Origin of the sequence: Daejeonella oryzae DSM 19973 (assembly GCF_000422945.1) — a bacterium.
GTDB lineage: Bacteria > Bacteroidota > Bacteroidia > Sphingobacteriales > Sphingobacteriaceae > Daejeonella > Daejeonella oryzae.
In genome coordinates, this window is the sequence record NZ_AUHA01000003.1 from 519,045 (window position 1) to 634,387 (window position 115,343).

Annotated in this window: 101 protein-coding genes, 1 other RNA gene and 1 riboswitch (2 of these 103 cut by a window edge); of the genes, 42 read left to right on the forward strand and 60 right to left on the reverse strand. The window is 35.6% G+C overall.

The annotated features are described in order from the left end of the window. The 5 genes from G521_RS0109840 to G521_RS0109865 all read right to left on the reverse strand — a co-directional run. On the reverse strand, positions 1–2,765 hold the 5' portion of the coding sequence (locus G521_RS0109840) for a response regulator (protein WP_036678836.1). The gene continues 787 nt to the left of window position 1, outside the view; the window shows 2,765 of its 3,552 coding nt (coding positions 1–2,765); its start codon is at positions 2,763–2,765; its stop codon lies off the left edge, out of view. 534 nt (positions 2,766–3,299) lie between these two features. Next, positions 3,300–4,121, reverse strand: coding sequence for a hypothetical protein (locus G521_RS16930; protein WP_051189648.1), 822 nt, complete (start codon positions 4,119–4,121; stop codon positions 3,300–3,302). Positions 4,122–4,221: 100 nt separating this feature from the next. Next, positions 4,222–5,499, reverse strand: a complete 1,278-nt coding sequence (gene kynU / locus G521_RS0109855; protein ID WP_026898387.1) for a kynureninase — start codon at positions 5,497–5,499, stop codon at positions 4,222–4,224. Between the two features lie 66 nt (positions 5,500–5,565). Beyond that, complete coding sequence (locus G521_RS0109860) at positions 5,566–6,195, reverse strand: DNA-3-methyladenine glycosylase (protein ID WP_026898388.1); 630 nt, start codon at positions 6,193–6,195, stop codon at positions 5,566–5,568. Positions 6,196–6,211: 16 nt separating this feature from the next. Beyond that, entirely contained in the window at positions 6,212–6,685 is a 474-nt protein-coding gene (locus G521_RS0109865; protein ID WP_026898389.1) for a GAF domain-containing protein, read from the reverse strand. 206 nt (positions 6,686–6,891) lie between these two features. Between G521_RS0109865 and G521_RS0109870 the strand changes: the two genes are divergently transcribed. The 4 genes from G521_RS0109870 (at position 6,892) to G521_RS0109885 (ending at position 9,329) form a co-directional block, all read left to right on the forward strand. After that, positions 6,892–7,392: a hypothetical protein gene (locus G521_RS0109870; protein WP_026898390.1), complete on the forward strand. Its 501-nt coding sequence runs from the start codon at positions 6,892–6,894 to the stop codon at positions 7,390–7,392. 98 nt (positions 7,393–7,490) lie between these two features. Beyond that, on the forward strand, positions 7,491–8,216 hold the full coding sequence (locus G521_RS0109875; protein WP_026898391.1) for a DUF3291 domain-containing protein: 726 nt from the start codon (positions 7,491–7,493) through the stop codon (positions 8,214–8,216). Between the two features lie 49 nt (positions 8,217–8,265). Beyond that, complete coding sequence (locus tag G521_RS0109880) at positions 8,266–8,517, forward strand: hypothetical protein (protein WP_026898392.1); 252 nt, start codon at positions 8,266–8,268, stop codon at positions 8,515–8,517. Positions 8,518–8,795: 278 nt separating this feature from the next. Beyond that, on the forward strand, positions 8,796–9,329 hold the full coding sequence (locus tag G521_RS0109885; protein ID WP_026898393.1) for a DUF6580 family putative transport protein: 534 nt from the start codon (positions 8,796–8,798) through the stop codon (positions 9,327–9,329). 71 nt (positions 9,330–9,400) lie between these two features. On the opposite strand, the gene G521_RS0109890 is transcribed toward G521_RS0109885, so the two are convergent. Both G521_RS0109890 and G521_RS0109895 read right to left on the reverse strand, forming a co-directional pair. Then, positions 9,401–10,093: a Dph6-related ATP pyrophosphatase gene (locus G521_RS0109890; protein ID WP_026898394.1), complete on the reverse strand. Its 693-nt coding sequence runs from the start codon at positions 10,091–10,093 to the stop codon at positions 9,401–9,403. A 104-nt stretch (positions 10,094–10,197) separates the two neighbouring features. After that, entirely contained in the window at positions 10,198–12,096 is a 1,899-nt protein-coding gene (locus tag G521_RS0109895) for a TonB-dependent receptor plug domain-containing protein (protein WP_026898395.1), read from the reverse strand. 104 nt (positions 12,097–12,200) lie between these two features. After that, positions 12,201–12,392: riboswitch (cobalamin riboswitch) on the reverse strand. Between the two features lie 66 nt (positions 12,393–12,458). Between G521_RS0109895 and G521_RS0109905 the strand changes: the two genes are divergently transcribed. Together G521_RS0109905 and G521_RS16935 are read left to right on the forward strand one after the other, a co-directional pair. Beyond that, positions 12,459–13,706, forward strand: coding sequence for a serine hydrolase (locus G521_RS0109905; protein WP_026898396.1), 1,248 nt, complete (start codon positions 12,459–12,461; stop codon positions 13,704–13,706). Positions 13,707–13,819: 113 nt separating this feature from the next. Next, the gene (locus G521_RS16935) at positions 13,820–14,584 is read left to right on the forward strand and encodes an SRPBCC family protein (protein WP_051189650.1); all 765 of its coding nucleotides are present in this window, start codon (positions 13,820–13,822) and stop codon (positions 14,582–14,584) included. A gap of 66 nt (positions 14,585–14,650) precedes the next feature. Here G521_RS16935 and G521_RS0109915 read toward each other — a convergent pair whose 3' ends face one another. Both G521_RS0109915 and G521_RS0109920 read right to left on the reverse strand, forming a co-directional pair. Then, positions 14,651–15,358, reverse strand: a complete 708-nt coding sequence (locus G521_RS0109915) for a lysoplasmalogenase (protein WP_026898397.1) — start codon at positions 15,356–15,358, stop codon at positions 14,651–14,653. Beyond that, positions 15,333–16,568 carry a sterol desaturase family protein gene (locus tag G521_RS0109920; protein WP_026898398.1) on the reverse strand — a complete coding sequence of 412 codons (1,236 nt, stop codon included), beginning with the start codon at positions 16,566–16,568 and terminating at the stop codon, positions 15,333–15,335. Before G521_RS0109920 ends, G521_RS0109915 begins: the two co-directional genes overlap by 26 nt. 119 nt (positions 16,569–16,687) lie before the next feature. Between G521_RS0109920 and G521_RS0109925 the strand changes: the two genes are divergently transcribed. Continuing rightward, positions 16,688–17,389 (forward strand): FKBP-type peptidyl-prolyl cis-trans isomerase, encoded by a 702-nt coding sequence (locus tag G521_RS0109925; RefSeq protein WP_081675051.1) that lies wholly within the window; start codon positions 16,688–16,690, stop codon positions 17,387–17,389. Between the two features lie 22 nt (positions 17,390–17,411). Here the strand turns inward: G521_RS0109925 and G521_RS0109930 are convergent, their stop codons facing one another. After that, positions 17,412–17,639 carry a VF530 family protein gene (locus G521_RS0109930; protein WP_026898400.1) on the reverse strand — a complete coding sequence of 76 codons (228 nt, stop codon included), beginning with the start codon at positions 17,637–17,639 and terminating at the stop codon, positions 17,412–17,414. Positions 17,640–17,769: 130 nt separating this feature from the next. On the opposite strand from G521_RS0109930, the gene G521_RS0109935 reads away from it, so the two are divergent. After that, a complete protein-coding gene (locus G521_RS0109935) occupies positions 17,770–18,714 on the forward strand; it encodes a Smr/MutS family protein (protein ID WP_026898401.1) in 945 nt (314 codons plus the stop codon). 12 nt (positions 18,715–18,726) lie between these two features. Here G521_RS0109935 and G521_RS0109940 read toward each other — a convergent pair whose 3' ends face one another. Further along, complete coding sequence (locus G521_RS0109940) at positions 18,727–20,022, reverse strand: DEAD/DEAH box helicase (protein ID WP_026898402.1); 1,296 nt, start codon at positions 20,020–20,022, stop codon at positions 18,727–18,729. Positions 20,023–20,183: 161 nt separating this feature from the next. On the opposite strand from G521_RS0109940, the gene G521_RS0109945 reads away from it, so the two are divergent. Beyond that, positions 20,184–21,329, forward strand: a complete 1,146-nt coding sequence (locus G521_RS0109945; RefSeq protein WP_026898403.1) for a methionine aminotransferase — start codon at positions 20,184–20,186, stop codon at positions 21,327–21,329. A 38-nt stretch (positions 21,330–21,367) separates the two neighbouring features. Continuing rightward, positions 21,368–22,144, forward strand: a complete 777-nt coding sequence (locus tag G521_RS0109950; RefSeq protein WP_026898404.1) for an amidohydrolase — start codon at positions 21,368–21,370, stop codon at positions 22,142–22,144. A gap of 70 nt (positions 22,145–22,214) precedes the next feature. Here G521_RS0109950 and G521_RS0109955 read toward each other — a convergent pair whose 3' ends face one another. Further along, positions 22,215–23,036 (reverse strand): M57 family metalloprotease, encoded by an 822-nt coding sequence (locus tag G521_RS0109955; protein WP_026898405.1) that lies wholly within the window; start codon positions 23,034–23,036, stop codon positions 22,215–22,217. Between the two features lie 170 nt (positions 23,037–23,206). Here G521_RS0109955 and G521_RS0109960 point away from each other — a divergent pair, with 170 nt between their 5' ends. Beyond that, positions 23,207–26,008, forward strand: a complete 2,802-nt coding sequence (locus G521_RS0109960; protein WP_026898406.1) for a S8 family peptidase — start codon at positions 23,207–23,209, stop codon at positions 26,006–26,008. Here G521_RS0109960 and G521_RS0109965 read toward each other — a convergent pair whose 3' ends face one another. After that, on the reverse strand, positions 26,009–26,887 hold the full coding sequence (locus tag G521_RS0109965) for a polyphosphate kinase 2 family protein (RefSeq protein ID WP_036678840.1): 879 nt from the start codon (positions 26,885–26,887) through the stop codon (positions 26,009–26,011). Between the two features lie 127 nt (positions 26,888–27,014). Here G521_RS0109965 and G521_RS0109970 point away from each other — a divergent pair, with 127 nt between their 5' ends. Next, positions 27,015–29,483 carry a transglycosylase domain-containing protein gene (locus G521_RS0109970; RefSeq protein WP_026898408.1) on the forward strand — a complete coding sequence of 823 codons (2,469 nt, stop codon included), beginning with the start codon at positions 27,015–27,017 and terminating at the stop codon, positions 29,481–29,483. A gap of 87 nt (positions 29,484–29,570) precedes the next feature. Beyond that, on the forward strand, positions 29,571–32,744 hold the full coding sequence (locus G521_RS0109975; RefSeq protein WP_036678843.1) for a basic secretory protein-like protein: 3,174 nt from the start codon (positions 29,571–29,573) through the stop codon (positions 32,742–32,744). A 70-nt stretch (positions 32,745–32,814) separates the two neighbouring features. On the opposite strand, the gene lysA is transcribed toward G521_RS0109975, so the two are convergent. Next, on the reverse strand, positions 32,815–33,972 hold the full coding sequence (gene lysA, locus G521_RS0109980) for a diaminopimelate decarboxylase (RefSeq protein WP_407637165.1): 1,158 nt from the start codon (positions 33,970–33,972) through the stop codon (positions 32,815–32,817). A 62-nt stretch (positions 33,973–34,034) separates the two neighbouring features. Further along, a complete protein-coding gene (locus G521_RS0109985; RefSeq protein ID WP_026898411.1) occupies positions 34,035–35,348 on the reverse strand; it encodes an aspartate kinase in 1,314 nt (437 codons plus the stop codon). Between the two features lie 410 nt (positions 35,349–35,758). On the opposite strand from G521_RS0109985, the gene G521_RS0109990 reads away from it, so the two are divergent. The 5 genes from G521_RS0109990 (at position 35,759) to G521_RS0110010 (ending at position 40,574) form a co-directional block, all read left to right on the forward strand. Beyond that, positions 35,759–37,495 carry a phospho-sugar mutase gene (locus tag G521_RS0109990; protein WP_026898412.1) on the forward strand — a complete coding sequence of 579 codons (1,737 nt, stop codon included), beginning with the start codon at positions 35,759–35,761 and terminating at the stop codon, positions 37,493–37,495. Positions 37,496–37,609: 114 nt separating this feature from the next. Continuing rightward, the gene (locus G521_RS0109995; protein WP_026898413.1) at positions 37,610–38,260 is read left to right on the forward strand and encodes an SCO family protein; all 651 of its coding nucleotides are present in this window, start codon (positions 37,610–37,612) and stop codon (positions 38,258–38,260) included. After that, entirely contained in the window at positions 38,250–38,678 is a 429-nt protein-coding gene (locus G521_RS0110000) for a c-type cytochrome (protein WP_026898414.1), read from the forward strand. Before G521_RS0109995 ends, G521_RS0110000 begins: the two co-directional genes overlap by 11 nt. A 35-nt stretch (positions 38,679–38,713) precedes the next feature. Beyond that, an RNA gene (gene rnpB / locus G521_RS17805) (RNase P RNA component class A) lies at positions 38,714–39,084 on the forward strand. A 101-nt stretch (positions 39,085–39,185) separates the two neighbouring features. Beyond that, the gene (locus G521_RS0110010) at positions 39,186–40,574 is read left to right on the forward strand and encodes a sigma-54-dependent transcriptional regulator (RefSeq protein ID WP_026898415.1); all 1,389 of its coding nucleotides are present in this window, start codon (positions 39,186–39,188) and stop codon (positions 40,572–40,574) included. Positions 40,575–40,681: 107 nt separating this feature from the next. On the opposite strand, the gene G521_RS0110015 is transcribed toward G521_RS0110010, so the two are convergent. From G521_RS0110015 to G521_RS0110025, 3 genes are read right to left on the reverse strand one after another with little or no spacing between them, the layout of a single operon-like run. Next, the gene (locus G521_RS0110015) at positions 40,682–42,085 is read right to left on the reverse strand and encodes an NAD(P)(+) transhydrogenase (Re/Si-specific) subunit beta (RefSeq protein ID WP_026898416.1); all 1,404 of its coding nucleotides are present in this window, start codon (positions 42,083–42,085) and stop codon (positions 40,682–40,684) included. 23 nt (positions 42,086–42,108) lie between these two features. Next, a complete protein-coding gene (locus G521_RS0110020) occupies positions 42,109–42,417 on the reverse strand; it encodes an NAD(P) transhydrogenase subunit alpha (RefSeq protein ID WP_026898417.1) in 309 nt (102 codons plus the stop codon). A gap of 7 nt (positions 42,418–42,424) precedes the next feature. Continuing rightward, a complete protein-coding gene (locus G521_RS0110025; protein WP_026898418.1) occupies positions 42,425–43,558 on the reverse strand; it encodes a Re/Si-specific NAD(P)(+) transhydrogenase subunit alpha in 1,134 nt (377 codons plus the stop codon). A gap of 193 nt (positions 43,559–43,751) precedes the next feature. Here G521_RS0110025 and lepA point away from each other — a divergent pair, with 193 nt between their 5' ends. Next, on the forward strand, positions 43,752–45,539 hold the full coding sequence (gene lepA, locus G521_RS0110030) for a translation elongation factor 4 (RefSeq protein WP_026898419.1): 1,788 nt from the start codon (positions 43,752–43,754) through the stop codon (positions 45,537–45,539). Positions 45,540–45,598: 59 nt separating this feature from the next. After that, positions 45,599–46,480 carry a bifunctional 5,10-methylenetetrahydrofolate dehydrogenase/5,10-methenyltetrahydrofolate cyclohydrolase gene (locus tag G521_RS0110035; protein WP_026898420.1) on the forward strand — a complete coding sequence of 294 codons (882 nt, stop codon included), beginning with the start codon at positions 45,599–45,601 and terminating at the stop codon, positions 46,478–46,480. A gap of 25 nt (positions 46,481–46,505) precedes the next feature. Here G521_RS0110035 and G521_RS0110040 read toward each other — a convergent pair whose 3' ends face one another. Both G521_RS0110040 and G521_RS0110045 read right to left on the reverse strand, forming a co-directional pair. After that, positions 46,506–46,943: a hypothetical protein gene (locus G521_RS0110040; protein ID WP_026898421.1), complete on the reverse strand. Its 438-nt coding sequence runs from the start codon at positions 46,941–46,943 to the stop codon at positions 46,506–46,508. Continuing rightward, positions 46,940–47,290 (reverse strand): Rieske (2Fe-2S) protein, encoded by a 351-nt coding sequence (locus G521_RS0110045; protein ID WP_026898422.1) that lies wholly within the window; start codon positions 47,288–47,290, stop codon positions 46,940–46,942. Before G521_RS0110045 ends, G521_RS0110040 begins: the two co-directional genes overlap by 4 nt. Before the next feature lie 136 nt (positions 47,291–47,426). On the opposite strand from G521_RS0110045, the gene G521_RS0110050 reads away from it, so the two are divergent. The 4 genes from G521_RS0110050 (at position 47,427) to G521_RS0110065 (ending at position 51,293) form a co-directional block, all read left to right on the forward strand. Next, positions 47,427–48,050 carry a 7-carboxy-7-deazaguanine synthase QueE gene (locus G521_RS0110050; protein WP_026898423.1) on the forward strand — a complete coding sequence of 208 codons (624 nt, stop codon included), beginning with the start codon at positions 47,427–47,429 and terminating at the stop codon, positions 48,048–48,050. Between the two features lie 44 nt (positions 48,051–48,094). Further along, positions 48,095–48,871 carry a dienelactone hydrolase family protein gene (locus G521_RS0110055; RefSeq protein ID WP_026898424.1) on the forward strand — a complete coding sequence of 259 codons (777 nt, stop codon included), beginning with the start codon at positions 48,095–48,097 and terminating at the stop codon, positions 48,869–48,871. Positions 48,872–48,963: 92 nt separating this feature from the next. After that, positions 48,964–50,865 carry an OmpA family protein gene (locus tag G521_RS0110060; RefSeq protein ID WP_026898425.1) on the forward strand — a complete coding sequence of 634 codons (1,902 nt, stop codon included), beginning with the start codon at positions 48,964–48,966 and terminating at the stop codon, positions 50,863–50,865. Beyond that, positions 50,865–51,293, forward strand: a complete 429-nt coding sequence (locus G521_RS0110065) for a DUF6526 family protein (RefSeq protein WP_026898426.1) — start codon at positions 50,865–50,867, stop codon at positions 51,291–51,293. Before G521_RS0110060 ends, G521_RS0110065 begins: the two co-directional genes overlap by 1 nt. On the opposite strand, the gene kdsA is transcribed toward G521_RS0110065, so the two are convergent. Beyond that, on the reverse strand, positions 51,294–52,115 hold the full coding sequence (gene kdsA, locus G521_RS0110070; protein ID WP_036678847.1) for a 3-deoxy-8-phosphooctulonate synthase: 822 nt from the start codon (positions 52,113–52,115) through the stop codon (positions 51,294–51,296). A 213-nt stretch (positions 52,116–52,328) separates the two neighbouring features. Then, a complete protein-coding gene (gene recQ / locus G521_RS0110080; protein ID WP_026898429.1) occupies positions 52,329–54,515 on the reverse strand; it encodes a DNA helicase RecQ in 2,187 nt (728 codons plus the stop codon). 109 nt (positions 54,516–54,624) lie between these two features. Between recQ and G521_RS0110085 the strand changes: the two genes are divergently transcribed. Both G521_RS0110085 and G521_RS0110090 read left to right on the forward strand, forming a co-directional pair. After that, entirely contained in the window at positions 54,625–55,593 is a 969-nt protein-coding gene (locus tag G521_RS0110085) for a KpsF/GutQ family sugar-phosphate isomerase (RefSeq protein ID WP_026898430.1), read from the forward strand. An 11-nt stretch (positions 55,594–55,604) separates the two neighbouring features. Next, a complete protein-coding gene (locus G521_RS0110090) occupies positions 55,605–56,690 on the forward strand; it encodes a mannose-1-phosphate guanylyltransferase (protein ID WP_026898431.1) in 1,086 nt (361 codons plus the stop codon). Here the strand turns inward: G521_RS0110090 and rlmB are convergent. Then, entirely contained in the window at positions 56,683–57,468 is a 786-nt protein-coding gene (rlmB, locus tag G521_RS0110095; protein ID WP_026898432.1) for a 23S rRNA (guanosine(2251)-2'-O)-methyltransferase RlmB, read from the reverse strand. The genes G521_RS0110090 and rlmB overlap by 8 nt on opposite strands. A 287-nt stretch (positions 57,469–57,755) precedes the next feature. Between rlmB and dnaB the strand changes: the two genes are divergently transcribed. Continuing rightward, on the forward strand, positions 57,756–59,324 hold the full coding sequence (gene dnaB / locus G521_RS0110100) for a replicative DNA helicase (RefSeq protein WP_026898433.1): 1,569 nt from the start codon (positions 57,756–57,758) through the stop codon (positions 59,322–59,324). 22 nt (positions 59,325–59,346) lie between these two features. Here the strand turns inward: dnaB and chrA are convergent, their stop codons facing one another. Continuing rightward, on the reverse strand, positions 59,347–60,546 hold the full coding sequence (chrA, locus tag G521_RS0110105) for a chromate efflux transporter (protein ID WP_026898434.1): 1,200 nt from the start codon (positions 60,544–60,546) through the stop codon (positions 59,347–59,349). Positions 60,547–60,556: 10 nt separating this feature from the next. Then, positions 60,557–60,892, reverse strand: coding sequence for a heme biosynthesis protein HemY (locus tag G521_RS0110110; RefSeq protein ID WP_026898435.1), 336 nt, complete (start codon positions 60,890–60,892; stop codon positions 60,557–60,559). A gap of 45 nt (positions 60,893–60,937) precedes the next feature. Between G521_RS0110110 and G521_RS0110115 the strand changes: the two genes are divergently transcribed. From G521_RS0110115 to G521_RS0110135, 5 genes are all read left to right on the forward strand, one after another. Beyond that, entirely contained in the window at positions 60,938–61,675 is a 738-nt protein-coding gene (locus G521_RS0110115) for an electron transfer flavoprotein subunit beta/FixA family protein (protein WP_026898436.1), read from the forward strand. A 24-nt stretch (positions 61,676–61,699) separates the two neighbouring features. Further along, entirely contained in the window at positions 61,700–62,677 is a 978-nt protein-coding gene (locus G521_RS0110120; protein ID WP_026898437.1) for an electron transfer flavoprotein subunit alpha/FixB family protein, read from the forward strand. Between the two features lie 158 nt (positions 62,678–62,835). Next, positions 62,836–63,432: a bifunctional nuclease family protein gene (locus G521_RS0110125; RefSeq protein ID WP_026898438.1), complete on the forward strand. Its 597-nt coding sequence runs from the start codon at positions 62,836–62,838 to the stop codon at positions 63,430–63,432. Positions 63,433–63,558: 126 nt separating this feature from the next. Beyond that, the gene (locus tag G521_RS0110130; protein WP_026898439.1) at positions 63,559–64,833 is read left to right on the forward strand and encodes a NupC/NupG family nucleoside CNT transporter; all 1,275 of its coding nucleotides are present in this window, start codon (positions 63,559–63,561) and stop codon (positions 64,831–64,833) included. A 4-nt stretch (positions 64,834–64,837) separates the two neighbouring features. Next, the gene (locus G521_RS0110135; protein WP_026898440.1) at positions 64,838–65,833 is read left to right on the forward strand and encodes a DUF3667 domain-containing protein; all 996 of its coding nucleotides are present in this window, start codon (positions 64,838–64,840) and stop codon (positions 65,831–65,833) included. Between the two features lie 114 nt (positions 65,834–65,947). Here the strand turns inward: G521_RS0110135 and G521_RS0110140 are convergent, their stop codons facing one another. The 20 genes from G521_RS0110140 to G521_RS17785 all read right to left on the reverse strand — a co-directional run bounded on the left by G521_RS0110140 (position 65,948) and on the right by G521_RS17785 (position 89,254). Next, complete coding sequence (locus G521_RS0110140; RefSeq protein WP_026898441.1) at positions 65,948–67,234, reverse strand: citrate synthase; 1,287 nt, start codon at positions 67,232–67,234, stop codon at positions 65,948–65,950. A 274-nt stretch (positions 67,235–67,508) separates the two neighbouring features. After that, positions 67,509–68,048, reverse strand: a complete 540-nt coding sequence (locus tag G521_RS0110145; protein WP_026898442.1) for a DUF3347 domain-containing protein — start codon at positions 68,046–68,048, stop codon at positions 67,509–67,511. A 94-nt stretch (positions 68,049–68,142) separates the two neighbouring features. Further along, positions 68,143–68,697 (reverse strand): hypothetical protein, encoded by a 555-nt coding sequence (locus G521_RS0110150; RefSeq protein ID WP_036679005.1) that lies wholly within the window; start codon positions 68,695–68,697, stop codon positions 68,143–68,145. A 153-nt stretch (positions 68,698–68,850) separates the two neighbouring features. Next, complete coding sequence (locus G521_RS0110155) at positions 68,851–69,366, reverse strand: hypothetical protein (RefSeq protein ID WP_026898444.1); 516 nt, start codon at positions 69,364–69,366, stop codon at positions 68,851–68,853. A 7-nt stretch (positions 69,367–69,373) separates the two neighbouring features. Then, entirely contained in the window at positions 69,374–70,585 is a 1,212-nt protein-coding gene (locus G521_RS0110160) for a hypothetical protein (protein ID WP_026898445.1), read from the reverse strand. 40 nt (positions 70,586–70,625) lie between these two features. Further along, positions 70,626–72,551, reverse strand: coding sequence for a type II secretion system protein GspD (locus tag G521_RS0110165; RefSeq protein ID WP_026898446.1), 1,926 nt, complete (start codon positions 72,549–72,551; stop codon positions 70,626–70,628). 10 nt (positions 72,552–72,561) lie between these two features. Further along, positions 72,562–73,995 carry a GspE/PulE family protein gene (locus G521_RS0110170; RefSeq protein ID WP_036678852.1) on the reverse strand — a complete coding sequence of 478 codons (1,434 nt, stop codon included), beginning with the start codon at positions 73,993–73,995 and terminating at the stop codon, positions 72,562–72,564. Positions 73,996–74,508: 513 nt separating this feature from the next. Then, on the reverse strand, positions 74,509–74,925 hold the full coding sequence (locus G521_RS0110180; RefSeq protein ID WP_026898449.1) for a type IV pilin protein: 417 nt from the start codon (positions 74,923–74,925) through the stop codon (positions 74,509–74,511). A 67-nt stretch (positions 74,926–74,992) separates the two neighbouring features. Next, entirely contained in the window at positions 74,993–76,135 is a 1,143-nt protein-coding gene (locus tag G521_RS0110185) for a type II secretion system F family protein (RefSeq protein ID WP_026898450.1), read from the reverse strand. Next, a complete protein-coding gene (locus G521_RS0110190; protein WP_026898451.1) occupies positions 76,122–76,679 on the reverse strand; it encodes a PulJ/GspJ family protein in 558 nt (185 codons plus the stop codon). Before G521_RS0110190 ends, G521_RS0110185 begins: the two co-directional genes overlap by 14 nt. Next, positions 76,669–77,031: a prepilin-type N-terminal cleavage/methylation domain-containing protein gene (locus G521_RS0110195; RefSeq protein ID WP_026898452.1), complete on the reverse strand. Its 363-nt coding sequence runs from the start codon at positions 77,029–77,031 to the stop codon at positions 76,669–76,671. The genes G521_RS0110190 and G521_RS0110195 overlap by 11 nt, the downstream gene beginning before the upstream one ends. Continuing rightward, positions 77,019–78,272, reverse strand: coding sequence for a hypothetical protein (locus G521_RS0110200; RefSeq protein WP_026898453.1), 1,254 nt, complete (start codon positions 78,270–78,272; stop codon positions 77,019–77,021). Before G521_RS0110200 ends, G521_RS0110195 begins: the two co-directional genes overlap by 13 nt. Positions 78,273–78,330: 58 nt before the next feature. Beyond that, complete coding sequence (locus G521_RS0110205) at positions 78,331–78,909, reverse strand: toxin-antitoxin system YwqK family antitoxin (RefSeq protein ID WP_026898454.1); 579 nt, start codon at positions 78,907–78,909, stop codon at positions 78,331–78,333. A 36-nt stretch (positions 78,910–78,945) separates the two neighbouring features. Continuing rightward, positions 78,946–79,431, reverse strand: coding sequence for a hypothetical protein (locus G521_RS0110210; protein ID WP_026898455.1), 486 nt, complete (start codon positions 79,429–79,431; stop codon positions 78,946–78,948). A gap of 13 nt (positions 79,432–79,444) precedes the next feature. Next, positions 79,445–80,392 (reverse strand): fibronectin type III domain-containing protein, encoded by a 948-nt coding sequence (locus G521_RS0110215; protein WP_026898456.1) that lies wholly within the window; start codon positions 80,390–80,392, stop codon positions 79,445–79,447. Between the two features lie 119 nt (positions 80,393–80,511). Next, a complete protein-coding gene (locus G521_RS0110220; protein WP_026898457.1) occupies positions 80,512–81,894 on the reverse strand; it encodes an SCO family protein in 1,383 nt (460 codons plus the stop codon). Between the two features lie 4 nt (positions 81,895–81,898). Then, positions 81,899–82,951: a hypothetical protein gene (locus G521_RS0110225; RefSeq protein WP_026898458.1), complete on the reverse strand. Its 1,053-nt coding sequence runs from the start codon at positions 82,949–82,951 to the stop codon at positions 81,899–81,901. A 29-nt stretch (positions 82,952–82,980) separates the two neighbouring features. Next, complete coding sequence (locus tag G521_RS0110230; protein WP_051189652.1) at positions 82,981–84,768, reverse strand: tyrosinase family protein; 1,788 nt, start codon at positions 84,766–84,768, stop codon at positions 82,981–82,983. A 156-nt stretch (positions 84,769–84,924) separates the two neighbouring features. Beyond that, positions 84,925–87,138 carry a tyrosinase family protein gene (locus G521_RS17780; RefSeq protein WP_081675054.1) on the reverse strand — a complete coding sequence of 738 codons (2,214 nt, stop codon included), beginning with the start codon at positions 87,136–87,138 and terminating at the stop codon, positions 84,925–84,927. A gap of 331 nt (positions 87,139–87,469) precedes the next feature. Beyond that, entirely contained in the window at positions 87,470–89,254 is a 1,785-nt protein-coding gene (locus G521_RS17785) for a tyrosinase family protein (RefSeq protein ID WP_081675055.1), read from the reverse strand. A 253-nt stretch (positions 89,255–89,507) separates the two neighbouring features. Here G521_RS17785 and htpG point away from each other — a divergent pair, with 253 nt between their 5' ends. After that, complete coding sequence (gene htpG, locus G521_RS0110245; RefSeq protein ID WP_026898460.1) at positions 89,508–91,394, forward strand: molecular chaperone HtpG; 1,887 nt, start codon at positions 89,508–89,510, stop codon at positions 91,392–91,394. Between the two features lie 167 nt (positions 91,395–91,561). Beyond that, the gene (locus tag G521_RS0110250; protein WP_026898461.1) at positions 91,562–91,876 is read left to right on the forward strand and encodes an HPF/RaiA family ribosome-associated protein; all 315 of its coding nucleotides are present in this window, start codon (positions 91,562–91,564) and stop codon (positions 91,874–91,876) included. Between the two features lie 83 nt (positions 91,877–91,959). On the opposite strand, the gene G521_RS0110255 is transcribed toward G521_RS0110250, so the two are convergent. The 4 genes from G521_RS0110255 to G521_RS0110270 all read right to left on the reverse strand — a co-directional run bounded on the left by G521_RS0110255 (position 91,960) and on the right by G521_RS0110270 (position 97,182). Further along, complete coding sequence (locus G521_RS0110255; protein ID WP_026898462.1) at positions 91,960–93,246, reverse strand: glycosyltransferase; 1,287 nt, start codon at positions 93,244–93,246, stop codon at positions 91,960–91,962. A gap of 245 nt (positions 93,247–93,491) precedes the next feature. Next, positions 93,492–94,382, reverse strand: coding sequence for a Ppx/GppA phosphatase family protein (locus tag G521_RS0110260; RefSeq protein WP_026898463.1), 891 nt, complete (start codon positions 94,380–94,382; stop codon positions 93,492–93,494). Positions 94,383–94,387: 5 nt separating this feature from the next. After that, positions 94,388–96,439, reverse strand: a complete 2,052-nt coding sequence (gene ppk1, locus G521_RS0110265) for a polyphosphate kinase 1 (protein ID WP_026898464.1) — start codon at positions 96,437–96,439, stop codon at positions 94,388–94,390. A 107-nt stretch (positions 96,440–96,546) separates the two neighbouring features. Continuing rightward, positions 96,547–97,182, reverse strand: coding sequence for a hypothetical protein (locus G521_RS0110270; RefSeq protein WP_026898465.1), 636 nt, complete (start codon positions 97,180–97,182; stop codon positions 96,547–96,549). 91 nt (positions 97,183–97,273) lie between these two features. Here G521_RS0110270 and G521_RS0110275 point away from each other — a divergent pair, with 91 nt between their 5' ends. After that, positions 97,274–97,765: a YajQ family cyclic di-GMP-binding protein gene (locus G521_RS0110275; protein WP_026898466.1), complete on the forward strand. Its 492-nt coding sequence runs from the start codon at positions 97,274–97,276 to the stop codon at positions 97,763–97,765. 4 nt (positions 97,766–97,769) lie between these two features. Here G521_RS0110275 and G521_RS0110280 read toward each other — a convergent pair whose 3' ends face one another. Then, entirely contained in the window at positions 97,770–99,080 is a 1,311-nt protein-coding gene (locus tag G521_RS0110280) for a hypothetical protein (RefSeq protein WP_026898467.1), read from the reverse strand. A gap of 112 nt (positions 99,081–99,192) precedes the next feature. Then, positions 99,193–99,642 carry an Hsp20/alpha crystallin family protein gene (locus G521_RS0110285; protein ID WP_026898468.1) on the reverse strand — a complete coding sequence of 150 codons (450 nt, stop codon included), beginning with the start codon at positions 99,640–99,642 and terminating at the stop codon, positions 99,193–99,195. A 133-nt stretch (positions 99,643–99,775) separates the two neighbouring features. On the opposite strand from G521_RS0110285, the gene G521_RS0110290 reads away from it, so the two are divergent. Further along, positions 99,776–100,204 carry an acyl-CoA thioesterase gene (locus tag G521_RS0110290; protein ID WP_036678855.1) on the forward strand — a complete coding sequence of 143 codons (429 nt, stop codon included), beginning with the start codon at positions 99,776–99,778 and terminating at the stop codon, positions 100,202–100,204. Here G521_RS0110290 and G521_RS0110295 read toward each other — a convergent pair. Genes G521_RS0110295 through folB form a run of 3 tightly spaced genes read right to left on the reverse strand, consistent with a single transcriptional unit; the run spans position 100,201 to position 102,655 of the window. Next, positions 100,201–100,827 (reverse strand): MgtC/SapB family protein, encoded by a 627-nt coding sequence (locus G521_RS0110295; RefSeq protein WP_036678858.1) that lies wholly within the window; start codon positions 100,825–100,827, stop codon positions 100,201–100,203. The genes G521_RS0110290 and G521_RS0110295 overlap by 4 nt on opposite strands. 51 nt (positions 100,828–100,878) lie before the next feature. Continuing rightward, on the reverse strand, positions 100,879–102,288 hold the full coding sequence (locus G521_RS0110300) for an FAD-binding oxidoreductase (RefSeq protein WP_026898471.1): 1,410 nt from the start codon (positions 102,286–102,288) through the stop codon (positions 100,879–100,881). Between the two features lies 1 nt (position 102,289). Then, positions 102,290–102,655 carry a dihydroneopterin aldolase gene (gene folB / locus G521_RS0110305; protein ID WP_026898472.1) on the reverse strand — a complete coding sequence of 122 codons (366 nt, stop codon included), beginning with the start codon at positions 102,653–102,655 and terminating at the stop codon, positions 102,290–102,292. Between the two features lie 138 nt (positions 102,656–102,793). On the opposite strand from folB, the gene G521_RS0110310 reads away from it, so the two are divergent. Beyond that, the gene (locus tag G521_RS0110310; protein ID WP_051189659.1) at positions 102,794–104,008 is read left to right on the forward strand and encodes an acyl-CoA dehydrogenase family protein; all 1,215 of its coding nucleotides are present in this window, start codon (positions 102,794–102,796) and stop codon (positions 104,006–104,008) included. 51 nt (positions 104,009–104,059) lie between these two features. Here G521_RS0110310 and G521_RS0110315 read toward each other — a convergent pair whose 3' ends face one another. Then, entirely contained in the window at positions 104,060–105,856 is a 1,797-nt protein-coding gene (locus G521_RS0110315; protein ID WP_036678860.1) for a MutS-related protein, read from the reverse strand. A 216-nt stretch (positions 105,857–106,072) separates the two neighbouring features. Between G521_RS0110315 and msrB the strand changes: the two genes are divergently transcribed. Next, entirely contained in the window at positions 106,073–106,570 is a 498-nt protein-coding gene (gene msrB, locus G521_RS0110320; protein WP_026898475.1) for a peptide-methionine (R)-S-oxide reductase MsrB, read from the forward strand. Between the two features lies 1 nt (position 106,571). Here the strand turns inward: msrB and G521_RS0110325 are convergent, their stop codons facing one another. Next, complete coding sequence (locus G521_RS0110325; protein WP_026898476.1) at positions 106,572–106,913, reverse strand: GIY-YIG nuclease family protein; 342 nt, start codon at positions 106,911–106,913, stop codon at positions 106,572–106,574. 121 nt (positions 106,914–107,034) lie between these two features. Between G521_RS0110325 and G521_RS0110330 the strand changes: the two genes are divergently transcribed. The 3 genes from G521_RS0110330 (at position 107,035) to G521_RS0110340 (ending at position 109,480) form a co-directional block, all read left to right on the forward strand. Continuing rightward, positions 107,035–107,811: an XRE family transcriptional regulator gene (locus G521_RS0110330; RefSeq protein WP_026898477.1), complete on the forward strand. Its 777-nt coding sequence runs from the start codon at positions 107,035–107,037 to the stop codon at positions 107,809–107,811. Positions 107,812–107,923: 112 nt separating this feature from the next. Continuing rightward, complete coding sequence (locus G521_RS0110335) at positions 107,924–108,331, forward strand: hypothetical protein (protein ID WP_026898478.1); 408 nt, start codon at positions 107,924–107,926, stop codon at positions 108,329–108,331. A 243-nt stretch (positions 108,332–108,574) separates the two neighbouring features. Then, the gene (locus G521_RS0110340) at positions 108,575–109,480 is read left to right on the forward strand and encodes a 3-hydroxybutyryl-CoA dehydrogenase (protein ID WP_407637167.1); all 906 of its coding nucleotides are present in this window, start codon (positions 108,575–108,577) and stop codon (positions 109,478–109,480) included. A 117-nt stretch (positions 109,481–109,597) separates the two neighbouring features. On the opposite strand, the gene argS is transcribed toward G521_RS0110340, so the two are convergent. Beyond that, on the reverse strand, positions 109,598–111,376 hold the full coding sequence (argS, locus tag G521_RS0110345; RefSeq protein ID WP_026898480.1) for an arginine--tRNA ligase: 1,779 nt from the start codon (positions 111,374–111,376) through the stop codon (positions 109,598–109,600). A gap of 57 nt (positions 111,377–111,433) precedes the next feature. After that, positions 111,434–112,381, reverse strand: a complete 948-nt coding sequence (gene rocF / locus G521_RS0110350; protein ID WP_026898481.1) for an arginase — start codon at positions 112,379–112,381, stop codon at positions 111,434–111,436. Positions 112,382–112,499: 118 nt separating this feature from the next. Between rocF and G521_RS0110355 the strand changes: the two genes are divergently transcribed. After that, positions 112,500–113,888 carry an arginine decarboxylase gene (locus G521_RS0110355; RefSeq protein WP_026898482.1) on the forward strand — a complete coding sequence of 463 codons (1,389 nt, stop codon included), beginning with the start codon at positions 112,500–112,502 and terminating at the stop codon, positions 113,886–113,888. 79 nt (positions 113,889–113,967) lie between these two features. On the opposite strand, the gene G521_RS0110360 is transcribed toward G521_RS0110355, so the two are convergent. After that, positions 113,968–114,687, reverse strand: a complete 720-nt coding sequence (locus G521_RS0110360; RefSeq protein WP_026898483.1) for an RluA family pseudouridine synthase — start codon at positions 114,685–114,687, stop codon at positions 113,968–113,970. An 82-nt stretch (positions 114,688–114,769) separates the two neighbouring features. After that, a protein-coding gene (locus tag G521_RS0110365) for a response regulator transcription factor (RefSeq protein ID WP_026898484.1) crosses the window boundary here: on the reverse strand, positions 114,770–115,343 show its 3' portion. Its footprint extends 116 nt past the window's final position; only the last 574 of its 690 coding nucleotides appear in the window; its start codon lies beyond the right edge, outside the window; it ends in the stop codon at positions 114,770–114,772.

Below are 115,343 nucleotides of genomic sequence, written 5' to 3' on the forward strand. Positions count from 1 at the left end.
CTTTCTTTCTGATTAATTCTGGATAATGATTTGAAGAAATCCTGAGGCTTAACAGGCTTTACAAGGCGTTGTTTAATGCCTAATTGACGGCAAACATCAATTACCTTTTCTTCATCTGAAGAGCTAAAAAGTAATAATACCGGTATCTCGCTCTGCGTTGGATAATCTGTTTTTATCTTGATAATGGTTTCAGCACCTGTCATATCGGGCATATGATAATCCATGATGATGGCATCATAATTTTGACTGGCAGAAAAATATTGAAGAGCCTGATCACCGCTTTCTGCTTCGTTAGATTGAATTCCCTGAGATTGAAGCATTTGTTTAATGATTAAACGGCTCCTGCTGTTATTATCAACAATTAATACTTTTTTAATCTTTTCAATGGTATCCCACTTAACTTCTTCAGACCTTTCAGTATCTAGTTCAAGGTCAAAGTAAAATGTACTTCCGATGCCGGGAGTGCTGATTAATTGCAAGCGGCTTCCCATTAACGCAAGCAATTTATTGGATATGGTTAATCCTAAACCTGTTCCTCCAAATTTTTTGGTAGTAGATCCATCTTCCTGCGAAAATTCATTAAAAATTTCCTCCTGTTTATCAGCTTTTATTCCAATGCCTGTATCTCTGACTTCAAAACGGTATTTGGTTTTGCCATCCGGAATTATTTCAAGTGATTCTATTTTGAGCTCAACCTCTCCCTTTTCAGTAAATTTAACCGCATTACCTATCAGGTTAATTAGTACTTGCTTTAATCTTACGTCATCTGCGTAAATATATGGTGGAAGTTCTGAAGAAACATTGTAGAGCATCTCCAGTCCTTTCATTTGAGATTGATAGGTTAATATATCTATCGCCTGACTGCTTATTTCAAAAAGATCACATTTAACAACGTTCAGTTCCAGTTTACCTGCTTCAATTTTAGAAAAATCTAAAATATCATTAATGATACCCATCAAGGCATTACCTGATTGATTTATAATCGACAAGTATTGCTTCTGTGTTTCATCCAGGTTTGTTTTTAATACCAGATCAGTAAATCCAATAATTCCATTTAAAGGAGTTCTGATTTCATGGCTCATGTTGGCTATGAATTCAGATTTGGCCAGATTGGCTTCCTCGGCGTAAAATTTTGCTTTTTCTAATGCAATTTTGGTTTTTATTGCAAGATCGATATCCTGAAAGGTTCCATATACATGAGTACACTGGCCATTTTTAAATTTACAATTCCCTAAAGCCCTCACCCAAATTTCATTCCCTTTAGCAGTTATTATTTGAAGATTTACATCAAAGGATTTCCCTTGGGTAATAGCTAAATCTATTAATTCCTTAATTTTCTGTCGATTTTCCCCTTCTTTATAAAATTCAATGCCTAGATCAATATTTGGCTCGTAAGTTGAAGAAACTTCATGAATTTCTTTGGTTACATCGGACCAATAGATTTTATTAGTTATCAGATCCCACTCCCAACCACCTACACGAGCAATGCTGTTTGTTTGTTCCAGAATACTTTTTGTTCTTAGAAGGTCTTTTTCAAGTCGAAGACTTTCTGTAACATCCACAGCATTACCTATGATATACTCCTGACCTGATTCTCCAGAATCAAATATATTATTGTACCTCCAAGTTTTATGAGATCCATCTTTGCAAACCGTGGTCATCAATCCTTCGGCATATTTGTTATTATGGATGTCTTCTAAATAAATTCGCAAATCTGGCTGATATTTATCAGGAACTATATCGAAGAGACTCATTTTCAGCAATTCATCTTTGCTGTATCCAAGTGAATTTAAACCAGACTTATTTATGGTTAAAAATTTACCTTCCGGACTATGTGTACACATTAAGCCCTGAGAATTTTCAAAAAACGACCGGAAACGATTTTCGTTTACTTCAATTTGAATTTCCTTAAGCTTTTCATCCGTTACGTCTCTCGCAACAGCAAAAATATTTCCTGTTTCAGGTTCCAGGCTTGCTACCCACTGAAGTGTTTTGTAGCTATTGTCAGTGCTTTTAAACTGCTGTGTGAAATTGGCAGTAATTTTTTCTCCGGATGATAATTTTGAAAATTCAGATCTGGTTACTTCAATATCTTCTGGATGTACCAAATCAAACAAAGGTGTTTTCAGTAAGAAATCATTTTCCCATCCTAATAATTTATTGAATGCAGGATTTACTTTCTTAAAGCTGCCATCTGATCCAATTATGCAGATAAGATCATCTGAAAGTTTAAATATTTTTTCGAAATTTTTAAGCTCATCCCTTTTTTGTCGCTCTACTATTAAGCATATAGCTTCCTGGGCAAGTAATTCGAGAATTGAAATTTGAGTATCAGAAAGTTTATTAGGTTTGGTATCAATAACACAAATGCTACCAAGGGCGTAACCATTTGGATCTATTATTGGCACCCCCGCATAAAAACCAATGTTTGGATCGCCGTTTACCAATAAATTATTTTCAAATCTTACATCCTTCCTGGCATCTTCTACTTCAAATAACCCGGGCTGCATAATGGTATACTGGCAAAAAGAAGCTTCTCTTGAAGTTTCTGAAGCAGTTAACCCATGCCTGGATTTAAACCATTGTCTGTTTTCGTCTAATAAGGTAATTAATGAAATTGGCACATTGCAACTAAGAGATGCTAGTTGTGTAAGCCTTTCAAATTCTTGTTCTAAATGAGAATCTAATATATAATAACTTTTAAGGGCCTCAATCCTATTTATTTCATTTTCAGGAACAGGAAATTTTGTATTTGTAGATGGCATATATTAATTGTGATGCTAATTTAGATTACATGAATAGATAAATGACTATGGTTACAGATGAAGCATATCAAAGTAATAATTACAATATAAGTGATACGTTTTTTTGGGTCGTAGGTTACTATTAATTGTTGCCCGATGATAAAATTAAAACGCTGTAAGAGAGCCACATCAATAAATAAAAAATCAGGGCAAAAAAAAACCAGTCATTTCTGACTGGTTTTTTAAACTTTTATCTTAAAGCTATCTAAGATTCAATTTCCTGATTAACCAACTCATAGGTTATAGAAGTTACAGGTATTTTAATTTCATTGTAGATTTGGACAGCCATTTTTTTTAATCGATCGTTATGGTCAGTAAGTCTATCATTAATATCCATGTACCTAATTAAATCTCCGGTTCTGATATCAATGAAACGGTACTTTACAAAATTTTGCTTTTCCATTTTGTAAAAATACTATTAAAAATGCGTAAACTACGCATTTGCAAGTAATTTGATTTTCACTATACATATAAGCATTAAAAAGAAATGAAAGATCAGCTTATGTACGGTGTTTTTGCATTGATGCGGGCTAACTTTATATTGTTAACGCTTTGAATAATTATTGACAGAGCGATTACTGCCATGGCAGTAATTATTGCCTGATTAATATTTTGATAAAACTCAGGTTGAGTACTTGTGTTTTTGTCCATTATTCCATATAGTGCCCACATGATAACCATTGCAAAAAACAGATTTCGTCGAACAAAAACTAAGAATAAAGTTAGCAGCACAGATAATCCGATTAATATAATAAGCCAGTAAGAATCAGAAATTCCTGCCCCATCCCAATTTACTGAAACCAGAAAGGCCGAAATATTAGCAATTGTGGCAACACAAATCCACCCAAAATAAATGCTGAATGGCATTTGAGTCACTATTTTAACAGACCAATTTGTATGAGGATTATAGATGTGAAGGCGGATATTAATTAATAAAAGCGTAATTAACTGAACAAGCATTAAAATAACAGAAAGCCCTAACTGCTCATTTATCCAGGCAAATACCCATGCCGAAGCTGCTATATTATTAATGATAAAGTAAATATCAATTGATCTAGTATATTCATTAAACTCATTTTTCTCTGAAGCTGTGAATGCTTTATTAAGATGGTAAAAATTAAATGCAAACAAGCTTAAATATATCAGGCCCCAAATTCCAAAAGTAAATCCTGCCGGAGCAAATAAGGTTTGGTATTTATCAGAAACTTCTCCAATGTTCTGAGTGCCGAAATATTTAAACTGGCTTAGATTAGAAATCAGGAAAGCAATTATAAAAACAATACTGTTAAGTATACTCAGGATCTTCACTTTTTTCATTATCAAAATATAAATGTCTCCTAAATTACAAATTAATATTGTTTGGAACTGCTTTCAACTCCTTCCATAGCCGATTAAAACAATATAGAAATTAAAATATTTAAATAATCGAATTCTCCAGAACGCTGCCGAACTTGTAGACGTCTTCAAAAGTGTTATAAAAGGGAACCGGACTAATACGAATTACGTTGGGCTCACGCCAGTCGCCAATTATATTCTGATTAACTAATTTGTCAAAAATCTGCTTTCCGTTTTTAGCTGCTATGATAGATAGTTGTGCGCCTCTTTCCTTATAATTGGAGGGTGTTATAATTTTAAATAGCTCAGATCCCGCTTTTTTATTGACTTCGTGAAGAATAAATTCCAAATAAGCTGTAAGATTTATACTTTTTTGACGAAGGTTTTCAATGCCTCCGGCTTCTTCAAACAATACCAATGAAGCTTTATGGGCCGCCATCATCAACACAGGACTACAGCTTAGTTGCCAACCCTCGGCACCTGCCTGAGGAATAAATCCTTTGGCCATTTTAAACCTTGTTTTTTCATCATAGCCCCACCAGCCGGCAAATCTGTTAAGCTCATTATTTTCAAAATGCTTTTCATGAATAAAGACGCCGCTAATACCACCGGGACTGCTATTCATATATTTATAGGTACACCAGCAGGCAAAATCAACATTCCAGTCATGTAAACTCATAGGAACATTTCCGGCTGCGTGGGCCAGATCAAAGCCTACATACGCACCGGCTTTGTGTCCGGCTTCAGTGATTGACTTCATATCAAAAAACTGCCCCGTGTAATAATTAATTCCCGCGAACATAATCAATGCAAGTTCATTGGAATGCTCCTCTATTGATGCTAAAATATCTTCAGTTCTCAAGGTCTCCTCGCCCATTCGAGGATTTATTTCTATAATAACTTTGTCGGGATTTAAACCATGAAAACGCACCTGGCTTTCAACAATGTATTGATCAGAAGGGAAAGCTCCGCCTTCCATGATGATTTTAAATTTTTTCTGATCAGGGCGATAGAAACTCACCATCATCAGATGCAGATTTACAGAAAGATTATTCATTGGAACAACTTCAGATGGCAAAGCACCCACTAATGGCGCCATCAATTTTTGCATTTCCTTATGATAAAACATCCATGGACTATCGCCTTCAAACCAGCCTTCTACTGCCAGATTCTCCCAATTGTCTAATTGTTCATTTATAAAAAGCCTGGTATTTTTTGGCTGAAGCCCAAGAGAATTTCCACATAAATAAATTATTTCCTTCCCATCTATCTTTGGAATTAAAAAATCATTTCGGAATTTGTTTAATGGATCTGCCTGGTCTAAAGCATGTGCAAAGGCTAAGTTATTTTCAAAATGCATATTCAATGATACAAAAATGATTGAGTAATATTATGTGAGAGATTGTCAGTCGAGACTAGAAATTGCTTATTTCTGAACTTCAGATTTTATATTTCCATAATTAGGTCGGCTTACAAACTTGTTGTTTTTAACAAGAAAGCGCCAGGGAACAGTTTTAAACTCGCCTTCAAAATTCATCCCTACACGGGGAGCAGCAATAATATCGTCGTCTTTAAAAGAAATTCCATGATCTTCTATCCAAATTGTATTCCCTTTCAGATCAATCCCATTATGTAGTTTTGTTAAACCTAAAGCTTTAGCTAAAGAGCCAGGGCCCTGGCATAGTTTAAAACTCTGCTTACAGTTTTCTCTGCGCATTTTAATAATTTCTAAACCTACCGTAGGTTCTATGGCTCTTATTAAAATTGCATGAGGGATATCCTTTTTGCCTGTTACAATATTTAGCATGTCATGAATGCCATAACATATATACATATAAACAAATCCTCCCGAATGGAACATCATTTCGTTTCGTCCGGTACGTTTGTTATTAAAAGCATGCGACCCGCGATCTTCGGGTCCAAGATAGGCCTCTGTTTCTACTATTATCCCGCCTGTTAATTCATTTTCTACATTAGTTAACAACACTTTACCAATCAAATCCTTGGCTATAGCAAGAGCATCTTCCCGCTCGTAAAAACTAAGTGGAAGTTTCATAAAATGTGATTTTCATTTAAAATTTAATAAGTTTTACAATTTGCCCCAGAAAGATCGAGTCAGTTTCATCAAAATCATTGAGTTCTGAACTGTCAACATCCAAAATGGCAACTACCTCATTATTATTGAAAATGGGAAGAACAATTTCTGATTTAGAGAGTGAACTGCATGCAATATGACCCGGGAATGCGTCAACATCTGCAACAATTAATGTTTTACCCTGCTCCCATGCAGATCCGCAAACACCTTTGCCTTTAGAAATTCGGGTACATGCCACCGGTCCCTGGAAGGGACCTAAAACCAATACATCCTCTTTTATTATATAAAATCCCACCCAAAAGAAATTAAACTGTTCTTTTAGCGCCGCTGCTACATTAGCCATGTTTGCCGTGATATCCGTTTCGCCTTCTAATAAAGCCTTTATCTGCGGTATTAATGAATTGTATTGCTCCGTTTTTCCGGCCGCAATTATTTTAAGATCTTCTGCCATACGCTGCAAAAATAGTATTGCTAATAGAATTATACAGTAATATTAGTGTACGTTTTTAAATGGTACGAATACTTAAATGCCATATTTTATATTAAATATGTACTGTTTTGTATGGATAAAAATACAAAATGGTGGCTTAATCCAAATTAATAACATGTTTTCATTCGTGGCACAGAATTTTCATATAGATTATAAATACAAAGAAAATGAGGAAGATTATATTTATGGTAGCCCTCTTTGTAGCATTGGGAGCAACCACAGTTAGTGCACAAATTTCCAGCAGGAATCAAACAGATAGAAGAGTAACTGAACCAGGAGTTTATCAGGATGAACGTGGTGAATACCAATGGCAAACTGTAGAACGCAGAGTTTGGATACCTGAAAGAAAAACCGGTGGTATTTTTGGAATTGGTTCCCGGACAATTCCCGGACATTATGAAATGCGTACTGACCGCGTAAAGGTATATCGTGGTCAAAACAACAATTATTCTAATAAAAGAAAAGGCTGGGAAGGAAAGCATCCGCATGGAATGCCTCCGGGACAGCGTAAAAAATTAGAGAATCGTAAAAATGACAGATATGATGATCGCCGGTATGAAGAGAGAAGAGATGACAGAAATGATGACCGCAGATACGAAGATCGTAATGATGACCGTCATAAATCCAATAAGAAAAATAAGAATCGAGGTAATCGTGACAATGATTAATTGTTAGGTTAATTTCCTATATATTAAGTCCCCTGGTTTTGCTGGGGGACTTTTTTTATTTATGTACTTTTGCACAAATAACTTCCATTTTAATTTTAATGATCCTCTCTCTCACGATTGTACGCTACCGTCCCTTATTTGTTCCTTTAGCCCTGTTGGCAATGGCTTTACACCGAATACCCCTTACGTTTACCAAGAATTGCAGCTTCTGGAAGTTGGTGGGATGTGGTAAAAATGGGTCCTTTGATCTGAATCCCGATTGGCAGCAGTGGGGATTATTGGCTGTATGGAATTCTATGGATGATTATGAAAAATTTAATAAATTATCTTTCATTTCTGGCTGGTGGAAAATCTTCTGCAAAGAACAATGGACTATATTAGGAGAACCTTTACATAGCCATGGAAAATGGTCTGGTAAAGAACCTTTTAAGTCATTTAAAAATGATGTGACTGCAAAACGGAAAACAGATTATCAAGGGCCTGTAGCTATACTAACAAGAGCAACCATTCGGATAAATAAGTTAAGAAATTTTTGGAATAATGTAGATTCCGTTGCTTCCATTATGGCAAAAGCCCCCGGCTATATTCATTCATTTGGTATTGGCGAAGCCCCGGTTTTTATGCAGGCGACCTTTTCTATCTGGAACAGCGTGGAAGACGTAAAAAACTTTGCATATAAATCTAAAGAACATGCAGAAGTAATAGCGAAGACCAGAAAAGAAAATTGGTACAGTGAAGAGCTGTTTGCACGATTTATACCCTTATCCATCTCAGGAACGCTAAACGGTGTCGATCCATTGGAGGGTTTACTTTCAAAGGGATAAAGCGTTACTTAAAAATCTGAAAACATCGATAAACTAAATACTACAAAGAATGAGAATAATTGCAGAATTGCCACATCCGGAATGTAAGATTACTATTTTTTCAATGAACCAGAAATACCTTATCAAGCTTGAAAAAGGTGCTTATGAGCAAACTTATAAATTATCGGAAATAGATATAACTGATGGAGTAAATGGTGTCTTTAAAATTCTGGATGATGAATTTATGAAAACAGCAGGCGAGCGTTTTGCGCAAATGCGTTCTGATTTTAATAATGCATTTAATCGCTATGAGAATCAATAGTATCCCACTTTGTTTTGGCTAAACATTTGATATAGTGTTACTTAAGTAATGATTCCAAATTTAATTTGGCAATTTAAGCATTTTTTGGACATAAAAAATATGATTATATAAATTAATAAGCGAAAGTGAGTTAGTTAAAATGCTGATTATCAAATAATTAAATTATTTTAAAATATATAATTTGGTTGCTTTTAATACCAAATTAATGCAAATTATCAAAGAATCATCATGTGAATTTTACTTTTTACAGGAAGCAAAATTTTTTCTACTTTTGACATATGACACAATATATAAGATCACCACGCTTTATAGCTTTAACCCTCTTAATTATTTTAGCGGCATTTAGCAGAGCTCTTCCCTTGCTCATTCCTCACATTTGGAATTTCACAGCAGTTGGAGCTTTAGCAATATTTTCGGGTGCGCAATTCCGTAACAAAAGTTTAGCTTTTATAATGCCCTTAGCTACTATGGCTTTATCTGATCTTTTTATCGGAAACGGATTTAGTCTGATTGTTTATACAGCTTTTATTGCGATGGTTATTTGTGGTTTTTTAATCCGGAATCGAATTAATGTATCCAATATTGTGCTTTCATCTGTTGCCGGTGCACTGGTATTTTTTCTGATTACAAATTTTGCCTTTTTATATTCTCCTTCACTTTATCCGCATAATTTATCAGGCATTATCGCATCATATGTTGCAGCCTTACCATTCCTTAATAATATGGTTTTAGGAAACCTGGCATATGGGTCAGTATTATTTGGATCTTTCTACTTTATTTCTAAACGCTTTCCTGCTTTATCAGTTAGATAAGCAAGTATTTTATAGTAAAAGCCCGATTGGTTATCCTATCGGGCTTTTTTGTTGAAAGAATATTTACTTAATCAGTAAATATCTATATACCAGAATCCGGCTTCAAATTGCTCATTTGCTGATTTAACATTTAAAGGGGCATAATCCCTTTCTCCGGTTTCAAAACTAATCTCCTGACTGAAGACCGGACCTGCATAACAAAAAGTATGGAATTCTCCATTTTCTCCGCAGGGATCTACTATTACAGGTAAGTCATTTAAGAATTGCTGATCTAATTGTGCACCTATGGTGCTTTCATCTAAAAAACCAGTGTGTATACAGCATAAGATAGCTTTAAACTCCAATTTTATAAATTCTTCCATTAGTTCGGCAGTATTTCTCTCCCATAATGGAAAATATCCCTTTAATCCATTTTTGTTTAAAAGATGATTCCGGTACCAGCGAATATCCTCCAAAAAAATGTCTCCATAAATTATAATCTCAATGCCTTCTTCTTTAAGATTTTGATAGGTTGACGTTAAAACTTTCTCATACGATAAGTTATCGGGTTGATTGGGTACCCACATTTTAATTAAAGGTAATCCGGTTTGAGCTACCTGCCTTTCTATAACGCTTTCGCGAATTCCATGCATAGAAACTCTTTTAAATTCCTCGTTAATGGTACATATTAAGGCCACCACTTCAATATCCTTATTTTGCCTGGCGTAATATAATGCCATTGCAGAATCTTTACCTCCGCTCCAAAATAAAACAGCCTTTTTCATACAACCGGTGATTTAAGCATTTTGAATTAATTTTGGAAATCTCACAATAAAAAATTGCTGCATTTAAGTCCGTGATGATAATATAAAATAATGAATGGTTGTTTTTAAAAGTCAAGCTTCAAGCCAGTCTGATAGTTTAAGCCAGCGGTTGTATAACCGGCAAACTCTGTATAGTCTTCATTTAAAATATTTTTTACATCTGTAAAAAAAGTAAGTTTCTTAGAGGGCTTGTACTGAAGATAAGCATTTACCATATTGTAAGATTTCAGAGGAATTTCAACAACTTCAAATGTTGTTCCATCAAAATATCGGTCTGCCCGGTCTCCAGTATATTTGTAAGATATATTAAAATCAAAAGATCTATTGAAGATAATATATACATTCGCACCAAAAGAATTTGTTGGTCTTCTCAATAAATTAAAAGATGTTCCCGCTGGGCTTATTTGTTTTCCATTAACATAAGCGAAAAAAGCATTTACATTTATAAAATTGGACGGTTTAAAGAATATCTCTGCCTCATAGCCATTGTCTTGCTGCAAATTTTGGTTTGTAAACACGTATTTGCCGGATGATGATTGGCCAAAATCTATAACATCATTTATATTCCTTTTAAAATAGTTGAAGTTTAGATTTACTTTTCCGGGCAATAAATCCAAATCGAATCCGGCCTCATAACTTTTTGAAGTTTCGGCTTTCAAATCCAGGTTTCCGTATTCAGAAAAAAGCTGATATAAAGATGGAACCTTATATGCCGATGAAACATTAACATATATTTTATATTGTTTATCTATAACAAATGATGGATTAAGGGTGTAGGTAAAATTGCTTCCATACTGGCTATGCTTATTTATCCGCCCTCCAATTTCAAAATTAAAGCCTGATTTTAAGGTTAATAATGCAGAAGTATACAAACTGGAGATATGATTATCGGCTATAAGTGTTGCACTATACGAACTAATCTGTTTAGTATCCGAATATTTATAGCTCGCTCCGCTGTTTATATTTAAGAAGTTCGTTAACGAATAATTAATTGAACCTTCTGCATTCGTAATATTTCCCTGATTATTGGTAATGGAGGCTTGATTATCAAATAAATTTTTAACCTGATTTCTGCTCAAATTAAAATCTAATCGGCTTTTGCCGATTTCATAAATCCCTGTAAAACCTGCCAGCAAGAATGATTTTTTATAATCGTAATCTAATCCATCCGTAAAAGCCCCATTATCCAAATCCGCTTCATTAACGCCTGCCTGCAGAAGAGATCTTAATAAAAGACGGTCAGTTATTTGCTGTCCGATATTTAAACTTATGGATTTTTGATGTGAAGCATCTTTTTCAAACTCAACATCCTGTAAAGCAGATTTTGCAGTAGAGAAATTTCTGGAATCAGCATTTGAAATATTAATAGCAACGGAGGTTTTATCTATTTGACCATTTAAACCCAAAACCTGCTTGTATGAATCGTAACTTCCTGCGGAAGCCAGTAAATTCGTACTCAGCTTACCCCTTCCTTTCTTGGTGATTATATTTATAACTCCAGCAACAGCATCTGAACCGTACAAAGTACTATTCCCTCCTTTTAAAATTTCAACCCGTTCCACCTGGTCAATAGGGACTGAAGAAATATTAATTTCGCCGCTTATACCGGAAGCATCATTGACAGGAATCCCATCGATTAAAATAAGCGTATACCCGGGTGATGAACCTCTAAGATAAACTGCATTAATTTCCCCCGGATTCCCTCCGCTTCCGCCAATAGTTATCCCGGCAATCTCATTCAGGACTTGCGAGAGAGTTCTACCCTGACTGCGGTTTAGCGTTTCGGATGTGATGACACGAACCACTTTTCCGGTTTCTGATTGTTTTTTGGGAGTTCGTGAAGCAGTAACAACCACATCGTCGAGTTTGCGCACAGGATTTTCCTGAGCCTTACTACTGTTTGGAAACAGCAATGTAGATGCAAGTCCAAAACTTGCGTAAGCAATTAAATTTTTTCTTTTCATTTTGTTGTGAGATATAAATTCCCCACAGCAAACAGTAATAAAGGATTCCAGAAATGCCCCCGATTTAAAATCGGATTCATTCAAGCCTCAGTCCCCGAAAGCTATGAATTATAATGGCCTGGGCAGGTATTCTGACTTACTCCCTTAGCTCCTGCCTTCCCATCTCTGTTAAGAAAAAGTGGCTTAAAACGGAATTCAGTATCTGGAGCTTACAGCTGCGGGACAGTTACGGATTTGCACCGTATTCCCTTTTAATCCTGATTATTAAATCAGGAACCTAAAGCGAAGCAAATGTACTATAAGATCAAAGATTTACAAACGATTGCTCATTCATAATTCCATTCAATTTTTATCTTTAGCTCATGAAATTTAGTATCACTCTTATCCTGATTCTTATGTCTTTGCCCGGATTTACTCAAAAAACCGATCAGAAATTTCTTAAAGATCTATTAAGTTCTCATCCTGAACTATTTAAAAATATACTCAATCATCCGAATCAAAACGAAATACAAATTTTATATACGAGAATCGATCGTGACAAAAACAACATTCCCCGCTTTAAACAATACAGCTATCGCCTTAATCCGGAATGGTATTTTTATCCGGCCAGTACTGTAAAATTACCGGCAGCCATCTTTGCCCTTGAAAAAATAAATGAGCTAAATATTAAAGGGCTCACAAAAGAGTCTTCGATGTTTACTGATAGTTCGTTCGCTGGTCAAACACAGGTTTTGTCAGATTCAAGTTCTAAAAGCAAATTCCCTTCAGTTTCTCATTATATTAAAAAGATTTTGCTGGTAAGTGATAATGATGCTTTTAACCGACTATATGAATTTATTGGCAGGAATGAATTTAACAGAAAGCTAAAAGAATATGGTTTAAATCACAGCCGGATTATTAACAGACTTGCTATTGGAGATTCCGGCGAAGCAGCAAAAAATACCAATCCGGTTTATTTTAAAAATGCCGAAGGCAAAATAATTTATTCTCAGGGTGCTCAATATGATGTTGAAAACTATCCTTTAAAACTCAGTAACCTGGTAAGAGGTAAAGGTTATTTAAATGCAAAAGATGAACTTGTAAATAAGCCTTTTGATTTTTCTGGCAAAAATGTGTTAACAATCTCCGATCAACAGAAAATCTTAAAAAAACTCATGTTTCCGGAAATTTATCCAATTAATGAGCGGTTTAATTTGCTGTCAGAAGATTATAAATTTTTATATCAATACATGTCAATGTATCCAACGGAAAGTGATTATCCGGCTTATGATTCAAAAGAATATTGGGCAACTTATTGCAAGTTTTTATTTTATGGTTCAGAGAAACAGGCTAAGCCTGCTCCCAATATTCGTATTTTTAATAAAGTGGGAGATTCTTACGGCTACTTAATCGATAACTCCTATTTTGTAGATTTCGATAATAAAGTAGAGTTTATGCTGTCTGCGGTTGTGCAGTCAAATAAGAATGAAATTTACAACGATAATAAATATGAATACGAAACGATTTGTCTTCCATTTATGAAAAATCTGGGCAGGTTGATTTATGAACATGAATTAAAGAGGGAAAAGAAAAATTTACCTGACTTATCTAAATTCAATGTTTTACAATGATATAAATCTCCTTTTAACAGTCGGTTTAAGACTTTCTACTTCTTTGCTAAAAATCTGCTCAAACACTCAAGCGTTATCGCTGTTGTGTATTTTAGACTAAAGAAACACACCGTATGTTAGAAACAATAAAACACAAGTTTTCGGATACTTTAAAAGGTCCAATACTTCAAGACAATCCAAATGCTAATGTGAATATGCCTGAAAGAGTTTTATCGATTCTGGCAGGAACAGTAATGACTTACAAAGGAATTAAGCAAATTCTTACACATCCGATTATTGGTATCCAGGAAGCAATGGTTGGTGGAGTTTTGCTCTACCGTGGTGCAACCGGCATTTGCCCTATTTATTCCCGTTTAGGAAAAGATAGTACAGATACTCTCGCCATAAGTATTACCGAAAGATTTATCGTAAACAAGCCACGCAAGGAAGTGTATGCATTTTGGAGAAATCTAGAAAATTTACCCCGCTTTATGAAACATCTTGCTTCTGTGGAGGAAACTGACCAAACCCGGTCTAAGTGGAAAGCCAACCTTCCGGGAGAAATTGCAAAATTAAGCTGGAATGCGGAAATTACCCGTGAGGAACAGGATTATTATATCGGTTGGAACTCTGTAGAAGGATCAATGGTTGATAATGCCGGTAAAGTAGAATTTACAGATGCCTTAAATGGATCTGGAACAGAATTAAATGTAGAGATCAGTTATTTCCCGCCTGCCGGAAGTTTGGGACAAGGAGTTGCTAAATTACTTAATGGTGTTTTTGAGAAAATGATTCGCGAAGATATTACCAATTTTAAACATTACGTAGAAGGTGAAGAATACAACACGTATCTGGAATCCAATAGTCTTGTAGAAAAAGTACAGAATACTTTTAAATAAGTTAATAGTTTTCTAATAAGAGCCATTCATTACGATATTTATATCAGGATGAATGGCTTTTTCTATTTAATACAATTCAGTTTTCTTAGGCATTCCTACAACCTTTCGTTCTATTGAACCAATTGTAATCAGGTATTGTGCTATCATGTACGTTCCCATAATAATTACGCCTGCAAATGGATAAGGAGAAACGAATTTGTTGTAAGCCAGGGCGGAATCAGAAATAATAAAAAATACGGCTCCAGTGATTATCAGTCTGAAACTTAAAAGATTCACCCGTTTATATCTGTAGGCTGCAAGAATAGCCATCATAGAGATGATGAATATATATACCATTACAGGAAGTTTCAGATCACCAAGATATGGTCGGATGTAAGTGTAATAACTGAGTGAAAATATTCCTAAAACAAACAACATCACATGGCCAAATTTTTTGGAAGCCATAGGATCATTTTTAAAATCGCGATAGAAAGCTACAGAATAAAATATGTGAGCTATTAGAAATGAAACCAATCCTGCTAAGAAAAAGATGGCTGCCCTATTAGCAAATAGCAATGCACAGTCTCCCAGAAATGAAAAAATCAAACCTGCAAAAATCAGCTTCCTGAATCCTCCGGTTAATTTAGTAGTGGTTATTAAATACGTAAATAAAAAAATGCAGATAAGCGGCTTAACCACCAACCTAAGTTCAGGACTTTGGATGGATTCTGAAAGTATGTTCAGAAAGGCAATAATTCCAAAACTTATACTAAAGGCCAGATGTCGTTTCCACATATATTGTTTTGCTCTTAAGTGTATAAAACCAAATTACTGAAAAAATAATCATGATGGCATTTATGATTATTATGGAAAGAAAGTATGGATTATTCCAATAAAAAATCAAGCTAACCAGCCAGAAAATCAGCCTGAAATACTCGAACTTTATTAACCACACCTTTTGTTCTAATAAAGCACCACAAGTAACTAATGTTAAGATAACTAAAGTTGTTGAGGTAATCAGTTGAATAAGCAACATTTTGCTGTTAAAGAACAAAAGTATAGTGGCTAAAACCAAAGCAAAAATAAACTGAACCAACACATATTTATTAAACTTAATATTATAATCAGGACTAAACTTGCGATATGTTTTTATATCAATTTCCTGAGGATATTGCATCCCTCCTAAACTTGCCGGAAACCATCCTGGAGATTTTATGAAAACGTTTAACTTATCTCTAAAGCCTGAAGTTTTTCTGGCAGTCTGATATAAATCAATCCAATAGTGAAAATTAGCCCACACCGGATTCCAGCTTTGCAATGGCTTGGTTATACCATACACAACTTCTTCTTCCTCTGCCTGAAAAGTGCCAAACATTCGGTCCCAGATTATTAATGAGCCTGCGTGATTTTTATCAATATATTTCGGATTGGATCCATGATGAACACGGTGATGTGATGGAGTATTCATGAACCATTCTAAAGGGCCCATTTTACCTATTGAACGTGTATGAATCCAAAATTGGTACAGCGTATTAAACGAACTTACTGTTAGAAACATAATAGGATCAAATCCTGCGAAAGCAAGAGGCAAATAAAATATCCAGGAAAATCCTCCCTGAAACCAAGATTGCCGAAGGGCAACAGTTAAGTTATATTCCTCAGACTGATGATGTACAATATGAGCAGCCCAGAGGGCATTTATCTGGTGACTCATCCGATGAAACCAGTAGTAGAAAAAGTCCACACCCAGAAATAGCAGAAGCCATGTCCAAATTGTATTAGGAAATGTATAAAACCTTAAATGGTCGAAAACAGTTAAGTAAGCCCAGAAAGTGGCCGTTTTTAAAAAGAGGCCAATAAGCTGAGATCCTATTCCCTGACTTAAATTAGCTAATGAATCATTTAAACGGTAGTAATCTAATTTTTTATAAAGCGCATACGCAAGCTCAATTCCTATAAGTATAAAAAAAACCGGAACGGATAATGCTATATAATCTACTTTCATACCTATTATAAAATAACGGTTAAATTTTTGATTGTAAAAACTTCTTAAAATAAATCAGATTAAGGGAAATATATAGCATTCAGTAAAGTTTTATATATTCAGCCATAAAATTAAAGTAAATGAAACTAATTAAATATACATTAATAAGCACTTTTCTACCTATAGCATTATTCGCTCAGAATGTAAATGCTCAGGAATCTAAAAATACAATCTTAGCTTCAGAACTTAAATCATCGGTGGATTCTGCTAGTTATGCTTTGGGAATGAGTATCGCAACAGATCTTAAAAAACGTGGCGTAACTGAATTAAACTATTCCTTATTTGCGAAAGCTTTAGCTAATGGGTTTTCCGGAGCTAACAAATTATTAAGTCAGGAAGATGGGCAACGGGCTATTTCAAATTATTTAACAGCGGCTTCAAAAAGGAGTGAAAACTTAGTTTTGGATGAAGGGAACCAATTTTTGAAAGCGAATAAAACGAAAGCCGGGGTTGTTACGCTGCCCAGTGGTTTACAATATCTTATTCTTAAGTCAGGATCAGGTCCTAAACCTAAAGCAACGGATCAAGTGACCGTTCATTATACCGGCACACTTATAAATGGGAAAAAATTTGATAGCTCGTTTGATCGGAATCAGCCTCTTTCTCTATCTCTTTCTGAGGTCATCCCCGGATGGACGGAAGGTCTGAAACAAATGCCCACGGGTTCAAAATATCGGCTTTTTATTCCCTGGGAATTAGGCTATGGTGAAAATGGTGCAGGCGAGATTCCTCCTTACAGTGTTTTAATATTTGAAATTGAATTAATCAGCATCGGAAAATAATTTCAAACTTGTCATTCCAAATCTACTTTTGGGATGACAAATCATTTGTTTGAAGATAGAGGTTTTCAACTTTCAACCGGGCCCATGGAGTCTTTCTTAAAAATTTTAAACTCGACTTCACTCCCGGATTATTATTAAAACACGCAATGTTAATCCTTTTACCAAGCTCTTCCCAACCATAATACTCAACCAGTTTCAAAACTATATTTTCCAGGGTAATTCCGTGTAATGGATTATTGGCTTGATTCATATTCAAAATTAAATAAAAAGCAGTGCCCAAATGAAATAAACATTTGGGCACGAAAAAAACCGCCGGTTTCTATTTATTAACTTTGAGCAATAATTAACTCATATTTTACCCGCTCCATATAAAGCATATCATGAAATTTAAATTAGGAGATTTTGTTCGTTTTGTAGATGAACGAAGAGAAGGTCATATTACACGTATAATTGATGATAAAACCGTAGCCGTTACGGATCAGGATGATTTTGAAATTCCTGTTTTGGCAAGTCAGGTAACCTGGGTTCACGGAAAAATGGATGATACCAGTGAATCAGGAGGTAATGATTCATTAGAACAAAAACATGAAAATTTTATCAGTAAAGGAATATTTTTGGCTGTAGCTGATGATCAGCGGGCGTCTGCTGTAGTACATTTCTGGCTTATTAATAAGACTGATTTTCAGCTTTTGGCCACTTTAAAAACAGAAAAGCTACAGCGATTTAAAGGTGAGTTTTCCGGAATACTTCAAGCCAAAGAATCTGTCAAAATTTATTCAGCTTCGTTAACAGAAATGGACAGATGGCCCGAATTTCATTTTCAATTATTGTTATACAGTAAATCTGATAATCCTCCTGAAAAGCCAATATCCCGCAAGGAGAAGTTTAAAGCAAAAGATTTTAGCGGAGTAAAAAAAAGAATCGAGGAATTGAAAACGCAAGGCTGGTTGATTCAATTGGACGAGCCAGAATTAGTGATTGACGCACAAAAGTTAAAAGAAAGCTTTCATAAACCTGTTGACGAAAACCCGATCGTTAAAAAGCCTTTGTCAGAAATAGATCTGCATATTGAAAAATTACGTGATGACCATCAGTTTTTAAATAGCAACGAGAAGCTTGATATACAACTGGAGCAATTTCAAAAAAATCTGGATGCCGCTTTGGTTCACAAACTAGGCTCCATCATATTTATTCACGGAGTTGGCAACGGAACTCTTAGAATTGAAATTCACAAAATGATCAGTAAACATCCGCAGGTAAAAACATTTATGGATGCACGTAAAGAGAAATTTGGTTACGGCGCCACCGAAATCATTTTTAAATAAGAAAAAGCACTCTTAAGAGTGCTTTTTCTTTCTGGTCATTTTGGCTTTTTCGCCCGAGCCAAAATTATAAGTCTTGGAATTACTCTCTTTTTTCTCATGAAAAGCAGCGCCTGCCAATGGGTCTGCAGAATCCTGAGATTTAATTACTTTTTTCTTTTTGGGCTCTGTTTGGATGATTAAATCTGAAGGCAGCTCTGCGGCAATCATTTGCTGACCTGTAGCAAGTTCAATCTTTTTTACAATACTTAATTCAATATCGGTTGAAAAGGTAATCGCTATTACTTCATCATTATCAATATTGGAAGGTTTAACAATCCGGCTGATTAAAATTTCCTTTTCTTCGGGTACATCAAAATGAATAATTGTTTGAATACCTTTCAGGTCGATACTTCCTAATCCTTCGGTGGCAATAATTATAATCCTTGCTGCAGATTCACCTTTAAACTCTTCTAAAGAATTAAATCCGGCATCATCAAAAAATAACGGGTTCAATACTCCAGCTTCTTTTTCAAGCGAGGGAATGAGGCTTTTATAAATTTTTTGAGCAGTTAACCTGGTATTTACAAAAACGGCTACTTTTCTAAATTCCTCAGAATCCTGCAAAATATTATTCAGCAAATTAATTTTAGTTCTAAAATTCGGAACCCTGAAAAGTAACTGCGGATAAGTCTCCATTTTGTTTTGAGCCTCTCCGCTAACTTCAATAGTTGTGGGAAAACTCATGAACGGATCAATCATCATATTCAATTTTTCATGAACTACTTCAGTAAAAACTAAATGCTGACATTTTATGATACTCCGGGCCAGTTCCACAACCGGGAGTTGCAGACCTTTTTTTATGATAGTTTCGGCATCATCAACAATAAACATGATGATCTTATTCAGGTTAAGGCCTAATTTTAAATATAAGGCACGGGCTCTGTCGGGTGTAGCAATTACAATATCGGTCCCGTCTGCAAGCGCATCCATCTGACTTTCAATACCCGGCGCAGAATATAATCCAACTGTACGAATGCTTTTATTTTTGTTCAGCAATTCGAACTTTTCCATTACAGCTAATACCCGTTCCTTATCAGGAACAAGAATAATTGCCCTGGGTGCTTCTTCAACCCCGTATTTTAATCGCATGAGAACACCCAGAACATACGAGGTAGTTTTGCCGCTTCCTTCCGGAGCTACTGCGATGATATCCTGACCGCCAATAATACGGGACATTGTTTTGGCCTGAATTTCAAGAGCTCCAAGGTAGCCGGCTTCGGTCATGGCTCTGACCAATGGTTTACTAAGCTTTAATTTTTCTAACAGCACTACTTATTTACTTAATTAATAATGTTTGCTGCAAAAGTAAAGAAAAGCAATTCAGGATTTTTTTTAAGTTTAGGAATTTAATTTTCCCTTCGGATCAATCTTCAGCTGTAGCTCAGGAGGCAGAAATAGTAAAAAGAGATTTAATCATTACATTAGCCTTAATGATTCCACTAATTTCAAAACTTCCAAATGTTGGAACAACCATTTTTTCGGTTATGTCTCAACTGGCTTCAGAATCAAACGCAATAAACTTATCTCAGGGTTTTCCTGATTTTGAATCATCGCCCCTGCTAATCAATCTGGTTAATCAGCAGATGATAGAAGGCAATAATCAATATGCGCCAATGCCGGGCTTACTTGCTCTGCGCCAATCAATCGCCGCGAAAGTAAATCAGCTTCATTTATCTGATTATAACCCCGAAACGGAAGTAACCGTAACAGCTGGTGGTACTCAGGCAATATTTACTGCACTTTCTGCAGTTATTCAGCCTAATGATGAAGTAATAATATTTGAGCCTGCTTATGATTGTTACTCTCCTACCATTAAATTACTTGGCGGAATTGTAAAAGCTTTTGAATTGTCGCCACCGGATTATAAAATAGACTGGGAAATGGTGAAAAAGCTGATTAATAACAGAACCAGAATGATTATTCTGAATTCCCCGCATAATCCAAGCGGCGTTATTCTGGATGAAGAAGATATCCGCCAGTTAATTCATATTACCGCTCATTCTGATCTTTTGATTTTAAGTGATGAGGTTTATGAACATATAATTTTTGATGGCAATAAGCATTTGAGTATTGCCCGGTATCCGGAGTTAAGAGATCGTTCTTTTATTATAGCTTCATTCGGTAAACTTTTTCATAATACGGGCTGGAAAGTTGGGTACTGTATTGCGCCTCAATGGCTAATGAATGAGTTCAGAAAAATTCATCAGTTTATTGTGTTCAGTGTTAACACACCTATGCAACATGCTTTAGCTTCATTTTTATCAGACAAAAATAATTATCAGGGATTAAGTGAATTTTATCAGCAGAAAAGGAATTTTTTTACCGGTCTCATGAAAGAAACCCGTTTTGATTTGCTTCCATGCAAAGGTTCGTACTTTCAGTCGGTTACCTATAAACAGATCACCGATGAAAAAGATATTGATTTTGCAAAACGCCTGACTACTGAATTTGGGGTGGCTTCAATTCCCGTTTCTGCATTTTACAGCAGAGCAAATGATCACCACGTTTTGCGCTTTTGTTTTGCGAAAAAACAAGAAACTTTAGAGAAAGCCGTTGAAAGATTAAGGAAAGTTTAGAAATTACACGAGATTTAAAATCCGAATAGATCAATTTAATGAATACGCTAAAAATAACCACATTTCAGGCTTACCTTTTTTGGGAAAATATTGATAAAAATTTGCAGAATTTGGGTTTGCGATTATCTTCCATTCGCGAAAAAACAGATCTGATTGTATTACCAGAAATGTTCAGTACCGGATTTTCTATGAACAGTGAAAGACTGGCCGAAAAAATGGAAGGTAAAACCATGCAGTGGATGGAAGTTCAGGCAAAAAAATTCAGTTGCGTTGTTACAGGAAGCATAATTATTACCGAAAACGAACATTATTACAACCGACTAATCTGGATGCGCCCTGACGGAACGTATGAGTATTATGATAAACGTCATTTGTTTGGCCTTGGCAATGAAGATCAGCATTATACTCCCGGTACTAAAAAGCTTTTTGTGGAACTAAACGGATGGAAAATCTGTCCGGTAATCTGCTATGATTTGCGCTTTCCGGTTTGGCTTCGCAATACGAACGAGGATTATGACATGCTTCTGGTTTTGGCTAACTGGCCCGAACGCAGATCCCTGCACTGGAGAACATTAATACCTGCGAGAGCTCTTGAAAATCAGGCTTACGTTGTAGCTGTAAATCGTGTTGGACATGATGGAAATGAGGTTTATCATTCAGGTGATTCGATGTGCATTGATCCCAATGGGAAAGTTGTTTACTACAAACCCAACGATGAAGATCTGTATACGTTTTCTATTGTTAAAGAAGAAGTTGAAAACGCCAGGCGCTTATTTCCATTTTTAAAAGATGGAGATAATTTTAAAATCCTATAAGTAAACTCAGAATTTATCCCATAAAAAAAGCCTTCTTTTTACAGAAGGCTTTTTTTTACACCATAAGGTTTTAATACAGGTAATTTAAGGCAATAACATCATTTGCATTGAACAAACGGTTTCCACCATTTGAACAAGCTAACATCCATGATTCAGCATCAGGTGTGCTCGGAGTTCCCGGAATAAGGATTGCTCCTACACCTGCAGTACCCTCATTCACTTTACGTTTTCCTCCACAGCTGTACTGGCGAGCCATATAATCTGTGTGACGGAAACCGATACAATGTCCGATTTCATGAGTTAAAACAGATGCAACATAGTTCACATCCGGGTTAGATCCATAAGCCTGAACATTTGTGTTCATTTTAATTTGGTTAAAAGGATCTCCTGATGAAGTTGGAAAACCTGCAGAACCTAAAGTAATATACCCTCCGCTTGCTGCTTCGTTAAATCCTACGATATCAATATTTCCACCGCTAGCAACACGCTGAAAAGTAATACGCAGATTTTGAGCATTATAACGTGAAATGGCCAAATCAGCTGCCTGAGAGAAAGCAGTTGTTAAGTTAGTTACAGAAACAGTTATAACTCTTGGTAAAGCATTTACCAGGTTAGTGGTTCGGTATTGCTCATCTTGTGCAATACGTAAATTAGGACTCTGACTTTGAGATGTAAAATTCTCATTAGTTAATAGAATATCCCCTTCAACCAAATAACCCCCATCTCTGGCAATTACATTTTCAGTACTGAAACCTAATTTGCTGATATTAGATAACACTTCTTTTGATACCAGATTTGATTGGTCAGAAGTTGATTCTGACTTTTTACATGATACTACTCCTACTGAAACAGCCCCGGCCAGTACGAAAATTTGCAGTTTTTTAAAGTTCATAAAATTTGTTTTAGATTGATTAATTAGGTGATTTTATCTAAGGTGTAAAGTTTTTATTAAATTTTATGAGAGCGGGCTTTTTTAAATTTTGAAAATTGAAAGTATCAAAATGCAAAGTATATCCTTTTAGTTACATTGCAAATTATTTCTAGAAAAAAGTTCCTAACATAATGCGCTGCGTAATTATTTTAATATTCCTATCTATTATTAGTTTAAACAGCTCAGCACAAAAAAAAATAGCTGAAGATCCCTATTTTAAAATATATAAAAAAAATATTCCAGGTCAGAAGCTTAACCAAACATATCTGATAAAGCTTCCTGCTGATTTTAAGATTAATCAGAACCAGGATCTGAAAATAATCCGCCGCTTATCTCCTGATCATTATATCTTATTTTCAAAAAATGATCCCGCCGAATTGGGGCTTAAGGATTTTACAACTGCAAATAATCTCTGGAAAGCGAGTGATAATCTGATAAAAAAAATCGGAGAACCCGGAGTAGATGTCATACGTGTTCAACTGGTTTTCACATCAGAAAATGAGGCCTTCAATATAAAACAACTATCATCATACGCTAAACTGATTTCGGTAAATGGAAAATTTGCCGTAATCGAAATTAATAGTAATAAGCTTTCTGAATTATTAGATATAGATGAAATAGAATTTGCTGATTTAATTAGAAGAGCACATGATGAACTCGTAATCAATAATCTTGATCTGTCTGTTAATGAAATAAAAGCGGTACAACATTTATATCCTTCTTTAAAAGGGAATGGAATTAATGCATCGCTCAAAGAAGGATTTTACGATAAAAATGATCTGGATTTATTAGGCAGATCTTTTATCTCCTTACCCCCCTCATTATTTAAATCCACTCATGCAACTACCATGGCTACTTTAATCGGTGGAAATGGGAATAGTTTTATAAATGGTTTAGGGGTGGCTCCTGAAGTTAAATTCACTTCATCTGATTATAAAAACTTAATGCCGGATGATTTATCTGTTTTTATAAACAGTAAAATAAGTGTGCAGAACCATTCTTATGGAACGGGAATTGAAAATTATTATGGAGCCGAGGCGTATGAGTACGATCGTCAGATTTATCAGAATGACAGTCTAATACATGTATTTTCATCAGGGAACAGCGGAGCTTCTACGCCATCTACCGGGGTATATGCCGGAATTTTAAATCGTGCTAATTTAACCGGAACCTTTAAGCAGGCAAAAAACGTTCTCGTTGTTGGTGGCACAAACCGTGAAAATATTACAGAATTTTTAAGTTCCAAAGGACCGGCATTTGATGGACGCATCAAACCAGAAATAGTTTCTGCAGGAGAAGATGGAACATCGGGTGCGGCTGCTTTATCCACAGGGGTAGTAAGCCTGCTGCAGCAGCAATATAAAATGCAAATCGGTTCGCTCCCCTCATCCGCTTTACTAAAAAGTATTCTGATAAATTCGGCTGATGATATTGGAGCTCTGAACGTAGATTTTGAAAATGGATACGGAAAATTAAATGCTTTGGAAGCTATCAAAACCATAGATGAGCGTCGTTACCAGAGCGGAATAGTAACTTCTTTACAGGATTATATTTTGCCTTTAGAGATTTCTCCTTCAACATCCCAGGTTAAGATTTCCCTGGCATGGAATGATCTGGCTGCGCCAATAAATTCGGCACAGGCATTAGTAAATAATCTGGACCTATGGCTTGAAGATTCATCCGGAAATATAATACTTCCATGGGTTTTAAGCTCCTTTCCAAATCCGGATTCCCTTTCTAAACCGGCTGTGAGAGGAAGAGATTCCATTAATAATATTGAACAAGTTACTTTTGAAAATCCGGTTCCGGGAAATTATACAATACATGTAAAAGCAAAAAATCTCCAGCAAAATTCGCAACAATTCCATCTGAGTTACCAAACTAATCAGGCAAACACATTTCAGTGGACTTATCCGCTACTCAATGAGAAATTATTTTCGGGTAAGGATAATCATCTTCGATGGAAAAGCACCTATAAAAATGCCCCCGGAATTCTTTCAGTAAGTTATGATGATGGAATTTCATGGTCTGCTATCGGACTAAATAATGGCAACTCCAATTTTTTTAAATGGTCTGCTCCGCAGCTTTTTTCAAAAGCAATTTTAAAAATGTCTATAAATGGTTTGGAATACAGATCTCAATCCTTTTCCATTTCGAAACCTTTATCATTAAAGGTCGGGTTTAATTGTACAGACGGAGCATTACTGGTATGGCCGAAACAACCAAATGCGCAGAACTATACTATTTATACCATAAAAGATAATATTTTACAGGCATTGCAAAGTACGGAAGATACAGTCCTGAAGGTTTCAAATTCGAGATCTTCCGATTATTTTGCGGTAAGTGCGAACAGTGTTCAAGGATTTGAAGGCTTGAGAAGTTTTACAATTAACCTCAATTCGCAGGGCGTTGACTGCTATTTTAAAACCTTTTTGGCAAATAATGGATCAAATGATAATATCGTTTTAAATCTCAGCTTAGGGACAACGTCTGGTCTAAAAAATATTACCTGGGAAAAGCTTACAAGTAGGGCAACTTTTAGCTCCATTGGATTAAGCTTGATAAATACCGGTTCTTTAATGTATTCATTTGATGACCTTAGTCCAAAAACCGGAATCCAATATTACAGAGCTGTTCTTGAAACAGAAAACGGCACTTTAATTTATTCGGATACAATCTCTGCGATTTATTTAAAAGAATATCAGTTTACTCTTTATCCTAACCCTGCAACCGAAAGTTTCTCAATACTTGCTGGTACAATAGACGATTTTGAACTCAGCCTTTATAATTCGGCCGGGCAAAAAATGAGCACTGAAATTTTAAATAATTTGACTCAATCTTTTTCAGTTGCGGATTTAAAGCCGGGAATTTATGTTTGCATCATAACATTAAAGGGTAAGCCAGTTTACAGGAGTAAATTAATTAAAACCTGATTATTCCTTCATTAACTGATTTTTGCTTTCTTCAAGTTTTCCCTTTTCATCCTCAGATAGTTCAGGAAGCTGTAGATTTAGTGACTTTAAAGTTTCAACAATTATTTTACTGATAGCAATTCTTGTAAACCACTTTTTATCTGCCGGTATAATATACCAGGGAGCATTTTCCGTTGATGTCGCTCTTATTGCCTCTTCATAAACTTTCATGTAATCATCCCATCTCTCTCTTTCTTTCACATCACCGGAAGAAAATTTCCAATTCTTCAAAGGGTCATTAATTCGTTCAAGGAAACGTTCTTTTTGCTCTTTTTTTGAAACATTTAAAAAGAATTTTAGGATAACCGTTCCATTTGCTGATAAATGCTTTTCGAAATTTATAATGCTTTCATATCTGCTCTTCCAGAATTTTTCATCCTCTTCGTCAGATTTAAAGGGATAGGAAAAACCCTCATTTTTTAAATATTCCGGATGAACTTTACATACAAGTACATTTTCATAATGTGATCTGTTATGGATGCCGATACGTCCTTTTTCAGGTAAAGCTTTATTATGACGCCATAAAAAATCATGCTCATATTCTTCACTGTTTGGTTGCTTAAAGCTGAATACCTGGCAGCCCTGCGGATTGATACCGCTCATTACGTGTTCAATAGCGCTATCTTTGCCCGCAGCATCCATAGCCTGAAAAATTATAAGTAATGAATAGCGGTTAGTAGCATAAAGTTTCTCCTGTAATTCATCCATTTGATTTTTATAATCATTTAAGACGTTTTCAGATTCACTTTTTTTATGATCGCCGCTAAACTTTGGGTCGTGGTTCAGCAAAGCAAAATTTTCTTCATTTTGAATCCTGAAATGGTTTATAAACTCATCCATATATTTGGGGAATAATTTTTGAAGATAATTTAAAAATTTAAGGAAATGAATTGCGTTATTCCTCAGCGCCACGAAAAAAACGAATCCATCATATTATTAACCACAGTATTTTTCACATATTTACTCCATGTTCAGAAGAATTAAATTTCAACCACTTCGCTACGCCGTAATTTTCATCTATTTTATAATTCTGTTTTTCTGCGCCGTTGAGCTGAATTTTTTATGGTTATTTGGTTATTCACCCAATATAAATGACATAAAAACGCCTAATATGCGAATTGCATCAGAGCTGTATACCTCTGACGGAAAATTAATTGGCAGATATTATAAAGAAAATCGTACACCCGTTGAGTATGATAAAATTGCAAAAAGTGTAGTGGATGCACTTGTGGCTACAGAAGATGTCCGTTTTTTTCAACACACCGGTATTGATGTCAGATCACTTATATCGAGTACCATTTCAACCGCACAGGGTGACCGACGCGGAGCCAGTACAATTACTCAGCAATTAGCTAAAAACCTCTATCGTACAAGGAATCAAAAATCCGAAGGCGCTATAAAAATCATTCCCGGTTTCAGAACCATTATCTATAAAATTAAAGAATTGGTAACTGCAGTAAAGCTGGAAAGCTATTACTCTAAACAGGAAATATTAACACTTTATCTTAATACCGTTCCCTTTGGGGGAAATACCTACGGCATAAAAACTGCTGCAAAGCATTTTTTTAATAAACAGCCTTCGCAACTTCAGGTTCAGGAATCAGCTACATTAATAGGGATTTTAAAAGCCAATACTACTTATAATCCACTCCGCAACCCGGAGCAATCTTTAGAAAGACGTAATGTTGTTCTTTCTCAAATGCAGAAATACAATTTCCTCAGTTCTGATGAATTTAAAAAATACAGCAATTTGCCTTTGAAAACTATTCAGGGAGAATTTGATGATGGTAATGAAGGTGAGTCTTATCTTAAATCTGCAGTAGCAGAATGGATTGAACAATGGTGTGAAGACAATAATTATGATCTCTATGAAGGAGGTTTAAAAATCTACACCACTATTGATTCCCGGATGCAAAATTATGCAGAAGAATCTGTGGCAAGCCAGATGAAGATTTTACAGCGAAGACTTTTAAATGAGTGGGGCAATCAAAACCCGTGGCAAAATTCAGAAAAAGAAGAAATTCCCAATTTTGCTGAAACCGCAGCCAAGCGTCTTCCTAAATATGAATATCTGCGTAAACGATTTAACAATAACCAGGATTCTATAGATTATTACCTCAACAAGCCTAAAAAAATGAAGGTTTTCAGTTGGGATCCAAAACCTAAAGAAGTAACTTTTTCTACACTGGATTCATTGGAATATTATGCGAAAATTCTGAATACGGGTATGATGACACTCGATCCTTTTAACGGCCATATTAAAGTTTGGATTGGTGGAGTTGATAATAAATTTTTCAAATATGATCATGTTATACAGGCAAAAAGACAGGCCGGATCAACATTTAAACCTTTTGCATATTTAGCAGCTCTTGAATCAGGGATGAACCCCTGCGACCGTTTCGTGGATAAGCCTGTTAAAATTAAGTATCAGGAGGGAAATGAAACCGAGTATTGGGAACCAAAAAATGCCTCCTACTCATTTTCAGGACGTGAAATGACCTTAAGGCATGCGATGGCGAGATCTATAAATTCAATTACTGCTCAAATTACAGAGCAGGTTGGAGCTTCTAAAGTGGTAGAGTATGCTCATTTATGTGGCATAGAAAGTAAATTGAAATCTGTTCCATCAGTTAGTTTAGGTCCAAATGACGTGAGTGTTTTTGAAATGGTGAAGGCATATGGTACTTTTCTGAATAAGGGTATGAAAACCGATCCTATTCTGGTAGAAAAAATTACTGATAAGGATGGCAATATACTTGAAGAATTCAAAGCAAAAACTACAAGAGCCCTGAGTGAAGAAATTGCTTGGCTGATGACGTATATGTTACGTGGCGGAATGGAAGAACCGGGTGGTACTTCACAGGCACTTTGGGAATGGGATTTATTTAAAAAGGGAAATCAAATAGGCGGTAAAACAGGAACATCTTCTGACTATGTTGACGGTTGGTACATGGGATTAACCAAGGATTTTGTAACCGGAGTTTGGGTAGGTTGTGATGAAAGAAGTGTACACTTTCGGAATTCAGAAACCGGAGAAGGATCCAAGACAGCGCTTCCTATTTTTGCAAAATTTATGGAGAAGGTATATCAGGATCCTTCGCTTGGAATAACCTTCGGCCCTTTTCCTAAGCCGGGTGTTAACATTACAAGGGAATATAACTGCGTTACTCCACAGTATGAGCGTGAGCTGACTGATACGCTTCAAACAGATAGTTTGTTTATGGATTCAATGAATGTGCCTGAAATTGAACCCCTAGATTCAGGTACTATTGAAACAGAACAGGACAAAAATCGGGAAGCATCAACCAAAGTTTTACCTAAGGGAAGGGAGAAGATCCCATCAGAAAATAAACAGGATTCGAAAGCTGATACGAGTAAATCTCAAAGAGAAATCCGTAAAGAAAACAGAAAGAAAAAAGGTGACGAAAACAATTAAACTAATTTCATCATTAATAAGTCTAATCTGAACAAAATCAAAGTCTTAAATTTTCCGTAAATTAGGTACACAGCTAAATATATAAAAATGAGAAAAGTTGATCTCTTACGCAGTAAACTATCACTGCGATTATTTTACTCTCTTTTGCTTCTGTTATTTTTTGTATCGGTAACTCCTGTTAACGCTCAATATTTCGGACAAAATAAGGTAAGATATAAAAACCTGAAATTTAAAGTTTACCAAACGCCGCATTTTGAATTGTACTATTATCTTAAAAATGATAGTCTGGTTAAGAGATTTGCTCAGGAAACAGAAATTTGGTATGATCTTCACCAGCAGGTTTTCCGAGATACTTTTACTAAAAAGAATCCATTTATTTTATACTCAAATCACCCTGATTTTCAGCAAACAACTGCGCTTGGCGGAGAAATTGGAGTAGGTACCGGTGGTGTAACTGAAGGAATGAAAAACAGGGTAATTATGCCTGTAACCCAGTTAAACAATCAAACCCGTCACGTTCTGGGTCATGAGCTGGTACATGCTTTTCAATATCACTCATTAATAGAAGGCGATTCTACTAATCTGGAAAATATTGGTAATCTGCCTTTATGGATGGTGGAAGGTATGGCCGAATATTTATCGATAGGAAAAGTTGATGCTTATACTTCTATGTGGATGCGTGATGCCTATTTGAACAAAGATATTCCCACATTAAAAGATCTTACAACCAGTAATAAATATTTCCCTTATCGCTATGGACAGGCTTTCTGGTCATATATCGGTGCAACCTACGGCGATACGGTGATCGTTCCATTTTTTAAAGAAACCGCTAAGTACGGCTATGAAATGGCCATCAGAAGAACTTTCGGTTATGATGAAAAAACACTTTCCAGTTTATGGAAAACTAGTATTGAAAATACTTATAAGCCATTTTTAAAAGATACTTCTCAAATACCAATCGGAAAGCGGATTATAGACAGCAACAATGGCGGTGAAAGTTATAATGTGGCCCCTTCTATTTCGCCTGACGGAAAATATGTGGCCTTCTTATCAGAGAAAGATCTATTAAGTATTGATTTGTTTCTTGCGGATGCCCAAACAGGCAAGATTCTCCGAAAACTTACAAGCAGAGCTAAAAATTCGCATATCGATGAATTTAATTTTATAGAATCTGCAGGCAGCTGGTCGCCGGATTCCAAAAGATTTGCTTTCAGTGTTTTCAGTGAAGGCCGAAATAAACTGATGGTGGTTGAGGTAGAACGTGGCAGAACCGTTTTAACTGCTTCTATTGATAAAGTAGAAGAATTCGGAAATCTGAGCTGGTCTCCCAACGGCAATGATATTGCTTTTTCTGGAATGATAGAAGGTCAGAGTGATTTATATATTTATAATATGAATTCCCGAAAATTAACGCAGTTAACAGATGATAAATACTCTGATTATTATCCTAACTATTCAAATGACGGAACAAAATTAGTATTCAGCAGTGACCGTACAACCTTGGATAAATCAACATATAAAGTAAATATTCCATTTAATCTGGCGGTAATTGATTTAGCAACAAACCGGGTTAGCAATATTAATGTGTTTGACGGAGCTAATAATTTAAATCCACAATTTTCAGCTAATAATCAGGATATCTATTTTTTATCTAACCGTGATGGTTTCAGAAATATGTATCGTTACAACTTAGCTTCCGGGTCTGTTGAACAATTAACGGATTACTTTACTGGAATCAGCGGAATAACGGAATTTAGTCCGGCTTTAAGTGTTTCACGTAATGATGATGTTTTATATTCTTATTATCGTACTCAGAAATATGCGATTTACAATGCAAAATCAACTGATTTTAAAGGTGTTCCTGTAGATCCCAAAGCGGTAAATTTTGATGCGGCAGTTCTTCCTCCTTCCAAATCGGTTGGAGTAGACATAATTAACGCCAACCTGAGTAATTTTGAGCGTTTTGAAACTATTGAAACCGATTCTATAAAAACGATTGATTACAGGCCTCAGTTTAAACTTGATTATTTATCAAGCAATGGTGTTGGTGCTTCTGTAGGGCGTTTTGGAACGGGCTTATCCAGTGGAGTGCAGGGTGTATTTAGTGATATTTTGGGTCGTAACCAGATTTATGCTGCAGCTGCAGTTAACGGTGAAATTTATGATTTTGGTGGTCAGGTAGCTTACATTAATCAGCAAAGCAGGATAAACTGGGGAGCTGCAGCTTCACATATTCCTTATGTATCCGGATTGGTTTCAGCTTCTGTGGATGACTTGCCCGCACAGGGTGGCGGCAGCATTCCTGCTTACAATGAACGCTACGATATCATCAGAACGTTTGAAGATCAGCTTCAAGTTTTTGCATCGTATCCATTCTCTAAAATACATCGTTTTGAAGCCGGAACAGGTGTTTCATATTATAGCTATCGTATAGATCGTTATAATAATTATTATTCATTCGATCCAAATTCGGGGCAAATAGGTTTCCCTCTCGGTTCTAACCGGCAAAAACTATCTAAAGAAGAAGCTTCTCAGGATTATGGAGTGGATTTTAATTCATTCACAACCTATCAGTTAAACAGTGCTTTTGTAGGAGATAATTCCTTTTTTGGAGTCACCTCCCCTCTTAGCGGTTTCAGATATCGTTTAGGTATTGAAGGTTATCTTGGGGATTATAGCTTAGGTGCAATAACAGCTGACTTACGTAAATATGTGCGTTTAAAGCCAGTAACTATAGCAGGAAGACTATACAGTTATTCCCGTTTTGGACGTGATGAAGATCGTTTATATCCACTGTATGTTGGTTATAATTATCTTATCAGAGGATACGAAGCTAACTCATTTTATAAAAACGGTTCAGCAACTACCGGCGGATTTGATATAAATCAGTTGGTAGGAACTAAAATTGCGGTTGCAAATTTTGAAGTCCGACTTCCTTTTACCGGCCCTAAAAAACTCTCAGCAATTGATTCTAAATTTCTTTTCTCAGACCTGAATGCATTTTTCGACATTGGTTTAGCCTATGAAAAAGGTTCTGAAATAGCTTTCAAGAGCGAACCTGCTTTCCTTCGGACCGAAGTTAATCCTCGTACCGGACAAGTAGAAAATGTTTACGAACGAGTTCCGGCTATGAGTGCAGGAGTTTCAATGAGAGTAAATGTATTTGGATATTTCGTTCTGGAGCCATATTTCGCAATTCCGTTTCAGCGTAAAGATGTCTCCGGAGGTGTATTTGGATTAACATTTGCCCCTGGCTGGTAAAAAATACCACTTAACAAAAAAAGCGATCTCATCAGATCGCTTTTTTTGTTTAAAAACTAAAGGATGAAAATCAGCATGAATACACTGATTTTACGTGTTCACGTAAGTTATAACCCGAAGCCATAACTTCACCATAAGCACCGGCAGTTCTGATTATAATTAGATCTCCGCGTTCTGATTCCGGCAATTCTACTTCCTTACCAAAGCAATCAGTACTCTCACAAATCGGACCTACAACATCATATTTTATAGTATTCGAATTTTCTCTACGTGATAAATTTTCAATCTTATGAAATGCCTGATACAAAGCTGGGCGCATTAGTTCAGTCATACCGGCATCCAGAATTATAAAGTTTTTCTTCAGACCATTTTTAACATACAATATCCGGCTGATTAAGCTGCCGCATTGGGCAACTAAAGCTCTTCCAAGTTCAAAATGAATTTCCTGTCCGGGACGGCGTTCAAGAAACTGATCAAATATTTTAAAATATTGCTCAAAATCCACTATTTGATTCTGATCCGGCTGATGATAATCAACTCCTAAACCTCCCCCAACGTTTAATACCCGAAGTTGAAAACCACGATCATTAAACCAGTTATGTATCTCATTTACTTTAACACACAGACTTTTAAAAACATCAAGATCAGTTATTTGAGATCCGATATGAAAATGAATACCAATTAATTCTAAATGACTGGATTGCTTTAATACTTCGGTACAGGTTGTCAATTCCCATTGATTGATTCCGAACTTATTTTCTTCAAGCCCGGTTGTAATATACTGATGGGTTAGTGCATCAACATTTGGATTTATTCTCAAAGCAATTCTTGCTTTTTTGTTCTTCTTGCCTGCTAATTCATTAATAATTGAGAGTTCCTGAACAGATTCTACATTGAAACAAAAAATGTCATTATCCAGGGCTTCATTAATTTCTTTATCTGATTTGCCAACTCCCGCAAATACTACTTTAGCCTTATCAAAACCGATTTCAATAGCTTTTTTTACTTCATTTCCGCTTACGCAATCGGCTCCGAAACCGGCATTTTTTACTGCATTTAAAATTTGCTCGTTAAAATTTGCTTTCAATGCATAATGAACATGAAAATCGTACTTGTCACTGGCAGATTTACAAGCTAACAGCGTTTTATGTAATAAAGTCAGGTCGTAATAGTAAAATGGAGTTTCCTGCGAACTAAAACCGGAAATTGTAACTGGATCAAAAATCATTTTTATCATATAATATCCCTGTAAAGGAAATAAGTAAACTTAAGATTAAGTAATTGGGATGTTTATTCAAATAAACGGCTATGAAGTGAGCGTAATGCCTCTACTTTATAATCCGTTTTTAAAAGAAGTGAAATATTGTAGCTGCTTCCGCCATAAGAAATCATCCGTATGGGAATGTGTTTTAAAGCTTCGAAAACACGGGAAGCATATCCGTGGGTTTGAGCTGCAAAATCACCAACCACGCATATTATAGTTTGATCAGAATCTATTTCAACTGTTCCAAATCTGTTCAACTCGGATAATATTTCCTCCAGATTACGTGTATCATCAATGGTTACTGAAACGGCCACTTCCGATGTTGTAATCATATCTATAGGAGTTTTATAACGTTCAAAAACTTCAAAAACACGTCTTAAAAATCCATAAGCCAAAAGCATTCTGCTCGATTGAATTTTTATTGCGGTTATCCCGTCTTTGGCGGCAATCGATTTAATTTTGCCACGCTCGCTGTCATCTGTTATCAATGTTCCCGGAGCCTTTGGATCCATTGTATTTAATAACCTAACCGGAATTTTATATTTCTGTGCCGGGAAAACACTTTGCGGATGTAAAATTTTAGCTCCAAAATAAGCTAATTCAGCTGCTTCATCGAAAGATAAGCGTGCAATAGGTTTAGTACCGCTTACAATCCGTGGATCATTATTGTGCATGCCATCAATATCAGTCCAGATCTGAACCTCTTCGGCATTAATTGCCGCCCCAATTAATGATGCGGTATAGTCGCTTCCGCCTCTTCTCAGATTATCTATTTCACCGAAAGAATTTCTACAGATAAACCCTTGTGTGATGAATAAAGTATGATCCGGATAATCTGCCAGAATTGGTTTTAAATGCTCTGATATAAAAGCTACATCGGGTTCATTATCTTCATCAATCTTCATAAAATCAAGCGCAGAAAGGAGTTTCGATGAAACTCCGATCTCATTAAGATAAAACTGATAAAGTGTGGTGGAAATTAATTCTCCCTGTGCCAGAATAATTTTTTCTTCTAAAGGAGTAAATAAATCATTTGCAAATGAATGAATGAAACTGAAATGATAATTAACAAGATTAGCGCCCTGTTCTAAACCCTCGGGAGTGCTGAATAATTCAGAAATAAATTTCGTGTAAAAATGATGTAGATTATTAATCAGCTTTGTCGCTTTGGATTTATCATTATTTAAAAATGCCTGAGATATTTCTACCAGCCTATTTGTAGTACCTGAAACAGCTGACAGAACTACAATCTGTTTTTCTTTAGGATTTATAATATCTAAAAGACTTTTAATCCTCTCGGGACTTCCTACAGATGTTCCACCAAACTTTAATATTTTCATCAGAATAATTATTTAGATTTTGGAGAACCTGTTTCTATTGATCGCTTTCCTCAATAGTTGACCGCATAATGGTTCTCGTTTGTTTTATTGGTTTTATTGTTAAATTTTATGAACTTGGATAATGGGTTCATTTATTCTGAAGTCATACTATTAAATATATTTTCAGTAGCTGTCAAAGCTTCTATATTAAATCTTAATTTTAAATATCAGTAAAGGATATTTATACTTGTGAATAAATGGTTAATTATATGTTTTATTGACCTGTTATCATTTTAAAGGCTAAAATTAGTTAAAAGCAAATTATTTTCGGTCATAAAATTCTTCATAACTAAACTATTAGCATTCAATAAATATTATTGATAAGATTATTTACATTGTTTACATCTATTAAAAACTCTCAGGAAAATATCATGCAGGAATTAGAATCAACAGTACACCAAAAAGTAAATACCTGGCTGGAGGGAAATTACGATCAGGAAACAAAGAAATCCATTCAGCAGATGCTGGACGAAAACTTAGTTACCGAATTAACAGATTCTTTTTACAGAGACCTGGAATTTGGAACCGGTGGACTTAGAGGTTTAATGGGCCCCGGCTCAAACCGCATAAATAAATATACTATTGGATCTGCAACACAGGGTTTGTGTAATTATTTAAAAAATAAATATCCAGACGAAAAAGTTAAAGTAGCTGTAGCGCACGATAGCCGGAACAAATCTGATTATTTTGCCCGAATAACCGCTGAAGTATTTTCTGCAAACGGAATCCGGGTTTATTTTTTTAAAGAATTACGTCCTACTCCCGAACTGTCGTATGCCATCAGGAAATTAGGTTGTAGAAGTGGTGTTATGATCACCGCTTCACATAATCCCAAAGAATATAATGGCTACAAAGCGTATGGTGCAGATGGCGGACAATTTACTTTTCCGGATGATGGATTAGTGATGGACGAAGTAGCTAAAATAAAGAGTATTGATGATGTAAATTTCAATTTCATTGATGAAAATATAGAAATGATTGCTGAAGATATGGATCAGCAATATCTTGAAGATATCAGTAAACTATCTGTATCAAAAGAAGCCATTCAGCGCCAGCACGATCTAAAAATTGTCTACTCACCTATTCATGGAACAGGCATTACACTGGTTCCCCAGGCCTTGGCCAAGTTTGGCTTTACCAATCTGATTCTTGTTGAAGAACAAATTAAGCCTGATGGAAATTTCCCTACTGTTATCTATCCGAATCCTGAGGAAAAAGAAGCATTGACCTTAGCCTTAAAAAAAGCACAGGAAACAGATGCTGACTTAGTTCTGGCAACTGACCCGGATGCTGACCGCGTGGGCATCGCTATTAAAAACAATGAAGGAGAATTTATTCTTTTAAACGGAAATCAAACCGGTAGCTTATTGATAAACTATATTTTAACTGCCTGGGAAAAAAGCGGAAAATTAACAGGAAATGAATATATAGTTTCTACCATAGTAACCACAAATTTGATTGATGAAATTGCTGCATCTAAAAATGTAACCTGTTATAATACCTTAACAGGATTTAAATGGATTGGTGCGGTGATGACTGAACTTCAAGGTAAAAAAACCTTTATTGCGGGCGGCGAAGAAAGTTACGGATACCTGGTAGGAGAATTAGTGCGGGATAAAGATGCCGTTATTTCATGTGCTTTCATTGCAGAAATGACCGCTTTTTATAAAGATCAGGGAAGCAGTTTATATGATACTATGCTGGATATGTATCATGAGTTTGGATTTTACAAAGAAAAACTTGTATCAATCACAAAAAAAGGAAAGAGCGGAGCCGAAGAGATTAAGGCAATGATGGAAAGATTCAGAACCAATACTCCTGTAACGTTAGATGGTTCTAAAGTTGTTTCCTTAAAAGATTATGAAAAAGGAATTGAAACCGACATTCTAACGGGCAATTCAAAAAAATTGGATTATCCAAAATCAAATGTTCTTCAATTTATTACAGAAGATGGAAGCATCATATCTGCACGCCCTTCAGGTACTGAACCTAAAATTAAATTTTACTGCAGCGTTAAAACAGAACTTCCGGATATTCGGGCATTCAAAGAAACGGATAAGCAACTAGAAGAAAAAATCAGTTCTATAATGGAAGATTTGGCTGTTTAATTAAATATTAAGCATAAAAAGGATTATTTAAAACCTGGTGTTTTTGGCTAATCCTTTTTTATTTAAAAGGCTATCAGTTAATTCAATCAAATTATTATTTGATAAATTAGCGGCATGAGAATATTCTTTATTTTTTTACTGGCCGGATTAACATTACAGGGCTGTAAAAACGAAACAAAAAGTGAATTACCCATTTTAGGCCACCGGGAACCGGTTGAACGGCAGGTAGAGGGCAAAACAGTAGTTGATACTATTTACCAAACTATAGAGCCCTTCTCCTATTTAAATCAGGATAGCACTTTGGTAACGGAAAAAGATTTTAACGGTAAAATTTACGTAGCGGATTTCTTTTTTACGAGTTGCAATACAATTTGCCCTGTTATGCATCGAAATATGCTGAATGTATATGAGAAATTTAAGGGAAATCCAAAAGTAAAATTCCTGTCTCACAGCATTGATTCTAAATATGATGTACCTTCCAAATTAAAAAAGTACGCCGATAAATTAGGTATCGAAGGAACTCAATGGGAATTCGTTCATGGTTCAAGCGATTCGATTTATAATGTATCAGCAAAAAATTATTTGGTTGCTGCGTACGAAGACAAAACAGATCCACAGGGATTTGTACACCAGGGATGGTTTATTTTGGTAGATGAAAACAAGCATATGCGTGGTGCCTATGACGGTACTAAAGATGATCAGGTAGAGCAAATGGTAGCTGATATGCAAATATTGCTGAATGAGAAGAAGACAAATGAGAAATAGAATATTGCTTATATCATTTTTCAGTTTCTCTTTATTTATACTTTTCGAATCATGCAGTAGCGAAGAGCAAATCAATTATCAACGCTATTATGTTAATGGCAAAGGTCTTTATGAACAGCATTGCCAGAATTGTCATGCAAAAGATGGTACAGGATTAAAAAGTTTATATCCGCCATTAACAGATACAAGCTACATTCAATCTAATAAAAATCAATTAAGCTGTATTATAAAATATGGATTAAATACTAAAATTGAAATAGCAGGTAAAGAATATCATGCGGAGATGCCCGCAAACGCACAACTTTCTGATATTGATATTGCTCAGTTAATTGTATATATCGGCAACTCTTTTGGAAATAAGATCGGGTATTATGATGCATCCGAAGCGAATGCTGATCTTAAAAATTGTAAATTTTAATTCAGTTATCAAATCAGGAATTATCCTAACTTTGCCAGGCAAGCCGTTCTATCGCTGTTCATCTTATGAAGAGAGGAAAGTCCGGGCAACACAGAGCATTCTGCTTCCTAACGGGAAGGATCCGGTTTGACCGGAGACGGAAAGTGCCACAGAAAATAAACTACCACGCCGATTAATCGGTGTGGAAAAGGTGAAAATGTGAGGTAAGAGCTCACGGTAGTATATGGCGACATATATTGCGGTAAACCCCAGGAGTTGAAAGACCAAATAGGCTAACGCACGTAGGGCTGCTCGTCCGATGTTAGTGGGTAGGTCGTTAGATCATATCAGCAATGATATGGCTAGATAAATGATAGAAATACTGCTTCGGCGGTAACAGAACCCGGCTTACAGGCTTGCTTTTTTTGAATACTTCAACCTGATAAAGACTTAGGTTATATTTAAACAATCATTATATTCGCAAAAAAAATTATGCCTTCCCCTTGGGATGGCATACAAATTTAATGTATGGCAAAAATCTTAATTATTGATGATGAGCGGGCAATTCGCAATACTTTACGTGAAATTCTGGAATACGAAGATTACCAGGTAGATGATATTGATAATGGAATTGAAGGATTAGAACTCATCAGGAAAAATGGTTATGATCTTGTTCTATGCGACATTAAAATGAATAAAATGGATGGAATGGAAGTGCTTACAGAAAGCATGAACATTCATCCTGATTTGCCATTTATAATGATCTCCGGACATGGAACGGTAGAAACAGCCATTGAAGCCAGTAAAAAGGGCGCTTATGATTTTATATCAAAACCACCCGATCTAAACCGTTTATTAATTACTGTCCGCAACGCCCTGGAACGCGGAAACCTGGTAACTGAAACTAAGGTTTTAAAAAGAAAAGTTAGCAAAACTCGCGAAATGCTGGGTCAATCCCCTGCGATTAGCCGCATTAAGGATACCATAGAACGTGTGGCACCAACTGATGCACGTGTTTTAGTTACCGGAGCCAATGGTAGCGGTAAAGAATTGGTAGCCCGATGGCTTCATGAGAAATCAAATCGTTGCAATGCACCGTTAATAGAAGTCAATTGTGCTGCCATTCCTTCAGAATTAATTGAAAGTGAATTATTCGGACATGAAAAGGGATCTTTTACTTCAGCAGTAAAACAACGTTTAGGAAAATTCGAATTAGCTAACGGTGGAACTTTATTTCTTGATGAAATTGGAGATATGAGTCTTTCTGCGCAGGCAAAAGTATTACGTGCATTGCAGGAAAATAAGGTTACACGGGTTGGAGGCGAAAAAGAGATTGATGTGGATGTACGTGTAATAGCTGCAACCAATAAGGATCTTCAGAAGGAAATTGAAGCTGGTAATTTCCGTATGGATTTGTACCACCGTTTAAGTGTAATTTTAATTCATGTCCCTCATTTAACTGAGCGACAGGATGATATTCCAATAATTGCACAAAGTTTTTGTAATGAAATTTGTGGTGATTACGGAATTCCGGTTAAGACCATCAGTGATTCTGCAATGGAAGCATTAAAAGCTATGCCATGGACCGGAAACATTCGTGAATTAAGAAATATGATTGAACGATTAATCATATTGAGTGAGAAAGTTATTACAGATGCTGATGTAAGAAATTTTGCAAATCCGGCTTCTCCTGCAACTCCTGTTGCTCCTACTAATGGAACAGCAAGTCCGCAAACAAACTTTGATCAGTTCACCAATTTTCAGGAATATAAAGATTCGGCAGAACGCGATTACATTAAATATAAACTTGAAAAAAACAATTGGAATGTATCAAAAACGGCTGATGATATCGAAATTCAGCGTAGTCATTTATACAGTAAGATTGAAAAATACGGCTTGAAAAGAGCTGAATTATAAAAAAGCTATTTATACAAATAATTACAAAAAATCCCGGTCACTTTAAGTGAACCGGGATTTTTTGTAATCCGTACCGATCAAATTATTGAAGTGGCTATATAGTAAATTTATACGCTCTTAATTTCTGCAACCAACTTTTGTAATACGTCTTTAGCATCGCCAAACAGCATAGAAGTTTTAGGATCAAAAAATAGTGCATTCTCTATTCCGGCATAACCGGGCTTCATACTACGCTTATTAACTACTACCAATTTTGCAAGCTCAACATCTAATACGGGCATGCCATATATCGGAGATGAAGGATCTGATTTCGCGGCAGGGTTTACGACATCATTTGCGCCAAGAATTAGTACTACATCAGTTGAAGGAAATTGCTCGTTCGCTTGTTCCATTTCCTGCAGTTTGGCATAATCGACATCCGCTTCGGCCAGCAACACATTCATATGACCGGGCATACGACCGGCAACAGGATGAATGGCATAACTAACCTCCACTCCTTTTTCAGATAAAACTTTTTCAAGTTCATGACAAACATGCTGAGCCTGAGCAACAGCAAGACCATAACCGGGTACGATAATTACTTTTTTAGCATAACTCATTACCACAGCAGTATCATTAATACTTATTTCTTTAATGTTTCCCTGATCTGAGAAACTACTGCTGCCGCTTTTTTGATTTACTCCAAATGAACCAATTAAAACATTGCTTAGCGGACGATTCATCGCTTTGCACATCAGAATGGTTAAGATGGTTCCGGCAGATCCCACCAAAATTCCTCCTGTCAGCATAACCGGATTATCATACAAAAAGCCTCCGCATGCGGCCGCTACTCCTGTAAAAGAGTTAAGTAAAGAAATTACAACAGGCATATCTGCACCACCTATCGGCAAGACAAAAAATAGCCCGTATATTAATGATAAAGCGAGTACAGCATAAAATATATATCCAAGACCGACCGGCGTACTGAATATGTAATACGCAGATGCAAGAATTATGAAAGCCAGAATTACAAGATTAACAATGTGCTGGCCGTTAAATGAGTAATCTTTAATCCGACCGTTTAGCTTTGCCCAGGCAACCATACTTCCTGCGAAAGAAACTGCTCCGATAATTAGTCCGGCGAAAATGATTAGCAAAGTAATATTCCCTGCAGGTTCTCCTGAATGATTGATATGGCCAAATTCTACAACAGAAATAAGTGCGGCACAAGCCCCTCCCATACCGTTAAATAAACTAACCATCTCTGGCATTGCCGTCATTTTTACCTTTCGGGCGGCCATCGTGCCGGCTACAGTACCAATAAACAAACCCGCAAAAATCCATGCATAATTACTAAGTTTTAGTCCGTTTTCCTGATATAAAAATATAGTTCCAAAGATGGCTATAGCCATACCTGCAGCGGCAATCAGATTACCTTTTCTTGCAGTTTCTGGATGGCTTAACATTTTTAGTCCGATTATGAAGGTTACCGAACCGATGAGGTAGCAAATTGTAAGTATGTTTATTTCCATATTTTTTTCTTAATCGGGATGAATTATTTCTTCTTTTTAAACATTTCCAACATTCTGTCGGTAACCACAAAACCTCCCACCACATTCAGAGTTCCTAAAATCACTGCTAAAAATCCTAAAATTAAAGCCAGATAATTATCAGATTCGGCCTTGCCCATCACGATGATTGCTCCGATAATTACAACTCCGTGAATGGCATTTGCACCGCTCATTAAAGGAGTGTGCAATACACTGGGTACCCGGCCAATCACCTCTATTCCTAAAAAAATACTGAGAATTACGATATAGATCATCTGCTGATGTATTGTAAACCAATTTAAAAGCTCTTCCATAGTTATTTTAATTTATCTGATCTTTTAGAGATTGTTTCACTCTGTCATTTATAATCTCACCCTGGTGTGTAATACATGCACCCTTTACAAGGTCATCTTCAAAATTTAAATTAAGTAAACCATCTTTAAGAATTAATTGCAGGAAATTAAAAACATTTTTCCCGTATAATTTACTGGCATCGGCGGGCATTCCTGAAGCCAGGTTTGAATTGCCTGTAATACTAACCTGATTGAAAATAACAGTCTCATTATTTTTGGTTTTAGCGGTATTACCACCTGTAGAAGCTGCCAGGTCAATAATTAAGGAACCGGGTTTCATTTTTTCTAGAATATCCTCAGTAATTAGTATCGGCGCTTTTCTTCCGGGTATTTGGGCAGTGGTAATGATTACATCTGCTTTAACAGATGCTTCAGAAATACGCTCCTGTTGCTTGCGCTGATAATCTTCTGTTTGTTCTACAGCATAACCTCCAGCAGATGAGGCATCGGCGGCACCTTCTACTTCTATAAATTTGGCCCCCAAACTCATTACCTCTTCTTTAACCGTGGGCCGTGTGTCAAAAACTTCTACTACTGCTCCTAAACGGCGGGCGGTTGCAATAGCTTGTAATCCGGCAACACCGGCACCCAGAATAAGAACTTTTGCTGGAGCAATGCTTCCGGCGGCAGTCATCAGCATGGGGAAATATTTAGGAAGATGCAATGCAGCCATTAATACGGCACGGTAACCGGCAATATTAGCCTGAGAACTTAATACATCCATTGTCTGGGCTCTGGTTGTTCTGGGCAGCATGTCTAAACTGAAAGTGCTCAAACCATTAGAAGTCCAGCTATTCACCAGATCATTCTGAGCGAGCGGAAAATAAGTACCAATAAGCACCGCATCTTTATTAAGCAGGCTGGTTTCTTCTGTGCTTAAAGGGTGTATGCAAAGCACTATTTCACAGTTTTTTAAAATTTCCTCCCTGCTTACTATTTCAGCTCCTTCTTCCCGATACTGTTCATCAGAAACAAATGCTTTCGAACCGCTACCTGCCTCTACTGCTACATTGATATTATGTTTTTTTAGCTGGTTGATATTTCCTGGCAACAAAGAAACCCTTGATTCATAAGATGGCTCACACAAAATTCCTATAGTCATTTACATTAAATGTTATGGTAAGCTTCTAAAATAATGAAAAGAATCTAGGGAGTGGTGAATAGCTGAAATATAATATGCAACAAGATGCTGAATATTATTCATTGAGCCTGTAATTATAACTTATATAATTATTAAGCCTCCTGCAATACTTATACTGATTTTTTGACCGCAAAAAACTATCTTTGCGCTTCGGATGAAGCATATACGTAACTTTTGCATTATTGCACACATCGATCACGGTAAGAGTACTTTAGCTGATCGATTATTAGAATACACAAATACAATTACCCAACGCGAAGCTCAGGCTCAGTTGCTGGATGATATGGATTTAGAACGCGAACGCGGAATTACCATAAAAAGCCATGCCATTCAGATGGATTATATTCAGGATGGACAGCCTTATATTTTGAATCTGATAGATACCCCGGGACACGTCGATTTTTCATATGAAGTATCCCGTTCTATTGCAGCCTGCGAAGGAGCGCTGCTAATTGTTGATGCCTCTCAGGGAATTCAGGCGCAGACAATTTCAAATCTATATCTAGCTTTGGAGCATGATCTTGAAATAATCCCAATCCTCAATAAAATGGATCTTCCCGGTGCAATGCCAGAGGAAGTGAAAGATCAGATTATTGAACTGATTGGTTGTAAACGCGAAGATATTATTCCTGCATCCGGTAAAACCGGAATGGGTGTTCATGATATATTAAGAGCTATCGTAGAGCGGGTTCCCGCTCCAAAAGGAAATCCGGAAGGTGAATTACAAGCTTTGATCTTTGATTCTGTATTTGATTCCTTTAGGGGAATTGTGGCCTACTTTAAGGTTTTAAACGGAGAAATCCGTAAAAAAGATAAAGTAAAATTTGTTGCTACTGGCAAAGAATATATTGCCGAAGAAGTAGGAACATTAAAGCTGAAGCAATTACCTAAGGATGTGATCAAAACCGGCGATGTTGGTTATATCATTTCAGGTATTAAAGAAGCCCGGGAAGTAAAAGTTGGAGATACAATTACTCATAAAGATCGTCCAAGTAAGGAAGCAATCAGAGGATTTGAGGAAGTTAAGCCGATGGTATTTGCAGGTATTTACCCTGTAGATACAGATGAATATGAAGAGCTGCGTGAAGCAATGCATAAATTGCAGCTAAACGATGCTTCCATTGTTTTCGAACCCGAATCTTCTGCAGCCTTAGGATTTGGTTTCCGATGCGGTTTCCTTGGAATGCTCCACATGGAAATTATCCAGGAACGTTTAGAACGCGAATTTGACATGACGGTTATTACAACCGTACCCAACGTATCTTACAAAGCTTTTACAACGAAAGGCGAAGAAATACATGTCAATAATCCTTCTGACTTGCCTGATCCGAGTAAACTGGAGTATGTTGAAGAACCTTTTATAAAGGCAAACATTATTACCAAGTCTGAATTTGTAGGACCTGTGATGTCACTTTGTATTCAGAAAAGGGGAGCAATTGTAAACCAGTCTTATCTCACATCCGACCGTGTAGAACTTGTTTTTGAGATTCCGATGGGTGAAATCGTTTTCGATTTTTACGATCGCTTAAAAACCATTTCCAAAGGTTACGCCTCATTTGATTATCATCAGATAGGTTATCGCCAGTCAGATCTGGTTCGTTTGGATATTCGTTTAAACGGCGAACCTGTGGATGCATTATCCTCTTTAATTCACCGCAGTAATTCATATGATTTTGGTAAGAGAATTTGCGAAAAGTTACGTGAATTAATTCCGCGTCAGCAATTTGAGATCATTATTCAGGCATCTATTGGCGCTAAGATCATAGCCCGCGAAACTGTTAAAGCCTTGCGGAAAGACGTTACGGCAAAATGTTATGGTGGTGATATCTCGCGTAAGCGGAAATTACTTGAAAAACAGAAAAAAGGTAAAAAACGTATGCGTCAGGTTGGTAACGTGGAAATTCCGCAATCAGCATTCATGGCGGTTTTAAAATTAGATTGATAAATTGGAGATCAAAGAGATTATACAATCTCAAATTTCGATACTCATAATTAAAAAAAATGCAACTACTCGACGGGAAATTTGTATCTGAAAAACTGAAGCAGGAAATTGCTCTTGAAGCAGCCGAAATTCTTGAAAGAACCGGACGCAAACCTCATCTGGTTGCAATTTTGGTTGGTAACGATGGTGGAAGTGAAACCTACGTAGCCAGCAAAATGAGAAACTGCGAAAAAGTAGGCTTTAACTCTACCCTTATTTTTTATGAAAATACAGTTACCGAAGCCGAAGTATTAAATAAAATTGAAGCGATTAACGTTGATCCGGATATTGATGGATTAATTGTGCAGTTACCTCTGCCCAATCATATTGATCCTGAAAAAATTACCGAGAAAATAAATTACAGGAAGGATGTGGATGGATTTCATCCAATTAATTTGGGGCGGATGCAGCGAAATCTTCCCTCGTTCATACCGGCTACGCCTTACGGAATTACGTTGATGCTTCAGGAATACGGAATTCAAACCGCAGGAAAGCATTGTGTTGTAATTGGAAGAAGCAATATTGTAGGTTCTCCAATGAGTATACTCATGGCTCAAAACAGCTCTACAGGTAATTGCACCGTAACTTTGTGTCATAGTAAAACACCTGATATTAAGAAATTTACCCTTGATGCAGATATTTTGATTGTTGCTATTGGTAAGAAAAATTTTATTACTGCCGATATGGTTAAGGATGGAGCAGTTGTAATTGATGTTGGGATGAACAGAGAAATTTCTGCAACTACTAAATCAGGATACAAACTTTACGGAGATGTAGATTTTGAAAATGTTGCCCCAAAATGTTCTTATATAACGCCTGTACCTGGTGGAGTTGGATTAATGACTATAGTCGGATTACTTAAAAATACTCTGGCATCTGCAAAAAGGGAGATTTACAAATAATCATATTTTGATTACAGGGTATTATTTATAAATCCAGATAAGATTCCGGAATAGATAAATCCGGACTTTCATCTTTCCAGATCATAGATGTAATCAACCATTTTCCATGAACATTTAGGTATTGAATATAATTGACGCCCTGTTTCCACTTACCGTTGGAGATAGCAGATGAAGTATATTCATATACACTTATTCTTTGAGCAATTATTCCAAATATTTCTGTTTGGTCAGATATTTCCTGCTGGGTAAAATGGGTGGCATTCCCTGATTCAATTTGCGCCATCAGCGAATGCGAAAAGGTTTGAACCGTAAAATCTAATACCTGATCGAAATTTGCATTAATAAGTTTCCCGTCTCCAAAAAACAATTCTTTAAGCTGATCTAAATTTGGGAAGTGTTCCGTATTAAAGCTGATGCTCTGATAAAAGCGTTCTGTTAAATGATCAATTTCCTGAATAGTCATAATCGAAATAGTTTTTTAAAAAATGTCCACTTCTCTTTAAAACCGATATAAATCCCGTCTTCCAAAACCTTAACAGGATAGGTTGTCAGATAGTCTCCCTGACCTTCTGCTCCCCGACCCGTTTCAAGGTCGTATTCATAACGATGGTAAGAGCAAATAAGTTTTTTTTCTTTACAAAAGCCTAAAGTGAGATCAGCGCCGGCATGAGGACAGCGATTCTGCACCGCAAAGAATTCCTGGTTGACTTTAACAACGCAAAATTTACGACCCTCAACTTGAAGTAGTTTAATAAAGTTGGGCTCATTTAAAACTTCTAATGAAAAAATCCGAAACCATTTAAGCGGCATAACCTGATAGTTAATCTGTAATTCTGAATTGTCAGTTCCATCAAACCTGGATTAAACTGTCAAAACCGTGTCTCAATTAAGTAATTGGCGTACACCATTCTATTAATGTACCTATATTTGCAGCCTAAATTACACAATGGCACATCAAATCCCAGCAGACGGCACTTTATTACCTTTAATGGAAGAATTTTACACAATTCAGGGTGAAGGATTTCATTCAGGTAAAGCAGCATATTTTATTCGCCTTGGCGGATGCGATGTAGGCTGTCATTGGTGTGATGTAAAGGAAAGCTGGGATGCAGAACTTCATCCGCTAACATCTGCAGATCAAATCATAGAAAATGCGGGCATGTATCCCGGAAAAGCGGTTGTTATTACAGGTGGCGAGCCTTTAATCTACAATTTGGATTATCTTACAAAAGGCTTGCAGCAAAGAGGTATTAAAACTTTTATTGAAACGTCGGGAGCCTACCCTCTTTCCGGATCATGGGACTGGATCTGTTTATCCCCCAAAAAATTTAAAGGTCCAAAAGCAGAAGTTGCCCAGGTTGCCGGAGAATTAAAGGTAATTATTTTTAATAAAAGTGATTTTGCCTGGGCAGAGGAAAATTCAAAACTAGTTTCGGAAGACTGTAAACTATATTTACAGCCTGAATGGTCAAAGGCAGATATCATTACTCCCTTGATTATAGACTACGTTAAAAATAATCCCAGATGGGAAATATCATTGCAAACTCATAAGTATTTGAACATTCCCTGATATTAGTTGTTACAACTTATATTTAAAGAATGAATCAAGTACATATGAAAACTTCTCTATTATTTTTAGCAATTATTGCTTCCCTTTTGCTGGGAAAGCACACATACGCTCAAAGAATTAATACCAATTATTCTGACGGAGCTACCAAACTCCAGGGATATTTTGCAAAGGCAAAAACGAACCAAAATAAAGCTCCGGGTGTGGTAATTATTCCGCAGTGGATGGGTTTATCAGATCATGAAAAAAAATCTGCCGATAAACTGGCCTTACTGGGATACCATGCTCTTGCTGCCGATATTTATGGTGAAGGTGTAAAACCGAAAGATGCAAAAGAAGCTGGTGAGAAATCTGGCTATTACAAAAATAATTACAAGGTCTACCAATCACGAATTAAAGCGGCAATTGATGAGCTTATTAAAAAAGGTGCTAACCCGGATAAAATAGCTGTTATTGGTTATTGTTTTGGTGGCGGAGGTGCTATTGAAGCAGCCCGTGCAGATTTTCCGGTTAAAGGGGTTGTATCTTTTCACGGTAGTTTAGGAAAAGATAGCAGCAGAGTAAATGATGCGATTAAGACTAAAGTTCTGGTATTGCATGGAGCGGATGATCCATTCATTTCCTCAGATGAAATCAAGAATTTTCAAAAGGAAATGAGAGATGGAAAAGCAGATTGGCAAATGATTTATTACGCAAATGCTGTACACGCATTTACTCAACCGGAAGCAGGAAATGATAACTCCAAAGGTGCCGCTTATAATGAGCTTGCCGCCAAGAGATCATGGGAACATTTAAAATTATTTCTGACAGAAATTTTTCAATAGATTTTTGCCGGATCAATATTCAGGATTAATAGATTATTAGTCCTGAATATTTTTTAACTTCATCACCTGTATAATATATGGGTTTAATCTGCATGAAATCAACTTTTCTTCTTTCTATACTCCTGCTTTTTGCCCTTTCTGCTTTTAGTCAAAAAAAGACCTCTGATAATAAACAAGCTCAGAAAGCTTATGCTATAGCAAATCAGAATATTTCATACAAATTTTATGATAAAGCACTTGCCTCTTTAAAAGAAGCGGTGTCTTTGGATGAAAAATTTACCGCTGCCTTCCAGCAAATGGCCGACATATACAGAAAGCTATCTGATCCCAAAAATGCAAAAATTAATTATCTTAAAGTAATAGAAATTGATCCTGAATTCCTCCCCTTAACTTATTATGGTCTTGCTGAATCTGAATTGAATACCGGAGATTATTCGAATGCCTTAAATCATTTTGAAAAATATATTTCCTATCCCGGACTATCAGAAACCAGCAAAAAAACGGTATTAAAATATATAGAAGATTGTCGCTTTAGCCTGGAAGCTATTAAAAATCCTGTAAATTTTAAGCCGGTAAATCTTGGAAATTCAATAAATACCAAAGAACAGGAATATCTGCCGGTTGTAACTGCCGATGAAGAAACGCTGATATTTACTCGTCAGGCAAACCGCAATGAAGATTTTTATAGAAGCATTAAGAAGGATGGCTCCTGGACTATTTCTGAAAATCTAAGCAGGAATATTAATACTGCGATTTACAACGAAGGAGCGCAAAGCATTTCGCCTGATGGATTGTATATGTTTTTTACAATTTGTAATCGACCTGATGGTTTAGGCAGGTGCGATATCTACTTATCTAAAAGAGATGGAAAAAACTGGAGTACACCATTTAATATCGGAGCTCCTATTAATACTCCCGGCTGGGAATCTCAGCCATCTATTAGTGCCGATGGCAAAACGCTTTATTTTGTTAGTACCCGGCCCGGCGGTGTAGGAGGTTATGATATTTATAAATCTGATTTGAAGGAAGGAGGATCCTGGTCAGTTCCTGAAAATTTAGGTCCTAATGTTAATACCGTTTACGATGAGCAATCCCCTTTTATACATCCCGATGATGAGACCTTATATTTTTCTTCTAACGGTTGGCCAGGCCTCGGAAATAAAGACTTATTTATAAGCCGCAAGAACAGTAAGAATAAAACCTGGCAAAAGCCACAAAATTTGGGATATCCCATCAATACTTTTGGTGAAGAAAGTGGGTTGATAATAAGCAGCAATGGGAAAACCGCTTTTTTCGCATCAGATAATAAACAAGGCTTTGGAGGTTTGGATATCTACTCATTTGATCTTCCTGCTAATTTAAGACCTCTTGAAGTAACCTACGTTAAGGGGTCCGTATTTGACAAAACCTCGAAAAAAGTTTTAGATGCGAAAGTCCAGATCATAAACCTCTCATCAAATACTTCGGTCTACAATGAAATTTCAGATGTCGAAACCGGAGAATTTATGGCCACCATGGCTGCCGGTAAAACCTATGCATTAAATGTTTCGAAAGATGGGTATTTATTTTACTCAAAGAATTTTTCACTTAAAAACAGTGAACTCAACAAACCCTATAATATTCAAATTCCACTTCAAAAAATAGAAGTTGGAGGTATGGTAACTCTCAATAACATATTTTTTGAAACCAATAAATTTTACTTACTCCCGGAATCTAAAGTAGAATTGCAGGATCTGATTAATTTCTTAAACGACAATCCAAAAATATCAGTTGAAATTGCGGGACATACAGACAATTTAGGTGATGAAAAGATGAATCTTACTTTATCGGAAAGCAGAGCTAAAACTGTTTATAACTATTTGATAAATAATAAAATATCTGCTACCAGATTAACTTATAAAGGATATGGAAAATCAAAACCTGTAGCAGATAATTCCACCGAAGAAGGGCGCAAAAACAACCGAAGAACAGAATTTAAAATCACTAAAAATTAATGACACAGAACTACAAAAACCACTCACGTCTGGTTACAGGCTATCACAAAATTTTAGGTCCGCTATTGCTTGCAGGCCTTATCGGATCAATTGTTAATCTTGTTAAAAAGATAGATAGTGGAGATGTTTATTCAGCCAGTTTATTGTTCTTACTTTTTATTTGTGGCTTATTATTATACTGGTATACTCGTGCATTTCCTTTAAAAGCACAGGACCGTGCCATAAGATCTGAAGAAAATTTCAGGTATTATATTCTTACCGGTAAACCACTTCCGGAAGCATTGCGCATGAGCCAAATAATAGCACTTCGCTTTGCTTCTGATGCTGAATTCCCCGAACTCGTTCAATCTGCTATACAGAATAATTTAAGCGGAAAAGCTATAAAAGAATCAATAAAACTCTGGAAGGAAGATAACTACCGGGTTTAATTACAAGATTGCTTCTCTGATTCGCACCAGCTTAACAAGCAATTCTTCTAAATTATTTAACTGCAGCATATTTGCCCCATCTGATTTGGCATTAGCGGGATCAGGATGGGTTTCAATAAACAATCCATCTGCGCCTACTGCAATGGCAGCTTTTGCTATTGTTGTAATCAATTCAGGCTTACCACCGGTTACCCCGCTAACCTGATTGGGCTGCTGCAAAGAATGAGTACAATCCATTACAACAGGTACATTAAAAGCTCTCATCTCCGGTATGCCCCGATAATCTACGATAATATCCTGGTAACCAAAAGTATTGCCGCGATCTGTAAGTATTACATTGGGGTTGCCCGATTCCTGTATTTTATCGACAGCAAATTTCATGGATAAAGCCGAGAGAAATTGTCCTTTCTTAACATTCACCACTTTACCGGTTTTTGCAGCTGCGATTAGTAATTCTGTTTGACGGCATAAAAATGCAGGAATTTGAAGAATATCAACATATTCTGCAGCAATTGAAGCTTCAACACTTTCATGAATATCCGTTACCACCGGAACGCCAAATTCACGGCTAACTTTAGCTAAAATTTTTAAAGCTTTTTCATCACCAATACCGGTAAAAGAATCTAAACGCGAACGATTAGCTTTGCGGTAAGAGCCTTTGAAAACAAACGGTATTTTTAATTTATTAGTAATTCCAATAATTTTTTCTGCGATCCTTAAGGCGATTTCTTCGCCTTCAATTACACATGGGCCTGCCATTAAGAAAAAATTAGTTGAATCTGTATGCTGAATTTTAGGAATATTATGAATTATTCTCGTCATTTTTTCTTTTTAACTGGATATAAAAAAGTGTTTCGATCATTAAATAAAGAATGAACAAAAAGCTGAATATAATTACGCTGTAAGAAACTACGAAATAAGAGTCGTAGATATTAATATCAATAGATTCTAAGGAATAAAAGCTGCTTAGGGCTATGGATAACAATGACAGAAAAATAACCATTATTACAAGCCTCGATCGGAATCCTTTTAACATTAATTGCCCATTTCAGATAAAAATTTGATGCGCATAAGCTGAATCTCTTCGAATGAATAATCCTCGTCGCCCAGCTCATTTAATGCGTTATCTATAGAATCAACCTCGGTAGTTCTAAAATAGTCATAGACTTCTTCCTGGCGATCCTCATCAATAATATCGTCAATATAATAATTCAGGTTAAGTTTTGTTCCCGAATTAACAATTGTTTCAACTTCTTTAAGAATCTCTTCGTACGACATTCCTTTTGATGAAGCAATATCTTCAAGTGCAATTTGCCGGTCAATATTTTGGATGATAGAAACCTTTAAAGCTGATTTATTGGCTGCAGATTTAATAACCAGGTCATTTGGCCGGTCAATGTCATTCTCCTCTACATAAAATTTAATGAGCTCTATAAAAGGCTGACCAAATTTTGATGCTTTGCCGGCTCCAACTCCCTGAATTTGCTTTAATTCCTCAATGCTAATTGGGAAATGAGTGCACATCTCTTCTAAAGATGGATCCTGGAAAATTACGAAAGGCGGCAGATTTTTTTGCTTGGCAATCTTTTTTCGAAGATCCTTAATCATCATTAATAAATGAGTATCCAGGGCTCCAAACTGCTGCTGGCCATCTTCCGAATCATCCTGAGCAGTTTCAACAAAATAATTTAAAATGAATTTAACGGCATGAGGAGATTCAATAAATGCACGTCCCGACTTTGTAAGTTTTAATAAACCGTAATTATCAACGTCTTTCGACAGATAATTATTAAGAACAGCTTGCCGCATTAAAGATTTCCAGAGAATTTCGCCTTCCTCCTGCCCGGATTTAAATTCAGGTAACTGATTGTGCTTGTAGGATAAAATCTGAGCATTTTCAATCCCCAGCATAATGTTGATCATATACTGATCATCAAACTTCTCCCCAAGCTGCTCAGTTAATTTTAAAACACGCAGCAATGGTTCTTCTGCCGCGAAATATTTCTTTGGATGGCGGCAATTGTCGCACATATTATTGCAGCCCGCTTCATTAAAGTTTTCGCCAAAATAATGAAGTATTTGCTTTCTTCTGCATACCGATGATTCTGCATAATCAATTACTTCTTTCAAAATTTGCGTACCGATCTCTCGTTCAGAAACCGGCTTATCTTTCATAAACTTTGTGAGCTTATCGATATCTTTCTGAGAATAGAATGCTATACAAACTCCTTCGCCCCCGTCCCGGCCGGATCTTCCGGTTTCCTGATAATATCCCTCCATGCTTTTTGGAATGTCATGGTGGATTACATAGCGAACATCGGGTTTATCAATTCCCATTCCGAATGCTATAGTCGCAACGATCACATCAACATCCTGCATCAAAAAATTATCCTGAGTTTCAGAACGTGTTTTTGGATCTAAACCTGCGTGATAAGGCAAGGCCTTTATACCATTTAATCGTAATGCTTCTGCAACTTCTTCAACTTTCTTACGACTTAGGCAATATACTATGCCTGATTTTCCTTCCTGACTTTTAACATAGCGTACAATCTCTTTAATGACGTCACGTTTTGCCCGTACTTCATAATATAGATTCGGCCTGTTAAATGATGATTTAAAAAGCACCGCACTGTTCATCTGCAAAGTTTTTTGAATATCCTGCTGAACTTTAGGAGTGGCTGTTGCAGTTAAAGCAATTATTGGAATATTATCACCAATATTATTTATAACCTGGCGGATTTTCCGGTATTCGGGTCTGAAATCATGGCCCCATTCAGAAATACAATGGGCTTCATCAACGGCTACAAAAGAAACAGTTATGGACTGAAGAAACTCAACATTTTCTAATTTAGTGAGTGACTCGGGAGCTACGTATAATAGTTTAGTATCGCCATTGCTGACATCCTGTTTTACTTTGGCAATCTCTGCTTTATTTAATGATGAATTTAAAAAATGGGCAATGCTTTCTGTACCTCCAAAAGCCCTTAACTGATCTACCTGATTTTTCATCAGAGCAATAAGAGGAGAAATCACCAAAGCAGTACCATCACTCATTAAGGCTGGCAATTGGTAACAAATAGATTTGCCTCCGCCGGTAGGCATAATAACAAACGTATCTTTTTTCTGAAGAATACTTGTTATGATGGCCTCCTGGTCACCTTTAAAATTATCAAAGCCAAAGAAATTTTGTAAATTATCAAATAATGATTTGTTGATCTCCATCGTCCTACTGGAAAAAATTGGAAAGGGTATTAATAAATATAAAAGGTTAAAATTATATATAAAATAACATAGTTTTGCGGTTTAATCGCATTTAATTAAATATTTCTGCTTGAAAACAAATACAGAAATTCTTCAAATAGCACAAAATACACTTCGCATCGAGGCTGATGGACTTACGCGTCTTTCAACGCAATTAAACGAAGACTTTGCTATAGTAGTACACCGCATTTTATACTTAAACGGCCGTGTTATAGTTACAGGAATAGGTAAAAGCGCCATTATTGCTCAAAAAATAGTAGCTACCCTAAATTCTACCGGTACTCCATCCATTTTTATGCATGCCGCAGATGCCATTCACGGAGATCTGGGAATGATTCAGAAGAATGATTTGGTTATATGTATTTCTAAAAGTGGCAACACTCCTGAAATTAAAGTGCTGATTCCGCTTTTAAAACTTTCCGGCAATACTTTAGTAGGAATGGTGGGTGATATTAATTCCTTTCTGGCCAAACAGGCAGATTTTATTCTTGACACAACAATTGATTTAGAGGCTTGTCCGCATAATCTTGCTCCAACAACCAGTACAACCGCACAGTTGGCCATGGGCGACGCCCTTGCGGTTTGTCTTTTAGAAAGCAGAGAATTTACAAGTGCTGATTTTGCCAAATATCATCCCGGAGGATCTTTAGGAAAACGTTTGTATTTAAAAGTCGGGGATTTGGCCATACAAAATGAAAAACCACGCGTTTCTCGTGACACTCCGGTTCGTGAAGTTTTAATTGAGATAACAAAAAACAGACTTGGTGCGGTAGCGGTTATTGAAAATGAATATATTGCGGGAATAATTACTGATGGTGATATCCGGAGAATGATGGAAAATCATAGCAACATTGAAGGATTAAAGGCTCAGGATATAATGGCTTATTCACCCAAATTCATTTTAAAAGATGAGTTGGCTGTAACCGCTTTAGAAATTCTTAAAAGCAATAATATTTCGCAACTTTTAGTAATTAACGAGGATAAAAAATATACCGGCTTTATACATATTCATGATCTATTAAAAGAAGGGATCATTTAAAAACTGAATTGATGAATAAAAACAACTATGCCTTAATAATGGCTGGTGGAATTGGCAGCCGTTTTTGGCCAATCAGCCGGACAGCTTTTCCGAAACAATTTATTGACATCCTGGGTACAGGAAAAACTTTAATACAACATACTTACGATCGTTTTCTTAAAATTGTACCGAAAGAAAACATTTTTATTGTAACCAATGAATCCTACACAGATTTGGTTAAAGAGCAGTTGCCGGATCTTGAGGATCAGCAAATTTTAGGTGAGCCTATAATGCGTAATACTGCGCCATGCATTGCCTATGGATGTCATAAAATTAATCAGCTTAATCCAGATGCGTGTATTGTTGTAGCTCCTTCAGATCATCTGATTGTTGATACCGAAGGATTTGTTAAATATATTAATCAATCCCTGGATACTGCTGCAAACAACGATTGCTTAATCACTTTAGGAATTAAACCATCCCGGCCTGATACAGGCTACGGTTACATTCAATTTAATTCTTCAACGTTAAATGAAGATTTTTATAAAGTAAAAACCTTTACCGAAAAGCCTAACCTGGAACTTGCCAAAACTTTTGTTCAGAGCGGGGAGTTTTTATGGAACGCGGGAATTTTTGTCTGGTCTTCCAGAAACATCCTGAAAGCATTTACCAGTTATCTTCCTGAAATAAATGACATTTTTAAAGAGGGAGATTCTTTGTTTAACACTTCAAAGGAAAAGGAATTTATTCAATCTGCATATTATCAGTGTACCAATATTTCTATTGATTATGGTATTATGGAGAAGGCAGATAACGTATACGTTCTTCCCTCCGAATTTGGATGGTCTGATCTGGGTACCTGGGCCTCTGTTTATGAACTGGCAGAGAAAGATTATGTTGGAAATGCGGTGATACCATCTAAGAAAGTAATTATGTACGATTCTTCCAACTGCATGGTAAACATGCCCGAAGATAAACTGGTTATCATTCAGGGCCTGCATGATTTTATTGTGGTAGAAGATAATAACACCCTACTTATTTGCCCTCGTGATCAGGAACAAAACGTCAAAAAAGTAGTTGCTGATGTAAAACAGCATTTCGGACCGGAATTTATTTAAGGGTCATACGTTGTCGAATCGCTTCATAGATCAGAATCCCGGCAGAAACTGAAACATTGAGCGATTCGATTTCACCAAACATGGGTATTTTTGCAAGATGATCAGCAATGCGGATCAAATCGTTGGATATACCATCTTCTTCTGAACCCATAATAATTGCAGTAGGTCCGGTATAATCAGGCTGATAAAGAAATTCATTGGTTTTTTCTGTACAAGCAATTAATTGTAGGCCTGATTCCTGGAGAAATTTAGCTGTTTTCAACAAACTGTCATGACGGCAAACCGGAATTTTATATAATGCACCGGCCGAAGTTTTAATAGCATCCGGATTTATCTGGGCCGAACCTTTTGACGGTACTATGATGGCATGAACTCCGGCACATTCAGCCGTACGGGCAATTGCTCCCATATTTCTCACATCAGTAATACCGTCCAATATCAAAATTAAAGGTGTTTCTCCCCTTTCGAACACAGCCGGAATTACATTCTCGATCTTTTCGTAAACTATTGGTGATATAAATGCAATAACTCCCTGGTGGTTTTTAGTGGTTATACGATTTAGTTTTTCGACAGGAACCTGCTGAAAAGTTAAATCGTATTCTTTAATCAGAGCTCTTAACTCTAAAAATATCCCGCCAGTCAATCCCCTTTGTAAGTATAAGCTTTCAATTTCCTTGCCGCTCTTAACAGCTTCTATTACTGCCCTAATTCCAAATACCATTTGATTTGATTCACGCGGAGAAGAGTCTCTTTTAGCTTTAAAGGAGTTAGTGTTCATCTGTAATTTTTAATGAGCCGCCAAGTTAGCTATTATTTACATTTTCCATTAATTTAACTGTTATAGCCTTTCATGCAGAACAATTGTTAACATCTCAAAAAGTTATTAACACCTGCTTTAAGTTATTTTAAAGGCATAATTAAATTGTTACATACACGTTTTCCACATTGGGTGTGAATAAGAATAAACCTTAGGCCCATGAATATCAGTTAGTGTAAAATGCTAATTTTATTGGTTGTGAAGAACTTCAAAAATACGCATGTGATATTTGTTATATTTTTGTTGCTATGAGTTTAGAAAAAGATCAGGATTTTAGCCGAAGCACCAAACCCTCTTTTTCCACTGACAGAAGAAGCCGATTAAGCGGAATTCCAAGTGGATTAGGTAAATTACCTCCCCAGGCAGTTGATCTAGAAGAAGCAGTTTTAGGGGCTTTAATGCTTGAAAAAGATGCTTTATCTGCCGTTATTGATATTTTAAAGCCTGAAATTTTTTATAAAGACAGTCATCAGAAAATTTTTGAAGCTATTCATACATTATTTCAAAAATCTTCCCCTGTAGATATTTTAACAGTTACAGCTCAGCTTCGTCAGCAGGGTAATCTGGAAATGATTGGCGGGGCATATTATATTACCGAACTAACAAACCGTGTAGCTTCTGCAGCTAATATTGAATATCATGCACGTATAATCTCCCAAAAATTTATTCAGCGGGAGTTGATTCGTATTTCTACAGAAATTATAAGCAATGCTTATGAAGACACTACAGACATTTTTGATTTGCTGGACAATGCCGAAAAGAATCTTTTCGATATAGCTCAAAATAATTTGCGTAGGGACTCCAGAAAGATGGATGATATTATACGTGAATCATTAGATAATTTAGAGAAGATTAAAGACCGGGTTGATGGATTAACTGGTGTGGCATCCGGATTTACCGCCCTGGACAGAATGACGTCAGGCTGGCAGCCTTCAGATCTTATTATTATTGCTGCCCGTCCGGCAATGGGTAAAACAGCATTTGTATTAACCTGCGCCCGCAATGCTGCAGTACAATTTAATAAACCTGTGGTTGTTTTCTCATTAGAGATGTCGTCGGTGCAACTCGTTAATCGTTTGATTTCCGGAGAAACCGAAATTGAGCAGGAAAAAATCCGTAAAGGAAATTTAGCAGAGTGGGAATGGCAACAGCTACATTCCAAAATTGGAAAACTTACTGAAGCTCCACTTTTTATTGATGATACACCTGCATTAAATATATTTGAATTTAGGGCCAAATGCCGTCGTCTAAAAGCACAGTATGACATACAGATGGTCATTGTAGATTACTTACAGCTGATGCACGGAAAGGGCGAAGGAAAAGGTGGTAATCGTGAACAGGAGATCGGTAGTATTTCCAGAGCACTTAAATCAGTTGCAAAAGAGTTGAATGTTCCTGTAATTGCTCTTTCTCAGTTAAGTCGTGCGGTTGAAACCCGGCCGGGAGCTCAGAAAAAACCAATGCTCTCCGATTTAAGGGAGTCGGGATCAATAGAGCAGGACGCAGATATGGTATTGTTCTTATATCGCCCGGAATATTACGGATTGACGGAAGATGAGGAAGGACGGTCGACAATCGGGATTGGTGAAGTTATTATTGCCAAGCACCGAAACGGTGAAACAGGAACGGTTCCTTTACGATTTATTGGCAAATTTGTAAAATTTGCTGATTTGGAAGAGGATTTTTCAAGCCCTTCATCATTTAGTAATCCTGATCCTTTTGCCGGAATGGCCCCATCAAAAGATTTTGAAAAATCAAGTGAATTCATAATCAGACCATCAAGAATGGATGATATGGATGATGAACCTCCTTTTTAAAAAAAGGATTATAAAAATTAGTTTAGAATAAGATGCCTAATAAAACCCCTGCAAAAATCAAAGCAGGGGTTTTTATTTTGGTATAAAGGAGTAAAAAAAATGTTGCTGCAACAATACTAATTGACAGGAAATTTATGCCCATTGGCTGCAACAGCAACACAAAGGCTGCCACCATAAACCCAACTGACACTGCATTAATTCCTGAAAGAGAGTTTTTAATCCTGGTGATTTTTTTAAGATCATTCCAAAAAGGGACAATGAACAGGACTAGTATTATTCCCGGTAAATTAATTCCCAGAACTGCAACTATGCTTCCAAGTATTTGTCCCAAAGAACCATAACCGGAATTTTTCATAGTCATGGTACCAATGTAAGATGTAAAAGAAAAAGTGGGACCCGGTATCGCCTGTTGCAAGGCAAATCCTGCAATGAATTCTTTAGAAGTAATGTATTGCTTCATCTCCACAAATTCGGTAAACATAAATGGCACTAACACCTGCCCGCCTCCAAAAATCATAATCCCGTTACGGTAAAAATTCTCGAATAAACGGATAGGCAAACTAAAAGGCGATGTTCTGTTTATTAACGCTCCCAAAGCGGCAAATAGCAATAAGATTCCAATGAAATAGCTAATCTTCTGCGGATTGATTTTTGAAAATAATTTAAATCTTAACTCACTCTCTTCTAATGGAGTATCAATTGATGATGAAATAATTCCTCCAAGTAAAATTAGTATGGGAAATATATATGCATTAGACAATATGAGTGTGGCAATGACTGAAGCTACTGCAAGCCAAATTTTAATTTTAGAATTTAAAACCGTTTTCCCTAAACTGAATGCAGCATAGGCTACAATACCCACGGCCACTGGTTGAATGAATTTTAAAACAGAGTCAAATTTATCTTTTTGGCCCAGCATAGTATAACTTATGGCCGCAAAGCACATGATTGCGGCTGATGGGAAGATCCAGATTAAAAAAGTTATAAGCGCAATTGGTAAGCCTCCTACTTTGTATCCAACTCCAACAAGGGTTTGTGTGGAAGAAGGACCAGGTAAAATTTGAGTCAGGGCATTTAATTCTAAAAGTTCTTCTTTAGAAATATAATGCCGCTTTTGAACAAAACTACTAAGCATCATTCCGATATGAGCCTGTGCACCGCCAAAAGCTGTACATGTAAACCAAATCACATCTTTCAGGAATAGTAAATGACGTTTGTTCACGGTCTATTACTTAATCATCTTCGTAATCCAAACCTATAGCAGAATTGTAAATAGCCTGTAATTCAGAAAAGGCGTGCATATCTTTGGAATTTCTGGCTACTTTCATTCCATCCTGATACGTTTTTACAGCATCGTTCTTACGATCCAATGCTTCATATAATTTACCAAGATGATAATAGGTGCCAACGTAATCTGCATGATTTGTAATTAGATCTTCATAATATTCAAGCGCTTTTTCAAGCTCATTTGAGTTTAAATATTCCGTTGCAAGGGCATATTTTAAAAAAGGATCATTAGGTTCGTTCTGGAGAAAATCCAAAAGCTTCTGTAATCGGTTTCGGTGCATTTTAAATTTGGCTTTTTTAGTTAGATTTGCAAAAACAGAATTTATATGAAAATATTAGTTTGTGTCAGTAACGTTCCGGATACGACAACAAAAATAACTTTTACCAACGATAATACGCAATTTAACACTGCAGGTGTTCAGTACATCCTAAATCCGTATGATGAGATTGCTTTAGCCCGTGCTATAGAACTTTGTGAAGGTGGAAAAGGGAGTATTACCATTATCAATGTTGGAGAATCTTCAACAGAACCTACAATCCGAAAAGCTTTGGCTATTGGAGCTGATGATGCCGTAAGAATTAATGCTGCACCACGTGATGCGTATTTTGTGGCTTATCAAATTGCGCAATATGCTAAACAAAATGCATTCGACATTATTTTAACCGGTAGAGAATCTATTGATTACAATGGTTCTCAGGTTGCAGCAATGATTGGTGAATTTTTAGATATCCCATCTATTTCTATCATTAAAAAACTAGACTTAGAAGGTTCAAATGCTATTATTCAAAGAGAAATTGAAGGCGGTAAAGAAATTTTAACGGTTCAGTTACCTTTTGTAGCAAGTTGCGCAGAAGGTGTTGCTGAAGCTAAAATTCCAAATATGCGGGGTATTATGTCTGCCAGGACAAAACCATTGCAAGTTATAGATGCTCAGCAAATAGAACAGGTTTCAGAATTTAAAAAATATGAAACTCCTGCCCCACGCGGTGCTGTCACGATGGTGGATTCTGCAGAAGCGGAAAAGCTTATAAATTTATTACACACAGAAGCAAAAGTTATATAGTCACTTACAGAAGAAAGATCAAATATGTCAGTTTTAGTATATGTAGAGAATGCAGACGGCAAGTTCAAGAAATCAACTTATGAAGTAATTTCTTACGCCAAAACTGTAGCCGATCAATTAAATACACACTTAACCGCAATTTCTATAGGTGATGTTAGTCATGAAGATCTTGAAAGCTTAGGCAAATATGGTTCTGCTAAAGTTTTAAATGTTTCGGATGAGCAGTTAAAAACTTTTGTTAACCAAGCTTATGCATCTGTAATAGCCGAAGCGGCTTCAAAGGAAGGTGCTAAAGTTGTAGTATTAGCCAATTCATTTACCGGAAAAGGTTTGGCGCCACGTATTGCAGTTAAATTGCAGGCTGGTTTAGCAGACAGCGCTGTCGAATTACCTTCAACAGATGACGGTAAATTTATTGTAAAGAAAACAGCATTTTCAGGTAAAGCATTTGCATTTATTGAGTTAACATCTGATGTTAAAATAATCGCTTTAAATCCTAACTCATATAAAGTTGTAGAAAACGGATCTCCTGCAACGGTAGTAGATTTTGCTTCAGACTCAAATGAGTCTGATTTTAAAACCATGGTTAAAGAAATTGTGAGAGCTACCGATAAGGTTTCACTACCGGAGGCAGAATTAGTGGTTTCGGCAGGCCGTGGAATGAAAGGCCCGGAAAACTGGGCTATGATTGAAGAACTTGCCGACCTTTTAGGAGCTGCTACTGCCTGTTCAAAGCCGGTTTCTGATGCAGGATGGCGCCCTCATGAGGAACATGTCGGACAAACAGGAATTGCTGTAAGTCCTAATTTATATATTGCAATAGGTATATCCGGAGCCATCCAACATTTAGCAGGAGTTAGTTCATCAAAAACAATTGTTGTCATTAATAAGGATCCGGAAGCCCCGTTTTTTAAAGTTGCTGATTACGGAATTGTTGGAGATGCGTTTGAAATTGTTCCTAAATTAATTGAAGCAGTTAAGAGTTATAAGTCAAATTCTTAATAGCTAATTATGCCAATCATTTAAGCAATAGGAAATTCTTAACTTTATTAGAACAGACTATTGCTTATTTGCATTTGTAATCGTTTATAAATAAACCAGCTTAAAATTGAATACAACTGGTTCTTGTAGCTTTACCAGCAATAAAAATAACTAACGGGATGAAAAAAATTAAACTGGATATTGTTGGTTTATCATATAGTCAAACACAATCCGGGGCTTACGCCTTGGTTTTAGGAGAAGTAAGCGGACGAAGAAGATTACCAATAATCATTGGTGGTTTTGAAGCTCAGGCCATAGCTATCGAAATCGAGAAAATGACCCCTAGCCGTCCTTTAACACATGATTTATTTAAATCTTTTGCAGAAGCCTATCATGTAGTCATTCAGGAAGTGATTATTTACAACCTGGTAGATGGTATTTTTTACGCCAAGCTTTTATGTAATGATGGAAAAAAGACTGTGGAGATCGATGCCCGTACATCAGATGCTATAGCATTGGCGGTACGATTTGAATGTGCTATTTACACATACGAATTCATTTTGGCTACTGCAGGTATTGTTATCGAAGGAAACGATTTTGTATTTCTTGAGAATATCGAAGCGACTCCCGAAGAAAAAACAGGCTCTACTCCTGTTAACCTGGCATCATTAAGTGATGAAGAACTTAAAACTAAACTTCAGGAAGCCCTTACTGAAGAAGCTTACGAAAAAGCAGCTCGCATCAGAGACGAATTATCAAGAAGAAAATCCTCATGATAAATGTTCTTTTTATCAGAAATAACCGAAATATCTTTAATAAAAATTTTAATTCACATATTAAAGTTTAGTATTACCAATCTTATTTATAATTTTCACGCTTAATACAGAAGTACATTCGTTTTTATGGAAAGATTTACCGGTCTAATTGGCATTATACTGATTTTTGCTATTGCCTTCTTAATGTCAAATAACCGAAAAGCTATTAATTATCGTCTGGTCCTCACCGGATTAGCCATTCAAATTGTATTAGCCATATTCATTCTCAAAGTCCCTATTGGTAAAGAAATTTTTGGTTGGTTAGGTGCTGCGGTTACCAAGGTGCTCGATTTTTCCCAGGCGGGTGCTGCATTTGTTTTTGGAGCTTTGGTTAATAAAGGCTTTATGGATAAAGCATTTGGAGCAGGTAACGACTTTATTTTCTTTTTTAAAATTATACCAACAATTATTTTCGTTGCCGTTCTGGTTAGCGTAGCCTATTATTTGGGAATAATGCAGCGGATCGTAAAGTTCTTTGCATTAATAGTATATAAATTAATGGGCGTTTCAGGCTCAGAAGCTGTATCAAATGTTGCAAGTGCATTCGTAGGCCAGGTTGAAGCGCAAATCATGATCAAACCTTATTTAAAAGGGATGACGATGTCAGAGCTTCTTGCATCAATGACCGGTAGCATGGCATGTATAGCAGGCGGTGTTATGGCAGTTTATATTGCACTCGGTGTTCCAGCAGAATATTTGATAGCAGCCAGCATAATGGCGGCTCCGGGAGCTCTGGTTATATCTAAAATTGTGTGGCCAGAAACTGAGGTTTCTGAAACTAAGGGTAAAGTATCCCTTGAAATTAAAAAAACCAATGCCAACCTGGTGGATGCAATATCTCACGGAGCCAGCGACGGACTAAAAGTCGGTTTAAACGTTGTTGCCATGTTAATAGGATTTATTGCCATTATAGCATTATTGGATTATGTATTAGGCAAAATTGGCGCAGGTTTAGGCAACATTGGTTTATCTCTTGCATTTATAGGAATAGATATAAACACGCTTAGTTTAAATCAAATATTAGGTTCTTTATTTTCAGTATTTGCTTACGCGATGGGTGTTCCGGCAAAAGATATTCAGGTTGCCGGATCTTTAATGGGCACAAAAATGGTTATAAACGAATTTGTAGCCTACCTTGATCTGGCGAAAATCAAATCAACGTTAGATCATAAAACATTGTTAATTACCAGTTTCGCTTTGTGCGGATTTGCAAACTTTAGTTCTATCGCAATCCAGGTTGGTGGTATAGGCGAGCTTGCACCAGAACGCAGAACCGATCTTGCAAAACTTGGAGTTAGAGCCCTAATCTGCGGAACGCTGGCATCTTATTTATCAGCTACTATCGCCGGAATCCTACTTTAAAATAATGAAAAAAAATTACCGGGCAGAAACCGACTGCCTGAATTGCGGAGCAGTTGTGCAGGGAAATTACTGTAGTGTCTGTGGACAGCAAAATATAGAGGTAATTGAAAAATTCTGGCCTATGATTACCCATAGCATCGGCCACTATTTTCATTTCGATTCAAAACTCACTAATACCATTGGTCCTCTTCTTACCAAGCCGGGCTATCTAACTAATTATTATATTTCGGGTAAGCGTAATTCTTACCTGCATCCTATTCAAACTTATCTCTTTATTAGTATAGTTTTCTTCCTGCTTATGCCAATAGGTAATGATGTAAACATTAAGGATAAAAAATTAGCATCAAAAATTAAGGAGGAGCAAATTTCAGAAAAGAAACTCTTGGAATCAGCGGCGAAAGATGCAAATTCGGCAGGTATCACTATAGGCAAATCCACCGCGGGCAAAGAAAAGCACGTAATTTTCAATGGCTGGCAACTGGACCAGGATTCGACTATTGAGGCTTATGAAAAAAGACAAAATGCACTACCACCTTCAAAGCGGGATAACTTTTTTAGCCATTATGCCAATAAACAACTTTTAAAAATCACAGGCAAAGACAGCGAGAAATACGTTGATAAATTCATCCAGAATTTGCCAAAGCTGATGTTTATTCTCCTCCCCTTATTTGCGGTAATACTCAAACTGGTATTCTGGCGAAACAGGAAATATTACATCGAGCATTTTGTGTATTCGCTGCATTTACATTCTTTTTTGTTTATTCTTTTTATTATTCTCCTGATATTAGATTTTATAAGCCTCGGATTTATTTCCGGTGGAGTGATTACTTTAATTGCTATTCTGCTTATTATATGGTATGTGTACAGGTCATTAAGGGTAGTATATATTAATAGTCGATGGAGGATTATTGGAAAGATGCTCCTCCTCTCTCTGAGTTATATGACCGTTTTCTTCTTCTCCTTGTTAATGATTGTTTTTATACTCTTTTTTACAATTTAATTTACCTAACAAGTCTGATTAAGGTATTTGCCAATCTTTATGAAAATATTTATATACTAAAACGCCCTCATTCGCAATTGAATGAGGGCGTTTTGTTAGTATTGTTACTGGTTATTATCGTTTATCAATATCAACAAATTCGCGATAAACCTCTCCTACATAAACCTGACGAGGTCTTCCAATTGGTTCTTTGTTCTCACGCATTTCTTTCCATTGAGCTATCCATCCCGGAAGGCGACCCAAAGCAAATAAAACTGTAAACATATCGGTAGGAAAACCTAAAGCACGATAAATAATTCCAGAATAGAAATCGACATTAGGATACAATTTGCGTTCAACAAAATATGGATCATTTAATGCAGCTTCTTCAAGTTTTTTAGCAATATCTAAAATAGGGTCATCTATACCTAATTTATCTAAAACATCATCACATGCTTTTTTAATGATTTTTGCTCTGGGGTCGAAGTTTTTATAAACCCTATGACCAAAACCCATTAAGCGAAATCCATCATTCTTATCCTTTGCCTTATTAATCCACTTATCGGTATCGCCACCATCTTCCTTAATCTGCTCAAGCATTTCGATTACAGCCTGGTTTGCACCGCCGTGCAGCGGTCCCCACAGCGCAGAAATACCAGCCGAAATAGATGCATACAAATTACAGTCAGATGATCCTACCATTCTTACAGTAGATGTAGAACAATTTTGTTCATGATCTGCATGAAGAATCAATAAAACATTCATTGCAGAAACAACTACCGGATCAATTTCCACATCTTCAGTTCTTTGACCAAAGGTCATGTTCAGGAAGTTTGAAACATAATCCAAATTATTTCTTGGGTAAATTATAGGATGACCCAATGATTTTTTATAGATCCAGGATACAACCGTTGCCATTTTGGCAAGCAGCTTAATCATTGTTAAATTCTGTTCATCAGCGGTTTGCTTTGAATTTAAAGATTCAGGGTAAAATGAAGAAAGTGAACAGATTAATGAGGAAAGTTGTCCCATCGGATGGGATTTGGAAGGAAATCCATCAAAAAACTTTTTCATGTCCTCATGAACCAGCGTATGCCGGGATATGGTTGACTGAAATTCTTCGATTTGGCTTTTAGACGGCAAGTCACCGTATATAAGCAAATAAGCTACTTCGAGAAATGAAGATTTTTCTGCTAACTGTTCAATTGAATAGCCGCGATATTTCAATATTCCTTCTTCACCATCCAGAAAAGTGATTGCACTTTTAGTTGCTCCAGTATTTTTATAACCCGAATCAATAGTTATATAACCGGTTTGATCACGAAGTTTAGAAATATCTATCGCTTTTTCATTTTCAGTACCTGTAATAACAGGAAGGTCGTATGTATTATCGCCTAATTTTAAGGTTGCTGCTTCTGACATATTTAATGCGTTATGAAACAAAATTAGTTAAATCTGTCTCTTTTGGAACTAATATTTCATAATGCTTTTGCAATTTTTCTATAAGGCAAAAAAGCATGAAATTTTAATTCAATGAATTTGGAATAATAGCTTTAAAAATTTCTATATAAAAGACTGTTAATCTACAGTCGCATAGGTAGCTACAAATAATTTAAACATTTTTAAACCGTGCTAATAATTTTAAAACTGTTTATTTTACGTATCTACTGCTTTCAGTTTAAAACAAAAAATCAAATTATTTCTTTTTAAATTCTTCCTTAACTTCTCCGCAGTTCATCATTTCATCTCCAAAATATGGATTTCTGATTTCACTGTTTGATGCCAACCATGAGCCTCCATTACCAGAATTAGCCATCGGACAATATTGAACATATAGTGTTCCGCTCTCAATTTCAGAATTCTTCATTAATGCGATAATGTCAGCACTAAGAACAGTAAAATCTGAACGTTGTGATTTTAAGTCTGAAGAAGCCGATATTTTTCCTGCCAATTCAGAAGTTGTTTCGCACCCTTTGATTTTCAATAAAGCATCAGACAACTTGGCAGAAGCAGTTTGCGCCTCTGAACTTTTTGCAGATACGAGTGCATTCTTTAAATCAATATAGTTTGAATACACAGAATTTACATCAGAATCTTTTAAAACTGCTTTTTGAGGAACGGCTTCAATTGAATCGGGTGTAGAAGAATCGTTTTGACTGCTAGAGTTTGACTGTGTACAGGCTGAGATTAAAGCTCCAAAAGAGCATACAGCAAACATTATTTTTATAGATTTCATATTATTTTTTGGTGTAAATATCGCTTTTTGAGTCTTAAATTTTAAATAAAAAAAAATCCCGCCTAAGCGGGATTTTTTAAAACTGATTTTAAAATTATTTATTCAAATTAAAACCATAAGCCAGTCTTAAAGCAACCTGACCTAAATTACTTCCGCTTCTTGGGAAATTGATATTGTCTTTTGCAAGTCCTTCATAGCGTAAACCAATGTCAAGACCTGTGTTTGTACCAACACCAATGCCTGGAGCATAAACTAATGCAGTTCCCTGACCTTTATCAGTTCCGAAAGCAGCACCAACTTCTCCTGAAATATAGAAACGACTTACAGGAAAAATTTTGATTCCAGCTTTAACCGGGATCCATCCCTGGCTATCGTATCCTAATGCAGATTTTGATTCATCTTTCACAGAAAAGTTAGTATAACCTGCAGATAATGTACCTGAGATATTGCTAAAGAAATCTTTCTGCAAACGAAGGTCTCCGCCTAAAGCGATATTGTAATCGTCGTTGGTAGGAATACCGGCACTAACACCAACACCTAAACGAAGGGCTTTCGAATCGCCATCATTTGTTTGTGCACTTGCGTTCATTCCTATAAATAATGCCACCGCAGCTACTGCAGAAGCAACAAATTTTGTAGATTTTTTCATGATCATTCTTTTTGTTTGAATTTTAAATTAATTCAAGACCCATTAAACAAGGTTTGTGCCAAAAGAATGGATATATTGATAATATATACCACGAAAGGTATGATAAAATTTAGCAGGAAGTATTGTTAACTGATTATTAGACCAATACTATCATTATTTTTTTATTTGCAGATAGAGTTCAATTTTCAGGTTTTTCCCTATCGCAGGCCCTTTTGTCTGAGTTTGGATGTTAATAGAACGAATGATGCCTACATTATGCTGGTTTTGAACTCTGCGAATAAATTTTACTATAGAATAGTAGTCTCCTTCAAAATCAATTTTTTGAACGAGAAAATTTTCAGTGCTGTAAAAAGGGTCTAAAGGGGCAATTTCTAAAAGCTTTAAATTCTCTGCTTCAGCAATTGAAGCAACCTCGCCAATAGATTTGCTTCTAAAAATCAGGGAGTCTACAGAATATTTTTCCAGAACCTTATCCAGATTTCTACTTTTTCTTAATAAAAAATCCTGCGGCAATGATTCCAATGAATTATTTTTTAGGGTATTTTTTAATTGCTCATTTGTTTGATAAGCCACAATTGTATTTTTAATTCCAAACTGATAAAATAAAAAGGTTAGAACAACAGCCCCAATAACTAAAAGAATATCTCCCCTATTTTTTAATTCCTTCATAATAATGCTAGTACTTAATCATTAAAATAAACTTGCCTTTATTTATTTCCTGATCTATGATATAACTTTGAAGCTGAACATTTTTAACCCATTCGTATTCACTGATATCTGCAATCCAGTTATTTACCGGAACTATTTTATCTGAAAAACCTGACAAAATAATAGTTCTGTCCAGTAATTTTATAGAGCCTGAATTTCTGCTTTGTAAAAGATCAACAGGATTAATTTCTAAAGAATTCCATGAAATTTGTTCGGGAAGATTCATTGCCAGCTGATCAATAAAATAGGCTTTGTCCAAATCGTCATCCCACCCTAACAGTTTAAGATCATTTTCTTTAGTTTCAACAGATTTCTGAATGGTTTTTGTATCCAGGTTGCCATTTGATATTTGACCCAATTTTGATGAAATAGCCTGATTGGAGGAATTAAGAGACCAAAAGATCAGAAAATTTACAAGCAGAATAATGAAGAAGAATATCAACATTCCCACAGCCAGGAATTTTGTTCGTTTATTAGCGGTAATGCTGCGAAGCTGATCTTCAAGATACATTACATGGGCTTCAATGCTTTCTGAGAATCCAGCAAAAACTGCCTGGAAAGCTGCACTGTAGCTAATTAATAGTTTCTCGTCAATCGGTTCATTTTCCAGCTTCACCGGAAACGGTGACTTTTTATACTCATCATAAGTATAGGTTTCCCATTCGTTTTGAATGTTCAGACCTATGACATGTCCATCAAAAATTATTGAATTGTCATATGTGTTTATTTGGGGAAGAATACTATTTACAGGGAATGGACCTAAACTTAACATTACAGGTATAAAGCCCATATTTTTAATTGAGCTTAACCATTTTTCTGCTTCGGTTTTCCGGATTACAGATACAAATGAGTGTTTGCCTGAAATAAAATTCTGAATATAAAAGTCGTTGAAAACTGCATTGGGTAAAATTGATTCGAAATTAGATGAGTTTATTTCATCAATTCTATCAATTCTTTTATGCAAAATCCCCTTGCCTGTCAGATTAACAGAGAGATAATCTTTTGAAATAAATTCATTATTAAATTCTTCTAAAGTGTTTAAGTCTAAAGCCTTTTTCTCGAAATCAAGTTGGTTTTTTGAAGTATGAATTTTACAGGCCTGAATAGTTGTTGAATTATCAGAGTTAATTTTAATACTTATACCAATAACTGTATTTAATCTTAAATACTGTTTTAACATATATAGTCAGGTTTCGTAATCTTTAAATTATACAGAACGTTTACCGGATAATTGTTGGTTTTATAAATACAATGGTCACTACTTTTGAATTAGTTTTGCTCCGGCTGCTGAACAACCATTTTAAAACAGGAATTCGGGATAAAAACGGAGTTCCGGAGCCATCTTCGCTTTTTTCGGTTCTTTCCAGCCCCCCCAGAACAATCATATCTTCATTTCGGGCTCTGATAATTGATTCAAACTTACTTGTAGAAGTTGGCGGAGGAGCATTATCGGGTGGAATTCCAATAAAATCAGAAATATCAACTTTTATATTTAAAGTTACCTGATCATCTCCCGAAACAATAGGCCTTATAGAAATGGCAAGGTTTGCTTCCACTTTATTAAACTGCTCTGTAAAAATACTTTGCGGAGTGGTGAGTGAGGGAAATACATTTTGGGTCCGGGTTACATAATACCTTGTTGAGCCTATACTCAATGTAGCCGAATGACCGTTAAGCGTTGATAATTTAGGAACTGACCTTACATCCACATTATTATTTTGTTCGAGAGCGCTCAACCCAACATAAAAATTAGGGGTTACACGTCCCAGATTTACAGAACCAATACTACCTATTCGGGATAAGAAGTCATTAATAGATCTGGACCCTAACGTATAATCAATCCCGGGCAAAATCGTCCCCCCGGTTTTTATACTATCTGAAACTCCGGCTCTGATACCCGTTTTTATATTTCTTATTTTTCGAACATCAATCAGTGTAACCTCAATTAAAATCAATGGAACCAGTTGATCTAATTGTTTGATATATGATTCAATCTCTTGTATCTGAGGCCCGGATCCTGAAAGAAGAATTGTATTCTGCTCTCTGAATTCGCGAATTTCTACTCCATTTCTCCACTCATTAGGAATCATTGCTCTGATTGTATCAATTGATCGGTTCTGTAATTGGATTACCTTATTAGTTCTCAAACCTTCCAGCTTGCGCTCACCAATTAAATAAATTCCATTTTCCAGCTTATAAGTATAATCCGTTCCCTGGAAAAGAGATCCCAGGAAATTATCGTAAGAAATATCTTTAACCCGGGTAGATATAAATCCTTTTATATCTGAATAGAGAAAATAATTTTTATTTACTTCCTGAGATGCCGACCGCACCAGATCAATTATTTGTGCATTTGTTGCATCCACAGAAATCAGTTGCTGTCCGCCCGGGACTGTGCGACTGCTAATTCCAATATTACCATCGTTTAAACTATCGGATTTAAAAGTTTTACGTACACCTATATTTTTTTCAGAGTTGATATAAACTTCTTCTCCTTCGGCGAGGGATTGAAATATGTACATATTATCACTCGTTTTTACGAGTTTGATATTATTAGAAAATGCCAGTTTCTCAAGAACTGTTTCCAGGGAAGCACTGGTGAAAAAACCGCTTACTCGTTTCTCGAACAGGGAGGATGTAATTACAATATTTTTATTGCTTATCTGAGAAATTCTTCTGGCAACTTTAGAAAGCAGATCATCATTCAGCTCAAGACTTATAGTATTATCAGTAGCATTAAAAGTGGCTTTTATTTCATCGGACAAGCCATTTTGTATACCGTTTTGAAGTGGAGTAATAGTAAGAATAGAACCTACAAATGAAATATCTAAATTATATTCTTTAGCCAGAAACACTAAAATATTTAAAGCAGTTTCGTTGGTAAAATTATTATAAATCTTAAAATTAAGATTAGGATCAATGTTAATATTGAGTCGGTTAGATTGGGCCAGGGCTCTTAGAAATTCCTGTACGCTTGCTCCTGTTACAGATAATTGAACTTTTTGGTTTAGTCCGGGAACTGTTTCTGAAAGGTTGTTCAGGCGATCTTGCAATGCTTCAATCCGATCCTGCTGCTGGGAATAAGCCGGAGAAAAGGACAGAATACTAACAAATAAAAAAATGTTTACAAGGTAGATTCTTATCATGGAGTCCTACTTAATAATTAAACAGCAACGGATAAATTTCTTCTAAAGAGGTTTTTCCCTCTTCAAAAAGAGCAAATGCATTTTCTGCAAGGCTTTTAACTCCTCTATCTTTTAATATATTTTGAATATACATATTTTCATTCTTGATTTCTAATGCCAGTTCATGGTCTATAGATATCACTTCATAAACTGCTTTTCGTCCCTTGTATCCGGTGTAAAAACAGTTTTCGCATCCATTGGCCACAAAATGTGATGTAAGATTTTTGTAGGGTTTAAACTGTTTTGGATAGAGATCAGAAGTAAATACCTGATTTGTTTTGCAATGCGGACAAAGTAATCTGATAAGTCTTTGGGCAGCGGTTGTATTTAAGGTACTGGCTACTAAAAACGGCGGAATCTTCATGTCAATTAAACGGGAAACTGTGCCCCAAGCTGAATTTGTATGAATAGTTGACAAAACCAAATGACCGGTTAAGGCAGCACGAATAGTCATATTAGCGGTTTCAGTGTCCCGGATTTCTCCAACCATAATCACATCCGGGTCCTGGCGTAAGAATGTTCTTAAGGCGGCAGAAAAGGTAAGACCTATTGACTCTTTCAACTGAACCTGGTTAATTCCTTCCAAAGTATATTCAACAGGGTCTTCGATGGTTAAGATATTTCGTGTTTCTTTATTTAATAGTTTTAAAGTGGCATACAATGTAGTAGTCTTTCCGGATCCGGTGGGACCGCTTAAAAGAATAATACCATTGGGGCGCTTTACACCCTCCAGATAACTATTCATGTCATTAGCAGAAAAGCCAAGGTTATTGAGATCAATATCTGCGGCATCATTACTAAGCAACCTCAAAACAACTTTCTCGCCATGTAAAGTTGGAAGTACTGAAACACGTATATCAAACTGTTTATCAGAATGCTTAAAGTTTATCCGGCCATCTTGCGGGAGACGCTTTTCGGCAATATCGAGATTAGACAATATTTTGATTTTATTAATCAGAGCCGGATACTGATCTGAATGCAATAAATATCTTTCAACCATTAAGCCATCAATCCTTATTCTTACCCGGCATCTGCTTTCATATTTTTCGATATGAATATCACTGCTCTTTAAGCTTTGAGCTTCGCTAATTAAATTTAACAGAAAGTCATCTGCATCATATTGATGGAGTATGTGATTAGCCCTCGAATCAGAATTGTCTTTTATATAGTAGGTGGATAATAATTTGGCGATGTGGATATTCGGTATTGGCTCAAGTGCTACGTTAACACCGAGAAGAATTTCAATTTCACCGGATAGATTATTTAAGTCTGCTGATTCTTCACAATAAAACAAATATTGATTATCGCTTTTATGTTTAGGTAAAATTCGATAATGCCAGGCCTGTTCCCTTGTAATCAAGTGAATATTTTCCGTCAATAGCTTAATATCTCCTTCCAGACTCATATTAAATATTTATAGATCCAATTATCAGATGTAAGATTTATTGTAAAACTTAACCAGTCTCCAAAAACAAAAACAATGAAAAACATAGCCTGCAATCCGGCAAGGGGAATTCTAATATCTTTTTTTCTGCTTATCAGCAACCATAATGTCCAGCTGATTATAGCATAAATCAGGCTTGAAATGTAAAAAAGGAAGAAATTAAGGACTGAGAAATAAAAGGCAATACTTATAAGAAAAAGAACATCGCCAAGCCCCAATAAACTATTAAATATGTTTATCCATTTCTTTCTTTTTAGGGAAAAGTAAATTGAAATCAGTAAAAACTGAGTAATAAGGAACAGAAGATTAAAAAAAATAGAATTTGTTGCGTCCTGAAAATTATTCTGAGAATGAAGGATGATAAATGCCGCAATTAGTACGGGAAACCAAAATACGTAAACCATCCGGTGACTGAGATCCTGAATTATTATTCCTAAAATAGAAATTAGTATAGCGAGCCAAATCAAAAACATTTTAATCAGGAGTTACTTCCCTTAAATTTTTATCCTGGTCTATTTCCCAAACGTTGTAAGTTCCGTTGCCGTTAAAATCTACCACAGCAGTTGCCCGGGCTACAAATCCAGTATTTGAAGCTTGAACAACTTCAATACGATAATTTGCTCTTCCATCCTGTCCATCAGTAGTTAATTTTTCCTGAATAAATCCCAGTTCATTAAAGTCGGTACTGTATTTAGATTTTTCATAGAAATAGTTTTTTTCCTGAGTATGAAGATGCTCCAATTGAACTTTAGCCTCTGTGCTTTTTGCTTTTGTTATTAATGGAAGCAAATTTGGTAAGGCCAACAGAACTAAAATTCCTATAATCACCAATACCACTAATATTTCTGTTAGTGTATACCCCGGAATTTTTTTATTGATATTAAACTTCATATGGCTGATAAATAAACTTTATTAAACTTAAAACGCCTTATCTATATTAATCAATTTTTTCGATTTACTAAAAACTATTGCTCATTTTAAATAATGGAAGGTACATTGCTATAAGAATTAAACCTACAATAATTCCCAGAAAAATAATGATCAGAGGCTCCATTAAACTGCTAATAGTGGAGGTTTTATATTCAACCTCTTCTATATATTGTTCAGATAATTTTCCGAAAAAATAATCTAACTGGTTGGTCTCCTCTCCCACTTTAATCAGCATAGCCATTTTAGAGGGATAAATGTCGAATAATTGAAGGCTCTGATTTAAAGATTTGCCTTTTAAAATATCATCTTCAATTTTAGAAAGAGAATTTTCGATAGGATAATATCCAATCATTTGTTTTGTTAAGCTTATAGCTCTAAGCAATGGTAAGCGTGCATTTATCAATAAACGCATAGAATTACAAAACCGGGCCAGATATATTTTTTGAACCAAATTCCCTATTACCGGAATTTTTAGAATGATCAGCGATGAAATTTTTCTGAACAGAATTGAATTTCGGGAAAAAGAAGTTAATACAGCTATGCAAATAACAAAAAATAAAAAATAGTAAAAGTAGCTTTGCATCCATTCTGAAAATGCAATAATTTTCGCAGTTATCCAGGGGAGTTCTCCTCCAAATCTTAGAAAAACATCACCAAACATCGGGACTACAAATTTTAGCATAAAAAAAACTGCGCCTAAGGATGTAGCTAAAACTACAATTGGATACGTAAGTGCCGCAACAATTTTTCTTCTCTGCTTCATTTTATTTTGATAAAATGTTGCCAGATCTGTCAAAATTTCAATAATCTTTCCAGTTTCTTCTCCAATCTGAATGCTAAAAATTTCATAAAGAGAAAATTTCCCTGATTCCTGCAAAGCTTGCGAAAAGCTGGATCCATTGAGTACTTTAGATTGAATGGATATCAACAGCTTTTTATCTTTGCTGTTTTTTTGATCTGCTGTTATCAAATCCAGGCTGCTTTTGAGATCAATCCCTGCCTCCAGTAATGAACTTAACTCCAGATATAGGTATTCCTTTTTTTTATCACTTAGCTCTTTTCGGCCGAAAGTGATATCCCGATTTAAAAACTCATTTAAGCCTGGTCGTTCAACCGTTGACTTAGCTTTACGGGCCTTAGGTTCATATCGACTTAAATCAATTGAAGGCATGAACTTTTCTGTTTAAAAGATTGGAGGAACTGTAGGATTTAAAATATGATAATGGAATTAATTCACCCCTAAAAAGAATGGTCATTTGAATTTTATCAATTCTCTGATTTTCAATACTTTCTAAATTATTTATTAACTCCATTTCATTAATATTTTGATGCTGAATATATACAGGAGAGGATTCAAAAGAAAATTCCTTCTGACTAACTCTAACTTTAAAGGTATCAACATCGTTTGATTTTCGTATTATTTCATCCTTATTAATAATGTAAAGGATAGTTTCATTCCTAGTTTTAATTGAAACACCCTGATCTGTTAAAACGATTAATTCCGCTTTTGAGAAATCCCGGTTTATGAGTTCATCTGCACGCATAAGTGATGAAAATTCTTGATTTATTACATTAAAATCAAGATAACCTTTACTTACTATATTGTAAACTGTATACGCCATCATAATAACAATAGCAGAAATAGCCATAGAAACACTCAGCTCCATTATTGTAAAAGCTTTTACTTTATATATATAGTTTTGATTAGGGCTCATAAATCACTTTTCGTATTTCCGCTAATTTTTCCTTATTCTGATTAAATGCTGCTAAATGTATTTCCAGTAAATTTGTGTGATTTCTGTAAGGACTTATTTTTCTGCTAATTTGAAAATCATTTAAATTAAACGTCTGATTCATTGTTTTGGGCGATTTTTCTGATTGATTCATAAGCTTATTTAGAGTTTCCTGCGCCTGATATTTTTTAACAGAAAGTGAGGACCTTAAAATATTCGCATAAATCCCCATGGCAATGGTAAAAATCACAACAATTATGACCATAGAAATTACAACTTCTATGAGGGTGGAACCCTTAACTTTATAAGTTGATTTTATTTTTATTCCAGCCATTCTAAAATGCTCCTTTTCTGATTTTTGTTATAGAAAATTGGACTTGTAAGATAATACGGCGATAATGCTTCTGAATTTAATGTCGTGTTAACCAGATAATTCTCAAACAAAGTCGCATTAGTTTCATAAATTACCCTGTTTGCCGTAATTCCTCCATTAATTGTTGCACCATCTTTAAACCGGATCATTCCTTTAGAAAAAACCTCACCTTCTACCAAAACATTTCCACCAATATCAATCAAAGTCTGCGCATCACTTTTATCTTTTTCATATGAAAAAAGGATGCCTTTTAAAACACTATTATCCCCCAAACTTATTCTGGGCTGATTGTTAGATTCCGAATCAGGTTTAATAACGCACATTGTGGATGGATAATTAAACACACAGTTTTTTTCTGTAATGATAGATTCCATCGCAAACATTTGAGCCCTACCCTTAAATCCACTTTTTATATATATTGATTTTGCAAAAATCAGCACATTGTCTAATATAGAAGTACTGTCAATGGTGATTAAGCCCGTTGATAATATAATTATATTCCCTTTTAGATTAATCTGATTAATTGTAAAAGCCGGTTTCTTAAAATAAAATCTCCTAACAGGATTAAAAAACGAATTTTCAACTGTACTTGATCCATTAAAGCTTGTATCGCTTCTATAAAATAAAGTAGGGTTCACTTTGAGATTATTTAAAATGGATTTATTTATTCCGGGTAATGTTGATTTGCTGGTTCTCTTTTCTCCAACAACCAAACGCTTATCGCCTTCATATGAATTTCCATCCACATATGATTCTACAATACCAGATTTAGGAAGATAGGCATTCCCTTTAATAGTAGTTTTTCCGCTAATATAAAGAGGCCTTTCCTCATCCGTCAGGTAAATTACTCTTGACTTGAGAGAATCGGCAATAGAAGCCAATGAAAAACTTTTAAACAATGTATCATGTTGAAAGTAAGATTTAACAATTCCTATATCATAAAAACCCCAGGATATTTTTTGAATTGAAATGCTGTCTTCCTGATTATTAAACAAGTCAATAGTTTTTTGGAAATTGGTCTGAGAATCAGTGCCTAATACTATATTAATTCCAGATTTTAAATTATTCTCCAGCTTCTCAAATCTAAATTTTCTTTGATATTGCAAACGGTAAAAATAAGCCACAACGATTAAGGACGAACATAACGTAGCGATTACCAGGGCAATAATTATCACCATATACAGAGCAGAGGCTCTAATCATTTTTTACGAATTTTAGTAAAAACAAACTCTTTAATTCAAATACGCATATAAGTCTCAATTACAGAGAATCCTTTTTACTTGTAAAAAATAGCTGCTTACCTTTAATTTTGCCTTTTACTTCTATACCCTTATTAAAATATCTGTATTCAGGCTCACCAGAGGCCCTGTGATATTTAATCCACCCGTTTAAAAGATCTTTATGATATACACCCTGTTCCTGAATATTTCCCGATTCACTATAATACATGTATCGACCGTTTTTATGACCGTTGCTCCATGTAACATATGCATTCAATTTTCCGCAGCTATTCCAGCTTTTCCACACACCATTTTTTAAGCCATTTCTATAATATCCATAAACTCTAAGATTTTTGTTTGGGAAATATTCAATATAAGTACCGTTGAGTAACTTTCCTCCAAATCCACCCTGTGTAGAATGAATTTCATTTGCACTACACCAGTAATAATCTCTATCAGTATAAATCTGACCCATACTTTTTATGGGATGAATTTCAGCCAGAATTGATAGATCACTTTCATATATTCTCACTTTATTTAATCCTAAGTCGATTTTTTGTTGGGAATAAACTGAGTTGATTGTAAAAATTAGAAAAACATAAACTATTGCAAATTTCATTTTGAGCTAATTTAGTATTGATTGTAAGCGTAAAGGCTATTGAAGTTTTATAAAAGATACTAAACCTTGATATGAAATTTTAATAGAATCCTTATAATTTTTAACAAGTTTCACTTCATCAAAAACCTCACCCTCTTTCATAATTGCACTTTTTCCATTGATATTTATCATTGTTGAATAATTAGAGGAACCAGAATTTTTAATATATCCGCTATAAATAATGTTTGGTTCTGGATAATCCGACCTGATTGTAGTATTAGATTTTCTCATTTTATGAGATCGGACCACATTTTCTGTTTTTTCCTTATAAACAGTTAATCTAAAAGGATCTTTATAATTTAATAATAAAGGAATACTGGCTTTAGGTTGGTAATTATTCAGATCCTCCTTTGGAATGTTTGGTATATTCAAATCAGTATTAACTTGATCATCATTTACTGAAAATAATATTTTATTAAAGATTAAGCCCCACACCACTAAAACAATCAGGCCCAAAAAATAGGTAAACCACTTATTTTTCATGATGCCTGAAATATTAGTTAATAATAAAACTCCTTAATTCGCTTGCTTCACCCTCATTGCCAGCTTCATCAACGGCACTAACTTTCCAATAAATTCTTTCGCTGGTAAGTCCTTTATTAAAACTATAACTTGTAGAAGTCAATAAGACAGGAAAGGTGCTGTCATACAAAGTTGTAGAGTCACTTTTATATATATATAATTTATAATTCCTAGCTGTTGAAACCGAATTCCATTGCAAAGAAACCGGCAATACTACCTGTTGATCTTTTACGGGATTAACTAATATGACTTTTAAAGGTGGAGTATGATCAAATTTGAATGAATTAATATCAGACCATTTGGATTGTTCGGTGGTGCTTTCTGCTCTTACCCTCCATTGATAATTTTTATCGGAATTAAAAGTTAATATTGATTGAAAACCTGGTATAGACTGATTGTAATACAGCTTTGTTTCATCGATAAAATTCGCAGTATCTATTTGTAACCTGTAGTTATCAGCACCAAAAATCCTGTCCCATTTAAACGTTATTGAACTTTGATTAGTAATTAAATTATTAGCCGGGGATTTAATTTGAACTTTTTGAGCTGTAATAGATGAAAGCAGGATATTAAATGACCATGCGCTGGAGAAATTTGTTCGGCTGCTTCCGTTTTCTGCCCTTGCCCTCCATTGATAAGTGCCTGGGTCTATATTCAATGAGAATTTATTAGAAGTAATTAATGTATCAGCAATTAATTTATTTATACTATCAAAATTAGGCGATACAATCTGAAACCGGTAATATAAAGCATCTTCTAAAGGTTCAATCCAAAAATTAACCTGATATTGATTACTTTCGGACTTGTTTGAAGGAGCTAATAGTTGAGTCGTTTTATTTTCAATCGAAGGCTCAATTATATCCTTACAAGAAGAAAAAATCCAAATAAAGAAGACAATAAACAGGGGTTTGAAGTTAGACATAAGCAGTTCATAGTTAATTAAATTTACAAATTTAATTGAGCTTATTATAGAAATTTAACTTCTTATGAAGCTATTTACTAGAGTCCATCCCTTATCCAAATCACACTTATATTATATTTTTATTGAATTTCTTTTAAAAGAACATTAAAGTCTTCAATTATACTATTATCCTCCCAGACGCTATTATCATAGACTTTAGCTACTCGGCCTTTTTTATCAAATAGGTACAACTGAGTACCATGATTATTTACCAATCCTTTTCCATAATTAACAAGTACCCCTAATTCATGTATTAATTCATCATGAACTTTAGTATCCATGGTTAAAAATTTAGAGTTGCCTTCGAAATCAATACCTCTGCTTTTGCCATAAACACTAATTTGGACTGGTACATCATAAGTTGGTTCCAGAGTTACTCCATAAAGTTCAATTTTATTTTCAAGGCCTTCACTTTTGATATCTTTTTGAAGTTTCGCCAAATTCTCAATCGTGGAGGAGCACTTTTCCGGGTTATCACATCGGGTATAAAAGAAAGTCATAGCAAATGGTTTTCCTATCGTGTTACTAAATTTGAAATCATTACCATTTTGATCTTTTGCTTGAATGTTATTTATCTGTAATTTCCTTTTATCAGAACTTATCCAATATGCAGAAGCGGTTTTTGATTCAGCACTGCAACATGTATGAGGATTAATGGAAGATTCCGGCAAAGAAAACTTGGGATAGTTTAATTTAGATAAAATTACATTTTTTGCCAGAACAGCTTCCTTGTTCAGATTGGAATCAAGAGATAAAAAATACTTTTTATTAATATCCGTAATTTCATTTAAACCTTTAATTGCTAAGTCACTATTAACAGACCCGATTTTGGCAAGAGATTTTATTACTTCCCTCCTAACCGAAGTTGGATGTTTTAATGGCCAGTTTAATTCATAATTATCCAGATCAACATAATCATCTTTATAAGATTGTGACAGATATTTATTCAGCAAAGGAATTAATTTTACATTATTAATCAATCCAGCTGAGCGAGCTGCTGCTGCTGCTAAATACGGATGATACCCGAAAGATAATTCAGCAATAACTATGGATTCAATCTTTTCATTTATTCCGATTTCGCTGATTGATGCAAGCATGTATCCTCTTAATCTTTCAACTTCCTTAGGGCCTCTTCCATTATATATCGGATCATTTTCCATTAATTTTAATGAAACCTGTTCTATTACAGGATGTGAAGATTTACCATATAATTTGAATACATCTAATAATCCTGCTATATAATTCTGATCACTTTGGCTATCTGTATTTTTAAATAATTCTAAAGCATAATTCAATTTAGATGTTCCATCCTTATACTTATTTAAATGCTTAGAAAGCTCCGGAATTAAAATACTATCCCCATGTATTTTAGAAAATCCAGATATTTTAGCATTCACATTCAGTGAAAAACCGAATGTAGCACAACAAATAAGCATTACGCGAAAAAGCTCTTTAATGTCCATTATCTTAAAATTTTGGCTCAACACTTTCTAAATACGCCTTACCTGCCTTTTTAATATTTATGGATTTACCAGATTCGGCTAATTTTTTAACATTGGTATCAAAAGTATCGGGAGATAATCTCGACTTCCTTTGCTGATTAGATTTTCTTCTATACATTTCCATGTATACAGCTGTAACTTTTAAATTCTCAGCTTCTGTGTCATCAATTAACATTTTTTCAGTAACCTTAGAAAACTCAGCAGGGTAACTGGAATTGAGCGTTCCCATGGCAATCAACCGCATATCGTTCGGTTGTTTCTTGTCTTTTAAAATTGCAATGATTAAATCTTTTGCTGGTAAATAATTACCCAGAATTGTCATAGCTTCTATTTTAGACTCTTTATTGGGTGGACTTTTAAATACCTTAAAAACGGTTGGTAAGAAATCACCATGCGGATTTAAAGCAAGTAATCGCAATATATCAACGGTTGGCAGGAGATCAGATTTTCCTCTATCCAATTGAGTAATCAATAGCCCCTGAGCGAAACTATCTCCATGGGCCATCAAATAATCAAAAGCTAAACGTCTGAAATTTATATCCGGATCAGAAGTCAGATTTCTGGCGGTTGTCAAAAATTGCTGATTTTTAGTGAACATGGCAAAGCCGGAAAAGGATAAAATTTTAAGAGTATTGAGCGATTCAAAACGAAGTTCTTTTGCAGTCGCTTTATCTTCAACCCATTTAAATACAGAGGTAATCAGTTCATCATCATCAGGCATTTGGTTTATTAGCTTACTTAAACCAGTTGATCTCAAAATAGGATTTGCTGTTGCATTTAAAACAATACTCCTCACTTTTACAATTTGTTGTGGATCGTAAATGAAGGGATATTTGGAAATGGCAGAAACACGGGTTGTTACATCATTCTGAGTATTTAAGTATACTTCTACAGCATTAAATACTTCATTTCTGAATGACTGAATTTCCTGATTAAGTTTTTCTTTGGTATCCGTTTGCCCGAAGCCCGACAAGCTTATGAACTGAAGTAAGGACAGAATGATTATGAGTTTTTTCATGACATTAATTTTAATTACTTGTTCATCTATTATTGAAAAGGAATATCATCATAGCAAAAACCTAATCCGCTATTGGTAATTGAAGATAACCTATTGTTTTTATAATCAATCATTTGATAAGGTTGTGGAAAACTAGTTGGAGCAGTCGGCAATGAAAGTGTCGAAGGGAAACTTCCACCAGGTGCAGTGGTTGGTCTTACACCAGGATAAATAGTTCCTGATCCTGTATATGAACCGGTAATTCCATTCCAGGGCCACATAGTATCATTTAAATAATGACCAATATGTATTGTGCCTGAATCAGGATATTCACCTTGAGGAGAATATGTGTTAACATCCAAAGGATTAAATAAGCTGTTAGCCCATTGCCATTTGGCCCATAATCTATCAACGTTTGCGTGAACCAGAAAAAATAGAGGATCCTGAACTGCGGTCTGCAGGGACCTTAGCCAATCACCGGAAACACTCGCTGCCAAATTATGTGCAGTTCCATGAGGATTGCTTTCCATTGATTTAAATAATGTATAGGTAGATCCTAAAGAAAGAGTTGAAATTTCACTTCTTATTGTAGTTGAACCTGTAGATGGATCAGCGTTATCTGCAAAACTAGTTGTCCGCCTGATACCTATTCCTCCAGCCATATTCCAAACACTCATTGGATTACTACTATAAAAATCAGCAAATGCATCGGTAGAAGTCAAAGGCTTACTTCCCATAAAATCTCCTGAAAAAACCGATGGTGCGGCTACATCAAATTTCCAGTATGGTAAAGCGACTCCAGGATCAACAGCTTGTAATTTTCTTTCGAGATTTAATACAAAAGCCCTATGCCATGGAAGAAAACCAGGGCCATTATGACCTTCCGGAATACCGGGTCTTGTATGCATCTCAACAAATGTCATAAATTCATTATTCGAATTATTCAGGGTGACTATAGCATTCAAAAATCTCTCTCTTTCTAAAACAGATAAATTATTTGCATTCTTTCGAACTCTAACCATAAGTGCTTCTCTGGAATATATTGCACCATTACTTGGGTTTAGTATTTCAATAACTGCATCTTTATCCGTTACACTAGGGTTATTAAATCTGCCTGCAATAAAAAAATTTACCCAAGTACCGGAATTTGGAAGTGATAAATTTAATGTGGTATTACTTGCAGTTGAATTAATGGCGAGATCACTGTTTGTAAAATTTACTTTTCCGGTAGAATTACTCATGTTTCTTAACTGCACACTAATTGATGAAGAAAAGCTAGAATAATTTGCCAGTCGAATGCTGCAAAACGTAGGTGACCATGTAACATAATCATCTAAGGTAGATGCAGAGTTAATTTTTATTTCAATTCGTGGTGAAGTTGATGGTAAAGGAGTTGAAGGTATTACCATAAAGGCTTTTCTTGCCAAAACAGAATGATTGAATCCACTTCTATCATCAAGAACTTCTACAGCTGCATCCTTATCAATTTTACTGTTAATATTGTCACGGCATTTAATGTAAAATGTTTTAGATAGATTATCCCGAGTAAGAGTAAGATCTAATGAAATACTGCCCCTCGACTTTCCTCCAGTTGAAGAAAATGTAACTCTACCACCATTTGTTAAACTCATATTTCTAAGAGTAACCGGAATATTCGATGTAAAACTTGTTCCGTTAATTAGGCCAATCGTGCATTTAATGTATTTTGAACCTATATAATCATCCTTTGAAGTTTCAGTTGAATTAATTTGAACTGAAATAACCGGTATTTCCTGAGCTACAATATTCGTGGCTGAATGAAATAAAATCATCGAAGTTATAAATAACAGTAATTTCATTTTCTTAGAATTAATGACCATTAATGAACACATACCAATCTGCCTATAATTGTTGTCCTCTATTAATTGTTAAAAATCCAATTGCTATGTATACTTAGAATTATAGCTATATATGATTAAGAGTAAATAATACATTGTGCAAATTTTTTATATTAATTATTGAAAAGGTACGTCATCATAGCAAAAACCTAATCCACTATTAATTGAAGTGATTGTACTTACATTTCTATAGTTTATCATATCAAAAGGTTTGGGGTTTGCCACCGGAGCTAAAGGATAAGATAAAGCATTTGGAAATGCTCCACCAGGAGCTGTAGTAGGTCTGTTACCGGACAATACTGTTCCAGATCCAGTATAAGTTCCTGTAATCCCGTTCCAGGGCCACATTGTATCATTTAAATAATGACCTATATGTATGGTTCCCGAACCAGGATAAGATCCTAACCTGGAATAAGTCAAAGTACTCTGAGTATCAAAACGATTGTTGATCCATTGCCATTTTGCCCAAAGCCGATCCACATTGCTATGTAAAAGAAAGAATATTGGATCCTTTACTGCAGTAGCAACCGATCTCATCCAATCACCGGATACTCCCCCAGTTAGATTATGCAGGCTACCATGCGGATTAATTTCCAAAGCCCTGAAAGCTTCGTAATTTGTTCCCAATGCTAATGTAGAAACTTCATTTCTTAACGTTGATTGCGCACTTGAAGGAGCAGCATCATTATTAAAGGAAGTTGATCTTCTAATCCCTGGGCCTCCCTCCACATTCCACTCGTTCAAAGGATTATTAATATTAAAATCTACAAATGCATCCGCTGATGTTATAGGTTTAGAACCCAAAAAATCAAGCGAAAAGATATTAGGGGCTGGATTGCCCGATTCCCAATACGGTAGAGTTACCCCCGGATCAATAGTTTGGAATTCTCTTTCCAGATCTAAGATATATGCCCGATGCCAGGCTAAAAAACCTGGGCCGTTATGTTCTTCCGGATTCCCAGCTTTACTGTGGATGTCAATAAAGTTTTTATACCCATTAAACGTATTATTAAAAGTTACAAAAGCATTTAATAAACGTTGTCGCTCCTCTGCTGAAATATTATTTGCATTCTTTCTTACCCTAACCATTAATCCTTCTCTTGAAAGTATTTTTGATCCTGCTAACAATGTATCCCGGTTGGTAATTATAGTATCGGTAATTGCATATAATGAATCTCTGATAGTTATAATAGTGTCTCTTAAAGCTATAATACTATCTCTTAACGAGGTAACAGTATCCATTACGGTAATAATTGTCCCTCTTACTGAAATAAAAGTATCGCGAACTGCTATAACTGTTCCTTTTATTGCAATCAATAAGTCAGTTCCAGTAATGGTTGTATCTCTGGTAATATTCGCAGAATTCAGAGTTTCCCTGATTGAAACAACTGTATCGCGAACCGTTATTAATTGCTCGATCGGTGTAATGGTAGTATCCATAATTGAAATAATACTATCCCTCTGCACAAAGCTTGTATCTGGCTTTGAAACGGTTGTATCTCTTTGAATTATGGATGTATCAGTTATAGTTGTTAAAACTCCACCACTACCACTAATAACTTCTATCACAGCATCTTTATCTCTTAAACTCGCATTATTAAACTTCCCGGCAATATAAAAATTAACCCAGGTGCCCGAATTTGGAAGAGAAAGTTCTAAAATAGAGTCTGTTGCAGTTGTGTTATTTGCTAAGCTCGATGAAGCAAAATTAATTTTCCCTGTAGAACCTGTCATATTGCTCAATTTGACTGAAACAGGTGAAGTAAATTCAGCATGATTTGTTAATCTGATACTACACAAAGTGGGCGACCAGGTGACGTAGTCGTCCAATGTAGAAGCGGAGTTAATTTGAATTTCTACATTAGGAAGCGTACTTGGAAGTATTTCATTTTGGGTAACCATTAATGCTTTTCTTCCCAATACAATTAAATTGGAAGTAATACGGGTATCGCAAACTTCAATTATGGCATCTTTATCAATTAAACTTGGATTTTCAACTTTACCCTTTACATAAAAAGTAGTAAAACTGTTATCCTGATTAATTATTAAATCTAAGGTTGAAGATCCGGGACTGGTTCCACCTGTTGAAGAAAAGACTAACTGGCCTCCGCCACTGAATGGAATGTTTCTTAATAAAACCGGAATATTTTGATTTATTTGGGAACCATTAAACATTCTTATGGAACATTCGATGTAATTATTGCTTGACGCATAATCGTCCTTGGAAGTCTGGGTATTATTTATCCGTATCTCTAATATTGGAATTTCCTGAGAAAAAAGATTACTACATATCCCAATTATAAAGCAAACTATTAAACCAATCTTTTTCATGATTAAATATTTTTTAGATATTAATAACAGAAGAAGAATTCTTTAATAATGAATCAGTTCGGAAACCTTTCAAAATTCTGGATTTGATGCGAACTAGCTAATTATTGTTATTGAGGAGAGATTCTTGAACACAATTCAAACACACAGGATTATAAAAAGATTAATTAGAACTCAAATCAAATTGTAAAGTGTATTTTAATAACAACACAATTCCTTTTCGGTATCTAATTTACAAAATCGAACTTTACCATTAATTAAAGATTTTAGATTGATAGTTTATTTTACATATTTCACACTTGCTACACAATTATGATGCAATCAGCTCCAATTGTTATTGGAATGGAACATCATCATAGCAAAATCCTAAACCTGCATTTGTTGAAGAAATAGATCTGTTGTTCCTATAATCAATCATATTAAATAACTGAGGCTTTTCAGGTGGACTATTCGTATAAAATATAGCTTCTGGGAAAATTCCTCCGGGGGCAGTTGTAGGACGCTGATTTATAGGAGCTGTTCCGGATCCTGTAAATGTGCCGGTTATCCCATTCCAGGGCCACATAGAATCGTTCAAATAATGCCCGATATGAATTGTTCCTGAATTAGGGAAAGACCCTTGCGGAGAATAAGTTAGAGGATTTTGAGAATCAAAACGGGTATTTAAGACCTGCCATTTGGCCCATAGCCTGTCTAAATTAGTATGCAGAAAGAAGAACAATGGATCTTTAACCGCTGCCGCTAAAATCGACATCCAGTCACCCGTTACTCCACCTGCAAGGACATGTGAAGCTGCATGCGGATTAGGGTCAATTGCTTTAAATAAATTAAAATCATTTCCTAATGCTAAAGCTGCAGTTTCCTTACGAAGATTAACATTTACTGTGGAGGGACTGGCATTATTTGCAAATTTAGTAGTCCTTCTAACTCCTGGTCCACCGGGTACATTCCATGCTATTAATGGATTAGTTAAATTAAAATCGGCGAATGCATCAGTAGAAACTGTGGGCTTTGAACCTAAAAAATCAAGTGAAAATATATTTGGAGCCGGATTATCTGAATTCCAGTATAAAAGAGCTACACTGGGATCAATACGTTGTAATTCACGTTCAAGATCAAAAATGAAAGCACGATGCCAGGGTAAAAATCCAGGTCCTGAATGACCTTCAGGTACGCCTGCTTTATCATGTATATTAATAAAATTAAGATACCCATTAAATGTATTGTTAAAAGTTACGATTGCATTCAGATAACGGTTTCTTTCTTCCTCAGAAATGTTATTACCATTTTTTCTAACTCTAACCATCAGGGCCTCTCGTGTTAAAATAGTATCGGTGTTTGCCTTTAACACTTCAATAACTGCATCTTTATCTTTTAGGCTTGGACTACCAAATTTTCCGGCTATATAAAATTTCACCCAGGTCCCTGAGTTTGGCAGGCTTAAATTTAATGTAGGATTTACTGCCGTACTATTATTAGGTAAAGTGCTAGATGCAAAATTAAGCTTACCTTTTGAAACGAGCATATTGCGTAATGAAACATTTAAGTTCCCTACAGTAGTACCAGATCCCAGTACTCTAATTAAACATGTGGTTGGTGACCAGGTTACATAATCATCAATGGAACTTACAGAACCCAATATCATTTCTATTCTTAATGGAGAAACCGGTAATGGTTTTATGGCTGTAACCATTAGGGCTTTACGTGCTAAAATAATACCATTTGAATTAGAAGCATTTCCTAGCACCTCAATAACAGCATCCTTATCAATCAAGCTGTTAAAACCTGTCCTTGCTTTAATAAAAAATTTAGTAACGGTATTATCTTTTTTAACAGTCAGGTTTATACTTTCTGATCCGGTACTTGTACCTCCCGTGCTTGAAAGCAGAAACTTTCCACCGGAGCCAAATTGAATGTTTCTAATCACAACCGGCAGATCAGTGCTAAAACTGGTTCCGTTGAAAAGTCTTATATCACAGGTTACATATGAAGTACCTACATAATCATCCTTTGCTGTTTCTGAACTATTAATACGAATGCCAATCACAGGGATAGGTTGTGCAGATAATGATTGAACTAAAATTACAGCTACAATCATAATAGATAAAAACCTTGTCATGATAATTAGATTTAAGAAAAATTGAGGTGTAGAAACTAATTAAATTAGTGGTTTGATTTTTCCATATAAATTTATCGTTAATTGATTAGTTAGTTATTGGAAAGATTAAAACTGTACATAAGTTCATATATTTCTCATTATTACTTCACAGAATTAGTTTTCATCAAGATCAATTATTTACCCTGTCAAGTTGACATTTATTTCCCTTTGGAATAGCTCTTGTTGATCAATGGAAACTATAATTTTATTTACCATGCAAGAAAAAGGAACTATTTCAATCCATACGGAAAACATTTTTCCAATTATTAAGAAATTTTTATACTCTGATCATGAGATATTTCTTCGCGAGCTTGTTTCAAATGCAGTTGATGCAACTCAAAAAATTAAAAGGCTTGCTTCAATCGGACAGTTTAACGGCCAATTGGGCGATTTAAAAGTTGAAGTATCTTTTAACGAAACGGCAAAAACACTCACAATTTCTGACAAAGGATTAGGGATGACTGCCGAAGAAATTAAAAAATATATCAATCAGGTCGCTTTTTCAGGTGCTGAAGAATTTGTTGAGAAATTCAAAGATTCTAAAGATGCCAATGAAATCATTGGAAAATTTGGAATGGGTTTCTATTCTGCGTTTATGGTTGCGGATCATGTAGAAATTCAAACATTATCTTATCAGGATGGAGCAGAACCCGCACGCTGGATATGTGATGGTAGTACAGAGTTTGAAATAAGTACTGGTAATAAGACCGAAAGAGGAACTGATATTATTCTTCACATCAATAAAGATTCTGAAGAGTTCTTAAATCAGAATAAATTGCAGGAAATTCTGGATAAATATGGCAGATTTTTGCCGGTACCTATAAAATTGGGAAATAAAACTACGCAGGAACCAGATGGCGATGATGAAAACGGTAAACCTAAGTATAAATCGGTTGAAGTTGATAATATAATTAATAACACCAGCCCAATCTGGACTAAGGCCCCTTCTGAATTAAAAGACGAAGATTATCTGAATTTTTACAAGGAACTTTATCCGTTTTCTGAAGATCCATTATTCTGGATTCATTTAAACGTAGATTATCCTTTTAATCTTACGGGCGTACTCTATTTCCCGAAATTGAAAAATGATTTTGAAATGCAGCGGAATAAAATTAAACTATTCTCCCGCCAGGTTTTTATTACTGATGAAGTTAAAGATGTTGTTCCTGAGTTTTTAATGTTACTACATGGAGTTATCGATTCTCCGGATATTCCATTAAATGTTTCCAGAAGCTTTTTGCAGGCTGATAGTGCCGTTAAAAAGATAAATAGTTACATCACAAAAAAAGTTGCTGATAAACTGGCAGATCTTTTCAGAAATGACCGGAAGGCTTTCGAAAGTAAATGGACAGATATAGGTCTATTTGTGAAGTACGGAATGATAAGTGAAGAAAAATTCTATGATAAAGCAAAAGATTTTGCACTGTTAACCAATACTAAATCTGAATATTTTACACTTGAAGAATATCGCGAGAAAGTTAAACCGGTTCAAACGGATAAAGAAGATAACGTTGTTTATTTATATTCTACCGATATAAATAAACAAGATGGTTTTATTCAGTCAGCAAACAAGAAAAATTACGATGTCCTGCTGATGAATTCTCCTATCGACACTCATTTCATCAGCCAGTTGGAGCAAAAATTAGAAAAAACCTCTTTAAAGAGAGTAGATTCGGATGTTGCCGACAAACTGATTAAGAAAGAAGATGCGCCAGCTCATATTTTAAACGAGGAAGAATCCGGAAAAGTAAAAGCAATTTTTGAAAAAGCTATTACAAAACCTAATATGCAGGTTGAGATAGAAAGTTTAAATCCTGATGAACTTCCGGTAATTGTTACTATGGATGAGTTTATGAGAAGAATGAAAGATATGGCACAGATGGGTGGCGGAGGAATGAGTTTTTATGGGGCGATGCCTGATAATTACAAAGTTGCTGTCAACGGAAATCATAAATTAATCAGTAAAATTCTTAAATCTGATAACGAAGAAGAGCAGATAAAATTAGCCCGCCAGGCTTTTGACCTTGCTTTAATTTCTCAGGGATTGCTGAATGGTGCTGAACTGACTGATTTTGTGAATAGAAGTGTAGAGTTAATTTAATTATGTTTTAACCGGTTTCGCAGCCGCGAAACCGGTTTTAATCCATTTCCTGCCGGTGGTGGTCTCATATTTTTAAATTCTGGTAATAATTATTAAAACTATCTCAATAAGCTATTAAAGGCACAATTGTTGACTTATCATACCTGTTAAATCTAATCAACTAAAGCATGAAAATTCAAATCAACACAGACAATAATATTGTTGGCCGCGAACAAATGGTAAATCATTATGAAACTGTTTTAACGGATGCCCTAAGTCGTTTCAGTGATCATATTACTCGTTTGGAAGTACATTTAAGTGATGAAAATAGTCATAAAGAAGGAACAGAAGATAAGCGTTGCTTACTTGAAGCTCGAATTGAAAACTTAAAACCCCTTGCAGTATCACACAATGCTCCTTCATTACATGAGGCGGTAAGCGGATCAATAGAAAAATTGAAAAAATCTATGGATAGTGCCTTGGGAAAACTTCGGAATTATTAAGGAATTTTAATCATATACTTAAAAAGGTTCTTTATCATTAAGATAAAGAACCTTTTTTTATTTTACAGGTAGATGGATTTATATTAAGCAACCATAATTTTTCTGGTTTCTTTAGAATTTACTATAACTGTTTGTCTTTTAGAAAGCATCAGTTTTTCATAAAGACCCGTCATCTGAATGGCAACATGCTCCCAGGTAAAATTTGAATTTACCCTCTCAATAGCCTTTTGACTCATAGCCTTCAATAGATTTTCATTGGATAGCAGGTGTATAATTTTTTCTGCTAAACTATCAGAATTTCTGGTGGGAGTTAATAGACCAGTAATCCCATCCAAAACACTATATTTTATTCCACCAACATTAGAACCAATAACGGGAGTACCGCACGCCATAGCTTCTAAAGGAGTAATGCCAAAGGTTTCAAACCATGGAGTTGTAATAAAAACATCAGCAGCTGAGTAATAGTATTTAAGCATTTCCCTGCTTTTCTTACCCACAAAAGTTACAAATTGAGCCACTCCAATTTCTTCAGCAATCCGATGTAACCTGTTTATTTCAGAATTAGAATGAAGGTCATCGTCAACAGTTTCTCCGCCAACAATAATCAACCGAAAAGTTCTTTTTAATTTCTTGAGACGTGATAAAGAACGAATAATTGTATCAATTCCCTTATGTTCTTCCATTCTACCTAACTGAAGTAAAATGTATTCATCCTGGTGGAGATTCAGAACATTTCTAGCCATTATTTTATTTACCGGATAGAATTCGTCCGGATTAAAACCGCAGGGAATTGTAGTTATTTTGAATGCAGGAACATAATAATAATTCATAAGATCCAGCTTATCCTGAGGACATTCGGCTATTACATGATCGGCCTTCTTAATTACATCCAGTTCTATGGAGATTCTCGTTTGCAGAGAAGGGTCCGGATTCTCAAGATGCATACGACTGATATGTCCAAGTTCATGGAATGTAACAACAAATGGAATTCCTAAAATTTCTTTAAGCTGACATGCAACTAATGCAGAGAGCCAGTAATTTGCATGAATTACATCATAATTTATCTTCCTGGCATGAATAAATGAAAGCATACTCTCCCTGAATTCGGGCATGAACGGCAGCAGGTTTTCAGTGTCAATTTCTTCAACTGGTCCGGCTTTTACATTAATAACTCTAACTCCAGGTTTTAACATGGTAATATGGGGCAATTCCTTGTTTTCCCAGCGGGTATAGATATCAACTTCATAACCGGAGCTAGCCAGAAATTTAGATAATTCTGCAACATATACATTTTGGCCTGCGGTATCTTTTCCTCCTAAAATAGATAAGGGAGAAGCATGTTCACTTATAACAGCAATTTTTCTTTTCATAGGATAAATCAATTAATGTTATCAGGACCAAGACTTATCAATACGTAGAAATACACCTTTATAGTATTCAATAAAATCTTTCAATTATTCCTTATAATCTATAAGTTAACAATAAAGAAATCAAAAGAGTTTATAAATCAGAAAATTGTTACATTAATTCATAAAACTATATGAATAGATTATAAATCACTGTTTAATAGCGCTTTCAGGAATTTTATGTAACTTTTATTTAATTAAAAATAAATTTATAGTTTATTTGGTGATAGATTTTTTTCAATTAGTAATTGAATTATTCCATCAACCAAACCAACGCGTGGTACAAAAATATTTTTAACTCCCGCCCATTTCATAACTGTCAAATAAATTTCTGAAGCAGGAATAATTACATCCGCCCTATCGTTATTTAGTCCCAAAACTTTTATTCGATCTTTTAATGAGTACGATATAAGGTATGTGTGCAAATCCTTTAATTTAGTAAACGTCAAAGGGGTTCCGTCTTTTTCATCGGACATTTTAAATAATTTATTAATGTTACCACCGGTACCTATTCCTAATAAATTTTTATAAGTTTTGGCTTGTTCTTTAACCCACTCTTTCATTTCAGCCCATGTTTCATCTTTATCCTGATTGTCAAGAATCCGAATTCCACCCAGATTAAATGAACGGGAAGAAATCATCTCGCCATCACAAAAAACAGATAATTCGGTACTTCCCCCACCAACATCAATATAGAGGTAATTTTTTTTCCTTTCCAGATGCTGTTCTATATGGCTAGAATAAATGATATTTGCTTCTCTTTGCCCCTCAACTATTTCAAGATTAAGGTTGGCCATTTCTTTAATTTGACTTACTAATTCCGCACCATTTCTTGCTTCCCGCATTGCTGAGGTTGCACACGCCATATAATCTTCAACTTTATAAACATCCATCAGATGCTTGAAAGCCGTCATGGTTTTAACCAAATCTTCTGATTTTTTAACAGAAATACGTTTATCCAAAAAAGCATCATCGCCCAATCTCAATGGAACTCTTATTAGAGTATTTTTTTTGAATGTAATTTCATCATCATTCTTGATAATATCTGCGATAAGTAATCTTACTGCGTTAGACCCAATATCGATGGCTGCGTATCTCAATGTATTTAGCTTTTATATTTTAAATAGGAATAAATGTCATCCTGAGCCCGATAAGAAATTTTACTCCGGCTACGGATATATTTATTGTTATTGACCGCGTTTATTTCCCGGGCTTTTGTGTTGTCTTTTAACTGAATATCAATTGCGTCCCTTATTTCAGTTTTGATATTTGGATCTAAAATTGGAAATCCAACTTCTACCCTATGATCCAGATTTCGGGTCATCATATCTGCAGATGTTAAAAACATTCTTTCATCTCCATTATTGGCAAAAATCCAAATACGGGCATGCTCCAGATATTTATCTATAATACTAATTACCTGAATGTTCTCACTATACCCAATAACACCCGGAACCAGACAACACATTCCCCTGATAATCATTTGAATTTTAACACCTGCATTACTTGCATCGTATAATTTAGATATGATGTCTTCATCACTGAGACTATTCATTTTCAAAATCATATACGCCGGCTTACCAGCTTTTGCATTCGCAATTTCTGTATCAATTAACTCATAGATCTTATTTCTGCTTTCTAACGGAGACACAATTAAATGCTTATATCCGCGATAAAAAACTTTTTTCTGCAGTCCTTCAAATAATTTAGCAAGTTCGCCTGTAATGTCTTTATTAGTGGTAAATAAACTATAATCACAGTACAGTAGAGCTGTTTTTTCGTTAAAATTTCCTGTGGCGAGATTAGCATAGTAAACATCCTTCCCTTTTTCCAGTCTTTTTACAAGGCATATCTTAGAATGAACTTTATAATCCAGAATTCCGTAATTCACAGTAAGCCCTTCTTCTTCAAGTCTGTTGGTCCAATAGATATTAGCTTGCTCATCAAAACGAGCTTTTAACTCAAGGAGGCAATTAACTTTTTTACCATTTTTGGCAGCGTTTATCAGGGCATTTATAACTCTGGAATTTTCTGCAAGCCTGTAGAGAGTGATATTGATTTCCGTTACCTTAGGATCAATAGCTGCTTCCCGTAAAAAGTGGATGATATAATCAAATGATTGGTAAGGTAAATTAATGAGGTAATCTTTTTTAGCAATTTGTGCAAAGATGCTGCGGCCCGCCGTTAAATCTTTAATAGGTAATGGCGAAACTTTGGGATATTCCAGCTCCGGCCCTCCCACGTTAGGGAAATTAATAAAATCTTTAAAATTATGATATCTGTTTCCTGGAATTAATCCCTCTGCGGTTAAATCCAGCTTAGCCACAAGATAGGTAAGCATATCCATGGGCATGTCAGTATCATAAAGCAATCTCATAGGCTTACCCCGGCTTCTTTTTTGCAAACTTTTAGTTAGCGCATCTATAAACTTTTCACTTACCTGCTTATCCAAATCAAGCTCTGCATCGCGGGTTAACTGAATTGAATAAGCTTCGATATTATCATAATCAAAAATGAAAAATATATCATCTAAGCAATAGCGTATAATATCATCTATTAATATTACAAACTTCAGATTGTGGGTTTCAGGGAGTACTATGAATCGATCTAATCCGTCTGTTGGAATCTCAATTAAAGCATATCTGATTTTTTCTTTGTTTTTGAGTTTTGTAAGCTTTACCAGAAAATATATCGCCCGATCTTTTAATTCGGGAAAAGAATCATCGGTAAGCATCACCGGCACCAGGGTGCTTAATATTTTATCACGAAAATATTTTCTAACAAACTGCCCCCTAGAAACATTTAGTTGTAGCTCATTAATAATAAATATTTTCTGACGCTCCAGTTCTTTAATAATCTCATCTTCAAAAAGGTGATTAAATTTCCTTTCCTGGCGGACTACAATGCTTTTTATTTCAGTCAGGGTTTTTTTGGGATTATATCCAAAAAGCTCCTTAACTTTTGTATTTAAATTTGATAAGCGATTTAATGTGGCAACCCTAACCCTGTAAAATTCATCCAGATTTGATGAAAAAATTGCTAAAAAACGAATTCGTTCAACAAGAGGAACCGTTTTATCCGCTGCCTCCTGCAATACCCGATCGTTGAATGATAACCAGCTAATTTCCCGGTTAATAAGAGGTATATTTTTTGGCATTTAATTTAAAACTAAACAGTCCCAACTTTTAAAGGTCAGGACTGCAAAACTGTATATTATTTATTAATTTAATATTAAGAGAGTATTACCTTTATCATTAAAAATGATTAATTAACACTTTCCTGATTGCTCTGCTCCTGGCCTATCACTGAATCGATTTCAGGGGAAATTATTTCTTCAGCAACAACGGGTGTAGATTCTGCTCTTATTGTTCTTGCAGGCTTTGATGTAGCTGAATTCGTTTTCCTTGTAGTGCGTGCTTTAGTTGTAGCAGTGCCTGTTGGATTTGCTGTTCTTTTTCTACCAGAAACTGCAGTAGAGGCCGACTGAGCATCTTTGCTGGCAGTACGACGGGTATATGTTCTCTTTGCTACCGGCTGTTCAATAACTTTAACTGATTTAGATGCTTTCGCAATTTCTTTCTCAGCTTTAGCAATTTCTTTTTGAGTTTGCTTTGGCGAAGTTACAGGCTTTTTAATGACTTTAGATTTTGCCTTTTTTAATTTAGTGGCTGGTTCAGAATCTAAAGATCCCTTTAATTCCTGTATTTTACCTGCAAGTTTCCCAGCAAGTTCTTTACTCGCTTTTTTAATATCCTTACCAAGCTGTCCTGCATCATGCCCCAAGCCTTTTAAAACTTCCACAAACTTTTCAGTAAGTGTGGCTTCCAATTCTTTTTTAGCAACACGTTTAGTAATTTTTTTTGTGGCTTTCTTAGAGCTTTTTGCTTTATTTGCTTTCATAATAAGGTTACCTAAATTAAAAGATTAGAGCTAAATTCGTTAAAAATTAAATATATCAACAATAATTTAATTTCCCAATAGAATAAAGATTATGCCAACATTTGATATTGTAAGTAAAGTAGATGGTCAGACATTAGATAATGCCATTAATACTGCAAAAAAGGAAATTCTAAATCGCTACGATTTTAACGATTCAAAAAGTTCAATTGAATTGGATAAAAAAACCAATGAAATTACAATTGTTACAGAGAATGACATGCGGTTAAAAGCAATTCAGGATTGCATCATTTCCCGAATGGTAAAACAGCATTTAGATCCCAATAGTATGGATATGGGAAAGGAATATTATGCTTCCGGAAACATGCTCCGTAAAGAAATAAAAATCAAAGAAGGGCTGGATAAAGAAACCGCAAAAAAAATTGTCAAAAAAATTAAAGACAGCGGCTTAAAAGTACAAGCTTCAATTATGGATGAACAAGTGCGGGTTCAGGCTAAAAAAATAGATGATCTTCAGGCTGTAATTGCATTATGCCGTAAAGAAGATTTCGACCAGCCACTGCAGTACATTAATATGCGGGATTAATAATTTAAACCGTTTTTACATATTTAGTATCGTAATTGTCTATATCAGTGATGTAACCATTTTGAATCAAAAATTCAAACAATGGTTTTGCTTCTGAGGATACAGGCATATTTCTGGTGGTTATAATCTCATTAGTAGTTTTATTCAAATAAGGATAGGCAAACAGCTTTACATTCTTACTGAAAAGATCGTTTGTATATGCAAGCAATTCATCAGTGTAATTTTCGCCATAATTAGCCGAGTTAAATATGTTTTTAAGGTTGGATATATTTGTTGAAATGCCTACACTATTAGGTTTGCATAATGACAAATACTGAGCAAGTTTATGGTTCCGGGTAAAATTTGAAACGATAACGTTATTTCCTGTAGCACACAATTCTTCGGCCCTTTTTGCAAATACTTCTAAGTCCTCATTATTTATCTCTGCGTTATCCTGCATCAAGTTAGTCATGAGTACTTCTATAAGCACATGTATATTTTTATCATCAATTTTTTGAGAGCGTTTAAACTGCTCAACAGCCTTATTAAATAAATCAAAATTGGGTGTGGATTTTTGACCGAATTTGGTTCGCAGAATCATTACATCCTTTTTATAAAGCAGGTCTTTACTTTGTCTTACGCGACCTTCTTCATCAAAAATTGCCGCACTTGAAAAACCTTTAGCTATTAAATAAAGATTTACCAATCGATCATTGGCATTCTTAAAAATCGGACCTTTTATACTTACCAAATCAATTTCTACCGAACCTACAGACAAATTATCTGCTAACGATTCAATCATGGTCTGCACGTCACCGTTGTAATAATAAGCCGCATAAACCAGATTAACGCCTAAAATCCCCAGTACATTCTGTTGCAGATTGGTATCACTATCTAACAGTCGAACGTGAAAGACAATATCATTCGGTTCTCCTCCAGGCGTTACCTGGAACCGGATACCCAGCCATCCATGCGGATCATTTGTTTTATTAAAATTTAAAGTTGTAACGGTATCTGCAAAGGCAAAAAATGTTTTAGAATGATAATTAGACCCGATTAATCTTTCGGATAACAAATCGAACTCTATGCCTATCATTTTATTTAAGCGGGATTTGCTTACATATCTTCCGGATTGCTCAGCACCGTAAATGGAATTACTAAAAACCATATCATATGCCGACATCGTTTTCGCAATGGTTCCGGAAGCGGCACCAGCTGTAAAGAAATTGCGGGCTACTTCCTGACCTGCACCAATTTCTGCAAATGTTCCATAAATAGAATGATCGAGGTTAATTTTTAAAGCTTTTCGTTTTGTTTCTAATATTTCTCTTGCCATGCGGGTAAAATTACAAACATTTGGGTTTGTGTAATCATAAAAAAGAAAAGGTGTTACCTTAAAAACGTAACACCTTTATTGATACAATCAAAAACTGAAATCTTTTACGTCATTATTGAATAGAAATCTCTCTTGACTGCATTTTGGCCTCCTCTTTTTTAGAAACTTTTATTTTCAAAATACCGTCAACGTATTCTGCGGAAATTTTAGATAAATCAGAGCTTTGAGGAAGGGTAAAACTTCTTACGAAAGAACTGAAACTATACTCCTTTCTATTGTACCTTTTAGATTCATCAATTTCTGAATTCTCAGATTTTGTATCTGATGAAATACTTAATAAGTTTTTATCAAGACTGATTTTAAAATCATCCTTTCTCATTCCCGGTACTGCCAGCTCAATAATAAACTCCACGTCAGTTTCAGCTATATTCGCTGCTGGAACTCTTAAACTCATACGGTCTGAGACAAAGGGATCGGAATGAAGCATTGTCTCAAAAAAATCATTAAATAAAGGACTTAATGCATTTCCTTTACTTCCATTAGAAAATTTCACTAGTGTCATTTTTTATTTCCTCCTATATTTTTAGATATGTTTTAAACAATCTGCATACCATTCAGTTTATTGAATACCAGTACACTTTTTAATAAGACAATATGACTGTGAATTAATCTTACAGAACGACAAATTGACTCAAATGACTACTATAACTGACTATAATTATAAAACAAGTATATCAATTAGATTTTCTGATATTGATGCTTTCGGTCATGTAAACAATGCTGTTTACTTAACCTATTTTGAAATTGCCCGATCCAGTTATTGGAATGATGTGATCAAATGGGATTGGGAAGCGATGGGTATTATCATCGGTAAAGCAGAAATTAATTATGTGAAACCAATCAATTTAAATGATGAAATTTTTGCCTACGTAAGAACTTCAAGAGTAGGTAAAAGCAGTTTTGATCTAGATTATGTGCTGGTTAGAATGAAAAATGGTATTGAAGAAATATGCACTAAAGGAAGCACCGTTTGTATTTCTTATGATTATCAAAATAACAAACCAGCTGCAATTCCAGATATTCAAAAATTTAAAATGCTCGAATTTGAAGCAATAGCTCTTTAAAATTGGTAAACCTCTTCTATAGCTAACAATTCTTCAGTAAACCTTGTAATTTTATTTTTACTACCGGATACTTGTATCACGGTAAATAATCGATTATCTGTTTTTGAGAGTTGTTTAATTCTGAATTTCAATTTATCATCGGTTAACAATTTCTCTACCTTTCTCAGGTTTTCTACATCGGTATTTACAAAAGTTATCAGAAAATCGGCCTTATAATTAAGTACATATATGTAATCTTCAATGCGGGAGAAAAAAGATAGAATGATTAAAACCACCACAGAGAGAATAACTCCCATAAGGTAAAGATCGATCCCAATGATCATCCCAATTGCAGCAGTTACCCAAATCACAGCCGCTGTAGTTAGTCCTTTAACATCGTAGGTATTTTTAAAAATCACACCTGCGCCAATAAAACCAATACCTGTAATAATATTGGCAGCAATACGGTCATCACTGCCACCCATCTTCAAAGAAACCATTGTAAAAATGGTAGATCCCATACATATTAATATAATGGTTCTCAGACCGGCAGTTTTATTATGATATTCTCTTTCAAAACCTATTATAGTGCCGCATAAAATAGCTAATAATATTTTGATCACATCTGTGTGAGGGAATTCCATAAAGAGGATTTAATTGGGATTTCTAAAATAGCGATTTTTTTTCACCCTGGTTTAATTTACATCGGGTGTTATTTTCCCTGGATTTAGTATGCCTTTTGGATCAAAAACCTCCTTGATTCCCCTCATCAGGTTTAAATGAATTTCAGAATATTTTAAAGACATAAATTCACGCTGTACCAACCCGATTCCATGCTCGCCTGATAAAGTTCCTCCAAGTTTTACTGTTAGTTCAAAAATCTCCTGTATGCCCGATTTGAGTTTGGTGTTCCAGTCTTCATCACTCATACTGCCTTTTATAATATTTATATGAAGATTACCATCTCCGGCGTGACCATAACAAACGGATTGAAATCCATAAGATTTACCTATCTGTTTTATTCCATGCATTAAAGCCGGCAGTTCTGCTCTGGGAACTACCGTATCTTCTTCTTTATACACCGAATTAGATTTTACTGAAACTGCCATAGTTCTGCGGATTTTCCATAATTCTTCTTTTTGTGCGGATGAGTCCGCAAAAAGAACATCTGTACATCCATTCTCTTCCAGAACCTGATTAATAATTTCGGCTTCAGCAAAAAGCGTGTCCATATTGGTGCCGTCCACTTCTATTATCAGGAAAGCCTCAACTCCATCTTTTAAATCAAATTGCAGGTGGTCAAATTCTATGACCCACTCCACTCCTCTTCTTTCCATGAATTCCAGAGCTGAGGGTGTAACGCCTGCCCTGAAAATCGCTGAAACAGCCTTACATGCATCTTCATTAGTGGGGAAAGAACCCAACAATAAAATGTTATGCAATGGTCTTGAAATTAACTTCACTACAATTTTTGTAATAATCCCCAGTGTTCCTTCAGAGCCAATCATTAATTGGGTAAGGTTATAACCTGAGGCATATTTAAGTGTATTTGCTCCTGTCCAGATGATTTCTCCTGTTGGCAAAACCACTTCAAGGTTAAGAACATATTCACGTATAGTTCCATATTTAACAACTCTGGGGCCACCGCTTCCATGCGCAATGTTTCCGCCTATAAAACATGTTCCTTTACTCGATGGATCAACCGGATACAGCAAATTTTTATCCGCTACGGCATTCATAAACACTTCGGTTATGACACCCGGTTCTACTGTAGCCTGAAGATTTCGCTCATCAATGTCAATAATTTTATTGAATTTTTCCATGGAAATGAGCAATCCACCATGAACAGGTAAAGCTGCGCCACTTAAACCTGTGCCTCCACCCCGAGGTGTTACCGGAATAAAATGTTCATTACATAATTTCAGTAATAGAGATACTTGTTCTGAGTTTGCAGGCTTTACAACTGCTTCGGGATAATAATGAAGATCTTCTGTTTCATCATGAGCGTATTTTTCAAGCAAATCATGTTCAATAAGCACATTTTCAATTCCGGCAATATTTCTGAACTGTTCTAAAATTTCTTCTGTAATCTTATTATAAAGCATCTTATCTGTTAAATTTCAATTCTACTACTGAACTTTCTACCTCACCTGAGAGCGGCGGATGCATTTTCCTGATGCATACGCGAATATGTTTTACTGCTAAAAACTCGTGCCTGATCCTACCAAGAATACTATGAGCAACTGTTTCGAGTAATTTTCTGGGAATTTTCATTTCTGATGTGGCGATGTCAAATAACCGTTCATAATTAACTGTTATGTTTAGCTCATCCTTTTCATGAGTAAGCACTTCCACTTCGGTTTCTATATCAAGAATGAATTCGCTGCCTAAAATTTGCTCTACAGGATAAAACCCGTGATAAGAGAAAAATCGGACGCCATGCAGTCCTACTTTTTGCTGAATAATTCCCATGACAACAAAATTAGATTTTTACGGCATAATCTCATTACTATTGTATATCGGTTTTGATACTTCGGAAGTAATTCCTTAAAATTATCAATCTCCCTTAATCAGATAACTGATTTTGCTAATTTTGAAAAAACAAACTTTATGTTAACTACTGCAGAAAAAGAAATCCAAAAGTCTTCAAAGAAAGATCTTTACGAAGCCCCGGATTACTATTTAATGGATGAACTCTTAACTGAAGAACACAAACTAGTGCGTAACAGCGTTCGGGATTGGGTTAAAAAAGAAGTTAGTCCGATTATAGAAGATTATGCTCAGCGGGCTGAATTTCCTAAACATTTGCTTAAAGGCCTTGCTGATATTGGTGCATTTGGGCCCACTGTCCCTATTGAATATGGTGGAGCCGGTTTAGATTATATCTCTTACGGATTAATCATGCAGGAAATTGAACGGGGTGATTCCGGAATACGCTCAACTGCCTCTGTCCAGGGATCTTTGGTAATGTATCCTATTTATGCTTACGGGTCAGAAGATCAGAAGAAAAAATATTTACCGAAGTTGGCATCAGGAGAAATGATGGGCTGCTTTGGATTAACAGAACCTGATCATGGCTCAGATCCTTCCGCAATGTCAAGTACAATTAAAGATCAGGGAGATCATTTTTTACTTAACGGCGCTAAAATGTGGATTTCCAATGCCCCTTTTGCAGATATTGCTGTGGTATGGGCCAAGGATGATCAGGGAGATATCAGAGGAATGATTGTTGAACGCGGAATGGAAGGTTTCAGCACACCCGAAACCCATAATAAATGGAGTTTACGTGCATCGGCTACCGGTGAATTGGTTTTTGACAATGTTAAAATCCCGAAAGAAAATATCTTCCCTAATATTAAAGGTTTAAAAGGTCCGCTGGGATGTTTGAATCAAGCTCGTTTTGGGATTGCCTGGGGAGCGCTTGGTGCCGCCATGGATTGCTATGATACCGCATTACGTTATTCAAAAGAACGCATGCAATTTGACAAACCTATCGGTCAATTTCAATTGCAGCAAAAGAAATTAGCTGAAATGATTACTGAAATAACCAAGGGTCAGTTGCTGGTTTGGAGACTTGGAGTTTTAAAAAATGAAAACCGGGCTACTGCGGCGCAGATATCTATGGCAAAACGAAATAGTGTAGAATTGGCTTTAAACATTGCCAGAGAAGCTCGTCAGATGCTTGGAGGAATGGGAATTACCGGAGAATTCCCCATCATGCGCCATATGATGAATTTAGAATCTGTAGTAACTTACGAAGGAACTCACGACATCCATTTATTGATTACAGGAATGGATGTTACCGGATTGAATGCCTTCAAATAAGATTTAATCAAATTAAAAGGAGAATTTAAATTCTCCTTTTAATTTTCTGAATCAATCATTTATTGAGATACCCAGCTTCTTTAATAAAATAGAGGCATTAAAAGTTTTGCATTCCCCTTCTCTTATTTTATAATCAAAATGCATCTCTTCATTTATTATTTCTATATCGAAATGAAAATTTCGAATATAATCAGGGTATTCTTTTTCAAGATGGGCAATCTGCAAATCGTGGGTGGCAACAATTCCGACAGCTTTTTTCGAGATTAATTGTTCAATAATTGCTTTTGAACCCCTGTATTTGTCAACTGAATTTGTTCCCCGAAGCATTTCATCGATCAAGAAATAAATTTTTTGATCTTCTTTAAGTTTATTGAGCAATAATTGTAATCTGTTTAATTCTGCTTTAAATGTAGAGGTATTTTCATTTAGTGAATCCCGAATACGCATATAGCTGAAAATGAGAATGGGTGTAATTTCCATCTGCCTGGCACAAACCGGAGCACCGCACAATGCCAAAACTGCATTAATTCCAATAGTGCGTAAAAAGGTACTCTTACCTGCCATGTTTGAACCTGTAATGATATCTATCTTAAATTCATCTCTTAAATGAAAATCATTTAACACCCGAATATCAGACTCAATTAAAGGATGTCCAATTCCAATTGCTGACAAGGTATAATTATCAGCGTTGCTAATGGAAGGAAAAGTCCATTCCGGATGATTTGCTTTGAGGCTTGCCAGACTTGTCAAACTTTCGAATGTGGCTAAAACGTTGAATGCCTTTTCCAGATTGGAAGAATTTAATTCTTTCCATTTTTCAATTTCCAAATATTGCCTAAGCACCCAAACAGAAGATACATTTAACACAAAACCAATCAAAATTCCGGAGCGGAGCTCAAGGCGGCTAATTAAAACCGAAAGAGCTTTTATGCCTTTAAAGAAATCGGTTTTGTTATTTGTTAATTCTCCCGTTAATTCCCTGGTTAATCCGGATTGCCAGGACTCATTTTCTATCATCTTAAATGAATAAGAAAACTTAGAGAGTAACTTACCTGCCTTCGTCAATAATAGCTCTGTGCGTTCTATCTTAGATTCATGAGACTGAATTATAAACAGGTTTGCAATGGCCAGAATGATTAATAAAATAAAAACCTTGGGCACAAAAAAGGAAAGTGCTGCAGTTCCTAAAAAAAGAAAAGGAATCCAGCCAATATAAAGTTTTAGCAGATTGGGTATTTTAACAGGATCATTTTTAAGATATAATAAAATTTTCTTAATTGGATCTTCTGTTATATTATTGGAGAATAACAAAATGGTTTGAAAATTCTGCCTCCATTCTGATTTTGATGCCAATTCTTCAACAGCTTTTTGACGTCCACAAATTTGATCTCGTCCAGCCGGCGCACTTACCCAGGAAGACAGCATCAAATTACCCTGTTTTGTAGAGCAGCGGTTAGCAAGCTGAAATAATGAGTTTTCCCCAAAAATATCAAGATCTGATGTATAAATATGTTCACTATCTATAAATGGCGTACCATCCGAATAAATATTCTGACCTGACTCAATACTGTCAATTTCATTCTGGTTTATTTTTTTTAGATCAGCGTGAAACTGCCGATCATTTTCGTGTTTACTTTGCCGGCTTACCAGCCATGCAAATAAAATTATCAGGGCTAAAAATATTAGTTCGGTAAGCCAGATTTTTTCAAACTGAAGACTTTGATAAATTATAATAAAACCTGCGACCAGAACAACCAATCTTAATACAGAATATAGATTCGCTTTTTTAGAATTCCGGGCGATTTCCTTTTCGGCAAATTGAATACGTGATTTATAATAGGAGATCATTGGGAATATTTAAATATTTTCGAAGCCGTAAATTACAGAATCAGATATATAATCAAACCAAAATTCTTATTCAGTTTATTTGAAAGATAAGATGAGTATTATTGAAAGGATTAATGATAATTGGAAAACCAGGAATTAAAATACTACGTTTATTAATAGGAAGTTTCTCATCATTCTTAAATGATAATTTCTATAAACACATTAATTAATCTAAAAATGAAAAATATAGTATGTATTTCTGCTGCACTCCTGTTTATGATAGGAACTAGCTGCGGACAATCAGCAAAGACAGCTAAAAAAGAAAATAGCAATTCCAAAAAATTTCCAATTGAGAAGTCAGAAAACGAATGGAAAAAAATATTGAGCCCTATTGCATTTGAAGTAATGGTTAAGAAAGGGACTGAAACTCCCTTTAAAAATCCCTATAATTCCAATTATCAAAAGGGAATTTATGTTAGTGCTGCAACTGGTGAACCTTTATTCAGCTCAGAAGATAAATTTGATTCGGGTACCGGATGGCCAAGTTTCACAAAACCCATTAATCCCAAAGCAGTTACAGTGGTTCAGGATAACAGCCTTGGAATGGTTCGTGGCGAAATAATTGAAACAAGTACCGGCTTACATTTAGGCCACGTATTTGACGACGGTCCGGCAGATAAAGGTGGAAAAAGATATTGCATGAATTCTGCTGCATTTAAGTTTATTAAAAAATAAATCAGCTCATACTCCTAACAGGAACAGATACCTGCATTCCGCCAAGTAATATCTTTTCGAAATCCAGACCTATGGTCAGATCTAACCAATCAGGGTTTACAGATCTGACCATTCTGTCTTTCTGAATCCTGGTAAATTTGCTTATTATATCAAAGCGTAACAAAGCCATATTTTCTGAATTCAACTCCTCAAAGTAAACAAGTCGGGTTAACTGTTGTCCCGAATCGAAAAACAGGTTAGGCATTTGACGGTAAAAAGTCATCGTTTTCATCAGATCAGTGCTCATTCCAACATGTACACAACTACGATTACGATCAGTAACTAAATAAACATATTTCTTCATTTCAAATAAATTAAGCTCCTTTAGGAGAATGTTAAAAATTGTATTGAACTCTAAAATTTTATTGCTAATTTTATGAGCATAAAAATACTAATAATTTTAGTATTCACAAATTTATTTTCAAATGGCAAATATTTCCTCAAACCTGAAATACCTTCGTAAGAAAAAAGGGTTAACTCAACAACAGTTCGCTGATACACTTGAAATTAAACGTTCCCTCGTGGGGGCTTATGAAGAAGAGCGTGCAGAACCTAAGTATGAATTGCTAAAAAAATTCGCAGAATTTTATGAGCTTTCTATGGATGAACTGATCAATGAAAAAATTGATGATAAGTGGAAACCAAAACCTAAAGGAGATCCGGGTAATATTCGGGTATTAAGTATTTCTGTTGATTCTGATGACCGGGAAAATATTGAATTGGTTCCAGTAAAGGCAAGCGCAGGTTATTTAAATGGATATTCAGATCCTGAATTTATTGGTGAGTTACCTAAATTTCACTTACCGATGTTCAGACAGGGAACATACCGGGCTTTTGAAATTAAGGGCGATTCTATGCTGCCGCTCCAATCCGGAACAATTGTAGTTGGTGAATATTTAAGCAACTGGAATGATTTGAAACCTGGAGATACATATATAGTATTAAGTAAAGGAGATGGAGTGGTTTATAAACGTATCGCCAATAAATTTAAAGAGAACAAGACTCTAAAATTGATTTCTGATAATCCGGTATATGAGCCATATTCAATTCCGGCCGAAGATGTTTTAGAAATCTGGAAGGCGAAAGCATTTATAAGTACTGATTTCCCGGAACCTGCTCCATCCCCAACATTGGAAACACTCACATCAATGGTCTCACAAATGCAGAAATCTATCTCCAGTCTTCATGGAAATAAGTCTTAACATTATTTAACATTAACCAATTAAACCCTTAATGATTAATTTGCTCTATCTGTGTATAATAACTATTGAATTAAGAATTACATTTTAATTATACACCCTTAATAAATTAAAGATGAAAAAATTAATCATTGCAGCAGTTTTATGTGTGAGTTTTGCAGGTTCGGTATTTGCACAAAAAATGGAGCGTAATACAGATTTGAAATCACCTGAAGAGAGAGCAAAGCATCAAACTGAGATGTTAGAAAAAAAACTGTCTTTAACACCTGATCAGAAATCAAAAGTTTATGCTTTGAATCTGGAAAGAGCAAAGAAAATGGAAAATATGCTCAAATCAGATGAGAAAGAAAGAGCAAAAAAGATGGAGCAGCGCAAAGAGTTAATGCAGGAAAGTGATGCAAAGCTTCAGAAAATATTAAATGAAGAGCAGCGCCAAGCATTTAATGAAATGAAATCAAATTCTAAAAATGGGATGAGAGATCATAAGAATATGAATCATTCTAAGAGGAAGCAAAAAAATTAAGGTTAGGTTTTGGTTTAGGTTTGGAAAAGCGGTTCTATTTGAACCGCTTTTCTTATTTAAGGCAAGCCAGTTAAATAATCTCAACTAATTGAATCTTTATTTATTTTTTCATAAAATTCTTAACAAAACACCTCGATATTCAGAATTAGCTATAAAGCATACGTTATCTATAATTCTAATTTTTTATTGTTATTTGTTTAGTTTTAAATTTAACCGCAATTATAAATATTCATTAGAATAAATATGGAAATAAAACAAATATCTGTTATTGGTTCTGGGACAATGGGAAATGGAATTGCCCATACTTTTGCTCAAAAAGGATTTTTAGTAAACCTGGTAGATATATCAGAAGATGCCCTTCAGCGGGCTTTAGTTACAGTAAGCAAAAATCTGGACAGGCAGGTTGCCAAAGGAATAATCACTGATGATGATAAAGTTTCAACGCTAAAGAATATTAAAACATCTACGAATTTTCAGTCTGGTGTTGAGAATGCCGACGTGGTTGTTGAAGCAGCCACAGAAAATCTAGATCTCAAATTAAAAATATTCCAGGACCTTAGTCATTTTTGTAAAGAAGATGCAATCCTGGCTTCCAATACATCTTCAATATCCATAACTAAAATAGCTTCAGTAACTGCACATCCCGAAAAGGTGATTGGAATGCATTTTATGAACCCGGTTCCGGTAATGAAACTGGTGGAAGTGATTCGTGGTTACGCAACTTCAGACGAAGTGACTAATACCGTTATGGAATTAGCACTAAAATTGGGCAAAACCCCGGTCGAAGTAAACGATTATCCCGGCTTTGTGGCTAATAGAATTTTAATGCCAATGATCAATGAAGCTGTTTATACACTTTATGAAGGGGTTGCAGGAGTTGAAGAAATCGATACGGTAATGAAATTAGGAATGGCTCATCCGATGGGTCCGCTGCAGTTAGCCGATTTTATTGGTTTGGATGTATGTTTAGCTATTTTAAATGTTCTTTATCAGGGTTTTGGAAATCAAAAATATGCTCCATGTCCATTATTGGTAAATATGGTTACAGCCGGTCACAAAGGGATAAAATCCGGCAACGGATTTTATGACTATTCCGGTGGTTTAAAAGATCTAAAAGTTTCTCAAAAATTTAATATAAATCGTAGTTAAACTAAACCAAGTATCAGTAAATAAAATAAGCCGCAGATAAATACCATTTTAATGATGGTATGTCTGCGGCTGAATTTTTATAGATTGACTACATAAACTGAATTACTGTTTGAATAGCTACATTTTATCTGGCACGGCAATTCCCAGCAGCTTCATAGATTTTTTAATAACTGCGGCTGTAGCTGCCGACAAACTTAACCTGAATTGCTTTACTGATTCTTCTTCGGCTTTTAGAATAGGCTCTTCATGATAAAACTTATTGTACAACTTTGCGAGCTCAAAAACATAGTTGGCAATCTGCGCAGGACTATGATCTTTTGCAGCACCCTGAATTACTTCCGGGTATTTGTGTAAAATCACAATCAAATCTCGTTCTACAGAATTTAATGCTGAAGTATAAATTCCGGAATGTGATGTAGCCAAACTGGCCTTACTTAATACTGATTTTATACGGGCATGTGTATACTGAATAAAGGGGCCGGTATTTCCCTGAAAATCTATAGATTCATTCGGATCAAATAACAGTCTCTTTTTAGGTTCTACCTTTAACAGGAAGTATTTCAGGGCTCCTAAACCAATCATCTGGTATAATTCCTGCTTTTCCTCGATGGAAAATCCTTCTACTTTACCTAATTCTTCCGTACGGTATTTAGCAGTGTTGACCATTTCAGAAATCAAATCATCGGCGTCCACTACAGTACCTTCCCTTGATTTCATTTTTCCGGAAGGAAGATCAACCATGCCATAAGAAAGATGATACAATCCTTTAGCCCAGGTTTTTCCAAGTTTCTGGAGAATAAGAAAAAGCACTTTAAAGTGATAATCCTGCTCGTTTCCAACAACGTAAATGGATTCATCCATCTTAAAATCATTGAACTTTAACTGGGCCGTACCTAAATCCTGAGTAATATAAACAGAAGTTCCGTCTGAGCGTAGAACCAGTTTTTCGTCCAGGCCATCTGCGGTCAGGTCGATCCAGACCGATCCATCAGGTTTTTTAAAGAATACACTTTTCTCAAGACCTTCTTCGATGATATCTTTCCCTAAAATATAGGTATCAGATTCGTAATAGAATTTTTCAAAATCAACCCCCAGTTTTTTATAGGTTTCTGCAAAACCGGAATAAACCCAACGGTTCATTTTTTTCCAGAGATTTAAAACAGCTTCATCACCCGCCTCCCATTTCTGAAGCATTTCCTGTGCCTCACGAATAATGGGCGCATTCTTTTTTGCTTCATCCTCTGTCTGACCGGCAGTCTTTAATTCTTCAATCTGTTTTTTGTATTCTTTATCAAAAATAACATAGTATTTTCCAACCAGATGATCCCCTTTTAACTGACAGCTTTCGGGAGTTTCGCCATTTCCGAATTTTTGCCATGCAAGCATAGACTTACATATATGAATACCCCGATCATTTACCAGGTTCACTTTAACAACTTCACACCCGCTTGCTTCCAGAATTGCTGCAACCGAATATCCCAGTAAATTATTACGAACATGGCCTAAGTGTAAGGGTTTGTTGGTATTGGGAGATGAATATTCAACCATTACTTTTTTCCCGTTGGCCGGAAACTGTCCGTAACTCTCTTTGCTGATATCGGAATACAGCTGATCAACCCAGAAATCATCAGCAATAGCAAGGTTCAGAAAACCTTTCACTACATTAAAGCCGACTATTTTTTCAATTTTTACCTGCAGATAAGAACCCAAATCCTGGGCTGTTTGTTCCGGACTTTTCTTTGAAAATTTGATGAAAGGAAAAGTTACAATCGTAATCTGGCCCTCAAACTCTTTTCGGGTGTCTTGTAACGCAATTTGTTCAACGGGTAATTCGGATTGATAAAGTTCCTGAATAGCCTGCTGAACTGTTTTTATAATATTTTCTTCGAGGTTCATTGTAAATTTATGAGTCTGGCAAGCCAGCTTGTTTTTATTGGGATGGAGGATATTATATTAATCGTTTATAAGGGAGTTGGTTGCACGAACCAATATTTCAAAGGCATTCTCTGCCATTAAATTCTCTTTATCGAGTGTTGGATTTACTTCAACTATTTCAAAACAGCAAACCTTATCATTTGTCATCAGCCTGGCTACTAAGTTTCCTGCTTCTCGCTCGGTAATTCCGTTTGCAACCGGAGTTCCAGTTCCCTTAGAAATTCCGGCATCCATAGAATCCACATCAAAAGAAATGTAGATTAAATCACAGTGATCAAGATATTGTAATGCATCAATGGCTACTCTCTCCACTCCTCTTTTACGAATTTCGGCAGTAGTAAAATTTTTGACCGTATTCTTCCGCAACAAATATTCTTCAGGAATTTCGGTATCACGAACAGCAATATAAACTAAATCCCGATAGGTAATTTTAGGTGCAATATTACCTACATTCTTTAATTGAAACCAGTAATTTACCGTTTCCTGATCAATATTATTGATTTTTGATTCATTGTTATCTTCATCTAAAACGATGGCGATAGGCATTCCGTGCAGATTGCCCGAAGGGGTGGTATATGGAGAATGAATATCCGCATGAGCGTCAATCCAGATCACGCCAAGAGTTGATTTTGGGAAAGCTTTTTTAATACCCGAAATAGTTCCGGCAGAGTTACTGTGATCTCCGGATAGAACAATTGGGAATTCATTATTCTTAAGAGTTTTAGAAACTTCTTCGGCAACCCGCTCTACCATGGTTAGCACACCAGAAATTCGTTTTGCATATTGATTGCCGGTTGATTCAAGCAAGAGGTGATTCTCATTGGGTATTTCTACACTTTTATATTTTTTAAAATACCTGCTTCCAAAATCGAGGGCGGCAATTTTAATAGCGTCTACGCCCATACTGGCTCCACGTGTTCCGGCGCCCAATTCTGATTTAACTTCAATGATTTTAAGTTCTCGCATATAGTTCTATAATACACAATACCCGGCAAAAAAAATGAAAATGAGGAAAAATAATTTTCGACCCTCCACTTTGCTCTAAGCCCTCTGCTTTTTATATCTTTGCCAAAATTATAAAAAAATGCAAAGTTACGCGGAGTTTCTAGATTTAAGCGTTGGATTTCCTCAGGAGGGTTTTGAAGTTATCGACGATGAGCTATATTTTCACGATCTGAACCTGATGGAGATGATTGAAACTTATGGCACACCACTAAGATTTACCTATCTGCCAATTATCAGCAAGAAAATTCAGCAGGCGAAAATCCTTTTCCAGTCGGCTATAATTCGAAATAATTATAGAGGCAGTTATAAATATTGTTATTGTACTAAAAGCTCGCATTTCAGACATATTGTTGAAGAAGCTTTAAGAAATGAGATCCACCTTGAAACCTCCTCTGCTTTTGACATGCCAATGATTGATGCTCTGGAAAAAAAAGGCGTTTTAAATAAAGATATAACGGTTATCTGTAACGGTTTTAAAACCTTCCAGTACAAGCAATATATTATTGACATGCTTCATGATGGATATAAAAACATCATTCCGGTACTTGACAATAAAGAAGAATTCAACCTGTATGATGACGAGCTGGATATTCCATGTAATCTGGGTATCCGCATAGCTGCTGAAGAACAACCTGATTCTCAATTTTATACCTCCCGTTTAGGAATCAGAATTGAAGATGTGATTGACTTTTACAATCACAAAATTGCACAGAATCCAAACTTTAAGGTTAAGCTGTTACACTTCTTTATAAATTCTGGTATATCAGACACACCTTATTACTGGAACGAGTTAGAAAAATACGTAACTCTCTATTGCAAGTTTAAAAAAGTTAATCCTGATTTAACTACGCTGGATATTGGCGGAGGAATGCCATTTAAAGATTCACTTGTATTTGATTTTGATTACGAATACATGGTGAATGAAATTGTAAAACGAATCAAAGAAATTTGTGCGGAAAACGAAACTGTAGAACCAGATATCATAACCGAATTCGGCAAATACACCGTTGCGGAAGCTTCAGGAATTTTATATAAAGTATTGGGAAGAAAACTTCAGAACGACCGCGAGAAATGGCTCATGCTTGACGGATCATTTATTACTAATCTGCCGGATGTGTGGGCTTTAAATCAAAAGTATATTCTGGCGCCAATAAATAACTGGGATTCTGAATATGAGCGTGTAAATCTGGGAGGAATAACCTGCGACGGCCAGGATTATTATAATCAGGAAGCGCATATGAACAGTGTGTTTATGCCTAAAACACGTAAAGTGCAGTACATGGGCTTTTTTCACACGGGTGCTTATCAGGAAGTTTTAAGCGGTTACGGTGGAATTCATCACTGTCTGCTTCCATCTCCAAAACATGTTATTATTCGCAGAAACCGAGATGAAACCTTCAATTTTGAAGTTTTTGGAGAAGAGCAAAATAGTAAACAAGTTCTGAAGATCTTAGGTTATACTACCTGATAAAAACCAGATTAAATATAAGCTATTATTGATATGGTAAAGCCTTACCCGGATTAAAAATCCGGATAAGGCTTTTTATTTAGGCATCAAATTTATCCAGCAACTTAATCAGCGTAGCGAAGTCTTTTGGATAAGGGGCCTCAAAAGTCATTTGAGTGGTTTCATTAATGTTAAAGGTCAATTGTCTTGCGTGAAGAGCAAAGCGTTTCATAATTGGCAATTCTTCCTGCTCTTTCCCAAGTCGGTAGGAACGTTTAATTTCTGACAGAAAAATTGGCTTTCCTCCATACATTTCATCTCCTGCTATACATGCACGCTGCGATGCCAAATGAATTCGGATCTGGTGCATTCTGCCCGTAATAGGGCTGCACTCCACTAATGTATAGTGCTTATAATATTTTAAAGAATTAAAAATAGTTTCAGCGGGTTTACCTTCCTGACGGCTTATAGCTACATTTTTATTACCAAGATTTAAAATCGGAAGATCAACATGAAGATTTTCGAACACATGAGTACCGGTAATTACGGCATGATATATTTTCTTAATTTTTCTGTGCTCAAACTGCATAGAAACCAACCTGTACGCTTCCGGATTTTTAGCAATAATTAAAGCGCCGGAGGTTTCTTTATCTAAACGATGACAGATCTGCGCATCTGAAGTGTACTGACGGGCCAGCCGCAGCAGATTTATTTCTCCGCCTTCGCGATCATCTAATGAACTTAAAAATGCAGGTTTATTAACAACGATCAGATCGTTATTTTCAAAAAGGATCAAATCCTCAAACTTCGGAAATTTCACAGCAAAAATAATAGTTAAGCCGCAAATGTACAGGAAAAATGGAGCATGGAGCCCAATTTAACCGCAAACATCAAAAAAAGAATTATTTAGCTTCAAATTTGTATCCTACACCTTTAACAGTAGTTACGTACATTTCCCCAAGTTTTTCACGTAATTTCCGGATGTGGACATCGATGGTACGGTTAGTAACTACTACAGAATCTTCCCAGATGCTTTTCAAAATTACATCTCTTGTAAATACTTTTCCGGGCTTAGACGCAAGCAGGTATAATAATTCAAATTCTTTTTTAGCCAATATAATTTTCTCACCTTTTTTGAATACGAGAAATGCATCCCGGTCAATAACAAGGTCAGCGATTTCCAGTTTATTCTCGGTTACTTCTTCAGCCTGAGCATTTCTTCTCAAAATAGCGTTAATCCTGCTAATAAGTGACCGTGGCTTTATTGGTTTGGCTATGTAATCATCAGCGCCCACGTTAAAACCTGCAATTTCAGAATACTCTTCGCTCCGGGCAGTTAAAAAAACCATGAACGTATTCTTAAATTCGGGCATGGAACGCAAAATCCGGCAGGCTTCTATCCCGTCCATTTTAGGCATCATGATATCTAAAATAATAAGATCCGGCAGAACTCGTTTGGCTTCAGAAACGGCTTCC

Bases quoted from the DNA above. Each gene is read 5' to 3' on its own strand.
- G521_RS16930 (WP_051189648.1), bottom strand. From the start codon at position 4,121: ATGAAAAAAGTGAAGATCCTGAGTATACTTAACAGTATTGTTTTTATA.
- kynU (WP_026898387.1), bottom strand. From the start codon at position 5,499: ATGCATTTTGAAAATAACTTAGCCTTTGCACATGCTTTAGACCAGGCA.
- G521_RS0109860 (WP_026898388.1), bottom strand. From the start codon at position 6,195: ATGAAACTTCCACTTAGTTTTTACGAGCGGGAAGATGCTCTTGCTATA.
- G521_RS0109865 (WP_026898389.1), bottom strand. From the start codon at position 6,685: ATGGCAGAAGATCTTAAAATAATTGCGGCCGGAAAAACGGAGCAATAC.
- G521_RS0109870 (WP_026898390.1), top strand. From the start codon at position 6,892: ATGAGGAAGATTATATTTATGGTAGCCCTCTTTGTAGCATTGGGAGCA.
- G521_RS0109875 (WP_026898391.1), top strand. From the start codon at position 7,491: ATGATCCTCTCTCTCACGATTGTACGCTACCGTCCCTTATTTGTTCCT.
- G521_RS0109880 (WP_026898392.1), top strand. From the start codon at position 8,266: ATGAGAATAATTGCAGAATTGCCACATCCGGAATGTAAGATTACTATT.
- G521_RS0109885 (WP_026898393.1), top strand. From the start codon at position 8,796: ATGACACAATATATAAGATCACCACGCTTTATAGCTTTAACCCTCTTA.
- G521_RS0109890 (WP_026898394.1), bottom strand. From the start codon at position 10,093: ATGAAAAAGGCTGTTTTATTTTGGAGCGGAGGTAAAGATTCTGCAATG.
- G521_RS0109895 (WP_026898395.1), bottom strand. From the start codon at position 12,096: ATGAAAAGAAAAAATTTAATTGCTTACGCAAGTTTTGGACTTGCATCT.
- G521_RS0109905 (WP_026898396.1), top strand. From the start codon at position 12,459: ATGAAATTTAGTATCACTCTTATCCTGATTCTTATGTCTTTGCCCGGA.
- G521_RS16935 (WP_051189650.1), top strand. From the start codon at position 13,820: ATGTTAGAAACAATAAAACACAAGTTTTCGGATACTTTAAAAGGTCCA.
- G521_RS0109915 (WP_026898397.1), bottom strand. From the start codon at position 15,358: ATGTGGAAACGACATCTGGCCTTTAGTATAAGTTTTGGAATTATTGCC.
- G521_RS0109920 (WP_026898398.1), bottom strand. From the start codon at position 16,568: ATGAAAGTAGATTATATAGCATTATCCGTTCCGGTTTTTTTTATACTT.
- G521_RS0109925 (WP_081675051.1), top strand. From the start codon at position 16,688: ATGAAACTAATTAAATATACATTAATAAGCACTTTTCTACCTATAGCA.
- G521_RS0109930 (WP_026898400.1), bottom strand. From the start codon at position 17,639: ATGAATCAAGCCAATAATCCATTACACGGAATTACCCTGGAAAATATA.
- G521_RS0109935 (WP_026898401.1), top strand. From the start codon at position 17,770: ATGAAATTTAAATTAGGAGATTTTGTTCGTTTTGTAGATGAACGAAGA.
- G521_RS0109945 (WP_026898403.1), top strand. From the start codon at position 20,184: ATGATTCCACTAATTTCAAAACTTCCAAATGTTGGAACAACCATTTTT.
- G521_RS0109950 (WP_026898404.1), top strand. From the start codon at position 21,368: ATGAATACGCTAAAAATAACCACATTTCAGGCTTACCTTTTTTGGGAA.
- G521_RS0109955 (WP_026898405.1), bottom strand. From the start codon at position 23,036: ATGAACTTTAAAAAACTGCAAATTTTCGTACTGGCCGGGGCTGTTTCA.
- G521_RS0109960 (WP_026898406.1), top strand. From the start codon at position 23,207: ATGCGCTGCGTAATTATTTTAATATTCCTATCTATTATTAGTTTAAAC.
- G521_RS0109965 (WP_036678840.1), bottom strand. From the start codon at position 26,887: ATGGATGAGTTTATAAACCATTTCAGGATTCAAAATGAAGAAAATTTT.
- G521_RS0109970 (WP_026898408.1), top strand. From the start codon at position 27,015: ATGTTCAGAAGAATTAAATTTCAACCACTTCGCTACGCCGTAATTTTC.
- G521_RS0109975 (WP_036678843.1), top strand. From the start codon at position 29,571: ATGAGAAAAGTTGATCTCTTACGCAGTAAACTATCACTGCGATTATTT.
- lysA (WP_407637165.1), bottom strand. From the start codon at position 33,972: ATGATTTTTGATCCAGTTACAATTTCCGGTTTTAGTTCGCAGGAAACT.
- G521_RS0109985 (WP_026898411.1), bottom strand. From the start codon at position 35,348: ATGAAAATATTAAAGTTTGGTGGAACATCTGTAGGAAGTCCCGAGAGG.
- G521_RS0109990 (WP_026898412.1), top strand. From the start codon at position 35,759: ATGCAGGAATTAGAATCAACAGTACACCAAAAAGTAAATACCTGGCTG.
- G521_RS0109995 (WP_026898413.1), top strand. From the start codon at position 37,610: ATGAGAATATTCTTTATTTTTTTACTGGCCGGATTAACATTACAGGGC.
- G521_RS0110000 (WP_026898414.1), top strand. From the start codon at position 38,250: ATGAGAAATAGAATATTGCTTATATCATTTTTCAGTTTCTCTTTATTT.
- G521_RS0110010 (WP_026898415.1), top strand. From the start codon at position 39,186: ATGGCAAAAATCTTAATTATTGATGATGAGCGGGCAATTCGCAATACT.
- G521_RS0110015 (WP_026898416.1), bottom strand. From the start codon at position 42,085: ATGGAAATAAACATACTTACAATTTGCTACCTCATCGGTTCGGTAACC.
- G521_RS0110020 (WP_026898417.1), bottom strand. From the start codon at position 42,417: ATGGAAGAGCTTTTAAATTGGTTTACAATACATCAGCAGATGATCTAT.
- G521_RS0110025 (WP_026898418.1), bottom strand. From the start codon at position 43,558: ATGACTATAGGAATTTTGTGTGAGCCATCTTATGAATCAAGGGTTTCT.
- lepA (WP_026898419.1), top strand. From the start codon at position 43,752: ATGAAGCATATACGTAACTTTTGCATTATTGCACACATCGATCACGGT.
- G521_RS0110035 (WP_026898420.1), top strand. From the start codon at position 45,599: ATGCAACTACTCGACGGGAAATTTGTATCTGAAAAACTGAAGCAGGAA.
- G521_RS0110040 (WP_026898421.1), bottom strand. From the start codon at position 46,943: ATGACTATTCAGGAAATTGATCATTTAACAGAACGCTTTTATCAGAGC.
- G521_RS0110045 (WP_026898422.1), bottom strand. From the start codon at position 47,290: ATGCCGCTTAAATGGTTTCGGATTTTTTCATTAGAAGTTTTAAATGAG.
- G521_RS0110050 (WP_026898423.1), top strand. From the start codon at position 47,427: ATGGCACATCAAATCCCAGCAGACGGCACTTTATTACCTTTAATGGAA.
- G521_RS0110055 (WP_026898424.1), top strand. From the start codon at position 48,095: ATGAAAACTTCTCTATTATTTTTAGCAATTATTGCTTCCCTTTTGCTG.
- G521_RS0110060 (WP_026898425.1), top strand. From the start codon at position 48,964: ATGAAATCAACTTTTCTTCTTTCTATACTCCTGCTTTTTGCCCTTTCT.
- G521_RS0110065 (WP_026898426.1), top strand. From the start codon at position 50,865: ATGACACAGAACTACAAAAACCACTCACGTCTGGTTACAGGCTATCAC.
- kdsA (WP_036678847.1), bottom strand. From the start codon at position 52,115: ATGACGAGAATAATTCATAATATTCCTAAAATTCAGCATACAGATTCA.
- recQ (WP_026898429.1), bottom strand. From the start codon at position 54,515: ATGGAGATCAACAAATCATTATTTGATAATTTACAAAATTTCTTTGGC.
- G521_RS0110090 (WP_026898431.1), top strand. From the start codon at position 55,605: ATGAATAAAAACAACTATGCCTTAATAATGGCTGGTGGAATTGGCAGC.
- rlmB (WP_026898432.1), bottom strand. From the start codon at position 57,468: ATGAACACTAACTCCTTTAAAGCTAAAAGAGACTCTTCTCCGCGTGAA.
- dnaB (WP_026898433.1), top strand. From the start codon at position 57,756: ATGAGTTTAGAAAAAGATCAGGATTTTAGCCGAAGCACCAAACCCTCT.
- G521_RS0110110 (WP_026898435.1), bottom strand. From the start codon at position 60,892: ATGCACCGAAACCGATTACAGAAGCTTTTGGATTTTCTCCAGAACGAA.
- G521_RS0110115 (WP_026898436.1), top strand. From the start codon at position 60,938: ATGAAAATATTAGTTTGTGTCAGTAACGTTCCGGATACGACAACAAAA.
- G521_RS0110120 (WP_026898437.1), top strand. From the start codon at position 61,700: ATGTCAGTTTTAGTATATGTAGAGAATGCAGACGGCAAGTTCAAGAAA.
- G521_RS0110125 (WP_026898438.1), top strand. From the start codon at position 62,836: ATGAAAAAAATTAAACTGGATATTGTTGGTTTATCATATAGTCAAACA.
- G521_RS0110130 (WP_026898439.1), top strand. From the start codon at position 63,559: ATGGAAAGATTTACCGGTCTAATTGGCATTATACTGATTTTTGCTATT.
- G521_RS0110135 (WP_026898440.1), top strand. From the start codon at position 64,838: ATGAAAAAAAATTACCGGGCAGAAACCGACTGCCTGAATTGCGGAGCA.
- G521_RS0110140 (WP_026898441.1), bottom strand. From the start codon at position 67,234: ATGTCAGAAGCAGCAACCTTAAAATTAGGCGATAATACATACGACCTT.
- G521_RS0110145 (WP_026898442.1), bottom strand. From the start codon at position 68,048: ATGAAATCTATAAAAATAATGTTTGCTGTATGCTCTTTTGGAGCTTTA.
- G521_RS0110150 (WP_036679005.1), bottom strand. From the start codon at position 68,697: ATGAAAAAATCTACAAAATTTGTTGCTTCTGCAGTAGCTGCGGTGGCA.
- G521_RS0110155 (WP_026898444.1), bottom strand. From the start codon at position 69,366: ATGAAGGAATTAAAAAATAGGGGAGATATTCTTTTAGTTATTGGGGCT.
- G521_RS0110160 (WP_026898445.1), bottom strand. From the start codon at position 70,585: ATGTTAAAACAGTATTTAAGATTAAATACAGTTATTGGTATAAGTATT.
- G521_RS0110165 (WP_026898446.1), bottom strand. From the start codon at position 72,551: ATGATAAGAATCTACCTTGTAAACATTTTTTTATTTGTTAGTATTCTG.
- G521_RS0110170 (WP_036678852.1), bottom strand. From the start codon at position 73,995: ATGAGTCTGGAAGGAGATATTAAGCTATTGACGGAAAATATTCACTTG.
- G521_RS0110180 (WP_026898449.1), bottom strand. From the start codon at position 74,925: ATGAAGTTTAATATCAATAAAAAAATTCCGGGGTATACACTAACAGAA.
- G521_RS0110185 (WP_026898450.1), bottom strand. From the start codon at position 76,135: ATGCCTTCAATTGATTTAAGTCGATATGAACCTAAGGCCCGTAAAGCT.
- G521_RS0110190 (WP_026898451.1), bottom strand. From the start codon at position 76,679: ATGAGCCCTAATCAAAACTATATATATAAAGTAAAAGCTTTTACAATA.
- G521_RS0110195 (WP_026898452.1), bottom strand. From the start codon at position 77,031: ATGGCTGGAATAAAAATAAAATCAACTTATAAAGTTAAGGGTTCCACC.
- G521_RS0110200 (WP_026898453.1), bottom strand. From the start codon at position 78,272: ATGATTAGAGCCTCTGCTCTGTATATGGTGATAATTATTGCCCTGGTA.
- G521_RS0110205 (WP_026898454.1), bottom strand. From the start codon at position 78,909: ATGAAATTTGCAATAGTTTATGTTTTTCTAATTTTTACAATCAACTCA.
- G521_RS0110210 (WP_026898455.1), bottom strand. From the start codon at position 79,431: ATGAAAAATAAGTGGTTTACCTATTTTTTGGGCCTGATTGTTTTAGTG.
- G521_RS0110215 (WP_026898456.1), bottom strand. From the start codon at position 80,392: ATGTCTAACTTCAAACCCCTGTTTATTGTCTTCTTTATTTGGATTTTT.
- G521_RS0110220 (WP_026898457.1), bottom strand. From the start codon at position 81,894: ATGGACATTAAAGAGCTTTTTCGCGTAATGCTTATTTGTTGTGCTACA.
- G521_RS0110225 (WP_026898458.1), bottom strand. From the start codon at position 82,951: ATGAAAAAACTCATAATCATTCTGTCCTTACTTCAGTTCATAAGCTTG.
- G521_RS0110230 (WP_051189652.1), bottom strand. From the start codon at position 84,768: ATGAAATTACTGTTATTTATAACTTCGATGATTTTATTTCATTCAGCC.
- G521_RS17780 (WP_081675054.1), bottom strand. From the start codon at position 87,138: ATGAAAAAGATTGGTTTAATAGTTTGCTTTATAATTGGGATATGTAGT.
- G521_RS17785 (WP_081675055.1), bottom strand. From the start codon at position 89,254: ATGACAAGGTTTTTATCTATTATGATTGTAGCTGTAATTTTAGTTCAA.
- htpG (WP_026898460.1), top strand. From the start codon at position 89,508: ATGCAAGAAAAAGGAACTATTTCAATCCATACGGAAAACATTTTTCCA.
- G521_RS0110250 (WP_026898461.1), top strand. From the start codon at position 91,562: ATGAAAATTCAAATCAACACAGACAATAATATTGTTGGCCGCGAACAA.
- G521_RS0110255 (WP_026898462.1), bottom strand. From the start codon at position 93,246: ATGAAAAGAAAAATTGCTGTTATAAGTGAACATGCTTCTCCCTTATCT.
- ppk1 (WP_026898464.1), bottom strand. From the start codon at position 96,439: ATGCCAAAAAATATACCTCTTATTAACCGGGAAATTAGCTGGTTATCA.
- G521_RS0110270 (WP_026898465.1), bottom strand. From the start codon at position 97,182: ATGAAAGCAAATAAAGCAAAAAGCTCTAAGAAAGCCACAAAAAAAATT.
- G521_RS0110275 (WP_026898466.1), top strand. From the start codon at position 97,274: ATGCCAACATTTGATATTGTAAGTAAAGTAGATGGTCAGACATTAGAT.
- G521_RS0110280 (WP_026898467.1), bottom strand. From the start codon at position 99,080: ATGGCAAGAGAAATATTAGAAACAAAACGAAAAGCTTTAAAAATTAAC.
- G521_RS0110285 (WP_026898468.1), bottom strand. From the start codon at position 99,642: ATGACACTAGTGAAATTTTCTAATGGAAGTAAAGGAAATGCATTAAGT.
- G521_RS0110290 (WP_036678855.1), top strand. From the start codon at position 99,776: ATGACTACTATAACTGACTATAATTATAAAACAAGTATATCAATTAGA.
- G521_RS0110295 (WP_036678858.1), bottom strand. From the start codon at position 100,827: ATGGAATTCCCTCACACAGATGTGATCAAAATATTATTAGCTATTTTA.
- G521_RS0110300 (WP_026898471.1), bottom strand. From the start codon at position 102,288: ATGCTTTATAATAAGATTACAGAAGAAATTTTAGAACAGTTCAGAAAT.
- folB (WP_026898472.1), bottom strand. From the start codon at position 102,655: ATGGGAATTATTCAGCAAAAAGTAGGACTGCATGGCGTCCGATTTTTC.
- G521_RS0110310 (WP_051189659.1), top strand. From the start codon at position 102,794: ATGTTAACTACTGCAGAAAAAGAAATCCAAAAGTCTTCAAAGAAAGAT.
- G521_RS0110315 (WP_036678860.1), bottom strand. From the start codon at position 105,856: ATGATCTCCTATTATAAATCACGTATTCAATTTGCCGAAAAGGAAATC.
- msrB (WP_026898475.1), top strand. From the start codon at position 106,073: ATGAAAAATATAGTATGTATTTCTGCTGCACTCCTGTTTATGATAGGA.
- G521_RS0110325 (WP_026898476.1), bottom strand. From the start codon at position 106,913: ATGAAGAAATATGTTTATTTAGTTACTGATCGTAATCGTAGTTGTGTA.
- G521_RS0110330 (WP_026898477.1), top strand. From the start codon at position 107,035: ATGGCAAATATTTCCTCAAACCTGAAATACCTTCGTAAGAAAAAAGGG.
- G521_RS0110335 (WP_026898478.1), top strand. From the start codon at position 107,924: ATGAAAAAATTAATCATTGCAGCAGTTTTATGTGTGAGTTTTGCAGGT.
- G521_RS0110340 (WP_407637167.1), top strand. From the start codon at position 108,575: ATGGAAATAAAACAAATATCTGTTATTGGTTCTGGGACAATGGGAAAT.
- argS (WP_026898480.1), bottom strand. From the start codon at position 111,376: ATGAACCTCGAAGAAAATATTATAAAAACAGTTCAGCAGGCTATTCAG.
- rocF (WP_026898481.1), bottom strand. From the start codon at position 112,381: ATGCGAGAACTTAAAATCATTGAAGTTAAATCAGAATTGGGCGCCGGA.
- G521_RS0110355 (WP_026898482.1), top strand. From the start codon at position 112,500: ATGCAAAGTTACGCGGAGTTTCTAGATTTAAGCGTTGGATTTCCTCAG.